The sequence below is a fragment of the Pseudarthrobacter sp. NPDC080039 genome (assembly GCF_040702335.1).
Classification (GTDB): domain Bacteria; phylum Actinomycetota; class Actinomycetes; order Actinomycetales; family Micrococcaceae; genus Arthrobacter; species Arthrobacter enclensis_A.
This window is the reverse complement of the sequence record NZ_JBFBKY010000002.1, coordinates 275,964-391,306: the sequence shown is the minus strand read 5'-3', so window position 1 is coordinate 391,306 and position 115,343 is coordinate 275,964. Positions and strand designations below refer to the sequence as shown.

100 protein-coding genes and 2 pseudogenes (2 of these 102 cut by a window edge) are annotated in these 115,343 nt (G+C 64.6%); 65 read left to right on the top strand and 37 right to left on the bottom strand.

The window, feature by feature from the left end; genetic code table 11:
- Both hisC and AB0313_RS03710 read left to right on the top strand, forming a co-directional pair.
- Positions 1-499, top strand: partial view of a histidinol-phosphate transaminase gene (gene hisC, locus AB0313_RS03715; protein ID WP_366303698.1) — the 3' end only. The gene continues 626 nt to the left of window position 1, outside the view; only the last 499 of its 1,125 coding nucleotides appear in the window; its start codon lies beyond the left edge, outside the window; its stop codon occupies positions 497-499.
- A gap of 47 nt (positions 500-546) precedes the next feature.
- Positions 547-1,959: an amino acid permease gene (locus AB0313_RS03710; RefSeq protein ID WP_366303696.1), complete on the top strand. Its 1,413-nt coding sequence runs from the start codon at positions 547-549 to the stop codon at positions 1,957-1,959.
- 96 nt (positions 1,960-2,055) lie between these two features.
- Here the strand turns inward: AB0313_RS03710 and AB0313_RS03705 are convergent, their stop codons facing one another.
- A complete protein-coding gene (locus AB0313_RS03705; RefSeq protein ID WP_141943106.1) occupies positions 2,056-3,441 on the bottom strand; it encodes an MBL fold metallo-hydrolase in 1,386 nt (461 codons plus the stop codon).
- Positions 3,442-3,485: 44 nt separating this feature from the next.
- Positions 3,486-3,950, bottom strand: coding sequence for an Hsp20/alpha crystallin family protein (locus AB0313_RS03700; protein ID WP_141943102.1), 465 nt, complete (start codon positions 3,948-3,950; stop codon positions 3,486-3,488).
- 275 nt (positions 3,951-4,225) lie between these two features.
- Here AB0313_RS03700 and AB0313_RS03695 point away from each other — a divergent pair, with 275 nt between their 5' ends.
- The 4 genes from AB0313_RS03695 to AB0313_RS03680 are packed head-to-tail and all read left to right on the top strand — an operon-like array spanning position 4,226 to position 8,399.
- Entirely contained in the window at positions 4,226-4,972 is a 747-nt protein-coding gene (locus AB0313_RS03695) for a glucose 1-dehydrogenase (RefSeq protein ID WP_366303693.1), read from the top strand.
- 44 nt (positions 4,973-5,016) lie between these two features.
- Complete coding sequence (locus AB0313_RS03690) at positions 5,017-5,478, top strand: universal stress protein (protein ID WP_366303691.1); 462 nt, start codon at positions 5,017-5,019, stop codon at positions 5,476-5,478.
- Between the two features lie 56 nt (positions 5,479-5,534).
- Positions 5,535-6,944: a hypothetical protein gene (locus AB0313_RS03685; RefSeq protein ID WP_366303689.1), complete on the top strand. Its 1,410-nt coding sequence runs from the start codon at positions 5,535-5,537 to the stop codon at positions 6,942-6,944.
- Positions 6,945-6,974: 30 nt separating this feature from the next.
- The gene (locus AB0313_RS03680; protein WP_366303687.1) at positions 6,975-8,399 is read left to right on the top strand and encodes a hypothetical protein; all 1,425 of its coding nucleotides are present in this window, start codon (positions 6,975-6,977) and stop codon (positions 8,397-8,399) included.
- Positions 8,400-8,673: 274 nt separating this feature from the next.
- On the opposite strand, the gene mcrC is transcribed toward AB0313_RS03680, so the two are convergent.
- A complete protein-coding gene (gene mcrC, locus AB0313_RS03675) occupies positions 8,674-9,723 on the bottom strand; it encodes a 5-methylcytosine-specific restriction endonuclease system specificity protein McrC (protein WP_366303685.1) in 1,050 nt (349 codons plus the stop codon).
- Positions 9,720-11,963, bottom strand: a complete 2,244-nt coding sequence (locus AB0313_RS03670) for an AAA family ATPase (protein ID WP_366303683.1) — start codon at positions 11,961-11,963, stop codon at positions 9,720-9,722. The genes mcrC and AB0313_RS03670 overlap by 4 nt, the downstream gene beginning before the upstream one ends.
- 540 nt (positions 11,964-12,503) lie before the next feature.
- Here AB0313_RS03670 and AB0313_RS03665 point away from each other — a divergent pair.
- The 3 genes from AB0313_RS03665 to AB0313_RS03655 all read left to right on the top strand — a co-directional run bounded on the left by AB0313_RS03665 (position 12,504) and on the right by AB0313_RS03655 (position 13,543).
- Positions 12,504-12,767, top strand: a complete 264-nt coding sequence (locus tag AB0313_RS03665; protein WP_366303681.1) for a hypothetical protein — start codon at positions 12,504-12,506, stop codon at positions 12,765-12,767.
- Between the two features lie 190 nt (positions 12,768-12,957).
- Positions 12,958-13,302, top strand: a complete 345-nt coding sequence (locus AB0313_RS03660; RefSeq protein WP_366303679.1) for a nitrilase-related carbon-nitrogen hydrolase — start codon at positions 12,958-12,960, stop codon at positions 13,300-13,302.
- Positions 13,190-13,543 carry a nitrilase-related carbon-nitrogen hydrolase gene (locus AB0313_RS03655; protein WP_366303677.1) on the top strand — a complete coding sequence of 118 codons (354 nt, stop codon included), beginning with the start codon at positions 13,190-13,192 and terminating at the stop codon, positions 13,541-13,543. The genes AB0313_RS03660 and AB0313_RS03655 overlap by 113 nt, the downstream gene beginning before the upstream one ends.
- A 45-nt stretch (positions 13,544-13,588) precedes the next feature.
- Here the strand turns inward: AB0313_RS03655 and AB0313_RS03650 are convergent, their stop codons facing one another.
- The 3 genes from AB0313_RS03650 to AB0313_RS03640 form a co-directional block, all read right to left on the bottom strand.
- Positions 13,589-14,503 (bottom strand): GIY-YIG nuclease family protein, encoded by a 915-nt coding sequence (locus tag AB0313_RS03650; RefSeq protein ID WP_366303675.1) that lies wholly within the window; start codon positions 14,501-14,503, stop codon positions 13,589-13,591.
- 150 nt (positions 14,504-14,653) lie between these two features.
- The gene (locus tag AB0313_RS03645; protein ID WP_366303673.1) at positions 14,654-15,343 is read right to left on the bottom strand and encodes a response regulator; all 690 of its coding nucleotides are present in this window, start codon (positions 15,341-15,343) and stop codon (positions 14,654-14,656) included.
- Positions 15,344-15,603: 260 nt separating this feature from the next.
- On the bottom strand, positions 15,604-16,413 hold the full coding sequence (locus tag AB0313_RS03640; protein ID WP_366303671.1) for a hypothetical protein: 810 nt from the start codon (positions 16,411-16,413) through the stop codon (positions 15,604-15,606).
- A 306-nt stretch (positions 16,414-16,719) separates the two neighbouring features.
- Here AB0313_RS03640 and AB0313_RS03635 point away from each other — a divergent pair, with 306 nt between their 5' ends.
- Together AB0313_RS03635 and AB0313_RS03630 are read left to right on the top strand one after the other, a co-directional pair.
- Positions 16,720-19,875 (top strand): DUF3427 domain-containing protein, encoded by a 3,156-nt coding sequence (locus AB0313_RS03635; protein ID WP_366303669.1) that lies wholly within the window; start codon positions 16,720-16,722, stop codon positions 19,873-19,875.
- Between the two features lie 140 nt (positions 19,876-20,015).
- The gene (locus tag AB0313_RS03630; RefSeq protein WP_366303667.1) at positions 20,016-21,920 is read left to right on the top strand and encodes an RNA-directed DNA polymerase; all 1,905 of its coding nucleotides are present in this window, start codon (positions 20,016-20,018) and stop codon (positions 21,918-21,920) included.
- An 83-nt stretch (positions 21,921-22,003) separates the two neighbouring features.
- Here AB0313_RS03630 and AB0313_RS03625 read toward each other — a convergent pair whose 3' ends face one another.
- Entirely contained in the window at positions 22,004-23,191 is a 1,188-nt protein-coding gene (locus AB0313_RS03625; RefSeq protein WP_366303665.1) for a hypothetical protein, read from the bottom strand.
- Between the two features lie 297 nt (positions 23,192-23,488).
- Here AB0313_RS03625 and AB0313_RS03620 point away from each other — a divergent pair, with 297 nt between their 5' ends.
- The 8 genes from AB0313_RS03620 (at position 23,489) to AB0313_RS03585 (ending at position 38,134) form a co-directional block, all read left to right on the top strand.
- Complete coding sequence (locus tag AB0313_RS03620) at positions 23,489-23,689, top strand: helix-turn-helix domain-containing protein (protein ID WP_366303663.1); 201 nt, start codon at positions 23,489-23,491, stop codon at positions 23,687-23,689.
- A 69-nt stretch (positions 23,690-23,758) separates the two neighbouring features.
- Positions 23,759-24,388, top strand: a complete 630-nt coding sequence (locus AB0313_RS03615) for a DUF1819 family protein (protein ID WP_366303661.1) — start codon at positions 23,759-23,761, stop codon at positions 24,386-24,388.
- Entirely contained in the window at positions 24,385-24,984 is a 600-nt protein-coding gene (locus tag AB0313_RS03610) for a DUF1788 domain-containing protein (RefSeq protein WP_366303659.1), read from the top strand. The genes AB0313_RS03615 and AB0313_RS03610 overlap by 4 nt, the downstream gene beginning before the upstream one ends.
- 4 nt (positions 24,985-24,988) lie before the next feature.
- The gene (gene brxC, locus AB0313_RS03605; protein ID WP_366303657.1) at positions 24,989-28,474 is read left to right on the top strand and encodes a BREX system P-loop protein BrxC; all 3,486 of its coding nucleotides are present in this window, start codon (positions 24,989-24,991) and stop codon (positions 28,472-28,474) included.
- A complete protein-coding gene (gene pglX / locus AB0313_RS03600; RefSeq protein WP_366303655.1) occupies positions 28,474-31,947 on the top strand; it encodes a BREX-1 system adenine-specific DNA-methyltransferase PglX in 3,474 nt (1,157 codons plus the stop codon). Before brxC ends, pglX begins: the two co-directional genes overlap by 1 nt.
- Positions 31,940-34,435 (top strand): BREX-1 system phosphatase PglZ type A, encoded by a 2,496-nt coding sequence (gene pglZ, locus AB0313_RS03595; protein WP_366303653.1) that lies wholly within the window; start codon positions 31,940-31,942, stop codon positions 34,433-34,435. The genes pglX and pglZ overlap by 8 nt, the downstream gene beginning before the upstream one ends.
- A 13-nt stretch (positions 34,436-34,448) precedes the next feature.
- Complete coding sequence (gene brxL, locus AB0313_RS03590; protein ID WP_366303651.1) at positions 34,449-36,566, top strand: BREX system Lon protease-like protein BrxL; 2,118 nt, start codon at positions 34,449-34,451, stop codon at positions 36,564-36,566.
- Between the two features lie 449 nt (positions 36,567-37,015).
- The gene (locus tag AB0313_RS03585) at positions 37,016-38,134 is read left to right on the top strand and encodes a hypothetical protein (RefSeq protein ID WP_366303649.1); all 1,119 of its coding nucleotides are present in this window, start codon (positions 37,016-37,018) and stop codon (positions 38,132-38,134) included.
- A gap of 43 nt (positions 38,135-38,177) precedes the next feature.
- On the opposite strand, the gene AB0313_RS03580 is transcribed toward AB0313_RS03585, so the two are convergent.
- Together AB0313_RS03580 and AB0313_RS03575 are read right to left on the bottom strand one after the other, a co-directional pair.
- Positions 38,178-38,693, bottom strand: a complete 516-nt coding sequence (locus AB0313_RS03580; protein WP_366303647.1) for a GNAT family N-acetyltransferase — start codon at positions 38,691-38,693, stop codon at positions 38,178-38,180.
- Positions 38,690-39,556 (bottom strand): ribokinase, encoded by an 867-nt coding sequence (locus tag AB0313_RS03575; protein ID WP_366303645.1) that lies wholly within the window; start codon positions 39,554-39,556, stop codon positions 38,690-38,692. Before AB0313_RS03575 ends, AB0313_RS03580 begins: the two co-directional genes overlap by 4 nt.
- 159 nt (positions 39,557-39,715) lie before the next feature.
- Between AB0313_RS03575 and AB0313_RS03570 the strand changes: the two genes are divergently transcribed.
- The 4 genes from AB0313_RS03570 (at position 39,716) to AB0313_RS03555 (ending at position 44,080) form a co-directional block, all read left to right on the top strand.
- Entirely contained in the window at positions 39,716-41,158 is a 1,443-nt protein-coding gene (locus AB0313_RS03570; protein WP_366303643.1) for an MFS transporter, read from the top strand.
- 26 nt (positions 41,159-41,184) lie between these two features.
- Positions 41,185-42,186: a nucleoside hydrolase gene (locus AB0313_RS03565; RefSeq protein WP_366303641.1), complete on the top strand. Its 1,002-nt coding sequence runs from the start codon at positions 41,185-41,187 to the stop codon at positions 42,184-42,186.
- 161 nt (positions 42,187-42,347) lie between these two features.
- A complete protein-coding gene (locus tag AB0313_RS03560) occupies positions 42,348-42,644 on the top strand; it encodes a hypothetical protein (RefSeq protein WP_366303639.1) in 297 nt (98 codons plus the stop codon).
- 140 nt (positions 42,645-42,784) lie between these two features.
- The gene (locus AB0313_RS03555) at positions 42,785-44,080 is read left to right on the top strand and encodes a S8 family serine peptidase (RefSeq protein WP_366303637.1); all 1,296 of its coding nucleotides are present in this window, start codon (positions 42,785-42,787) and stop codon (positions 44,078-44,080) included.
- Positions 44,081-44,093: 13 nt separating this feature from the next.
- Here AB0313_RS03555 and AB0313_RS03550 read toward each other — a convergent pair whose 3' ends face one another.
- From AB0313_RS03550 to AB0313_RS03535, 4 genes are all read right to left on the bottom strand, one after another.
- On the bottom strand, positions 44,094-44,876 hold the full coding sequence (locus AB0313_RS03550; RefSeq protein WP_366303635.1) for a GntR family transcriptional regulator: 783 nt from the start codon (positions 44,874-44,876) through the stop codon (positions 44,094-44,096).
- Positions 44,877-44,985: 109 nt separating this feature from the next.
- Positions 44,986-45,384: a type II toxin-antitoxin system VapC family toxin gene (locus tag AB0313_RS03545; RefSeq protein ID WP_366303633.1), complete on the bottom strand. Its 399-nt coding sequence runs from the start codon at positions 45,382-45,384 to the stop codon at positions 44,986-44,988.
- Positions 45,381-45,647, bottom strand: coding sequence for a type II toxin-antitoxin system prevent-host-death family antitoxin (locus tag AB0313_RS03540; protein WP_366303631.1), 267 nt, complete (start codon positions 45,645-45,647; stop codon positions 45,381-45,383). The genes AB0313_RS03545 and AB0313_RS03540 overlap by 4 nt, the downstream gene beginning before the upstream one ends.
- 91 nt (positions 45,648-45,738) lie before the next feature.
- The gene (locus AB0313_RS03535) at positions 45,739-46,797 is read right to left on the bottom strand and encodes a LacI family DNA-binding transcriptional regulator (protein WP_366303766.1); all 1,059 of its coding nucleotides are present in this window, start codon (positions 46,795-46,797) and stop codon (positions 45,739-45,741) included.
- A 229-nt stretch (positions 46,798-47,026) separates the two neighbouring features.
- Between AB0313_RS03535 and AB0313_RS03530 the strand changes: the two genes are divergently transcribed.
- The 9 genes from AB0313_RS03530 to AB0313_RS03490 all read left to right on the top strand — a co-directional run bounded on the left by AB0313_RS03530 (position 47,027) and on the right by AB0313_RS03490 (position 55,184).
- Complete coding sequence (locus AB0313_RS03530; protein WP_366303629.1) at positions 47,027-47,503, top strand: hypothetical protein; 477 nt, start codon at positions 47,027-47,029, stop codon at positions 47,501-47,503.
- Between the two features lie 72 nt (positions 47,504-47,575).
- Positions 47,576-48,712, top strand: coding sequence for a substrate-binding domain-containing protein (locus tag AB0313_RS03525; protein WP_366303627.1), 1,137 nt, complete (start codon positions 47,576-47,578; stop codon positions 48,710-48,712).
- A 56-nt stretch (positions 48,713-48,768) separates the two neighbouring features.
- Entirely contained in the window at positions 48,769-50,277 is a 1,509-nt protein-coding gene (locus tag AB0313_RS03520; protein WP_366303625.1) for a sugar ABC transporter ATP-binding protein, read from the top strand.
- Positions 50,278-50,279: 2 nt separating this feature from the next.
- Entirely contained in the window at positions 50,280-51,266 is a 987-nt protein-coding gene (locus AB0313_RS03515) for an ABC transporter permease (RefSeq protein ID WP_366303623.1), read from the top strand.
- Positions 51,267-51,271: 5 nt separating this feature from the next.
- The gene (locus AB0313_RS03510; protein ID WP_366303621.1) at positions 51,272-52,426 is read left to right on the top strand and encodes a Gfo/Idh/MocA family oxidoreductase; all 1,155 of its coding nucleotides are present in this window, start codon (positions 51,272-51,274) and stop codon (positions 52,424-52,426) included.
- Positions 52,423-53,238: a sugar phosphate isomerase/epimerase gene (locus AB0313_RS03505; protein ID WP_366303619.1), complete on the top strand. Its 816-nt coding sequence runs from the start codon at positions 52,423-52,425 to the stop codon at positions 53,236-53,238. Before AB0313_RS03510 ends, AB0313_RS03505 begins: the two co-directional genes overlap by 4 nt.
- A gap of 70 nt (positions 53,239-53,308) precedes the next feature.
- Positions 53,309-54,481, top strand: a complete 1,173-nt coding sequence (locus tag AB0313_RS03500; RefSeq protein WP_366303617.1) for a Gfo/Idh/MocA family oxidoreductase — start codon at positions 53,309-53,311, stop codon at positions 54,479-54,481.
- Positions 54,482-54,591: 110 nt separating this feature from the next.
- Complete coding sequence (locus AB0313_RS03495; RefSeq protein WP_366303615.1) at positions 54,592-54,867, top strand: putative quinol monooxygenase; 276 nt, start codon at positions 54,592-54,594, stop codon at positions 54,865-54,867.
- A gap of 146 nt (positions 54,868-55,013) precedes the next feature.
- The gene (locus tag AB0313_RS03490) at positions 55,014-55,184 is read left to right on the top strand and encodes a hypothetical protein (protein WP_366303613.1); all 171 of its coding nucleotides are present in this window, start codon (positions 55,014-55,016) and stop codon (positions 55,182-55,184) included.
- Here AB0313_RS03490 and AB0313_RS03485 read toward each other — a convergent pair.
- Positions 55,153-55,800 carry an HNH endonuclease signature motif containing protein gene (locus tag AB0313_RS03485; protein ID WP_366303611.1) on the bottom strand — a complete coding sequence of 216 codons (648 nt, stop codon included), beginning with the start codon at positions 55,798-55,800 and terminating at the stop codon, positions 55,153-55,155. The genes AB0313_RS03490 and AB0313_RS03485 overlap by 32 nt on opposite strands.
- A 113-nt stretch (positions 55,801-55,913) precedes the next feature.
- Here AB0313_RS03485 and AB0313_RS03480 point away from each other — a divergent pair, with 113 nt between their 5' ends.
- From AB0313_RS03480 to AB0313_RS03470, 3 genes are all read left to right on the top strand, one after another.
- Positions 55,914-56,651: a DsbA family protein gene (locus AB0313_RS03480; protein ID WP_366303609.1), complete on the top strand. Its 738-nt coding sequence runs from the start codon at positions 55,914-55,916 to the stop codon at positions 56,649-56,651.
- Between the two features lie 20 nt (positions 56,652-56,671).
- Positions 56,672-57,154 (top strand): SRPBCC family protein, encoded by a 483-nt coding sequence (locus AB0313_RS03475; protein ID WP_366303607.1) that lies wholly within the window; start codon positions 56,672-56,674, stop codon positions 57,152-57,154.
- Between the two features lie 94 nt (positions 57,155-57,248).
- A complete protein-coding gene (locus AB0313_RS03470; RefSeq protein WP_366303605.1) occupies positions 57,249-57,539 on the top strand; it encodes a hypothetical protein in 291 nt (96 codons plus the stop codon).
- A gap of 34 nt (positions 57,540-57,573) precedes the next feature.
- On the opposite strand, the gene AB0313_RS03465 is transcribed toward AB0313_RS03470, so the two are convergent.
- From AB0313_RS03465 to AB0313_RS03445, 5 genes are all read right to left on the bottom strand, one after another.
- Positions 57,574-58,338, bottom strand: a complete 765-nt coding sequence (locus AB0313_RS03465) for an SDR family NAD(P)-dependent oxidoreductase (RefSeq protein WP_366303603.1) — start codon at positions 58,336-58,338, stop codon at positions 57,574-57,576.
- Positions 58,322-60,034, bottom strand: coding sequence for an FAD-dependent oxidoreductase (locus AB0313_RS03460; protein WP_366303601.1), 1,713 nt, complete (start codon positions 60,032-60,034; stop codon positions 58,322-58,324). Before AB0313_RS03460 ends, AB0313_RS03465 begins: the two co-directional genes overlap by 17 nt.
- Positions 60,031-61,113, bottom strand: coding sequence for an alcohol dehydrogenase catalytic domain-containing protein (locus AB0313_RS03455; protein ID WP_366303599.1), 1,083 nt, complete (start codon positions 61,111-61,113; stop codon positions 60,031-60,033). Before AB0313_RS03455 ends, AB0313_RS03460 begins: the two co-directional genes overlap by 4 nt.
- Before the next feature lie 6 nt (positions 61,114-61,119).
- Positions 61,120-61,410, bottom strand: coding sequence for a YciI family protein (locus AB0313_RS03450; RefSeq protein WP_366303597.1), 291 nt, complete (start codon positions 61,408-61,410; stop codon positions 61,120-61,122).
- 176 nt (positions 61,411-61,586) lie between these two features.
- Positions 61,587-62,483 carry a LysR family transcriptional regulator gene (locus tag AB0313_RS03445; RefSeq protein WP_307307074.1) on the bottom strand — a complete coding sequence of 299 codons (897 nt, stop codon included), beginning with the start codon at positions 62,481-62,483 and terminating at the stop codon, positions 61,587-61,589.
- 144 nt (positions 62,484-62,627) lie between these two features.
- Here AB0313_RS03445 and AB0313_RS03440 point away from each other — a divergent pair, with 144 nt between their 5' ends.
- The 10 genes and pseudogenes from AB0313_RS03440 to AB0313_RS03395 all read left to right on the top strand — a co-directional run bounded on the left by AB0313_RS03440 (position 62,628) and on the right by AB0313_RS03395 (position 73,165).
- On the top strand, positions 62,628-63,530 hold the full coding sequence (locus AB0313_RS03440) for a LysR substrate-binding domain-containing protein (RefSeq protein ID WP_366303594.1): 903 nt from the start codon (positions 62,628-62,630) through the stop codon (positions 63,528-63,530).
- 158 nt (positions 63,531-63,688) lie between these two features.
- Positions 63,689-65,038, top strand: coding sequence for an MFS transporter (locus AB0313_RS03435; protein WP_366303592.1), 1,350 nt, complete (start codon positions 63,689-63,691; stop codon positions 65,036-65,038).
- Complete coding sequence (locus AB0313_RS03430) at positions 65,038-65,979, top strand: shikimate dehydrogenase (protein ID WP_366303764.1); 942 nt, start codon at positions 65,038-65,040, stop codon at positions 65,977-65,979. Before AB0313_RS03435 ends, AB0313_RS03430 begins: the two co-directional genes overlap by 1 nt.
- Entirely contained in the window at positions 65,976-67,100 is a 1,125-nt protein-coding gene (locus AB0313_RS03425; protein ID WP_366303590.1) for a Gfo/Idh/MocA family oxidoreductase, read from the top strand. The genes AB0313_RS03430 and AB0313_RS03425 overlap by 4 nt, the downstream gene beginning before the upstream one ends.
- A gap of 9 nt (positions 67,101-67,109) precedes the next feature.
- A pseudogene (locus tag AB0313_RS03420) lies at positions 67,110-67,406 on the top strand (NADH:flavin oxidoreductase); the annotation flags it as partial.
- A 107-nt stretch (positions 67,407-67,513) separates the two neighbouring features.
- On the top strand, positions 67,514-69,193 hold the full coding sequence (locus AB0313_RS03415; RefSeq protein WP_366303588.1) for an FAD-dependent oxidoreductase: 1,680 nt from the start codon (positions 67,514-67,516) through the stop codon (positions 69,191-69,193).
- On the top strand, positions 69,190-70,053 hold the full coding sequence (locus AB0313_RS03410) for a TIM barrel protein (protein ID WP_366303586.1): 864 nt from the start codon (positions 69,190-69,192) through the stop codon (positions 70,051-70,053). Before AB0313_RS03415 ends, AB0313_RS03410 begins: the two co-directional genes overlap by 4 nt.
- Positions 70,050-70,889, top strand: a complete 840-nt coding sequence (locus AB0313_RS03405; RefSeq protein WP_366303584.1) for an aldo/keto reductase — start codon at positions 70,050-70,052, stop codon at positions 70,887-70,889. The genes AB0313_RS03410 and AB0313_RS03405 overlap by 4 nt, the downstream gene beginning before the upstream one ends.
- A gap of 12 nt (positions 70,890-70,901) precedes the next feature.
- Positions 70,902-72,689, top strand: a complete 1,788-nt coding sequence (locus AB0313_RS03400) for an FAD-dependent oxidoreductase (RefSeq protein WP_366303582.1) — start codon at positions 70,902-70,904, stop codon at positions 72,687-72,689.
- Complete coding sequence (locus AB0313_RS03395) at positions 72,686-73,165, top strand: nucleoside deaminase (protein ID WP_366303580.1); 480 nt, start codon at positions 72,686-72,688, stop codon at positions 73,163-73,165. The genes AB0313_RS03400 and AB0313_RS03395 overlap by 4 nt, the downstream gene beginning before the upstream one ends.
- Before the next feature lie 21 nt (positions 73,166-73,186).
- On the opposite strand, the gene AB0313_RS03390 is transcribed toward AB0313_RS03395, so the two are convergent.
- The 7 genes from AB0313_RS03390 to AB0313_RS03360 all read right to left on the bottom strand — a co-directional run bounded on the left by AB0313_RS03390 (position 73,187) and on the right by AB0313_RS03360 (position 80,549).
- Positions 73,187-74,140, bottom strand: a complete 954-nt coding sequence (locus AB0313_RS03390; RefSeq protein ID WP_366303578.1) for a hypothetical protein — start codon at positions 74,138-74,140, stop codon at positions 73,187-73,189.
- Entirely contained in the window at positions 74,137-74,898 is a 762-nt protein-coding gene (locus AB0313_RS03385) for a cytochrome b N-terminal domain-containing protein (protein WP_366303576.1), read from the bottom strand. The genes AB0313_RS03390 and AB0313_RS03385 overlap by 4 nt, the downstream gene beginning before the upstream one ends.
- Positions 74,895-75,062 (bottom strand): hypothetical protein, encoded by a 168-nt coding sequence (locus AB0313_RS03380; protein ID WP_160147570.1) that lies wholly within the window; start codon positions 75,060-75,062, stop codon positions 74,895-74,897. Before AB0313_RS03380 ends, AB0313_RS03385 begins: the two co-directional genes overlap by 4 nt.
- A 141-nt stretch (positions 75,063-75,203) precedes the next feature.
- The gene (locus AB0313_RS03375) at positions 75,204-76,112 is read right to left on the bottom strand and encodes an NAD(P)-dependent oxidoreductase (protein ID WP_366303574.1); all 909 of its coding nucleotides are present in this window, start codon (positions 76,110-76,112) and stop codon (positions 75,204-75,206) included.
- Between the two features lie 5 nt (positions 76,113-76,117).
- Positions 76,118-78,037: a TRAP transporter large permease subunit gene (locus AB0313_RS03370; RefSeq protein ID WP_366303572.1), complete on the bottom strand. Its 1,920-nt coding sequence runs from the start codon at positions 78,035-78,037 to the stop codon at positions 76,118-76,120.
- A 78-nt stretch (positions 78,038-78,115) separates the two neighbouring features.
- A complete protein-coding gene (locus AB0313_RS03365; protein WP_141942997.1) occupies positions 78,116-79,150 on the bottom strand; it encodes a DctP family TRAP transporter solute-binding subunit in 1,035 nt (344 codons plus the stop codon).
- A 46-nt stretch (positions 79,151-79,196) separates the two neighbouring features.
- The gene (locus AB0313_RS03360; protein WP_366303570.1) at positions 79,197-80,549 is read right to left on the bottom strand and encodes a Gfo/Idh/MocA family oxidoreductase; all 1,353 of its coding nucleotides are present in this window, start codon (positions 80,547-80,549) and stop codon (positions 79,197-79,199) included.
- Positions 80,550-80,786: 237 nt separating this feature from the next.
- Between AB0313_RS03360 and AB0313_RS03355 the strand changes: the two genes are divergently transcribed.
- From AB0313_RS03355 to AB0313_RS03345, 3 genes are read left to right on the top strand one after another with little or no spacing between them, the layout of a single operon-like run.
- Entirely contained in the window at positions 80,787-81,821 is a 1,035-nt protein-coding gene (locus AB0313_RS03355; protein WP_366303568.1) for a LacI family DNA-binding transcriptional regulator, read from the top strand.
- A gap of 12 nt (positions 81,822-81,833) precedes the next feature.
- Complete coding sequence (locus AB0313_RS03350) at positions 81,834-82,145, top strand: putative quinol monooxygenase (protein WP_141942991.1); 312 nt, start codon at positions 81,834-81,836, stop codon at positions 82,143-82,145.
- The gene (locus tag AB0313_RS03345; protein ID WP_366303566.1) at positions 82,145-82,651 is read left to right on the top strand and encodes a gluconokinase; all 507 of its coding nucleotides are present in this window, start codon (positions 82,145-82,147) and stop codon (positions 82,649-82,651) included. Before AB0313_RS03350 ends, AB0313_RS03345 begins: the two co-directional genes overlap by 1 nt.
- A 345-nt stretch (positions 82,652-82,996) precedes the next feature.
- Here the strand turns inward: AB0313_RS03345 and AB0313_RS03340 are convergent, their stop codons facing one another.
- Both AB0313_RS03340 and AB0313_RS03335 read right to left on the bottom strand, forming a co-directional pair.
- Positions 82,997-83,299: a YciI-like protein gene (locus AB0313_RS03340; protein WP_141942987.1), complete on the bottom strand. Its 303-nt coding sequence runs from the start codon at positions 83,297-83,299 to the stop codon at positions 82,997-82,999.
- A 114-nt stretch (positions 83,300-83,413) separates the two neighbouring features.
- Positions 83,414-83,524, bottom strand: a pseudogene (locus tag AB0313_RS03335) (DeoR family transcriptional regulator); the annotation flags it as partial.
- Positions 83,525-83,644: 120 nt separating this feature from the next.
- On the opposite strand from AB0313_RS03335, the gene AB0313_RS03330 reads away from it, so the two are divergent.
- Positions 83,645-84,097, top strand: coding sequence for a hypothetical protein (locus AB0313_RS03330; protein WP_141942985.1), 453 nt, complete (start codon positions 83,645-83,647; stop codon positions 84,095-84,097).
- A 309-nt stretch (positions 84,098-84,406) separates the two neighbouring features.
- On the opposite strand, the gene AB0313_RS03325 is transcribed toward AB0313_RS03330, so the two are convergent.
- From AB0313_RS03325 to pdxA, 3 genes are all read right to left on the bottom strand, one after another.
- Entirely contained in the window at positions 84,407-85,741 is a 1,335-nt protein-coding gene (locus AB0313_RS03325) for an MFS transporter (RefSeq protein WP_366303565.1), read from the bottom strand.
- A 354-nt stretch (positions 85,742-86,095) separates the two neighbouring features.
- Positions 86,096-86,872 carry a DeoR/GlpR family DNA-binding transcription regulator gene (locus tag AB0313_RS03320; protein ID WP_141942981.1) on the bottom strand — a complete coding sequence of 259 codons (777 nt, stop codon included), beginning with the start codon at positions 86,870-86,872 and terminating at the stop codon, positions 86,096-86,098.
- Positions 86,873-86,948: 76 nt separating this feature from the next.
- The gene (gene pdxA, locus AB0313_RS03315; RefSeq protein WP_366303563.1) at positions 86,949-89,324 is read right to left on the bottom strand and encodes a 4-hydroxythreonine-4-phosphate dehydrogenase PdxA; all 2,376 of its coding nucleotides are present in this window, start codon (positions 89,322-89,324) and stop codon (positions 86,949-86,951) included.
- Positions 89,325-89,569: 245 nt separating this feature from the next.
- Between pdxA and AB0313_RS03310 the strand changes: the two genes are divergently transcribed.
- The 6 genes from AB0313_RS03310 (at position 89,570) to AB0313_RS03285 (ending at position 95,607) form a co-directional block, all read left to right on the top strand.
- The gene (locus AB0313_RS03310) at positions 89,570-90,559 is read left to right on the top strand and encodes an aldo/keto reductase (RefSeq protein ID WP_366303561.1); all 990 of its coding nucleotides are present in this window, start codon (positions 89,570-89,572) and stop codon (positions 90,557-90,559) included.
- Between the two features lie 42 nt (positions 90,560-90,601).
- The gene (locus AB0313_RS03305; protein ID WP_366303559.1) at positions 90,602-91,381 is read left to right on the top strand and encodes an aldolase/citrate lyase family protein; all 780 of its coding nucleotides are present in this window, start codon (positions 90,602-90,604) and stop codon (positions 91,379-91,381) included.
- A 2-nt stretch (positions 91,382-91,383) separates the two neighbouring features.
- A complete protein-coding gene (locus AB0313_RS03300; protein WP_366303557.1) occupies positions 91,384-92,625 on the top strand; it encodes an exo-alpha-sialidase in 1,242 nt (413 codons plus the stop codon).
- A complete protein-coding gene (locus tag AB0313_RS03295; RefSeq protein WP_141940455.1) occupies positions 92,622-93,296 on the top strand; it encodes an SDR family oxidoreductase in 675 nt (224 codons plus the stop codon). Before AB0313_RS03300 ends, AB0313_RS03295 begins: the two co-directional genes overlap by 4 nt.
- 150 nt (positions 93,297-93,446) lie before the next feature.
- Positions 93,447-94,484 carry an AAA family ATPase gene (locus tag AB0313_RS03290; protein ID WP_141940456.1) on the top strand — a complete coding sequence of 346 codons (1,038 nt, stop codon included), beginning with the start codon at positions 93,447-93,449 and terminating at the stop codon, positions 94,482-94,484.
- 280 nt (positions 94,485-94,764) lie between these two features.
- Positions 94,765-95,607, top strand: a complete 843-nt coding sequence (locus AB0313_RS03285; RefSeq protein WP_141940457.1) for an alpha/beta fold hydrolase — start codon at positions 94,765-94,767, stop codon at positions 95,605-95,607.
- Positions 95,608-95,668: 61 nt separating this feature from the next.
- On the opposite strand, the gene AB0313_RS03280 is transcribed toward AB0313_RS03285, so the two are convergent.
- From AB0313_RS03280 to AB0313_RS03270, 3 genes are all read right to left on the bottom strand, one after another.
- Entirely contained in the window at positions 95,669-96,964 is a 1,296-nt protein-coding gene (locus AB0313_RS03280; RefSeq protein WP_307307136.1) for an ArgE/DapE family deacylase, read from the bottom strand.
- Between the two features lie 94 nt (positions 96,965-97,058).
- Positions 97,059-98,390, bottom strand: coding sequence for an MFS transporter (locus tag AB0313_RS03275; RefSeq protein ID WP_307307138.1), 1,332 nt, complete (start codon positions 98,388-98,390; stop codon positions 97,059-97,061).
- A gap of 167 nt (positions 98,391-98,557) precedes the next feature.
- A complete protein-coding gene (locus AB0313_RS03270; protein WP_366303554.1) occupies positions 98,558-99,751 on the bottom strand; it encodes a helix-turn-helix domain-containing protein in 1,194 nt (397 codons plus the stop codon).
- Positions 99,752-99,910: 159 nt separating this feature from the next.
- Here AB0313_RS03270 and AB0313_RS03265 point away from each other — a divergent pair, with 159 nt between their 5' ends.
- The 4 genes from AB0313_RS03265 to AB0313_RS03250 all read left to right on the top strand — a co-directional run bounded on the left by AB0313_RS03265 (position 99,911) and on the right by AB0313_RS03250 (position 104,687).
- Positions 99,911-101,605 (top strand): amidohydrolase, encoded by a 1,695-nt coding sequence (locus AB0313_RS03265; RefSeq protein ID WP_366303552.1) that lies wholly within the window; start codon positions 99,911-99,913, stop codon positions 101,603-101,605.
- A complete protein-coding gene (locus AB0313_RS03260; protein WP_366303550.1) occupies positions 101,602-102,855 on the top strand; it encodes a M20 family metallo-hydrolase in 1,254 nt (417 codons plus the stop codon). Before AB0313_RS03265 ends, AB0313_RS03260 begins: the two co-directional genes overlap by 4 nt.
- 138 nt (positions 102,856-102,993) lie before the next feature.
- Positions 102,994-103,359: a hypothetical protein gene (locus AB0313_RS03255; protein ID WP_307307151.1), complete on the top strand. Its 366-nt coding sequence runs from the start codon at positions 102,994-102,996 to the stop codon at positions 103,357-103,359.
- Positions 103,360-103,427: 68 nt separating this feature from the next.
- Positions 103,428-104,687 carry a S8 family serine peptidase gene (locus tag AB0313_RS03250; RefSeq protein WP_366303548.1) on the top strand — a complete coding sequence of 420 codons (1,260 nt, stop codon included), beginning with the start codon at positions 103,428-103,430 and terminating at the stop codon, positions 104,685-104,687.
- Between the two features lie 60 nt (positions 104,688-104,747).
- On the opposite strand, the gene AB0313_RS03245 is transcribed toward AB0313_RS03250, so the two are convergent.
- Entirely contained in the window at positions 104,748-107,228 is a 2,481-nt protein-coding gene (locus AB0313_RS03245; RefSeq protein ID WP_366303546.1) for a PKD domain-containing protein, read from the bottom strand.
- A gap of 342 nt (positions 107,229-107,570) precedes the next feature.
- On the opposite strand from AB0313_RS03245, the gene AB0313_RS03240 reads away from it, so the two are divergent.
- Positions 107,571-108,350 carry an SDR family oxidoreductase gene (locus AB0313_RS03240; RefSeq protein ID WP_366303544.1) on the top strand — a complete coding sequence of 260 codons (780 nt, stop codon included), beginning with the start codon at positions 107,571-107,573 and terminating at the stop codon, positions 108,348-108,350.
- Positions 108,351-108,359: 9 nt separating this feature from the next.
- On the opposite strand, the gene AB0313_RS03235 is transcribed toward AB0313_RS03240, so the two are convergent.
- A complete protein-coding gene (locus AB0313_RS03235) occupies positions 108,360-109,649 on the bottom strand; it encodes a GAF domain-containing protein (protein WP_366303542.1) in 1,290 nt (429 codons plus the stop codon).
- A 142-nt stretch (positions 109,650-109,791) separates the two neighbouring features.
- On the opposite strand from AB0313_RS03235, the gene AB0313_RS03230 reads away from it, so the two are divergent.
- The 5 genes from AB0313_RS03230 to mgtA form a co-directional block, all read left to right on the top strand.
- Positions 109,792-111,582 (top strand): NAD(P)/FAD-dependent oxidoreductase, encoded by a 1,791-nt coding sequence (locus tag AB0313_RS03230; RefSeq protein ID WP_366303540.1) that lies wholly within the window; start codon positions 109,792-109,794, stop codon positions 111,580-111,582.
- A 14-nt stretch (positions 111,583-111,596) separates the two neighbouring features.
- Positions 111,597-112,652: a 2,3-butanediol dehydrogenase gene (locus AB0313_RS03225; RefSeq protein WP_366303539.1), complete on the top strand. Its 1,056-nt coding sequence runs from the start codon at positions 111,597-111,599 to the stop codon at positions 112,650-112,652.
- A gap of 90 nt (positions 112,653-112,742) precedes the next feature.
- Positions 112,743-113,465, top strand: coding sequence for a hypothetical protein (locus tag AB0313_RS03220; protein WP_366303537.1), 723 nt, complete (start codon positions 112,743-112,745; stop codon positions 113,463-113,465).
- 40 nt (positions 113,466-113,505) lie between these two features.
- The gene (locus tag AB0313_RS03215) at positions 113,506-114,183 is read left to right on the top strand and encodes a class I SAM-dependent methyltransferase (protein WP_366303535.1); all 678 of its coding nucleotides are present in this window, start codon (positions 113,506-113,508) and stop codon (positions 114,181-114,183) included.
- Positions 114,180-115,343: the 5' portion of a magnesium-translocating P-type ATPase gene (mgtA, locus tag AB0313_RS03210; RefSeq protein ID WP_366303533.1), read on the top strand. Its footprint extends 1,554 nt past the window's final position; the window shows 1,164 of its 2,718 coding nt (coding positions 1-1,164); it begins with the start codon at positions 114,180-114,182; the stop codon falls past the right edge of the window. Before AB0313_RS03215 ends, mgtA begins: the two co-directional genes overlap by 4 nt.

The following is a 115,343-nucleotide window of genomic DNA, read 5'->3' as shown; positions in this document are numbered from 1 at the left end:
CGACGCCGGCAGCGGCCCCGATTCCCTGGCGCTCTACCGCCGATACCCGAACGTCTGCATCCTGCGCACCTTCTCCAAGGCCTACGGGCTCGCCGGCCTGCGCGTCGGCTATGCCATTACGACGGCGGCAATCGCCGAAGGCTTGCGGCGCACCGCCCTGCCCTTCAGCGTGAGCGCGCTGGCGCAGAAGGCGGCCATCGCGTCGCTGGACGCGGGGGAGGAGATGGCCGCGCGGGTCTCCCTGGTGAAGCAGGAGCGCGCCCGGATGGCAGCCGAGCTGGCGGCGCAGGGCTGGACGCTGCAGCCGAGCCAGGGCAACTTCCTGTGGATCCGCGCCGACGCCCCGCTTCTGGCCTTGCTCGTGGATGCGTTCGATGCCGTCGGGATTCTGGTCCGGGCGTACACGGGCGACGGCATGCGGATCACCGTTGCCGATCCTGCCTCCAACAACCGCGTACTCCGGCTCCTCGCAGCCCACGCGGCCCTGGCAATTCTCTGATCCTTTTCCCATTCCGTTCCACCTACCAAGTAAGAGGAATCCCCTTTATGGAACACCAGACAACGACGTCTGCCCGCGCCCTCGGCGCGGCCCTGAAACCCCGGCAGCTGACGATGATGGGCCTGGGCAGCGCCATCGGCGCCGGGCTGTTCATCGGCTCCGGCGCCGGCATCCAGGCCGCCGGCCCGGCGGTGCTGATCTCCTACCTCGTGGCCGGCACGCTCATCATCCTGGTGATGTGGGCCCTCGGCGAGATGGCGGCAGCCAATCCGGACAGCGGCGCCTTCTCCGTCTACACCGCCAAGGCCTACGGCCCGGTGGCTGGCGCCACCGTGGGCTGGCTGTGGTGGCTGCAGCTGGTGGTGGTCATCGCGGCTGAGGCTCTCGGCGCGGCCGGCCTGCTGGCCACCATCCTCCCGGCCCTGCCGGTGTGGCTGATGGCCTTCGTGTTCATCGTCGTGCTCACCGCCGTGAACCTGACCAGCGTGAAGAACTTCGGCGAGTTCGAGTTCTGGTTCGCCCTGCTCAAGGTGGCGGCGATCGTCGGGTTCCTCCTGGTGGGCTTTGCGCTGCTGTTCGGCTTGGTGCCGGGCGTTCAGTCGCCGGGCCTGTCCAACTTCAGGGGCGCCGGTTTCGCGCCGAGTGGTTTTGCCGGGATTGCCACGGCGCTGTTCGTGGTGGCGTTCGCGTTCGGCGGCACCGAGATCGTGTCCGTGGCGGCGGCCGAGACGGCTGAGCCTGCACATAGTGTGAAGAAGGCGGTCCGGACGGTACTGTGGCGGATTCTGGTGTTCTACATCGGCGCCATCTTCGTGATCGCCGCCGTGGTTCCCGTGGGTTCGGCGGGGCTGAAGAGCCCGTTCGCCGCGGTGCTGGACGCTGCCGGCATGCCGGGTGCAGCGACCGCCATCACTTTGGTTGCTGTCGCGGCGCTGCTGTCTGCGCTCAACGCCAACCTCTACGGTGCGTCCCGGATGGCGTTCTCCCTGGCCGAGCGCGGCGAAGCACCACGTTGGCTCGCTTCCGTGTCGAAGGCCCGGGTTCCGGTGGCCGCGGTCCTGGCCAGCGTTGCCTTCGGCGTGGTCACGGTGGTGCTGGAGCTGATGTTCCCGGAGAAGGTGCTTCCGGTCCTGCTCAACATCGTGGGCTCGACGTGCCTGCTGGTGTGGACGTCCGCGCTGCTGGCCCAGCTTGCGCTGCGCCTCCGTGCCGACCGCGAGGGGACGGCGCTTCCGCTGCGGATGCCCGGCTTCCCGTGGCTCACTTCGCTTGGCCTGGTCATCCTGGCGGCGATCTTCACGGTGGGCTTCATCGGCGAGGATTCGCGGCCGCAGCTGCTGAGTACGTTCGGGCTCGTGGCGGTGCTGGCTGTCGGGTGCTGGATGAACCACCGGTCGGGGAAGCCGACGGGCGGGGTTACGTCTTCTGACGGTGAAAAGCAGCCGGTCCTCGTCGACTGAATCAGGACCTGAACCGGGTTGCCGGTTCCCTGCGCGGGAGAGGCGCGTCCGGCTGTTTCCGGGCGCGCCCTTCGCAAACGGCTCGCTGCGGTCGGATTATCGGGGGGATTCGAGGGAGATTGTTTCCAGGTGCTCGGGAACGCGGGCTCTCCATCCAAGTTGGCGTTTGATGCGGGCCCGGAGGGCGTCTGAGGCGTCTGGCTCTCCATGCGTGACGTAGGTCATGGCTGGCGCCCGCGCGGCGGTCTTCATCCATTGGATCAGTTCGTTGGAGTCGGCGTGGGCGGAGAGTCCTTCCATTTGGATGACTTCTGCCTCGATGTCGATGTCTTGTCCGTAGATGCGGAGGTGCTTTTCACCTGCGGCAAGCGATGCTCCCCGTGTTCCGCCGGCTTGATATCCACTGAGGATGATGGCGTTGCGCCGGTCCGGTCCGTAGGCCGCGAGGTGGTGCAGGATCCGGCCGCCGGTGAGCATTCCGCTGGCGGAGATGATGATCATGGGTCCGCCGCGGAGGTTGAGCAATTTGGATTCGTCTGCGCTTCGGATGGGAACCGCCACTTTGTACATGGCTTCGAATTCGTATTGTTTGAGCTTGTGTTCTTCGCGGTGGCGCTGGTACATGTCGGACGCGTCGATGGCCATCGGGCTGTTGAGGTAGATCGGGATGGCAGGGATCGCGTGCCTTGCCAGGAGGCGCGAGAGGTGCAGCAGGACTGTTTCGGCCCGGCCGACGGCGAACGCGGCGATCATGATGACTCCGTGTCGTTTGGCCACGCGGCTGATGATTTCGCCGAGTTCGGCTTCGGGGTTTCCCTCCGGATGTGCCCTGTTGCCGTAGGTGGATTCCGTGACCAGCACGTCGACGGGCTCGAGCTCGCGGGGCGGGTGCATCAGGGGGTCGTGGGTGCGGCCCAGATCGCCGGTGAAGTGGATCGTCCTGCCGGCGAGTTTGAGGTGCACCTGTGCGGCGCCGAGGATGTGGCCGGCGGGAAGGAACGTTGCTTCGATGCCCCCGGGCAGGGGGAACGGCGTGTCGAAGCCCCGGGTTTTGAAGCTGTCGAGTGATCGGACGGCGTCTTCCGCGGTGTACAGGGGCAATGGCGGATGGTGGGTTGACGATGCCCTGTGATCTGCAAAGCGGGCTTCCTCTTCCTGGAGGTAGCCGCTGTCGGGAAGCAGGAGGGTGCACAGTTCGGTTGTGCCAGAGGTCGCGTAGACAGGGCCGTGGAAACCGTCACGCACCAGCGCCGGGATATAGCCGCTGTGATCCAGATGGGCATGGGTGAGGACAACGGCGTCGATGTTCGCGGGACTGATCGGGAATGGCACGTGGTTACGGTCGCGCAGGTGTTTGTAGCCCTGGAACAGCCCGCACTCGATGAGGACCCGGCGCTCTTGCGAACCGATCAGGTATCTGGAACCGGTCACGGTGTCGATCGCGCCGAGAAACCGCAGCGTCGGGGAATGCTGTTCCCTCATGTCCGCTCCTTCCGGGCGCCGCGTCTGGGACGGGGCTTTCCTCGTTACCCGCGGGTAATGGGGAGCTTCTTCGGTTCCGCCGCCTGGGCCTGTTCGGGCAGCGGGGCGCGGACTTCCAGGACTCCATTGGTGTAGCTGGCTTTGATGTCTTCTTCCTTTACCCCGTCGGGGAGCGGGATGTTCCGGCTGAAGGACCCGTAGCGGAACTCTGACCGGTAGCTGCCTTTGTCCCTGTGTTCTTCCTTTTCCTGGCGTTCGGCGCGGATCCTCAGGAACCCGTCATCCATGGTGACCTCAACGTCCTTGTCAGGATCTACGCCGGGCATCTCGGCACGAACTACAAGGGTTTTACCGTCGACGAACTCTTCGACCCGGATGGGGGCGGGGCTGACCGGCGTTTGGAACATGCGCTCCATGGAGTCCAGCAGGTCCGCCGGCGAACGCAAAACGGTGTTGAAGGGGGAGGTCCACCGGGATGCAAAAGGGGACCATTTGAGCAGATCAGACATGACAGTCCTCCAGTTTCGATACAGGAAAGGTCCCGCGTAAGGGCCAGTGTCCCACCAGTAGATACCTGCGCGTGAAGGGGGGACAGGGACAAAAGACCCTCGCTGCAGATCGTGTACAACGCTGCTGCGCTGCGGGAGGGCCCCGGGGACCTTGGACTCTACTACCCGGACCGGAATGGACGTCCGATAGAACCATCGCAGACGGGAGCGGACTCTATATGCACGCTGGCCCTTGCGCGGCCAGGTGACGGTCAGCATCACCGAAGGAGCACCACATGGAACGGGTCCTTGACAAAGTAGCACTGGTCAGCGGGGGTGCACGCGGTATTGGAGCTGCGGTGGCATCCCGGCTGCATGGCGAAGGCGCGAAGGTGGTCATCGGTGACATCCTGGACGAGACAGGAAAGGAAACGGCGGAACGTATCGGCTCCGGAGCTCTCTTTGCCCACCTCGATGTAACCAGCCCGCAGGACTGGGAGGCAGCGGTGGCCGCCGCCGTCGAAACGTTCGGTGGCCTCAACATCCTGGTAAACAATGCCGGCATCGTGAACTTCGCCTCCATTGAGGATTACACGTTGGAACAGTGGAACACTGTCATCGCCGTGAACCTGACCGGCACGTTCAACGGGATCAAGGCCGCCATCCCGGCGCTGAAGCAGACCAAAGGCGGATCGATCATTAACATTTCCTCGATCGCCGGCATCCGCGGCTATGAGCAGATCCCCGGATACACGGCCTCGAAGTTTGGCGTGCGCGGACTCACCAAGAGCGCTGCGCTGGATTTGGGACCCCACGGCATCAGGGTCAACTCCGTCCATCCCGGGGTCATCTCCACGCCCATGACGGCTGACATCCAATCGGACATGAGTCACGTGGCACTGGGCCGCATAGGCCATCCGGGGGAAGTTGCGGACCTGGTGTTGTACCTGGCTTCCAACGAATCCTCGTTTGTTACCGGGGCCGAATTCGTCATCGATGGCGGTGACACCGCGGGGACGGTCACCCGGCACGAGGAAGCCTAACCGCTGGGCGGTAGGGCACAGCGGGGCAGTGGAAGGAAAGACAAGTGACCAGTACGGGTTCGTTCTTGATTGTTGTCGGTTTTGACGGTTCTGAAAATTCCCAGGCAGCGCTGGACTGGGCCATGGATGAGGCGCGGCAGCGAAACGGCCGGCTCCGCTTAGTCACGGCCTGGAATAGGCCGCCGATGGCGTGGTATCCGGCTGTCCTGGAAACGGCGGCGGGCGAGATTGCCGCCGAAGAGTCTCTGGAGCGCATCGCACATACGCTCCAGGGTGAGGCAGTGAAGTCCGCCGAAGATAATGGTGTGACCGCAACAGGGCAGCTTGTAGGCACCCATTCACCTGCTACGGCAATTCTCGACGCTGCCAAGGATGCGGATCTTATTGTTGTCGGCTCCCGGGGTCATGGGGGATTTCCCGGGTTGCACCTGGGCTCGGTCTCCACCCAGGTTGTCAACCACGCACAGTGTCCCGTCCTGGTGGTCCCCTCCAACGGAGCGCGATGATGCGTGATCTTCATGCCGGGTGCCTAAGGAGTCGGCGTCTGCGGACGCTGTCCCGTGTGGCGGTGGCTGCGGCCGTCGCCACGCTGGCCCTCTCGGGCTGCTCCTCCAGCCCGCCGACGCCGGCACAGACGTCGGCGACTCCGGGGACGAGTGCCACGTCGAGCGCCTCGGCCGCGCCTGCGAGCACCTCGGCCGTTCCTGCGGCGCTGCCTTCGAAAGTCTTCACCGACCAGGAGCTCACCGCGATCGGTGCTGCGATGCTGCAGCAGCGCGGCCAGCGCCCGGAATTCATGTACGACAGCCAGCAGCTGCGAACCGCCTTCAAATCCCGCCCCTACCCGCTGACCCGGGCCACGGCCCAGCCCGCGGAATGCGGCGCGTTCCACCTGCCTGCCATGGACGAGGCGCTCAATGACCTGGGCATGAACTTCGCCAGCGGTCCCGTACCGATAGCCGGTGAATCCGGCCCGACCACCACGATCCTGTTCACGATCCGCAGCGCCCCCCGGGATGTGCTCGCCAAAGCCGACTTCGACTACACCGACGATCTTGTCTCCCGCTGCGGCCAGTTCGATCTGTCCTACGAGTCGCAAGGCAGCAGCAGTTCCTACAAGGTCATGCTCCTCAAGCCTCCCGTGGTGGGGGAGAAGGCGTACGCGGTGATGAGCCCCTCGGCGACGTTCGGGAGTGTGGGCCTGCGGGTCCTGGCCGGGACGCTCTCCATCAGCATGGGGCTGAGCGTCTCGCCCCTGAACTCCGAGGCCGACGCCCAGCCCGCCCTGAACTCGATGACCAGCATCGCCCAGCAGTTGATCGACGAGGCCGCCCTGAACCCACCCAGCGTGAGCCCCCCGCCCGCGAACGCCAAGACCCCTGAGCAGCTGACCGATCTGCTCCAAAGCATCACGGGTCCGAACGGGGCCACGGCGGACATGGCGTCGGGCACCGTCATCCGCGCCATTCCTGGTGCTTCCCCCGCCTCCCCCAAGGCGCCGCCGTCTCTGCCGGCCTGCACCTACAGCGACGGGGCCTACTTCTCCTCGCTCCTGGGCTCCACCACCGCCCAAGCGGAGATTCCGGGGTCCACGAAGATGGACTATCTCATGGTCCGGCTGGTCAGCATGCCCACAACGGCGTCCACGCCGTACCCCTTCGATGCGCGCGCCGCAACCCTGCGGGACTGCCCAACCATCCAGGAAGAGGTCTTCACGGGCGTGGGGACCAGCGGCAGCCTGAGCCAGTGGACGTCCCTCCACCGCCTCAGCCTGAACGTGGCCGCGGACTCGGCGTACGCCGTCGCCCATGAGCACCCGGACGGGCGAGTCTGGCACCTGCTTGTGGGGGCCAGGAAGGGCAGCCTGACCGTGGAGCTGGAAGCCATCAAGAACACCGAGGCCGACCTGCAGCCCGGAGCCGATGACATGGCCGCGGTCATCAGCCAGGTCTTCGCCAAGGCCGGCCAGTAGGCCGGGACAGGTGCAGTCGGGGAGCAGGAGATGAGTGCCGTCCAATCCGAGGTGCGCCGCCGTTGGGCGGCCGGGTGCGCCGTGGCCCTGCTGGCCCTCGCCGGGTGCAGCACAGCACCGACGGGCAGCCCGACGACGCCGCCCCCTTCAGTCAGTGCATCCCCGGCCACCACCATGCCGTCCGTGGTCTACACGGACCAGCAGCTCGCGGACATCGCGACGACGGTGGTCCAGTCCCGCAGCATCCAGGGGCAGGTACGCGACCCTGCCAGCGTCCGCGGCAACATGGCCCTGCAGGGGACCACTGTCACCAGCACGACGATCCCAGCCGAATGCTCCCCGTTCCGGCTGCACGAGGACACCGACACCCAGCTGCGCTATCTGGACACGAGCGCAAGCATCACGGCGGGCCAGATGCCCGTGGCCGCCGCCCCGGGCTCGCAGACACTAGTCATCGCGTTCACGATCAGGAGTGCCGCCGGGGAGAGGCTCGCCAAGGCGGACTTCGACTACACCGACCCCCTGCTCTCCAAATGCGCACAGTTCGAACGCACCTATACCGACAACCGCGCAGGGCAGAGCATCTCTGGCCCGCCCTACACCGCCCTGCTGGTCACCGCACCCCCGGTGGGCGAGAAGTCCTACGCGACAACCCAGAAGGCCAAGTGCCTCGGGGCGCAGGACATGGGCACCGGCGGGATGCAGGTGCTCGCCGGCACGATCGCCATCGACCTGAACACCACCCTCTGGCCCGTCAACTCCGACACCACGGCACGCGCCATGGACGTCATGGCGGGCTTTGCCCGCGACCTCATCGCCGAGTCGCTCAAAAACGAAGGCCCGCAGCCCATACCGCCGGGCGCCCGCACCCCGCAAGAACTCGAAGGCATGCTCAGGAACCTCACCGGACCAGCAGGGGAAACGTTCTACCTGAGCCCGACCGATTCCCGCGCCGTGACAAGGATGGCCGGAGTCTCGTCCGCCCCCATGCCCGGCAGCTGTACCTTCGATGACGCTTCCTATTACGGCGCCCTGGCGGGCAACGCGACCACGGCGCACGGGATCGGCTCCGGCAGTGACAAGGCGATCATGTTCGACGTGGCTGTCATCAGCACAGGCACCTCGACCGAGCAGCCCAGCCCCTTCGACGCCAGGGCCGCGGCGCTGGCGGACTGCAGCACCATCCGGGCGAACGTCCAAGGCCAAGGCGAGACCGCGTGGTCGTCGGTCACGCCCATCACAGCAGGGATCGACGCGGACTCCGGCTACGCCTTCAAATACTCCGTGGGGGACGGCCAGTTCCACTGGTACATCCGCCTCGGAGCGAGAAGAGGCAATCTCAGCATCGAGGTGAACACCTTCGCCGGGCGGGGCCTGGCAGACGGGAGCGTCCAGTCGGCTATCGACACCGCCGCCGCAATCATTACCCAGACGTTCGCCAGGGCGGGCGCGTAGTTGTAGTTCCCCATGTGCCAGGTTTGAGACCCATTAGTCACGCTTCCCCACACCGACGTCTTGGCTCACGAACCCCTCGAGGCTGTCCAGGAAGACGAGGGGGCGCAGTATAAGAACCTGCCTCGGCCGGTTGGTCTACCGGGCGAAAAGAACTTCCCCGTATAGTTGCTCCTCGCCCCACAGCCCTGGATCGACCGATTTAACTCCCGACTGACTCGTCGATGAAGTCAGGGGCCGTGCCATCGCGACAGAGCCAGCGAGCAAGAAAAGCGACTCAGTCTTCAATCCATCCGACTATGTCTTCAAGCTGGGCGCTGACGTACTCCCAGGGTCGGTTGAGATCGAGGGTTCGCGCGCCTATCCGATTGCCTTGGATTACGACGTCCAGATCGGGCTGCTCAACGGCATCAGTCCGCGCGTAGAGAAGCAGTCCGCTAACGGAGCCGTCGCGCCGGGTGTCCTCGTTCTTCACATATGAAAACACTTGGTAGAGATTCGTAGAATGGACGGTCGCCTTGCCCCATGCCCCGGTCTGCATTGAATGGCTGTAGTACTTCGCGTCGATGATGAGAGTACGGCCGCGGTTGCGGAGAGTGACGTCGGTACGCATCAAGGGCAATTGCAAGCTCTGGCCGCGTGGCTCATCGAGGTCCCAATCAACGGTGGGCGCGCCGGAGAAGAGCTGGGGATGGTGGACCGAGTAGTACTCGCGAAGGAACCGTTCGTACAGGGCGCTCATCGCATCATCGGAAACCCACGACGTGAGCTTCGAAGTTCCTAAGTCCTGAGTGGGGAGGAGCCCACGGACGATCAGCTCGCAGACGCCGAGCAGCAGTCGGTAAGTGGCGTTGGCGCGGTGGTAGGTGAGCATGTCCCACCGGATCGACATCGGTGGGACAAGCGTCACGGCGTCCAAGTAAGGCAGAAGCCGCCGCAGCGCATCTTTGCGCGCCACGGCGACTTCGCTTTGGCGGATGAGGAGCACAATGACCGACTTCAATGCCTGATTATGGGGTGTGTCTGGTTCGTACTCGTCGAACTCACACACCAGCCGACCCCGGGAGGTCGACCGAGAGGCAAGGGTGCGGGTGACATCGATTCGGCCGCGTACGGTGGCGATCTCGTCGCTGTTCTGAAGGTAGTCTCTGTGAAGGCCACGCTTTACCTGTGCGCCGATCCCACGCACCAGGATCTCCGCTAAAAGGTCGTGAAGGTGGTCGAATCGCTCGGCCGCAATTCGGTCGTGACCATCGCTGCGGATGGCCCGGAATGCGTACGCCATCATCACGTACACGTTGCGGATGAGGATCGAGTGGTCGGTCATTCGACGGCGCTCCGAAGCTTGCCTGCCCATTCTGCGGCTTTGGAGGGCTCGTCGAACCAGTATTCGTCGATCAGTGGAATGAGTTCGTCCTCAACGACGGAGTACAGCCATGCGTCGTCGGCGTGGCTGCCTGCAGGAGGAGTGAGATAACTGTGCCCTATCGTGAATCCCTGGCCGAGTGCTGGGTCATCGGAGATGATCCTGTTGAGCTCAACGACGGCGGCGACGAGGCGGTCGAGGGTGGGGCTGCCGGCCTCCTGCCGCCACCTGGCGAAGCCGGTCGAATCGAAACCGGGGGTCATTTCGAAGAAACCGAATCGACGGCGCAGTGCGTAGTCGAGTACAGCTAGGCTGCGATCTGCTGTATTCATCATGCCGATGATGTGAACGTTCGCAGGGACAGAGAAGGTCTCGTTCTTGTAGACCAGGCGTAGGTCTTGTCCGCGCTTGTCGGCTTCGATGAGCATGAGTAGCTCCCCGAAGATCTTGGAAATGTTGCCACGGTTGATCTCGTCGATGATGAAGAAGTAGGGCCGGTCATCGTCGTCGGCGCGGGCGTCCTCGCAGAACCTGTAGAACGCTCCCTCAGAGAGCGTGAATCCACCTGTCTCGGTGGGCCGGTAGCCCATCATGAAATCTTCGTAGGAATAGCTCTGATGGAACTGAACCGTCTGGACCCTGTTCGGATCCTTCAGGCCCAGGATCGAGTATGCGAGGCGTTTGGCCGCGAAAGTCTTTCCGACGCCGGGTGGACCGGCGAGGATGACGTTCTTCTTTCGCAGCAGCAAGGAACGCAGCCGGTCGTAGCGGGCCTCGGATAGATAGACCTCGCTGAGAAACGCGGCCCTGTCGTAGGACGGGAGTGGCGTCACCGGGAGGGGCGGCCCCGGCTCAACCTCGCCGGTGACAAGAGCCTCAAGTCTTTCGACGTAGTCGCGGTACGTCGTGATGTCGGTAAGCGTTTTCGTTGCAGCGTCCCCGGGGTGCTCCCAGGACCCCGTGTGAGTCCACTTCACCGAACGGACATGGCGGAACGATGCACGGTCCGGTTCGAACCGTCCGCCGGAGGTGACCTCGCCGCGACCGACGATTTCACGGCGCCCGCGTTTGGCGTAGACGATGTCGCCCACGGCGATCTCGTTCTGGAACTGCCATAACGCCAGGACGGCGTTCCTCATTGAACCGCCTCTCTCCTCGACGTCGAGGGCCTGGCGGATTGCCTCCCGGTTCGGGTACGAAGCCAGGTTGTCCAGCTCATCCCATCCGATAGCCATGATGTCGCTGGCCGAGAACTCCGGCCACTCTGAGGCTTGCGCTCCAGGAGAGTAGAGCCAGTAGTGCCGGGGACGAGGTTCGGCCAACGCGGCGACTTCGGCGGCAGGAGGAGTGGTTTCGCCGGCTGAAGAGTCCCAAAGCTCTACGACTCCCGGGGTCCAGAAGTGGAATGGTCCCTCGACCGAGCGGGCCAGAGAGCTGCGAATAGCCAGCAGGTCACGGTCGATCGAAACCGGGTCGCTGCCGGTCGCTCCTCCGATTCGGTCGGCAAGTCCGTCGCGAATCTTCTGCTTCATTGCCGCCGATGCAATTGGTTCGAAGACGTCCGGACGGGCTAGGAACTGCAGCGCGTTACGGATGTCGGACCGGTCGTTACCAGAAGAGAGCATGGCTTGCTGTAGCTTCCACGGATCGGTCCGTGCGGCCTCGCGCTCGCCCTCGGGTAGACCGTGCCAGTAGCGTACGAAGGAAGCGGTCCAGGTGACGTGCCGCCACATCGCGCCGTTGTACCAGGAGCCTGGTTCGAACCCAGCGGTCCCGGTCGGGCGAGCGAGCCATGTTGACATCCGCGCCGGAATCGTCACGGGCGGGTCGATGCGCGAGAGAACCCCATTGACGTGAGCTCTTCGAGTCTCGGGCAGGACCGAGGTCAGCGGATGTTCGCGCAGGAAGACGATCTCGGCTGCAAGAAGCACAACCTCACGTGGCGCGCCTTGGAGCTGCTGGTCGAGCTTGTCCCATTGTCCCTGACCCGAGCCAAGGATGGGGTTGTCACCGATCCTGGACCGAAGGTCCTCAGCTGCTTCGGCTGTCCAGATCGTAGCAGTCGGGTCGATGACCGACCGACCGTCTCCGAGCATGTGGCTAATGACCTCACCAACCTCGCGCGCTATCTCCATGTCGGGGGCCGGCCGCGATGAGGCGGACGCCTCGTCTTGATCGTTGTCGAACTGTTCGTTAGCCATCTGCATTCTTTCTGTTCACCGCTTCCTCGGCGGGTGCTCTCTCAGGCCGAGCGTACACGCCCTCGTAATGGCTTTCGACAGCTTCGCATGCGCTGGCAGCCCGCTACAGCACGCTAATTAGCTGCTGAACCTGGCGGACGGGAGAACTCCGTTATTGCTCGTGCTCCACGTGCTGGATGGCCATAGACAGGTGGCCCACACACCCCTCTATCGCTATCGCAGTGCCGATGCTCGGAACGGCGATGGCATGGCCGCGAGGAAGCGCGCTAATCGCCATCTTCGTGGCCGTGTCCTACGTGACCCAGCTGGTGCACCCCGGCGGCGTCTTCGAGGACCCGGCATCCGCGGCCAGCTCCATCGCCCTGCAGATCGGCGGCCAGCTGTTCGGCGCCGTGTTCCTGGCCGGCCTGGTGGTGGCGCAATTCGCCTCTGGCCTGCCCGCGCAGGCCAGCGCCTCCCGCCTGCTGTACGCGATGGGCCGCGACTCCGTACCTGCCCAAGGCCGTCTTTGGCAGGCTCGGCGAAAAGTTCCACACCCCGGTGGTGAACCTGGTGATCACCGGCATCATCGGCCTGATCGCGATCTTCCTGGACGTGGCCACGTCGACGTCGTTCATCAACGTCGGTGCCTTCACCGCCTTCACGCTGGTGAACGCCTCTGTGGTGTTCCACTATGTGCGCCTGCGCCAGCGCCGGGCCGGGCAGCAGCTGACCCCGGTGTCCAACGTGGTGGTCCCCGTGATCGGCGCAATTCTGGTTAGTTTGTTCTGTGGTCCGTTGGGGCCTGAGGAAGGATCCTTGTGAGGATAGCGCTGGGGCAGCTGGAGTCGGGCGCCGACGTCCGCGCGAACCTCGCCGCGATCGACCGGTTCACCGCCGAGGCCGCGCGCGACGGCGCCGGACTGGTCGCCTTCCCGGAGTACGCCACCTACGAAAAGAAGAAGGTGGACGCCACGTTTCCGCGGTGGCCGAGTCGCTGGACGGGCCTGTCTGCATGGAGCTTGCGGCCATCGCCCGCCGCCACCGTATCGCGGTGGTGGCGGGCGTGGTCGAATCCTCGGAGGATCCCGGCAGGGCGTATAACACTTTGGTGGCTTTCGGGCCCGACGGCGGCCGACTGGCTTTCTACCGGAAGATCCACCTTTTCGACGCCCAGGGCTTTGGGGAGTCGGAGTTCATCAAGCCCGGACCGTCCACTCACCCGGTGGTGTTCGAGCACGGGGGGAATGCGCTTCGGGCTGATGACCTGCTACGACCTGCGGTTCCCGGAGCTGGCCAGATCACTGGCCGACGCCGGGGCGCAGGTCCTGCTGGTCTGCTCGTCCTGGGTGCCGGGTGAGCATAAGACGGAGCAGTGGCTGGCGCTGAACGCGGCGCGGGCGATTGAAAACAGCGTGTACGTGGCGGGGGTGTGCCAGGCGCCGCCGGTGTCGGTGGGGCGGAGTGTGCTGGTGGATCCGATGGGGGTTGTTGAGGCTGATCTTGGGCTCGAAGCCGGCGTGCGGACGGTGGGGGTTTCTGTCGAGACGGCGGACAGAGTGCGGGAGTCGTTCCCGATGTTTCAGCAGCGGCGGCTTTAGGGTAGCCAGGACCGCGCGGCCCTCCGCTCCACCAGGTGCTTGAGGCTACTGCAGGTTTTCTGAATCGGTGTCTTCGACCGAATCGAGGCGCATCCGCTCCAACTCATCAAGTGTCTTTCCGAAAGCATTCTTCCAGGATGTCCTTCCGTTTATTGATCGGCCAACGAGTGTTGCGGCCGCGGCGCTTGGACTATTGAATAGGTGATCCTTCACTAGGACCAGCCGGTCGTTCGTAAGCCGGGCGACACCACTTTCTACGAGTTTGCGCCGGAGGTTCACGATCCACGCCGGGCAGCTTTCGGACTCGGTGGCGCGGCCATACGAACCTGCTGCGACTATTAGACCTTCCGCAGTCAGAGTCCCCTTCCCCTCGCATCCTGGACGGGAAAATGAAAGGGTAGGCGTTGAAGTGCCGGTCGACACCTCGGAAGTAGAGTCAAGTTCTTTCTTCTGGATCGGTTCCATTACCGGAAAACCGAGTGTGGTGAGGAGGACGGAAATTGTGTCCAAATACTCGTTGCAGTCGGCTTCCAATGGAGCCGGCGTGTGACGATTCGATGCGCCATTACCATTCATGAGTCTGAATCGATCCGCCCGGATGGCCTTGTCTATCGCCTGCCATTCCATGTAGCCGACATGAGTGTCGGTCCAAGTATTGGTCAACGACACCGCGACCAACGCTCGCTCCCAATAGTCTTTGGTCGCAGTGTGCTGCTTTAATCGGCTGCCGACGTTGCCGGTCTGGCCAATGTAACAAACGTTAGACGACTCTTCGGAAGATCCGAAAAGAAAATAGAGCCCAACTTGGCCGGCCTCAGGCACCCTTAAAAAGTCGGTAAGCAGTGTGCGGGGTACATCGAACACACGCACCGTCCGAGTCGTTATCTCGGCCATCCGAATGCCAGCAGGATCACCTTGAGGCAGGAAAATTTGTATAGTCTGCGGGCGGTTAGGCAACATTCATCTCTTTCATTTCAATTTACGCGAAGTCGTCTTGGTTTCGCGCCTGGTGGTCGCTCGAGGGGCTTCAACTGCCGGACCATGACAGCGGAATTTATGCCCTGCCCAACTCCATGCCTTGCCGACCCGACACAGGCATGTTGCACGAAGTTAGCGCCCTACGGGAGGCCTCCTGAGCGCGTGGAAGACCATTCGGATCAGCTCCTGCGGGGAGTTTGTACTGCCCAAAGCGCCACGCTCGATGGCCTCTCTGGCATGCTCATCGGTACGGGACCCTGTGTAGATCAGATAAGGGGTGTCACTATCAGAGCGGCGTAGTTCCGTTAGCAGTGTGTAACCAGCCAGGGGGTCCCCCGGCCGGCCCATGTCCGAGATTATGAGGTCATAGGCGCGGTGCTTCGCTTGTTGAAGTGCCTCCGAGGTCGACCGAGCGAGCTCAACTCGTACACCCATAGCCTCCAAGGCCTTCCGCTCATACAAGTTACCTTCTGGCCGGTCATCAACCCACAAGACAGCGGACCTCGTGATCCGAGCAAATGCTTCCGCGTCTGGCAACGCTTCTTCGATGTCAGCTGCAATTGCCTTTGCATCCACGGAATCTTCTCCTGCTCTTTTTGCGTTGGCTGCGGCCCCAAGAGCGGCGGCCATCTCGACCTGCCCTTTTTGGAAGGAGGCCTCAATGCCAGCCGCCTTGATAGTCACCGAATCAGAATCGACGAACTTTCGCACTAGAACAGGGCCGAACTTTATAGCGGTGCCGACTACAATCGCCGGCCAAAGAACCGCGCTGAGAAGGCCTGAGAGGGCCGAAATTAGTCCATTTACTTGGTCCGGGTTCAAACGCTGCCGCCTTCTTACGCGCTCGTGTAGGTTCACTCAGCTAAATCCCAGCATCTTAGTCTACTTACAGTAAGCGTTTGCCGATCCGTCATCGCTAGGGGTCCAGTGTTCCGCTTGCTACTAGACCAGTCCATCTGCCGGCGCCAAAAGAGCTTTGCGGCCGGAGATGCGGTGCCGCTTCTCCATCCACCATTGGAACTTCGAGCTTCGCAGGGTCCATTTTTTGAAGCTACAGGACGGGGAGTCTGGCTGAGTCACAGTCAGGGTACATTATCTCCCGGGACGGACTGTGGCCTGGCAATTGGAGTCGAGGTTCGACCGTACCGTGACGTTTCAGGAACCAGTGGAATATCCAATTTGGAAGCTCGGATATGTGCATTCACGTAGTCGATGTTGCGGGCCCAAGCTCCCCCTTTCCTGCCGGCCCCGCTCAATCCTTTGAAGATTGCCTCGCCGGGGAACAGCCACTCGCGCTTTCCGTCAAGTATTTCCACGAGCACCTGCATTAGCGGCATGGGACGTGCTTGAAGACAGCCTGTTAGCGGGTTCAGTCCGACAGTTGTCCCAGACACTTCCATAACAGGCTTCGCTCGGCGCTCCTTCGGCTCAAGCTCCCATGGATGGAGGGCCAGGTAAGGTTTGTCAAATGTTCGAACGCGAATGAATGCGCCACGGGTCGTGAAAACCTGGCGTTGCATGTCGGGCGACAACTGTGCAGAGTCGGTGATCAGCCAGATAACTTCATGCCCAAGGGACAGCCGGTGCTTTGTGCGTTCAGCGATGTCGGTATCCCATCGTTGGATCTCGACGGCAATTGACCGGCTTGTCTCCGTATTGAAAATAACAAGGTCGGCATTGGATGCGTAGTCCTCGATTGTCACTCGAAGATGTGGGCGTCTGCCCACTTGTTTAGCAATTTCCTGTTGGTACCAGAGGTGTTCTGCCGACATCGGTCCACCTCCTCTGGTGGAGTGGTCCGGCTGGCGCGCGGTGAAGTGCTTGCAGTCGATGGAACCAGCAGCATTTCGCAAATGCCGGGTGCCTTGTCTATCGACTGCTATGAGGGTCACGCTGCAGCCCTCCACAGGACATTTCAATTTTGGCTTCGGATTCGCCCGCATAACATGCCAGTCGCTCTCGTGGTGCACGTTAAGGAGAGGCCCCTTAGGTTCCAACCATAGGACGGCCTCCTGCTTTGACCCTGGCCCCACTTCTTCCAAATGCGTTTGTTTCAACATCCCGGAACCCCCAACAGCCACTGAATTATGGAATTGTAAAAGCACCATCAGGATAAGAGTCGGGTCTGACAATTGTCAGAGGAGCGTAACTTGTTCGAGATTTTTGGGAAAGCTGCTGTAAGGCAATACCCTGGCGCAGTGACTAAGTTTTTTGGGGGAGAGGCGGCCAAGCAGCTGCCCCAGGGCTTGTATGAATTGCTCAACACCGATTCGCTCCGTCGGCTGCTGGATACCCAGCAAGGGCTCCAACCGGTTTTCGCTGATGTGGAGGACGAAGACTCCCCGGACGTTCTAGCCCGGCATGTAGCCGGTGCGATCCATCAAGCTCTCCTCGCTGCCAAGACAGCAGAACGAGTTGATATTGCCAACCGTCTTCTACGAGCACTTGAGATACCTGACCAGATAGCCCCCGGTCCGTCGCAGCTCCAGTCCCTCCACCGTTCGGACGCGCTCAAGCGCCGACAACTACGCCGCCCCGCCACCAAGCTCAGTGACTCAGCGCTGCTGACCAACAGCAAGGACGAGCCCAATCTTGCCGCGGAGCTCCGGTCCGAGATCGAGTCCGCCGACACCGTAGACCTGCTATGCGCATTCGTCCGCTGGACAGGCCTTCGCCTCCTCCAGCCCGCCCTCGAGCAACTCAAGGAACGCGGTGCCAAGCTCCGGGTCATCACTACCACCTATATGGGCGCCACCGAACGCCGCGCCATTGACGAGCTTGTCAACCGGTACGGGGCCGAGGTAAAGATCAGCTACGAAACGCAGGCAACTCGATTGCATGCCAAGGCCTGGCTGTTCCGCCGTAACACCGGATTCGACACCGCCTACGTAGGCAGCTCCAACCTGAGCCAGGCTGCCCTCCTGGACGGGCTGGAATGGAACGTCCGGCTCAGTTCCGTCGCAACACCCGCTCTCCTGCAGAAGTTTGAGGTTACCTTCGACAGCTACTGGGAGCAGCGGGCCTTCCAGAGCTATGACCCCGAGCGCGACGGCGAAAAGCTGGACGCTGCACTGGAGCGCAACGGTGGACGTCGCACTGCGGCTCCGGATGCCGCCACCGGCCTTGAGGTTCAGCCGTTCTTGCATCAGGAGGAAATGCTGGAGGACCTGGAAGCCGAGCGGCTCAAGGGCTTCAACCACAACCTCCTGGTCGCGGCCACTGGCACCGGAAAAACTGTTATCGCCGCTCTGGACTACAAAAGGCTAAGCGAAGCTGCCGGAAGAAGTCTGAAGCTGCTCTTCGTCGCCCACCGGCAGGAGATTCTCAAGCAGGCGATGCGCACCTACCGCGACGTCATGCAGGACGGCGCCTTCGGTGAACTCTACGTGGGGGAGCACAAGCCGAACGAGTGGAAGCACATCTTCGCTTCCGTCCAGTCGCTCTCCTCCCTTGGCATCGAGCAGCTGGAACCAGACTTCTTCGACGTCGTCGTTATCGATGAGTTCCACCACGCCATGGCACCCACTTACCGCCGCCTGCTGGACCACCTGAACCCGCAGCAGCTCCTCGGGCTCACTGCCACACCGGAACGCGGGGACGGCGTCGACGTCGCTCAGCAGTTCTTCGACGGACGCACCGCCAGCGAACTGCGCCTCTGGGACGCTCTCGATGCTGACCTGCTGGTGCCGTTCCACTACTTCGGCGTCTCCGATGACGTCGACCTCAGCCAGTTGGAATGGAAGCGCGGCAACTACGACACCCAGCAGCTCAGCGCCCTCTACACCGGAAACGATGCTCGCGCCGCCAAGGTGATCCGCGAGCTTAGGGACAAGGTCACCAGCACCGACCAGATGCGGGCCATCGGCTTCTGCGTCTCCGTCCAGCACGCCCGCTACATGGCCGAGGTATTCAACCGGGCCGGTATTGCCTCTGTCGCAGTCGACGGCACTACTGACAACGCTGACCGGGAGGTAGCCCTGAGGCGCCTGCGGCAGCGGGAGATCAACTGCATCTTCGCCGTCGACCTTTTCAATGAAGGCCTTGACCTGCCGCAGGTGGACACCATCCTGCTGCTCCGGCCTACGCAGAGTGCCACGGTCTTCCTCCAGCAGCTGGGACGCGGGCTTCGCCGTGCGGAGAGCAAGGCGGTGCTCACGGTCCTGGACTTTATCGGCCAGCAGCGCCGTGAGTTCCGCTTTGATCTGCGCTACGGGGCGTTGACCGGCTACGGGCGCAAGGAGCTGGAGAAGGCTGTCGAGAACGAGTTCCCATACCTGCCGTCCGGCTCGCAGATTGTGCTGGACCGGGTGGCACAGAAGGTGGTCCTGGACAACATCAAGGCACAGCTGCGGTTCAACCGGTCGCAGCTGGTCCGGGATATTTCGTCGTACGCCGAGACCGAGCTGGAGGCCTACCTGGAGCGGTCGGGGAACGATGTGAAGACCATTTACCGTTCCACCAGGGACTCGTGGACTGGTTACCTCCGGCAGGCAGGGCTGATCGAAGGGTTATCAACCCTGGAGACCGTGCTCAGCGGGAAAATCGAGGAGCTGTCGGACGGGGAAGAAAAGAAGCTTCTGGGCCGCATGGCTGCGCTGATTCATGTGGACGATGCGGAACGTGCCGCGGCCTACTCGATGCTGGTTGCGCCCGACGCGCCCCGCTACGCGGAGCTTGGCATGCGCGAGCAGGCTTTCGCACGCATGCTCTTTTACACCATTTGGGACGACGGGGGTGGATTCAAGACGTACGACGGCGGTCTGGACCACCTGCGCGGCTACCAGTTTGTGTGCCGCGAGATCCGCCAGGTGGTGAGGATGGGAGTGGCTGCATCGAAGCGTGCAGCGAAAAGCCTTGGCGCAGGACTGCAGCACATCCCGCTGCTCTCGCACGCCACCTATCGGCGTGAAGAGGTTCTGGCGGCACTGCAGTACGGGTCGCTGGAACAGGGAAAGAACGTCCAGCACCGGGAAGGTGTTGCGTGGTGTCTGGCGACGGCTACCGACGCTTTCTTTGTCACCCTCAACAAGGACGACAAGAAGCACTCGGCGACCACGATGTACAAGGATTACGCTATCAGTCCTGAACTGTTCCACTGGGAGTCGCAGAACGCTACCTCGCCGGGCAGCCCGACGGGACAGCGCTATCTTGACCGAGCCTCCCACGGCTCAAGGATTCTGATCTTCACAAGGGACACCGCGGACGACGAGACCGGGCTGACAGTTCCGTACACGTGCCTAGGCCAGGTGGACTACGTGCAGCATTCTGGGGAGAGACCCATCGCAATTACGTGGAAGCTGCACCGGCCGATGCCGGCTGATGTGTTTGCATCTGCCGCAGCAGTCGCGCAATGATCCCGGACTCTGGCTTAGCTTCTGAGGTTCGGCCAGCGGGCAATCTATTGAACGTCGCCAGAAGCTGCGGTCACTATCGGACGTACCGCAGTTCAGTCCTCGCACTCTGATGGAAGAATATTCTTCTACGAAAGGCAAATATGATTAGCCATACCGCTGCGGACTCTGGGTCTGCTGCAGCTATAGATCCATTCTCGCTGGAGCAGCTGGCCAACGCGGAGTACCTGAAATCCGTATGGAAATCTGACGTTCGCCCCTTACTCCGGCAGGCCAAGTTTAGTAGTTCGCGATACGCCATCGACCCTTTGCTCTATGCGGCTTATGAGTGGAATCTCGACGCATTCATCGATGGCATCGTGCGGGACTTGCGACTTCATCAGTTCACTCCGGAGCGAGGGGAGGTTATTCGTGCGGCCAAAGGCACAGGACTGACTCGCCCAGTATGTGAGCTATCACCGCGAGACGCCCTCGTATACACCGCAATAGTGAAACGCGTAGAAGATCAGCTTTTGGTATCCTCCAGAAAATGGGTGGGCCACACGCGGTCTGACAAGGGCAGCTCGACTGAGGCGAGCGATGGTCCCGTGGACAGCTTCGATTGGTTTCAGTTCTGGCTGAGGCGTCAAGGACTTATTGCCGACATAATTGGGGTCAAGGGTGTCGAATTTATTGTTGAATCAGATATATCAAATTTCTTCCCTTCAATACGCCTTGAGCATGTTCGCGAACATCTACTCGCGCATACGCGTCTATCAAAAGAGTTAGTTCGTCTATGTATGCAGATCATCGACGGTGTCTTGCCGCGAAGTAATTACTTAGATTATTCACACCTTGGGCTTCCTCAAGGCAACAATGACTCTTCTCGGGCGATCGCTCATAGTTTCCTTGGGTCCGTTGACTACGAGTTTGACCCCGAAGGGCTGACGGGCCGGTACACGCGGTACATGGATGACGTCCTGTTTGGCGTACGCGATGAGGGTGAGGGAGAGAAGGTCATCTCTAGACTCCAACAGTCTTTGGAAGGCTTAGCCCTGACTCCGAACTCTGCAAAGACAAAAATTGTACCTGTAAACGAATTTCTCGCTGACTCAATGGTGGAGACTAATGCGGAAATCGAGCGACTCGAAAGCCTTCTCAAATCCTCCGGCGCCTTTGCGGGATCGACTGAACCTGAAGCTGTGCATGCGACCGATCTGTTGGAACATTTGTCCGCTACTCACCGTGCACTCGACCCTAAACCCCGCAGATGGAACCGCATCACCAGGCGCCTCAATACGCTTCACCGTCGTGTCGGTCTGGAGTCCTGGCGTCAACATTGGAGCACGGACCTTGCCAACGATCCGTCCGGGGCGAGTGTCTACTTCGAGTATTTGAGGTCGTGGCCGCTAAGTTCAGACACTGTGGACGAAATATTCGAGATCGCACGGCTCTATTCGGAAATATACACAAATATCGGGATTTTGGCGGCCGAGACGCTGTCCTCTGCTCCTACACAGGAGTCCGCAGTCCTTCGTGCGCAGGTATTCTCCGGGGCAATGAAAGAAATAGATCGGGTTGCCAAAGTGCTTTCCGACTCCACTACACGGGACCGAATCTGTTCGAGTTGGTTTGTTGTCGCTTGGAAATTTTCCAACAAGGCCGGTCTTCTGGACTTAATCAGTCTAGCCCAGCGGCCTGAATTCGCTTCTGCGAAACTTGTCCGTCTCCAAGCGGCCATGCTGCAATCAGCAGAAAGCACCGGCACTTTCAACTTCGAGCCTCGACTATCAATAGAGAGCAGCCTGTCCTTAGAGTATCTGCGCCGCCTTCGAAGCGGGGATGCGGCTGCGGTTGGGGTGGCACTCAATCTGATGGCGCCAAAACAAATGCTTGCTCCGCAACGACACATGATTCATTCCCGTGCACTTATGCTTATCGACCTAACTGCCGTTGGCTCGCGGCAGAAAGTTCAGAGCTATGCGAACAAGGCTCTCGCGGCCTTAGAGAAGAACGAAAGCCGGCTGAGAGACCACCAAACGGAGCGCATTTTGAAAGACTGGCACTAGCTAGCCCGGTTCGCAACCTCGACAGCTTGGCGTCGATGGCTAACTCCAGAAACTGTCGATAGACAAACGGGGAAACATCTCCGTTAGCTCATCGGAGCCGCGGCACTCGAGTGTTCAACCGGTGCCCCCTCGTCATACTGGTCCTCAATCGGCACGAGTTGATGGATCTCGCCCGAAGGAAGAGCGACGTACTGCACTGCATCGGGCGGATCGATGTGGGAAGGCATAACCCGTTCACGAAAAGCGCTCTGCCGACCGGTGATTGACTTCTTGGTTTTGTGCCAGCTGCCGGTGAACTCCAACGTGGTGAGCGCCTCCGTGACTTGAGCTTCAATACTCTCAGCCTGTTTCACATCGGCTGCGCTTCGCTCAAGTGACTTTCGGAAGGCGACGTATTGGTTGTCAGGATCGGCAAGCGCTGCCTTCGCGGCGTCGGCGAGAATAGCTTTTCGACCAAGAACGACCGCGGCACGAGCGAAGTAAAGGTGGCGAAAGAAGTGGTCGAGATCTCTATTTTTGCCACCGAGGGCTTCTTCGAGTTTGCGATAGTCGACGGCACCGCTGACGTTGGCAGACTCCAGGAGTGACTGGATGGCGGCCCAAGTTTCCCCCAAGAATATATCCGCTGTTTCGAATTCATCTCCCGCTCGGTGCTTTGCAACCTCCAAGTCGGGGAGCTGCCCGTCGAGCATGAGACTGATCGCTGCGGACAATTGCTTGTCGGTCGTCCTTTGCGTCACAATCCGTGAATCCACGTATCGCTTTTCCTGTCGCCCCAGGATTGTCTCGACCCGCCGCTGATGGGCTCGCTGCTCCCGCTGAGCGAGCATATCCATCGCCATCACCGACGCACCCACGGCCAAGATTGGCCAACCGGCAACCGCGGCTCCTCCGATCCCCACCGGATACAGGACGGCTTGAGCTGAGATGCTCGTGGATCCACGCGCGTATCCGCGGAACCCGCTGGTCCCGACCGCGCGAACAAGCTCGGCACCTTTCGGCAGCACCACCCTGAAGAGTGTGGCACTCTTCGGCTCCACTGTACGGACGATATTTGTGAGTGCCTGCTGAATGGCCGCATTCACCGGAACGGACTTGTACTTTGTAAGCTCATTGTCGTTGATCGGGTAGTACTCGAACGCCATTGGAACCGATGCGACCTCAAGTGCCTCCTCGATAGAGACAGTTGCACCAGTTGTAGACAGGACGGTCTCTGGAACCAGAATCCCCGAAGCGGGGAGAGCCGGGACTGGTGCCGTAATCTCAGCCACCAAGGTCTCAGTCGCCTGTGAAGTTCTTTCGACGTCGTCTCGGCGAGCAGTCCTGTGCCTGCGATGAGTAAGAGTAAGGAGCCCGCCAGCGCATACGGCAATTGCGACTGCCAACGCTATCCAGAGTTCGGTCATTGCGACAGCCTAACTGCATCTTCCGACGATGCTCTACGGTTCTAGCCTCACAGCTCATACAGGCTAAACCCGCTCAAACCCAGTCAAACCCTAAGAAGACGAGCAGTTGAAGCTAGGATGGCTTTTGTTTTGTCGTTGCCAACCCGGACTGGAGGATCCACCATGGCCGAACCATGGCTGTCCGCCGACGGCATTGCCGCGCACCTGGGGATCACAAAAGACACGGTCTATACGTGGATCACCGATAAACGCATGCCGGCCCACAAGGTCGGCAGGCTCTGGAAGTTCCAGGCAAGCGAGGTAGATGAGTGGGTCCGAAGCGGAGGTTCGGCAGCGCCGAGCGACGAGGAGACACCGAGCTGACGGCCGCACCTGTAGGAACATCTCTCGGACAACGCCGGATCTACTTCCCTGAGCTGAAAGGGGGCCCACGTGATCGAGCAGCATGCCGCGGCGCAGCGTTATGCACTCTCCTTTACCAGTGGTGCCCTCCTCATGCGTGAAGCGACGATCGTCGCGCCCATTTACTTGCAAGAACGCGACTGGGCGAGAGTTCGGGCGGTGGTCGCGGGGGAGAACTTGCTTCAGGCTCGTACGGTTGCCTCTGGACTTAGGCTTGCGCGTGAGGTCATTCAACGGCTCGCCGTGCTGACCGACGACGAAATCACTTTACTCACCGAGGCGACCTCAACAGAGCGCGGACAGTTGTTATGGGCAGCAGCCTGCCGTCGATATGACCTGATTGGCGAGTTCGCTGAGGAGATCGTACGAGAACGGTTTCTGTTGCTTACGCCGTCGCTCGATCTCAACGATTTCGACAGCTTTGTGCGCGCCAAGTCTCTGTGGCACACCGAGCTGTCTGAACTCAGGGACTCCACGCGGCGCAAGCTGCGTTCAAACTTGTTCCGGATGCTGATTGAGGCAGGGGTGCTTTCCGACAGTGGGCAAATACAGCAGTCCATGATGTCTCAACGGGTCGCAAGCGCCTTCGCAGCGCGGACTCCAAGTGACCTCAGGTTCTTCCCAACTACCCATAATGCTGCGGGGAGGGCCCAGCGGTGACACAAAGAGACTTGTCCAAAGACGAAGAACATTTGTTCGGCGTTCTCAGCGGCAAACGGTTTCTCCGGATGGAGGGCCTGAGTAACGAGGTGCCGTTCTTCATTTACCCCTACGACCCTGAGAATGCACTCGCAGTTTCAGGGGCGAAGAAGCGCATCAAGAACCGCCTGTCGAACAAGGGCATCGTGGTCCGTGAGGTCAACCTCTACGACCTCTCAGTGGAGATTCTCAAGGAACGCGGAGTCTGGGATCGTCTGATCGCGCTCGAGCCCGACCAGGAAAAGGCTGACTTCCGTGAGCTGCTCCAGGGGATGCTCGACCCGCAGCTGCACATTGCGTCTGCGATCAGGACCAAGCTTGCCGATGGTGACTTTGACATCTTTTTCCTCACCGGTATCGGCGAGGTCTTCCCGTACATCCGTTCGCACAACGTGTTGAACAACCTGCAGAGCGTCGTCACAGGTAAGCCGATGCTCATGTTTTTCCCGGGCCGCTATGAGCAGTCGGCGACTCTTGGGTCGTCGCTCGTGTTGTTCGGACGACTCCAAGACGACCAGTACTACCGAGCCAAGAACATCTTGGAACAGGAGGTTTAACTCGATGAATCTGCATGCGATCTTCGCCAAGGACGTTCAGCGCCCGATAGAAGGTGTCATCAAGGCTGACGACACCGCACATCTTGGCACTGAGGTTGACGAGTACGTCCTGACCAACGAGGCGGCCAAGGGTCTGGAGCTGCTGCTCGAGGCCTACACGAACTACACCAACGCCAACGGCGTGTGGATATCGGGCTTCTTTGGTTCCGGTAAGTCGCACCTGCTGAAGTTGCTGGCACACCTCCTCGGTGACGTGGATGGTCAGGACTTCCCGCGTGCCCGCGTGTCCGAGAGCTTCCGTTCCAAGGCGCAGGACGCATTCCTCCCGGCACTGCTGACCAAGGCGGAGAGGATCCCGGCGAAGAGCCTGCTGTTCAACATCGACCAGAAGGCCACCCTCATCACAAAGGATCAGACCGATGCCTTGTTGAAGGTGTTCGTTAAGGTCTTCGACGAGAGCCGCGGCTACTACGGTAGCCAGGGGCACGTAGCCCGTTTCGAGCGCGACTTGGACAACCGAGGCCAGTATGAGGCGTTCAAGGACGCATATACCCGCATCTCGGGACGCAGTTGGTCGCAGGGACGTGAAGAGGGCGTACTTGAGGAAGTCAACGTGGCCAAGGCGTATGCCGAGGTCAGCGGCAACACCGATAGTACGCCCACTAACATCCTTACCAAGTACCGCAATGAATATTCAGTTTCCATCGAGGACTTCGCTGACGAGGTGATGGCGTGGTTGGACAAGCAGGAAGACGGCTTCCGGCTGAACTTCTACGTCGATGAAGTCGGTCAGTTCATCGGGTCGAACACTCATCTGATGCTTAACCTCCAGACGATCGCCGAGTCTCTGAACACCAAATGCCAGGGCCGTGCGTGGGTGATCGTGACCTCCCAGGAGGACATGGACAAGGTCGTCGGTGACCGCACGAAACAGCAAGGCAATGACTTCTCCAAGATCCAGGCCCGGTTCGCCACCCGTGTGAAGCTCACCAGCGCCGACGTGGAAGAAGTCATCCGCAAGCGACTGCTGGAGAAGAATGAGACCGGCGAGGCGGCGCTGAACTCGATTTATGCCGAGCAGCACGCCAATTTCAAGACCCTCTTCGACTTCGTGGACGGCGCGAAGACGTACCGCAACTACACCGACGAGGCGCACTTTGTCGGCACGTACCCGTTCGTCAGCTACCAGTTCCCACTGTTCCAGGCAGCGATCGAAGGCATCTCCGACCACAACGTATTCGAGGGCCGCAACAGCTCAGTCGGTGAACGCTCGATGCTCGGGGTCGTACAGCAGGTCGCCAAGGACATCGGCGATGTGAAAGTAGGTAGGCTGGCTACCTTTGACCACATGTTCGCCGGCATCCGTGCTTCGCTGAAGTCGGCGGCGCAACGTTCGATCGACGTTGCCGAGCGCAACTTGGACAACGAACTGGCTGTGCGGCTGCTCAAGGCCCTATTTCTGGTGAAGTACGTCGAGGGCTTCCATGCCACACCGCGCAACCTGACCGTGCTGGTTTATGACCGTTTCGGACTTGATCTGCCTGCCCTGTCCAAGCAGGTGCAGGAGGCACTGACTCTGCTGGAGACGCAAACATACGTCCAGCGCAACGGCAACGTCTACGAATACCTGACCAACGAAGAACAGGTCATCGAGGAGGAGATCAAGAACGTCGACATCGATGCCTCGGATGTCAGCGGCCGGCTCTTCAAGATCATCTCCGGTGACGTGGTCCGCACGAGCAAGCTGCGGTACGCCAAGAACGGACAGGATTTCGCCTTCGGGTACAAGCTCGACGACCAGGTCTATGGGCAGCAACGCGAACTGACCATGCACTTCATCACGCCCGAGTACCCCTTCGGCCCGGAAGAGACCCGGATGCACAGCGCGGGCAAGGACGAGCTACGTGTCATCCTGGAACCTGATGAACGCGCTCTTTCGGACCTGCGTCTGCTGATCAAGACGGAGAAGTACACCAAGCGCAAGCAAACGACTTCTCTGTCCGCAATCGAGGACCAGATCCTGCGCTCGAAGGCGACGCAGAACGTCGAGCGCGAGAAGGAACTGATCGAGCGCATCCGCCGGGCAGTTGGCAAGGCGGACCTCGTGATCAATGCCGCCGGTGTAGCCTCCTCCTCGCAGGACGCCATCACGCGCGTCACCGATGGCTTCCAGGACCTCATCAGCCGCACTTACACCCAGCTCGGCCTGCTTGGCGGTGTTGCGTACAGTGAGCAGCAGGTGGCTGCGTTCGCCAACCCCAACCAGTCAGGCATGATCGACGATTCGTCGCTGTCGATGCTTGCTGTTCCAGGTGACGAGGTGCTTTCGTTTTTGCTGCAACGCGACCGGCTCGGCGAGCAGGTTACTGTCAAGACGATTGTGGATGCCTTCCAGGCCAAGCCCTACGGATGGGATCTGGCCTCAATCGAGGTCGTCATCGCCTGGCTCGTTGGCAACTCGAAGATCACGATCACCGTCGATGGAAACGTGCTGAAGCGGACTGAGGTAGCTGGCGTTCTGCGCAATACGCAGAAGCACTCGCATTCCGTGGTCGCACCGCAGAAACTCTTTGACGAGCGCAAGGTGGCGATGTTCCGCAGATTCTGCACCGACTTCTTCGACGAGGCCACCCCGCCGAAAGACCCTCTGGAGTTGGCCCGGCACGGCGGCGAAAAGCTCGAGGCAAAGCGTGATGAGCTAAGGGCGCTGGTGAGCGGATCGAAATACCCGTTCGCGGAGCAGTTGGCTGCCCCCATCGCCCTGCTCGAACAGGCTGTGGGGAAGTCTGACGAGTGGTACTTCACTGATTTCAGTCTTGGCGACGAATTGCTCGACGCCAAAGAGAACGTCATCGACCCGATTCAGTCGTTTCTGGGTGGCGGTCAGAAGGTCATCTACGACGAGGCCGTCGTCCTCCTCACCACGAATACGAACAACCTCGGGTACCTGCCCCCAGGAAGTGACGCCGACGTCCAGCGGCTCCTGGACGACCCGAACGCCTTCCGGGGCAATCGCATGACCCAGCTCAAGCAGGCCGCCGACGCCCTTGGCGCGAAAGTCGAGGATACGCTCGCCACCCATCGCAGGACAGTCATCCAGGACATCGAGGCACGCAAGTCCGAGATACTCGGCAGCGCCTCCTACGGCAGTGCCACAGAGGAAGCGCAGCAGCGGGTCACCCGTACAATCGACCAGATCATCGCCCGCTTAGACAGTGAGCGGCAGATCGCGTTGATCCGCGAGCAGGGTAATGGCTTTGAGGAGCGGACCTATCCCGAGCTGCTCGACCAACTAGCGTCCTCTGCCCGGACGACGGGCGGTACAGACAGCCCGGAGCCCACACCAAGGCAGACCGTCTCGGTCAAGACGATCACAGTGCCCGGAGCCCACGGTGTGCTCGAGAACGTGGATGGTGTCGACCGATATCTAGATGCGCTCCGCGGTGCGCTGTTGAACACGCTCAACGATGGAAAGAGAATCGCAGTCTAATGGAAACAGCACCGCTGAAATCATTCGCCACATGGGCTCGCACTGCCCTCCTCCGCGAGGTGTCAGCCCGCATCTCCGTCGTTCTGGCATCGGAAGAGCTGCGCCAAGAACAGCCCAACGCCGTCGCCGCACTGGAGAAGGCCGTCAATGCTGCTGGCAGCGGCGACAAGGGCCGCGACGCCGTAGCCGACAAAGTTGCCTACACGTGGTTCAACCGCATCATTGCGCTGCGGTTCATGGACGCCAACGGCTACACAGGCATCGGTATCGTCTCGCCCGAACGGGGCCGCGAAGGAGGGCAGCCCGAGGTTCTTGCCGAGGCCAAGCGCGGGAACATAGACAGCACGGTGGTTACGAACAAGCGCACCACGGAGACCATCACAGGTCTGCTCAACGGCATGCGCCGCAGTGACGATCCACAGGGCGAGGCGTACGCGCTACTGCTTGCGGAGTACTGCCGCTATTGGAACCGCTCTATGCCCTTCATGTTCGAAAGAGAGGGCGACTACACCGAACTGCTTATACCCGCAAACCTGCTCGCCGATGACTCAGTGCTGGCCCGCGCTGTCGACGTGCTCACCGAGGAGGTCTGCCAGGACGTCGAAGTCATCGGTTGGCTGTACCAGTTCTACATTTCCGAGCGGAAGGATGAAGTCTTCGCCGGGTTCAAGAAAAACAAGAAGGCCGGCGCTGACGAGATCCCGGCCGCTACCCAGCTCTTCACCCCGCACTGGATCGTCCGATATCTCGTTGAGAATTCCCTCGGACGCCTCTGGCTGCTCAACCGCCCGACCTCACGCCTTGCCCAGCAAATGGACTATTACGTCGCGCCAGTCAATGCCGAAACGGAGCACTTGAAGGTTGACAGCCCTGAAGAGCTGAAAATCATTGACCCAGCATGCGGTTCCGGGCACATGCTCACCTACGCATTCGACTTGCTCTACTCGATCTACGAGGAAGAGGGCTACGCTCCGTCCGACATCCCAACTCTCATCCTCACCAATAACCTCTACGGCACCGAGATCGACCCCCGGGCAGGTGCGTTGGCCGCCTTTGCCCTCACAATGAAGGCCCGCGCTCGTCAGCGAACATTCTTCAACAAACAGGTTGAGCCGAACATCTGCGTGCTCGAATCTATCTCCTTCACTCCAGCCGAGCTGAACAACCTCGTCACTAATGGGGGCGACCGCCGAGCGGAGGAGACATTTTTCAACCAGTTCGAACATGCTGACACTTTCGGGTCACTGATCCGCCCGCGCCAAGAACTCATTGAACCGCTTCGTCGCCGTATGGCCGCGACATCCCCGGGGAACGGGGACCTCTTTCACAATGAAGTCCGCGAGCGTGCGCAGAGAGTTCTGACTCAAGCGGAATACTTGTCAACGCGCTACCACGTCACTGTGGCTAACCCACCGTATATGGGTAGCAAGAACATGAGTGCCCAATCTACTGCTTGGTTAGCAATCAACTACCCGGCCAGTCGGTTTGACCTGATGACGGCGTACATGGAGCGAGCTGAAAGCCTGAGTGTGACCTCCGGTTTGTGGGGCATGATCAATCTTCCGTCTTGGCTGTTCCTCACGTCTTTTGAGCAGCTCCGACAGTCTTTACTGCAATCGTCGACCATTGAATCTCTCCTCCATCTCGGGCGAGGAGTCTTCGGCTCAGACTTTGGATCAGTAGCTTTCATAGTTTCTCGTCGCGCGCCGCATGCGAGTCACAAGGGCATTTACAGGAGGCTCTTCCAAGATCATGTGGATGTGCGGCCGCTTGACACAATCAAGAAGCTGTTCCTTGATCCAACGTACGGTCTCTACCTTTTGAATCAGTCAGTATTCTCCGAGATACCCAGAGTCCCGATAGTTTACTGGCTCGAGCCACAGATGCTTGCCGCCCTTGGCTCCACCCCCCGATTGGCTAGTCTTGCGGACGCGCGGCAGGGGCTATCACCGGCAGATAAGCCAAGATTCATGCGTTACTGGTGGGAAGTCTCTGTCAGGAAGACGTCATTGCGCGGAACCGGGGCAAAGTGGGTGCTGTACAACAAGGGAGGGGCGTACCGAAAATGGTTCGGAAACGTCCTACACGTGATCGATTGGGCAAATGACGGCGCTGCCATTAAGGCATTTGATCGGGCCGTCATTAGGAACCCTTCATACTATTTTCGGCCATCGTTGTCATGGACGAAGATCTCATCAGGCAAGCCTTCCTTCAGATTTGTCCCGGACGGCACGATCTTTGACGGCGCTGCCGGATCGCTATTTCCGCATGAACCTAGCCAAAGCGAGCAACTCCTCGGATTCCTTAATTCGAATCCAATTCGGGTAGTGCTGGAAGCGTATTCGCCTACGGTGAACTACACAGAAGGTGACATCTCCCAACTACCCGTTCCTCGACTCCTAGGAGATAACGAGTGGAAGGCGCTCGTCTGCAACTTGATCCAGTTGAGTTCCGACGATTGGAACGGCGATGAGGAGTCTTCGGGGTTCACAATCTTCCCGGGAATTCCAGAGCGTGACGCACAGACCAAGCTCGCTGCTGTATGTGCTCAGGAGCTTCACGTAGCGGAAAACCGCGCGGTGGAAATGAGCCATTATGAAACAGTCAATAACCGTACGTCGGCCGAAGTCCTTGGCAACGGTCTGGATCACTATGCCCTCGCTGTTGAACCAGAGGAGGTTGGGCTTCGATTCAATCCGTACCAGCTGGCCAGCGACAAAAGAGCGTCCGTCCACGCCAGGGAATTCTGCGAACGTTTGGCTTCGTTTGCGGTGGGGTGCATGTTCGGTCGATACAGCCTGGACGAGCCAGGTTTGATACTCGCCAATCAGGGTGACACGCTTCAAGATTATCTCGCTCAGGTACCGAGCCCGACGTTCGGCCCGGACAACGACAACGTGATCCCCATCGTTGACGGGGATTGGTTTGAGGATGATATCTTGGCCCGCTTTCGCCAGTTCTTGCGGGCTGCCTTTGGGGACGAGCACTTTGAGGACAACCTGCGGTTTGTCACCGAGGCACTTGGCGTTAAGGACTTGCGCGACTACTTCGTGAAATCGTTCTACAAAGACCATCTGCAGCGGTACAAGAAGCGCCCCATCTATTGGCTGTTCTCCAGCCCAAAGGGGTCGTTCAACGCTTTGATCTACATGCACCGTTACACTCCGTCGACCGCCTCAACCGTGCTCAACGAGTACCTTCGCGAGTTCAAAGCAAAGCTGGATGCCAGTCGCCAGCACCACGAGCGCCTCGCTGTAGGCACAGGTGCACCACGGCAGCAGGCTGCTGCCCAGAAAGAGGTCGATCGTCTGCGCAAAATACTGCTTGAACTCGACGAGTACGAGCACGACGTGCTGTACCCTCTCGCAACCCAGCAGGTCCAGATCGACCTCGACGAGGGCGTGAAGGCGAATTACCCGAAACTCGGTGCCGCCCTGAAGAAAATCCCCGGACTAGAGGCAAGCGATGAGTGATACGTCCACCGTTCGGCCCCATCTGGAGCGTCGTTTCGAGAGTCAGCGGGTAGTGTTTTGGCACGACCCTGAAGGTGAGTACGCCGCCGACCTCGACACGCTCGGCCTGGAAGGCGTGCAGACTGTGCACGTCACTAACGACGAGTATGCGGTCAAGAACCGGCTGCTGCACCAAGAGCCCAGATCGAAGTTCCTTGTCTACCGCTCGGGGGCCGTACCGACGGATATCGGCAACTGGCTGCTTGACCTGGAATTGGCCTACGGCGTGTTCACCGCAGACCGGACCTCGCTGGTGCAGCAGGAACTCGGGCTCACCGCCGAGGGCATCGCCGGGGTCCTGCAGGCGCGCGCGAGTTTCTTCCGCGTGGCCAAGCGCATCCAAGGCCTCAAGAAGCTGCTGGACGCCGACGATGACGGCCGACTGCTGCAAGCCAAAATGTCGGCCGTCCTGCTCAGCCAAAGTGAGCACAGCCTACTGGAGATCACGCGCACTCTGCTGATCGAGAACGCCGGCGGTGCGGACGCCAGGTACGGTGCCCTTGCCGAGCACGGCCTCGACGAGTTCTACTGGCAAGGCGTGGCGTCGATCTATGGCTACAAGTCGCCGAGCCCGAGCATCGCCGATTTCGTTCTGTGGGTGTTCCGGCAGGCCAACGCCGGGTTCAAGTCCGAACGACCCGGCGGGCTGCGCAACATCCAGCTCGACTTCGGGAGCCTTCGCTACGACCGGCGCAGCCAGGAGGCCCTGACGACGCTCGCAAAGCGCGCAGCGCGAGACCTGGAGTATGCCAGCACCATCGAGGACGCGAGCTTCCGCGACCTGTTGGACAATGACCTTTTCGAGGAGGCTGACCGTAAGATCATTAGCGATCTGGCACATGCTGTCGCTGAGCGAACGATCACAGCCCGCGAGGTTGCAGAGGTAATCCGCAGCCGTCAGAGCAGCATCTGGGTCGAGGGGTACCAGAAGCTGTACACAGCGATCGGCTGCGCCTCGGAACTCCTGACCGCGCTTGGCGCGCTCAACCTGTCGATGCAGTCCTTTGACGAGGGACTCGAACGGTACCGGGATGACTGGTTCCGCATCGATCAGCTCTACCGGCAGTTCACGTACGCTGCACGCACAGCAGAGTTCGCGGGGCCGCTGGAGGCTCTGCGGTTTCAGGTGGAGAAGTTTTACGCCAACAAGTTTCTCTACGATCTTGGTAACGCCTGGCAGCAACAGGTGGACGGCATCGACCAATGGCGTTCGGCGTTGCTTCGGCCCCAAACCTCATTCTTCAACGACAACGTTGTGCCCATCACTAAAGACGGCCGTCGTAAAGCCGTAGTCATCATCTCGGATGCCTTGCGCTATGAAATCGCTGACGAACTTGGTTCACGCATCCGCCAGGAGGACCGTTTCGATGCGGACCTGAAAGCCATGCTTGGCGTTCTGCCCAGCTACACCCAGCTCGGCATGGCAGCGCTGCTGCCGCACAGCACGATCGGACACTCTAGGGACGGGGATCCCGTCTTGGCCGACGGTCAGCGCACCGACGGCACCGCGAACCGCAGCAAGCTCCTCGAAGCCGTTGACGGGAACGCGATTCAGGCCGAGAACGTCTTCTCCCTGACCCGGGACGAGCTGCGGGAGCTGTACCAGCAGCATCAGGTGCTGTACGTCTATCACAACCGCATTGACGCGACGGGTGACAAGGCAGGCACCGAGCGTCAGGTCTTCGAGGCCGCCGAGGACACGCTTCGCGAACTAGTCGACCTGGTCAAGCGGCTGACTAACGCGAATGCGACGAACATTCTCATCACGGCGGACCACGGTTTCTTGTTCCAAGACACGGCGCTGGCGGACGCCTTCTACCTGTCGACCTTGCCGCAAGGCGACGATATCAAGGTAACCAACCGCCGTTACGTCCTCGGTCATGGCTTGAAGGAAGAAGCCGCGTTCAAGACTTTCACGTCAGCTCAGCTCGGCCTCGACGGAGATCTGGATGTGCAGATACCGAAGTCGATTCATCGGTTGCGTCTTCCAGGCGCAGGCTCGCGATTCGTCCACGGCGGTGCAGCCTTGCAGGAGATCGTGGTCCCGGTGCTGGCCATCAACAAGAAGCGCAAGAGCGACGTGCGAACGGTCAACGTCAAGATCATGCCCGAGTCGGACAAAATCACGACAGGCCAGCTGGTCATCAAGTTGTTCCAGACCGAGCCCGTGAGCGAGAAAGTTCGCCCCTTGGTACTCCGCGCGGGGCTGTATGTCGGCGAGATCCTCATATCGAATCAGCTCTCGCTCACGTTCGACCGGGACTCGACAGACCAGCGTGACCGCTACCAGAGCGCCCACATGCTGCTCAGCCAGGACGCAAACGACTACAACAACCGCCTGGTCGAGTTCCGGCTTGAAGAACTCATCCCGGGCACCAACCAGTGGCGTGTCTACGCCAAGGCGATCTACACGCTCAAGCGATCGTTCGCCTCGGACTTCGACTTCTAAGGAGAGTGTGGCTGTGAGCGAAGTCAGCCCGGAGACAACCGATGGGTTCAGCGCAACAGCAGGCGCAACCCCGCTGCAGAGCGACCTGGACCGAAAGATCAACGAGCTGTTCCCTGGCGTCGTAGTCCGAAAAGACCTCGTGAAAGCGGTCAAGGGCAACGCCATTGTGCCCTCCTACGTGCTGGAGTATCTGCTCGGCCAATACGCCGCATCAGATGACGCCGCCACCATCCAGGCAGGCATCGACACCGTGCGAAAAATCCTGGCTGACCACTACGTGAACCGAAACCAGTCAGAACTGGTGAAGTCCACGATCAAGGAGCGCGGACGCCATCGCATCATTGACAAGGTGACCGTCACGCTCAACGAGAAGGACGATGTTTACCAGGCAGAATTCGCCAACCTTGGCATCAAGGGAGTTCGCGTCGAATCCTCGACGATCAAGGCTCACCCGAAGCTGCTGGTCGGTGGTGTCTGGTGCATCTGCGACATCGAGTACTTGCACAGTGATGACGCCCGGATGGTGCCGTGGATACTGGGGTCGATCAAGCCCATTCAGTTGTCGAAGTTCGACTTCGAAGGTTATCTCGCTGCACGAAGTAAGTTCAGAACCGACGAGTGGATTGACCTCCTCGTGCAGTCGATCGGATTCAATCCTGAACTGTTCGGTCGCCGCGCAAAGCTCATCCAGCTCGTGCGGCTGATCCCGTTCGTTGAGCGAAATTACAACCTCGTCGAACTCGGACCCAAGGGCACCGGTAAGTCGCACATCTTTTCGGAGTTCTCACCGCACGGCATGCTCATCTCCGGTGGCGAGGTCACCGTCCCCAAGCTGTTCGTCAACAACTCCAATGGCCGCATCGGCCTGGTCGGCTACTGGGATGTTGTAGCGTTCGACGAGTTCGCGGGTAAGAAGAAGCGCACCGACAAGGCGCTCGTGGACATCATGAAGAATTACATGGCGAACAAGTCGTTTTCCCGCGGCGTCGAGACGCTCGGCGCGGAGGCGTCCATGGTGTTCGTCGGCAATACTTCGCACACCGTGCCTTACATGCTCAAGCACTCCGACCTGTTCGATGAGCTTCCCGAGAGCTACCATGACTCGGCCTACCTTGACCGCCTGCACCACTACATCCCGGGGTGGGAGGTCGATACCATCCGCGGGGAGATGTTCTCCAACGGCTACGGGTTCGTCGTCGACTACATCGCCGAGGTGCTCAAATCCATGCGCTCGGCGGACTACTCTGACCGTTACCAACTGCACTTCACACTGTCGTCGGACATTTCGACACGAGATCGCGACGCCATCCACAAGACCTTCTCCGGGCTGATGAAAATCGTTTACCCTCACGGCGAAGCCACGTCCGAAGAGATCGAAGAGATCCTGCAGTTCGCCATCGAGGGCCGAAAGCGAGTCAAGGACCAGATACTCCGCATCGATTCAACAATGGCAGAGGTAAAGTTCGGCTACCTCGACAACGCCGGTACATGGCACCCTGTCACTACCCTCGAAGAGGACGAGTACCCAGAGTATTACTACCGTGAACGGCCTCAAAACGGTGAGACAGATCGCTTTAACGAGCAGAGTATCTCCCATGGCTCGATCAGCGCCCCGGGTTTGCCTGCCCTCGAAGCCTCAGTATTGGAGGGATTCCTAGAGTTTCAGGAGAACCAACGCGGTGTGTCCTTCGACGCGCTGCTCGTCCCTTACCTTCGTGGTGCAGCGCAGATAACAATTACAGACCCCTATGTACGTCAGTTCCACCAGGCTCGAAATCTGATGGAACTCATTGAGGCAATCGCCGCTTCCAAGGATCCCGCGGACGAGGTCAACGTCAAGCTCATCACGTCTGAGAGTACGGAGGGCGAGGAGAAGCTTCGCAAGCAGTTGGAGCTCCTGCTGAAGGTGAAGCAGGGCGCAGCAATCGCTGGCATTAATCTGGAGGTCTCATTCGACGCCACCATTCATGACCGATCGATCGTCACGGACAATGGTTGGAGGATCGTTCTCGGGCGGGGTCTCGATATTTTCCAGTACGTTACCGGCGACACCTTCGACCTTGCAACTAGGCTCCAAAGCTACCGCCAGGTCAAAGCATTTGGCGTGACCTACATCCGTGATGGTAAGTGAGCCTAGCCTTCACACGCGTCGTGCCCGAGGACTACCTTTCGGTTGGGCTTTGGGGAAGAGGGGATGCTGAATGCGCGGACACGTGCATGCTAATTCTGAAGTGCATAACCCACCATGCGAGAAGCGCACCACTGACGTGGTGCGTTTCATAGCCGTGACCGTAGGCCGCAATCCTTCGCAATCTGTGGCAACGGGGCTCCCCGCTTTGTCTGCCGCTGGGCGGCGGGAGATTCGGGGTTGTAACTAACAGGCTCGGATACCCGAAGTTGGGGGCACCAGGCACCCAGACGAAGCCGGCATCAAACAGAGTCTTTGTTCTTGGCGCGCTCAGGCCGGCCGTTGAGCGGGCGAGGCGTCCATCTGATTTACTGACTCTTTGGCAAGATCAATCATCTTTTGAATAAAATCTGGAGGTGGCCTCATATAAAATTATCCAGACGATCTACTCGATGGACTCATTTGCAACCCTACGAGACAAGGTCAGCGCCTATTTTTCTAACCTTGGATTCTACGTGGGCGAAGATCACGAGGACGAGTTGAGAGAAAATCCACTTATCAAACGTTGGCGCCGCGACAATGGCTGTGATTGGAGGTTGCAATGCGCAGCGATTGTCTATCCGACTCGTTCCAGCGCTGACATGCTTGGAAGTGGCACGCTTTTCACTCTACACAATAATAGATCAACACGGAGTGCCGTACTTGTACCGGGTGCCGTTACGAGGTTCTTCTCAGGTACACCCAACTCGATTAGCGTGGATACGCATCATTTCTGGTTGGGGAGCGCGAACTGGCTGGCCGGTGATTTGGCAAAGTATCTGTCTAAAGAGGGCAAGCATGCAATCTTGCTATCCCTAGACGACACGGTAACAGGCGTAAAAAGCAATCCCTACCTCTCCGATGAGGAACGGCTTCTTGCCCTTGACGCCGCTGCGAACGCCTATCTGCCGTCACCCGCATCATTCCCAGCGCTTAGTAGCTCTTTGAAATCCCAGCTGGGGATGGAGGTGTGGACCGCGCTTTCGAGAAGTACCCAAGAGTTCTTGATAAGCGGGATCGTTGCTTTCGACCGGCTCGACGGCGCCTCGACAGTGCAGCTAGAAGCTTCTGGGCCCGCCATTTTGTTGAGCAAAGCACTCGAAGATACGGTAGTTCGCCGGCTCATGCTGCCGTTCCGCCGATTTATTGCCTCCTCGGGGACTGGGATTTCCAGTAGCGGGGATGGACGTCTCAACAAGCTGCGGGAATATGCGTTGGGCGGACAGAACAAAAAACTCGAGCTGGGAACCTTCGCTTCTCAGCTGGCCCACCTTGCGACTGGGGATACATCAAACCTTCCGCCTGCGGGAGTTGCATATCTCGCGTTCATTCAAACGCTTTCGGACCCCGATTTTGTGCAACACGAACTGGCTGATCAGTTACTCCATGTAACCCGATCCTTCCGGAACCCCGCCGCTCATCCCGAGGTACTTGACTTTCCGCAGTTGCATTCCTACATCCGGCTGCTCCTTGGCCATTCCGGCGCTGAAGGCCTTCTTCCTCGCATTGTCACAGCTAGCAAGTCAAAGTAATTCTTTAGACAGCACTCTAAAGTTCGAATTGAACGAGGGAGGTTCATCCCCGGACTCCGCTGCCGTTCTGTTGAAGAGGGCTGGCGGTCCCTGGCGCTGGCGGCCGTAACTCGAGTCGTCGGAAGCTGAGCGACCGGTAGAGGCCATGGGCCCGCTCCATGAACGTGGCGCTGGTGATGCTGATCGCCTCGATGCCGGGCAGATTCCGGGCGTGATCGATAATCGCACGCACCACGGAACGGCCCACCCCGCCGCCCTGGCACAACGGGTCCACCGCCAGCATCCGGAACTCCAGCTCCCCGTCCCGAGCGATCTCGCTGTACGGCTGGCCGGCGAACGTCAGCGTCACCGCCGCCACCACCTTCCCGGCAACGTCCGCCACCCACACCTCGGCGTGCTCGGCGCGGTGCTCCACGTTCTCCAGCACGCTCAGGTACGGATGGCCGGCAGCGAAGTGCCCCGCCTGAAGGTACGCGTCGCGGGTGATGCGCCGGACGGCGGGGTAGTCGGCCGGCACTGCCCGCCGGAGTATGACCGTCGCCGGCAGCGAGACGCTCACAGCGCGCCCGCTGCGGGAGCGGTCCGCTCCGCGTAGTGGCCCAGCCGTGCCAAATCCGGCTGCGACGACGGGTCGCCGACGGCGTCCGCACCCACAGCGTTGGCCACGGCCAGGGCCCGCGCGTAGTCCCACCCACTACGTAGCGCCAGGACAAGGGCAGCGCAGAACGCGTCACCGGCGCCCACGGTGTTGGCCACCGCCACCGCAACGGAGGGAGCCTCGGCCACCTTCCGGCCGTGCTCGAACATCGCCGAGCCCTCGCCGCCGTACGTCACCGCCACCAGCTTCGCCTCTGCAAGGGCGGGGATCAGGGCGTACTCGCCCTCATTGACGATCACCAGATCGCACCGGTCCAGGAGTTCCGCCGGCAGGTCCATGGCCGGCGCGGCGTTCAGCACGAAGAACCCCTGCGCCTTCCGCGCGGCCTCCAGCACCACGGGCAGGCCCACTTCCAGCTGGCACAGCACCGTCTCGTCCAGGCCGAACTCCACCCCGTCCACCGACAGGTGCGAGTTGGCGCCCGGGCACACCACGATCTGGTTCTCGCCGTCGCGGTCCACCACGATAAGCGCCGTCCCGGTCGGCTCGGGCAGGACGGCAACATCAGATGTGTCCACACCGGCAGCAGCCAACGCGTCCAGCATCCGATGCCCGGACGCGTCGTCGCCCACGGCGCCCACCATCCGGGCAGAGGCCCCGAGGCGGGCGGCCGCAGCGGCCTGGTTGGCGCCCTTGCCGCCGGGCTGCTCGGACAGCACCGCGCCGCCGATGGTTTCGCCTGCCGTCGGAAGCCGCTCGGCGGTGGCGATCAGGTCCAGGTTGACGCTGCCGACCACGGTGACGGCAGGAAGTGCATTGCTCATGGGAAGTCTCTCTCGGGGTGCCGGCGAAGCGGCCGGATGGAGAAAAAGTGTAGCGCATGGTTGTACTCGCGAATCATACGTGGTTGTATAACAACTCAGATCGCCATCCCGGGAAGCGGTCCTCCCTCCCAAAAACCTGCTCGAACAAAGGAGTTTGATGTGAACACCCCAACCCCCGCGGCAGCCGCGCCGCCCGCGGACGCCGCTGCCGCCGTCGTACGTCCCGACGAGGCAGCAAGGCTCTCCGGCCGCCGCGCCGCCCTGCTCATCTCCTCGCTGCTGCTGGGCGTGCTGTCCTTCCAGCTCAACGCCAGCATGGTCACCCCGGCGCTGCCGCAGATCGCCGCCAGCTTCGGCAGGGGCGCCGACGCCGCCGCCCCCGTCCAGTCCATGTTTTTCCTGGCCGGCGCCATCGCCGGGCCTGTGATCGGCCGGTGGAGCGACTTCATCGGCCGCCGCGCCGCGCTGCTGCTGGTCCTGGGCATCATGGCCGCCGGCACCATCCTCTGCATCACCGCGCCCACGCTGGAACTGCTCGTCACCGGCCGGTTCCTGCAGGGCGTCTCCAGCGCCGTCTTCGCGCTCGCCTACATCGTCCTCAGCGAGAACCTGCAGGCCAAGGTCTTCGGCACGTCCGTGGGCATCATCGCCGCCATCAACGGCGGCATCGGGGGAGTGGACGGCTGGGTGGGCGGGCTGATGGCCGAGACCCTGGGCTTCCGCTCCATCTTCGTGGTGGTGCTGGTCCTGACCGCGATCGCCGCCCTGTGCATCCTCCGCCTGGTCCCCGCCGGCCGGCCTTCCGGCATCCGCGGCGCGATGGACTGGTGGGGCGCCGGCTCGCTCTCGCTGTTCCTGGTGTTCCTGACCTACTTCGTCTCCGACGGGTCGGCCGCCGGCTGGACCTCGCCCACCGCACTGGCCCTGCTGGCAGGCGCCCTCGCCTCCTTCGCCGCGTTCTGGCTGATCGAGAAGCGCCGCAGCCACCCGCTCATCGCCGTGCACCACCTGCGCTCCCGCCAGGTGTGGCCGGTCATCGCCACCACCGTCCTCACCCTGGCCGGCATCTTCGCGATCATCAACTTCACCGTGGTGCTGCTGAGCCAGGATCACGACGGCGGCTTCGGGCTGAGTGCCTCCGTTTCGGCGCTGCTGTTCCTCACCCCGGCCGCGCTGATTGGCGTCTTCGCCGCACCGTTGGCGGGGTGGCTGGCCGGCCGGCGCGGCTGGATCCGGATCCTCCGGGTTGGCACCGGAATGAGCCTGGCGTGCGCCGTGGTTGCCGCCCTGTTCTCCACGTCGCCGGTGGCCGTGCTGATTGCCGTGGCCTGCCTGGGCATCTTCTACAACGGCCTCTTCCTCACCGCCATCAACGGGCTCTCGGTGCTGCTCTCGCCCAAGGAGGCCCCGGCGGCTCTGCCCGGCATCAACGGCGCATCGTTCGGGACCGGGGCGAGCCTCGGCGTCGTCCTCGTGGCGCCCTTTGCCGCCCAGGCCACGGCCGCCGGGTACGCCACGGCCCTCTGGATCTCGGTGTGCATCACCGCCGCCGCGTTCATCGTCAGCCTCTTCGTCGCCGCCCCCAAGGGCGAGACCCTCTAACCGCTCACCCCCTTCAAGGAGACACCATGACCCCCCGCCACCCGATCTACCTGGACTGCGATACCGGGATCGACGACGCCCTCGCCCTGGCCTACCTGCTCTCCTCACCCCTTGCGTCCGTGGCCGGGATCGGGACGGTGAGCGGGAACGTCAGCGCCGCCGTCGGCGCCCGCAACACTTTGGACCTGCTGGCCCTCGCCGGCGCCGCCGATGTTCCGGTGGCGCTGGGGGCGCACGATCCGCTGGCTGCTTCCTTTCACGGCGGGGCGCCGTGGGTTCACGGGTCGAACGGGGTGGGGGAGGTTGAGCTGCCGGCGTCCGGTGCTTCGGTGGCTGCCGAGTCCGCGGCGGAGATGCTGGTGCGGCTGGCGCGGCTGTACCCGGGGGAGTTGCGGGTGGTGGCGATCGGGCCGCTGACCAACCTGTCCCAAGCTTTGGAGCTGGACCCCTCGTTGCCATCCCTGGTGGAGTCCGTGACCGTGATGGGCGGGGCCGCGCTCGCGCCGGGGAACATCACGCCTGTGGCCGAGGCGAACATCTGGCACGACCCCGAGGCCGCCGCCCTGGTGCTGGCCGCCGACTGGGACGTGACCCTGGTGCCGCTGGACGTGACCATGGCGTCGGTGCTGGAGGAGCCGCACCGGCAGTCGCTGTTGGCCTCTGCTGCGCCGGTGCCGCGGGCGCTGGGGGAGATGCTGGGCTACTATTTCCGGTTCTACAAGGGCATCTACGGCCGGCTCTGCTCAGCGATGCACGATCCGCTGGCCGCGGCGCTCGCCGTGGGTGCGGTGAAGCCTGCCTCGGCACCCATGGTGCGTGCCGCCGTCGACACCTCCAACGGACCCGGGCGCGGGCAGACCGTGTGCGACATGCGCGGCCTGTACGCCGGGTACCCGCCCGTGAAGGGCGCGCGGTGCCGCGTGGTGCTCTCGCTCGAGGAGGACTTCGCCCCGCACCTGGTGGACACGCTGCTCGGCCACTTTGAAGGCACGACGGCGGCCCTCGCCTCAGCGGGTTCAGTCGCCTGAGGCTCGACACGCTCATTGCGTCGTCGGGATAGCGGGACCATGGCCTCTACACTTCCGGACCAGGCTTCGCGAGAGTGGCGGTAGGACCGGGGGAAGCAGGGAGGTGGCGGGCCGTGGATCGCTGGGACTTGGGAATTGCTGGGCTGGGACTGCTAGCGGCCATGTCATTGGCTTTCGGCTTGCTGGCTCACTGGATCGTGGGCAGGAAAGTGTCGCGCTGGCTGTGGCTCTACGCGGCGGCAGGGTACTTCGTTGCCGGCATTCTGGTCAGTGAAGTCTGGTTCGGCTGGGCGACGGGGGAGGAGCTCCAGCCGAACATCGACGGCCTGTCCTTCGACGAAGTGCAGCTGGTAACCCTCGCCGGGCTCATCGGAGCCGTGGCCGCCAGGATCGTGCTGCGGAAGAGGGCACACACCAAAGGCGTTCGGCAGGCCCCGCCACCGGGGGCCGCACACTGAACCAGCAGCGGCAAATACGGCGAAGCTTGCGGCATGCGGCGAGCACGGCCGCAGCAGGCTCCGCCGCCTGAGGCCGGCAAAGCAGACAACCTGCTGTTGGCCCCTATCCAGGTGTTACTGATGGGGCGCAAGATGACCGAATGAAAAGAACAGTACTGGCAGGTCTCGCCTCGATGGTGATGGTGCTTGGCGCCATCACCATCGCCGTGCCAGGCAACGCTGCCGCATCCTCCTCGCCCGCACCGTCATCCCCCGTACCGTCCTCACCCGTTCCCGGCCAGATCATGGTCAAGTTCCGCGACAATGCCGCAGCTGCGGGTGTCCTCGGCCAGCATGGCCTCAGTGACGGGCCGCCGATTGGCAGCACCGGCGCCCACCTGATCAAAGTGCCGGCAGGCCGCGAACTCCAACTTGTCGCTGCACTCAGCCGGAACCCCGCCGTTGAGTACGCCGAACCGGACGAATTGGTTACGGCCGATTCCGCCGACCAGTACTTCGACCGCCAGTACGCGCTCCAGAACGTGGGGCAGTCGTTCACGAACACCGCGGGTACGGTCACGGTGGCCGCCGGTAAAGCCGACGCCGACGTGGACGCCGTCGAAGCCTGGAACGTCACCACCGGTGGTGGAACCAGGGTGGCCATCATCGATTCGGGCGTGGCCGCGGACAACAATGACATCTCGCCGCAGGTGGCCGAGCGCGTCAACTTCAGCGACAAGGTAATCGCCGGTCCCGACGGTTACGACAGGTACGGCCACGGCACCCACGTGGCAGGGATCGTAGCGGCCGTCGCCAATAACTCGATCGGCGTGGCGGGCGTCTGTCCCAGCTGCAGCATTTTCGACGTCAAGGTGCTCAACGACAGCGGATCCGGTTCCAGCTCGGCCATCGCCAAGGGCATCGACTGGGCGGCAACCCATGGTGCGAAGGTGATCAACATGAGTCTGGGGCAGCGGGTGTCGTCACGGACCCTCGAAGTTGCGGTCAATAACGCGTGGAACCAGGGCGTGGTGATCGTCGCCGCTGCCGGCAACGAGGGCACGCAGGCACAGGTCTACCCGGGGGCCTACCCGAACGTCATCGCAGTCGCTGCGACCGACAACAAAGACGCCAAGGCTTCCTTTTCCACCTACGGGAAGTGGGTGGATGTCGCGGCACCCGGGGTGAGCGTGTACTCGACCTTCCCGAACCACCCGTTCGCGCTGGAGTCGCAGTACGGCAGCTCCGAGGGGTACGACATCCTCAGTGGCACATCAATGGCGTCGCCCGTGGTTGCTGCGACGGCCGCGCTGGTGTGGAGCACGGCTGCCGGGACGTCCAACACATCCGTCCGTGCCAAAGTGGAATCTACCGCTGATCCCATCTCCGGGACGGGGACGTACTGGGCGCACGGCCGCGTGAACGCATGTAAAGCAGTGGGGTGCGTGGCGCCCTAGGTTCGGGCTGCTGTCAGGACTGGAACTGCTGCATCACCGAGAGGTGCCCGGCTCTTGCTGAAACCAGGCACTTGGCCAGGTAGAAGGGCCGGTTGGCGTGCCGGACGTACTGCGTGAGGACCAAGACCGGGTCCGACGGGCGCAGGTCCAGCAGCTTTGCGCGGCTGGGGCCCACCTGGCTCAGGCTGATCTGGCACTCGCCCGGGCCGGCCAACCGGCCCAGCTGGGTGTTGAGCGAGGCAAGCAAGGTGCTGCCGGCGTCGTCCTTTATCTCAAGGGGAGCGGCGGCACCCTTTCCGAAGCTGACCGGCTGGGCGGTGACGTTTTCCTGCAGGTGGGCGATGGCCTCGCCGTCGCGGATGAGGACGGATTCCCAGAGCCAGCATTCGCTGCCGGGCTCGACGCCGATGCCGGGGGCGACGAACTCGGAGGCGGCCTGGCTGATCGCCTGGGTGCGTTTGACCTCGAGCGTCTGGCCGGGGCCGGCGAGGACTTCCTCGAACGGGCGGATGCGTTCGATGCCGATGCGGGGGAGGGTGTCCGAGACGAAGCGCCCGACGCCGCGCCGCGCCCTGATGAGGCCGTCCTCCTCCAGGAGCATGAGGGCTTCGCGGACCACGGTGCGGCTGACTTTCATGTCGGCGCCGAGTTCGGTCTCCGTGGGGATCATGGAGCCGGGGGTGAGGAGGCCGTTGCGGATGGCCTCGGCGATGCGCGAGTACACCGCCACACGCAGCGGCGAGCCGGGTTGGGCGGCCACCGGCTGGGACAGGAACCGGGCGGCGTCCTGGTGCACGTTTAGCCTCGCTCTTTTCGTGGGTGGTCCGGGGATTCCAGCCTAGTGCAGCGTCTGATGCGTTTGTTGGACAAGCGGCACTGGTAGTGGGGACCGCCGTCGGAGTCCTTTAGGAAGTGCTCCCTGGGGAGAGGGTCTGCAGGCCTGCCTGGGTCGCCGCCTCGAGGAGTTCGTGATCAAACGCGACCAGCAGGCTGGCTTCGACGCGGATCGCGGCTGCCAAGTGAATGGCATCCGCGCTCCGCAGTCCACCGGGCAGCGCCGCAGCGTAAGTAAGGTCGGAACGGACGACGTCCACGAGGTTGATTCCCGCCAGTACGGCGTTGACCAGGTCTGCGGGGAGCCCGCGGCGGTTGGCTGCACAATGCAGTTCCGTATGCAGGAGCATGGAGGCCACCAGCCGGTCACCCCGTTGCCCGGCGGCAGACAGAAACTCGGCCGTCGACCGCGATTCACGTTCCTCGACCACCAGTTTCAGGGCAGCCGAGGTATCGACATAAACGATCACCGGTCGCCGCGGAGATCGGCAAGGATTTCCGCCGTACCGGCATTGGAGGGCACCCGCGGCAGAAGTTGGAAATCAACAGGATTCGGCGTTGCTTGCCGCACGCTCCCGGACCTGAGCAGGCGCTCGAAAGGTGAGGCTGCAGGCGGGATCAGCGTCGCTGCCACCTCACCGTTATTGGTCACGTCGATGATCTCGCCGTTCTTTACCCGCTCGAGGATTTTGCTGCTTTGGTTTCGCAGCTCGCGGTGGGGGATCGTAGTCATGGGGCACCTCCGTAGCAATCGTAGCACCGGCCCCGATTCAGGGTCTTATTTACCTCGGGTGCCGGAAAGCCTGGTGCTTTCCGGCCGGCTTCTATTTGCGCGGGGACACCTGGCGGGCGCTGTCGCGGACAACAAGGGTGGGCGCGATGGGGGTGCGGTCCACGTCCCGGCCCTCCATGGCACCAAGGAGCACCTCCATGCTCATGAGCGCCAACGCCGTGAAGTCCTGGCGCACAGTGGTCAGCGGAGGCAGGAAGTAGTCTGAGCCTTCAATGTCGTCGAAACCGACCACGCTCACATCCTCCGGCACCCGGATCCCGTTTTCAGCGAAGGCGCGTATCAGGCCGAGGGCCGTGTGGTCGCTGGCGGCGAAGATAGCCTGGGGTACCTTTTGTTCCCGCACGAGCTGGAGGGCGGTCTCGTAGGCCCACCGGGGGCTCCAATCACCTTCGAGGCACAGCCCCGGCGTCAGCCCGGCGTCGCGCAGCGCGGCCTCCCACCCGCGTTTGCGTACCCGGCCGTCGAACCACTCCATGGAGCCGGCGAAGTGGGCGATGTCGGTGTGGCCCAGGTCTATCAGGTGCTGGGTGGCCAGCCGTGCGCCCAGTTCCTGGTTTTCCGAATAGGTGAAGACGTTTGGCGTCGATGATGCTCCCGCCGCAATCATCTCCACGGGGATGCGGCAGGAGGCATTCCATACGGCTGCTGCCATATCCACCACGGGGGCAATGACGATGATTCCCCCCACGCCGGTATCGTCCAGGGTGTCGAGGGCGGCCTGGACCGACTCCCCGTAGGGCTGTTCGACGCTAATGACGGTGGTGGCGTACCCCTTCTTGCGTGCAATGTTTTCGAGGGCCATGAGTGTCCCCACCGGGCCGAACCGCGGGGAGCCGTCGGAAAGTATGCCGATGGAAGTGGACCGGCTGGTGACCAGCGCCGTGGCTGCCCGGTTCCTGCGGTACCCGATGTCCTTGATCACCTGCAGAACCCGCTGCCGCGTTGCCGCGCTCACGTCCGGTGCGTCATTGAGTACCCGCGAGACCGTGCCGAAGGAGACGCCGGCCATGCTGGCCACATCGTTGATGGTGGGTTTCCGGCGCCGCGAGGCACCGGGCAGTTCCTCGGTCGCCTTATGCGGAACAGTCATTCCTGCCACACTCTCTCCTGTCTTGCACACCGCGAACGGAACCCCCTTGATCCCGTTTGGTTCCGTGCGTCTTGATCTTACGTCTGCCGGGATTTCCCCGTCCCCGAAACAGCTCCCGATGTGATGCTTGACACGTATCTCCGTAAACGTTTACGATGATGTCCGTAAACGTTTACGGTTACCTCGTAATCGTTTACGGAGAAGATATTTCAATGAGGAAAGGCGCGGGATGACCGACCGTATCGTGCACGAACTCGCGCTCGAGCCGAACTCCGGGCTTCGGGACATCGACCAGAACCAGTGGGCAAATCTCGAAGCACTCCTGAGGGACACGGCGCCCGGCGATCTGGCACTCGCTGTCCGCACCTTTGTCCCTGCCGGCTCCTCGGCGGTCATCGGAATCTTTGATGAAAATCGTCTCTGGGCAAGCCTGGCGGTCTCCGTCGACAACTCGGGCAAACCCGCATCAGTGTCCACCCTTCGAGGCCCGGAAGCGGGCGGCGACATGGCGAAGGCGGCCAACGAGGCAGTGAAGTGGGTTCAATCCCACCACGGTCCGTGTTCCTTGGGCTTCTTCGTCGACAAAGTACATGCAGAGGCGCTGCTGAGAGCTTCAGACAAAGCCACTGCCATCCGCACAGCCTCGGCCTCCGGCGGGCTCGTCCTGTCCCCGGTCCCGCCGGCCCTGGCGATTGCCCTCGCCTGAATCCCAGGCATCCACCCCCACCCCCACCCACCCAAGCACTGGAGAACAATGATGATCCGCAGGCTTCCCCTTGTGGCCCTTACCGCAGTCCTGTCCCTTTCCGTCGCGTCCTGCAGCAGTTCGACCACGGGCACGTCCAACGCTCCCGACGCCGGTGTGTCCAGCAAGGCCCAGCAGGCCCTTGACCAGATCAAGGGACAGGTCCTGAGCAAGGGCCCCAACGGCGAAATGCCCTCCCCGGCGTCGACAGCAGACCTGACTCCCGACGAGATTCAAAAGGTCAAGGCGCTCAACGCCAAAGCAGCCATCGTGATGCACTACGGCGGCAACGACTGGGCCACCGCCCAGATCAACGGACTAAAGAGCGAGTTTGAAAAGCTCGGGGTCAAGGTCATTGCCACCACTGACGCGAACTTCAAGCCGGACAAGCAGGTCTCGGACATCGAGACGGTCATGTCGCAGAACCCGAACATCATGGTCTCCATCCCCACGGATCCCGTGGCTACGGCCGCCGCCTACAAGAAGGTCGCGGATGCCGGAACCAAGCTCGTCTTCATGGACAACATCCCCCAGGGCCTGACGGCCGGCAAAGACTATGTCTCTGTTGTTTCCGCCGACAACTACGGCAACGGCGTGGTCTCCGCCCACCAAATGGCCAAAGCCCTCGGCGGCAAGGGGAAAATCGGCGTCGTCTTCCACCAGGCCGATTTCTTCGTGACCAAGCAGCGCTACCAGGGCTTCAAGGACACGATTACGAAGGAATACCCGGATATCAAGATCGTCGAAGAAAAGGGAATTGCCGGGCCGGACTTCGCCGGTGATGCCCAGGCTGCTGCGAACGCAATGCTCAGCAAGTACGCCGACCTGTCCGGAATCTGGGCGGTCTGGGATGTTCCTGCAGAAGGTGTCATGGCCGCAGCCAGGGCCGCGGGCCGGCCGGACCTGAAGATCGCCACGGAGGACCTCGGCAAGAACGTCGCGATTGCCCTGGCCAAGGACGAACTCGTCGTCGGCCTGGGAGCGCAGGTTCCGTTCGACCAGGGTGTCACGGAAGCCCGGCTGGCCGCAGGGGCGCTCATCGGCAAGAAAGCACCCGCGTACGTGGCGCTGAGTGCCCTTCCGGTTGACCACTCCAACGTCCTGGATGCCTGGAAGCAGGTCTACCACGAGGACGCCCCGAAGGACATCCAGGACTCCTACAAGAAGTAGCCAAAAACCGGCGGTGCGGGGGTTTCCCGCCCCCGCACCGCGCCGAAAGGGCAACGATGAATACCGCAGACAATGTCGTCGAGATGCGCTCGATTTCCAAGAGCTTCAACGGCGTTCCCGTATTGAAGGATGTCAGTTTCGACGTCCGCAAGGGTGAAGTCCATGCGCTCGCAGGAGGAAACGGCGCAGGGAAGTCCACGCTCATGAAGATCCTCCAAGGCGTCTACCAGGCGGATGCCGGCGAGATCCTTATCGGAGGAAAGCCCACCGCCATCAACTCGATCCAGGACGCGAAGGCCGCCGGGATCGGCATGGTCTTCCAAGAGTTCAGCCTGGTACCGAGCCTGACCGTTGCGCAGAACATTTTCCTCGCCGCCGAACCGCTCGGCACCGGCGGGCTCATCGACGACCGTGCCTCGGTGCGCCGGGCCAGGGAAGTCTTCAGCGAGATGGAGGTCGACGTCGACCCGCGCGCCGGAGTCGCACGGCTCGGCACTGCGTACTGGCAGCTGACCGAGATCGCCAAGGCACTGGCGCAGAATGCCCAGGTGCTCATCATGGATGAGCCTACAGCCAGCCTTGCCCGGCATGAATCCGAAGCGCTCTTCGAACTCATTGACCGCCTCAAACAGCGTGGCATCTCCATCATCTACATTTCCCACCGCATGGATGAGGTGTACCGGCTCGCGGACCGGATCACCATCCTCCGCGACGGCCACCATCTCCTCACCGCGCCACTGACGGATGTCACTCCCGAACAGATCGTGGAAGGCATTGTTGGCAAGAAGATCGAGGGCCAGCTTTCCTACCGTGCGCGTGATCACGTGGCCCACGAGGGGGCGCCGCTGCTGGAAGTCCGTGGACTTAACTCGGGACAGCGGGTGCGGGACGTTTCGTTCGTGCTCCGGCCTGGTGAAATCCTCGGCCTGGCAGGGCTGATGGGCAGCGGACGAACTGAGCTCGCCCGTGCTCTCTTTGGCATTGACAAGGTGGACAGCGGTGAAGTGCTCCTACGGGGCCAGAAGGTCAACCTCGGCTCGCCGCAGCAGGCCATCAACGCGGGAGTGGCCCTCATCCCGGAGGACCGCAGGGCCCAAGGCCTGGTCTTGGAGCACTCCGTCCAGGACAACCTGCTGCTTCCCCTCCTCGGCCAGATTCAGCGGGGACCCCTCCTGGACGGCGCGAAGGGGAAGGAATTGTCCGCGTCACTGATCAAAAGGTTCGCAGTGAAGGTGGCGCACCCCCACCGGCCGGTGCGGCTTCTCTCGGGCGGAAACCAGCAGAAGGTGGTCATCGCCAAGTGGCTTGGCACCGATCCGGACATCCTGATCCTTGACGAGCCAACGGCCGGCGTCGACATCGGCACCAAGAGCGAAATTCTCGACATGATCCGTGAGCTGGCAAGTGCCGGCAAGGGCGTCATCGTCATCTCCTCCGAGTACCCCGAACTCCTCGCGGTCAGCGACCGCGTCCTCGTCCTCAAGGGCGGCTCCATCATCCGTGACATCCCCCGCAGCGAGATCGCTGACGAGGAATATCTCCAACTTGCAGTACAGGGAGTCTGAAAGTGAGCAACGCAAAAACCATCGCGCCCCGGGAGACCGCGGCCCCCCGAAATTTCGGCACCATCCTCAAGGAACTCGACTGGCGGCGCTACGTCATCTACATCGGCTTCGTCGTGGTGTTCCTCTTCTTCGCGGTTCTGCTCCGCGACCAGGGCTTCCTGTCGCCGAACAACCTGCTGAACATCTTCCGGCAGACAGCCACGATCACCGTCATCGCCGTCGGCATGACCTACGTGATCGCGTGCGCAGAAATCGACCTGAGCGTCGGATCCGTCGCTGGCCTCTCCAGTGTGTGCACTGCGATGGCTCTCTCCCAGTGGGGCCTGGTCCCCGGCATCCTCGCCGGCCTCGCCGTCGGACTCGTCGTCGGATCGATCAACGGTGCCCTGGTCAGCCTCCTTGGCATCCCATCCTTCCTGGTGACACTCGGCATGCTGGGAATAGCAGTGGGCGTTGCCCAGTGGATCACGGCGTCCGCGCCCCAGCCCATCCTGAACGACACGTTCAACACGTTGTTCGGATCCGGCAACTTTGGTCCTGTTCCGGGCCTGGTGGTCTGGAGCGCCATCTTCGTGGCCATCGGCGCCGTCGTGCTGAACCGCACCAGGTTTGGCCGCCAGGTCCTGGCCACAGGTGGCAACCGCAACGCCGCCGAGTTCACCGGCATCAATACCAAGCGCATTAAGTTCCAGGTGCTCCTCATCTCGGGCATGGTGGCAAGCGTCGCCGGCATGCTCTACGCCGGCCGGCTGCAGTCCGGACGGTTCCAGTGGGGATCGGGGGACGAACTCTCCGCCATCGCCGCCGTCATCCTGGGTGGAACCAGCCTCTTCGGCGGGTTCGGCTCCATCATCGGCACCCTCTTCGGCGCCCTGTTGATCGGCCTGATCAACAACGGGCTGATCCTCGCAGGGCTCGACAGCAGCCAGCAGCAGGTGGTCCGCGGCGCGATCATCATCCTGGCCGTCGCCCTCGCCCGAAAGAAGTAGCGACTGTGACCCTCCAACTTCGCGCAGGAATTATCGGAACAGGATTCATGGGTTCTGTGCACGCCCACGCGGTGCGCGCGGCAGGCGCTGAAGTCATCGCAGTCGCCGGCAGCAGCAAGGCGTCCGCCGAAGCCGCAGCCCCAGCGCTCGGCGCCCGCACCGCCGTCGAATCCCCTGAAGCACTGATCTCACGGGCCGACGTGGATGTCATCCACATCTGCACCCCGAATGCCACCCACGCCGACCTCGCCCGCAAAGCGATTGCGGCAGGAAAAGCAGTCATCTGCGAAAAGCCACTGGCGACGAGCGTTGAGGACGCCCGGGAATTGACAGCCCTCGCGGACCAGGCGGGAGTCGTTACCGGGGTGCCCTTTGTCTACCGGTTCTATCCGGCCGTCCGCGAAGCCCGCGACCGTATCCTCCGCGGCGACGCCGGCCGGCTCTGGCTGCTGCACGGTTCCTACCTGCAGGATTGGCTCGCAGGCGCGGAAGCCACGAACTGGCGCGTCGACTCAACGATCGGAGGAGCCTCCAGGGCTTTCGGTGACATCGGCGTCCACTGGTGCGACCTGATGGAGTTCACCACCGGACACAGAATCACCAGGCTTGTGGCGAAGACCAGCAGGGCCTACGACGAACGCGAAACCGGCGGCCGGGTGTCCTCCGTTGCCACCGAGGACGGGGCCACGCTCCTGTTCGAGACGGACAAGGGTGCCACCGGATCCCTGGTGGTCAGCCAGGTCAGCCCGGGCCGCAAAAACCGCCTGTGGTTCTCTTTTGACGGAACCGAAGCGTCATTCAGCTTCAACCAGGAACGGCCGGACACCCTGCACGTGGGCGGAACCGGGTCCAGCTCCGACATCGCCGTTGGCCCGCAAACGCTGACAACCCCGGGCGGCCGGCGGTACGCCAAACTCCCACCGGGCCACCCCCAGGGATACCAGGACAGCTTCAACTCGTTCGTGGCCGACGTATACGCAGCTATCCAGGGGCAGACACCTGAAGGCCTGCCCACGTTCCGGGACGGACTACGAGCAGCCCTCATTACCGAGGCGGTCGTCACCTCCGCTGCACAACGGTCATGGGTTGATGTTCCCGGCACTGAGGCCCCACTCGAATTACTCAAGTCTTCCTCCACAGTTGAAAGGCAGAAGCAATGAAACTCGGTTACTGTTCCATCACCTGGGGCGGCGTCGTCGGCCACCCTCAAGGCGTGACCAGTGTGAAGGACCTCTTCTACCTGACCCACGGATCCATGCGGGACGCAGTCCAGGACATCGCATCCGTCGGCTACCAGGGTGTTGAAATGTTTGACGGCAACCTCGTGGAATACGCGGACAAGCCCGAAGAACTCAAGGAAATCCTGGCTACCGCCGGAGTCGAACTGACAAGCGTCTACACCGGCGCGAACTTCATCTACGCCGACATACTCCCGGACGAAATGCACCGCATTCACCGCGCCGCCGAACTGGCCGCAAGCTTCGGTGCTGAACGGCTCGTAGTGGGTGGCGGAGCACGGCGCGCCGCCGGAACCACTGACCAGGACTACCAACGCCTCGGTGAGGCCCTGGACAGCGTCACGGACATCGCGGAGAGCTTCGGCCTGTCGGCAAGCTACCACCCGCACCTGAGCACCATCGTTGAAAGCCCGGAGGAACTGGACAGGCTCATGCCGCTCACCCGGATCGGCTTCTGCCCGGACACCGCCCACCTAGCGGCCGGCGGAGCAGACCCGGCCGCAGTCATCAGGAAGTACGCCGACAGGATCCAGCACGTCCACCTCAAGGACTTCCAGAGGGCCCCCTTCAATTTCCTGCCACTGGGACAGGGCGAACTCGACTTCCCGGACATCATCGCCGCAATCAAGGAAAGCGGATATGACAGCTGGCTCATGGTGGAACTCGACAACTACGACGGTGACCCCCGGGAAGCCGCAGCCCTCAGCAAGAAGTACCTGGAAAAGCTCCTCTAACCAATTATTCAACCGCCGGGACTGCCCCCACACGGCAGCTGACCCGGCTTCCGGAAGGAACAAGATTCACATGCAGAACCTCAACGTCGGCCTCATCGGAGGCGGCTTCATGGGCAAGGCCCACTCGCTGGCCTATGCCGCCATGCCCATGTTCTTCTGGCCTGCCCCGGCCCTGCCGGTCCGCAAAGTCATCGCTGAAGCCAACCCGGATCTCGCCGCCGAAGCTGCCCGCCGCTTCGGGTTCGAAAACTCCACCGCGGACTGGCGCAGCATCATCGACGATCCGGATATCCACGTCGTAGACATCGCCACGCCCAACCATCTCCACGCCGAGATTGCCATCGCCGCCGCCGAAGCAGGCAAGCACATCATCTGCGAAAAGCCGCTGGCCCGCACCGGCGAAGAATCCAAGGCCATGTACGACGCTGTCAAAGACAAGAACCTCGTCCACATGGTCGCCTTCAACTACCGGCGCACCCCCGCAGTTGCCCTGGCAAAGAAATACATCGAGGAAGGGGCAATCGGACAAATCCTCAACTTCCGTGGCACCTACCTGCAGGACTGGAGCGCCGACCCCAACTCGCCGCTGTCCTGGCGCTTCCAGAAATCCATCGCAGGTTCCGGCGCCCTCGGCGACATCGCAACGCACGTCATTGACATGGCCCGCTATCTCGTCGGCGAGTTCAGCGCCGTCAATGCCCTCATGTCCACGTGGATCCCGGAGCGGCCCCTCCAAGCCGGAGGTGCTGACGCGCTCGGCACGGTACGGGGCGGGGAAGGCCCCCGGGGCCAGGTCGACGTGGACGACGAAGTCATGACCATGATCCGCTTTGCCAACGGTGCCGTGGGTTCCGTCGAAGCAACACGCAATGCCCACGGAAGGAACAACTTCATCACCTTCGAAATCCACGGAACCGAAGGAAGCATCGTGTTCAACTACGAGCGGCGCGACGAACTGCAGGTCTGCTTCGCTTCCGACCCCGGTGACCGCCGGGGATTCCGAACCGTTTACACCGGGCCCGCACACCCCTACGGAGAAGCACTGTGGCCCATCCCTGCCCTCGGCATCGGATACGGCGAAACAAAGATCATCGAGGCCTACGACTTCTTCAAGGCCATCGCAGAAGGCGGCAGCGTAAGCCCGAATTTTGCCGACGGCTACCAGGTGGCTCTCATCGACGACGCAATCGTCGAGTCGGCTGCAAAGGAATCCTGGGTCGAGGTTCCGCAAATCAACGCATGACCAAACGGGAGGGGCGGCGACCAGTCCGCCCCTCCCGCAGGTACCGAGAACCCGAGGATGAAGAATTGCCACACACAACAGCCGGCCAAGAAGGAACTCAAGTCTGGCTAATGCCCGTGTTCACCGCAAAAGCAGGACACGAAGCAACGCTTCATGAAGCACTCCTTGGACTGCAGTCCCTAAGCCGAAAAGACACCGGATGCCTGGAATACACCGTCTTCTCTGACGATCACAGGCCAGGTACGTTCGTCCTCATCGAGGGATGGGCCCGCCACGACGACCTCAAGGCCCACAACGAAGAAGCCCATGTAAAGGAATTCGTGAACGGGGTGCAGTCCCTGCTGGCCGTACCCTTCTCCGTAACTCCCCTTACTCCTCTCGTCTGATACCTGCCGGGGTGGGGAAGGACGACGGCGGGAGGCAAGTGCCGCCGTCGTCCTTCCCTTCCTTCGCACGGGAGCGCGGCTGTAGGGTCATGGCGTGATCGTCCCCGATATTTCCCTGAAGGCCATGGCGGTGGCGGATCACTACGGTGACGTGCGGGGCTCGCGTCACCGGCGTCACGCTGTCCGCCGAGCAGGCGCGCTACGCCGCCGAACATCCCGTGCCGGGCGTGGACGTCCAGGTCCGCGACTGGCTCGACAACCCCGCTGCCAGCCAGCCCGCCGGCCTTAGCGGAGCGGCTGCCGTTCGCCCACGCTGACTGAGGACGACGGCGGCAGGTACTCACGCCGTCGTCGTTCCATCCGTTGCTGCTGGCCCGGTGACGGGATCCTGGCACGCTTGGCGCGGTTGCACCTGGCACAGGCCGCGACGAAGTTCTGCAGGCTGGTGGAGCCGCCCTTGGACCACGGGTAGAAGTGGTCGCCATGCTCGGCCGGGCGGCCACAGCGGCGCCCGAAACCGGCTTCCAACTCGCACGTGCCGCCAGCGCGGGCCATCCCTTCGCTGCGCTGCTGGCGGGTGAAGCGGCGCACCGGGTCGCGGCGTCGCACATCCTGCCTGGTGATCACGGCTGCGGCGATGCCGAGCACGACTACGGCCACAAGGGGGAGCGCAGTTGCAGAGACGACGCGGTCGATGATGCCACGCAACACCTCACCCGCGACGGATGGCCCCGCTCCGGAAACCGGTGCTGCCTTTGCCGTGAGAGCCGACATCACCGCGACAGCCAGCCAAATCAGCACCGCCGAGTACGTCAAACGAAGCCCTAGGCGGGTCCAGTAGATGCGGCCGAGTTCCGGCATTGCTTCCCCCATTTTTGTTCGCGCGGCGTTCGTGGTCCCGGACGCCCAGGAAATCGTATAGTTCTGACGCACGCCGGTGTCCCAGGCTTGGCCCAGTTTTTGCTGAGCTTTCGCGTTCGGCCGCGTGAAAGAGGTCTGAGTGCGTCGAATAGACGCAGGTCACTATCAGGTGCAAGGGTGGTCGGATGGATGCCGACATCAACTTCTACTTTGACCCGGTCTGCCCCTTCGCCTGGATGACCAGCAAATGGGTGCGGCAGGTGCAGGCGCAGCGCGACTACACGGTGGATTGGCGCTTCATCTCGTTGCGCCTGGTCAACTCCAATGTGGACTACGACGCGCACTTCCCGCCGGAGTACGAGGCCGGGCACACCGCAGGGCTCCGGCTTCTGCGGGTGGCGGCCCGGGCGCGTGCGGAGCATGGCCGCGAGTCGATCGCCCGGCTGTACCAGGCGTTCGGCTCGCACATCTTCGAAACCGCACCGGACCCGGCCGAACAGCGCACCGAGGGCGAAATCCGTGAGCGGCGGGGGACACGTGAGTTCGTGGAGCCCATCCTCGCCCAGGCAGGCTTGCCCCTGGCCCTGGCGGACGCCCTCGACGACGACTCCTGGGACACCGAGATCCGCCAGGAGACGGATGAGGCGCTGTCGCTGACGGGCAAGGACGTGGGCACGCCCATCATCCACTTTGAACCGCCCGCCGGGGTGGCCTTCTTCGGTCCGGTGATCAGCCGGCAGCCGGACGACGAGTCGGCCGCCGAGCTGTGGGACCACGTGGTGGGGCTGGCACGCTTCCCCGGTTTTGCCGAACTCAAGCGAAGCCTGCGCGAGCAGCCGCAGCTTGCTGCCTTCGGCGTCGATGCCGGTACTGTCGGTCAGCAGGAGGACTGGCACGGCGGCAGCCGGCGGCAGAAGAAATGACGTTCGTAGAGGATGGACCAATGAAGACAAACACCCGCCAACACCAGGAATCCGTCACCGTCCAGGCCTCAGCCGAAACGCTTTACGACCTGGTCTCCGACATCACCCGTACCGGTGAGTGGAGCCCGGTCTGTACGTCGTGCTGGTGGGACGACCAGGCAAGCGCGGGTCAGGCCGGCGCCTGGTTCACCGGCCGCAACGAGATCCCGGGGCGGACGTGGGAGACCCGGTCGCAGGTGGTGGCTGCCGAGCGCGGCCGCGAGTTCGCCTGGGTGGTGGGTGGCCGCTTTGTCCGCTGGGCCTTCACCCTGACCCCGGCAGACAACGGGACCTCGTTGACCGAGTCGTGGGAATTCCTGCCTGAAGGGATCGCGATGTTCAGGGAGAAATACGGCGATGAGGCTGACGTCCAAATCGCCGAGCGCACCCAGCAGGCTTTGGACGGCATCCCGAAGACGCTCGCCGCGATCAAACGGATCGCCGAGTCCTCAAATAAGGCCTGACTTTCGACCCTTGTGGGCCATAGCGTGCTAGGCCCTGACTAGTGGGAGGAGCCGGACTTCTTCCGCTCCGTCCACACCGTCAGGGAGGAAGACCATGTTCGCCAGGATCAGCACCTACAAGACCGGCCCCGATACCCGCAGGGATAACCCCACTGACGACGTCGTCAACAGCGTTCTCCAGCTTCCGGGATGCAAAGGCGTCTACTACCTGAACGGAACGGAGACGGACAACGCCCTCTCCATCACACTCTGGGATACGGAGGACGCGATGCTGGCAAGCCGGCAGGCGGCCACCAGGATCCGGGAGGAGAGCAGCCAGGCGGACAGGACCCAGATCGTCGCTGTGGAGGAATTCGAAGTGATGGCCAGCAGCCTTAAGGATTGAGCCGCCGTCGTTCGCTTTCGTTGTCCACCGACCGCTACGCCGTGTTCCGGCCGCCGCTGAGGTCCAGCACCTGCCCGGTGGTGTAACTCGCCTCCGGAGACAGCAGCCAGGCGGCAAGCGACGCGAACTCCGCCGGTTCACCCACCCTGCCCATCGGCACCCTGGCGAGTAGCTCCGCGTTGCGCTCCGCCGAAAGGTCCTCCAAGAGGCGTGTCCGGAACATCGACGGCGCCACCGAATTCACTGTCACCCCGTCCGGTGCGGCCTCCTTGGCGGCCGTCTTCACCAGCGCCACCACGGCCGCCTTGGACGCCGAATACGCAGCCATGTTGGCGTTGCCCTCACGCGCGGCGATGGAAGCCAGCACGGCGATGCGGCCGTACCCCGCGGCCCGCATGACGGGCAGCAGCGCGGCAAGGCCGTGGAAGCACCCGTCCAGGTTGATGGCGAACGTCCGCGACCAACCCGCGTACGGCATGTCCTGCACCGCGGTTTCAGGGCCCTGCACTCCGTGGGCGAAAAGCGCCCCGTCGATGCGGCCGTACTGCGTCAGCACCCCGGCCAGTACTGCATCCCACTCCGGGCGTTGCGTGACATCGAGGCGGAGGTACGATCCAGGTGCCTCGCCGCTGCCCGTGCCGATTGCGTCGGTGTTGACCACCGTTGCCCCCTCGGCCCGGAGGCGGTCGCTTGCTGCGGACCCCAGGCCTCCGGCCGCCCCGGTCACCAGGACCACCTGGCCCTGGAAGCGGCAGGGCCAAACGGGCGAGGGCTGGGCCGTTTCATTTCCGACGGTCATCGGAGCTCCTGCTTCTGGCGGGGCCGGACGCGGCAGACGCCGCCAGCGGTGCAAGGGTCTGCGCCAGGTGCTCGCCGACAGCGAAGGCCCGGGTGATCGCCGAGCCGAGGGTCGCGCCGCCGCCCGGGTAGTTGTTGCGGAAGACGCTGGCGGAGACGTTGCCGGCGGCGTAGAGCCGGGGGACCGGCTGGCGGTGGCGGTCCAGAACCCGCCCGTCGAGGTCGGTGTCCAGGCCGCCGGAGGTGCCCAGGGTCCCGGCCGACACCGGCACCGCAAAGAACGGTCCCGTGGCGAGTGGTGACAGGCAGGGGTTGGGGGCCACTCCGGCGTCGCCCAGGAAGCGGTCCTGCGGGGTGGAGCCGCGGTGGAACTCGGTATCAACGCCCGCCGCTGCGTCCGTATTGAACCTGGCGACAGTCTGTTCCAGCCCGGCCGGATCGATGCCGGTCTTTCCCGCCAGTTCCCGGAGCGTGTCAGCCTGCACCATCCAGTCCGCAGGTTTCCCGGGGGTGGAGCCGGCCACCGGGTACTTCGCCATGTAGGTGGAGTCGAAGACGAGCCAGGCCGGGTTGTTCTGCTGGCCCAGGGTCTGCGGGTCGATGGACGCGAACAACCGGGAGGCGTCATGGTAGTTCAGGGCCTCGTTGACGAAACGCTTCCCTGCGGCGTTGACCGTGATGGACCCGGGCAGCGTCATTTCCACGTTGCCCATCCGTCCGGACTGGACGCCGTCGTACCGGTGCGCCGGGGTGCTGATGACCGGCACGCCCCAGACCGCGGTCATGTCCGCCACGGCGGCACCAGCCTTGAGGCCCAGTTCCAGCCCGTCGCCCTCGTTGGAGGGTGCGCTGATGGGGGTGACGGGGAAAGGCAGGAATGCCTTCCGCAGGCGTGGGTTCCATTCGAAGCCGCCGGAGGCAAGGACGACGGCGGCCGCTTCCATCGTCCTGCTGCCTCCGGCCGCGCCGATGGTCACCTTCCAGCCGTTGCGGGACCCGCCGTCGGGCCCGTTGCCGAGCGGGAGCAGGTCCTGGACCGGCGCCGAAGCGGCGATGTGCACGCCGCGGTCCAGTGCGCTCGCGAGCAGCCTGCCCACCAACGCCCCGCCCATGGTCCGCACGCCGGCGGCGGCCCGGCGCGCCAGGAGCGCGGGGTCGGCCGCCCGGCCGTTCAGTTCATCGCGTTCGGTCATGGTCAGCAGCGGGAAGTACGAGGATGGCCGGATCAGCTCCGCCAGGCCGGGATAGCCCGCGGGATCGAACGCATCATTGTCCAGGCCCCTGCCACCATCAGTGGCCCCCGCCCACTCCATGTGGTAATCCGGCCGGGCGATGGGGGTCATGGACACCCTGGTGTTGTTGACCAGATATTCGACGGCGCGCGGGGCCGTGCTGACATACCATTCGATTTCAGCATCCGTCAGCACGTGCCGGGCCGCCTCGGTGAGGTAGGCGACGGCGCCGGAATGGCTGTCAGCGAACCCCGCCTTCCGGGCCAGATGGTTGTTCGGTGCCCACATCACGCCGCCGCCGGCTGCCGTGGTGCCGCCCAGTTGCGGGGCCTTTTCGACCACCAGGACGCTGAGGCCGGCGTCCGCGGCGCGTACCGCTGCGACCAGGCCCGCGGCACCGCTGCCCGCCACCACCACGTCGTAGGAGTCGGCCAGATTCTCCGCTGGAGTGGTCACGGAGTTCATGCCGTGACCGCTTCCCGGGCAGGGGCGGCCGCTCCGGCAGCCTCCGCAGCGGGCATGTCGATGACGATCTTGCCCACCTTTTCGGTCCGGTTGCCCATCAGCGCATAGGCCTGCGGCAGCTCCCTGAAGCCAAAGCGGTGCGTCATCAGCGCCCGTGCCTGGCCGGGGTGCCGGGCCAGCAGTGCCAAACCGTCGGGAATCAGGTCCAGGCTGTTGCGGCTGCCCATGATGTCGAGCTCCTTGAAGGGGATGTCTTTCATGGAAAGCGTGACAGCGCGCGGCGAGATGCCCACCTGGACAATACGGCCGGCGCTGGCCACGAGCCGGATGGCGTTTTCGAGCGAGGACGGCACGCCCGTGGCCTCAATGACCAGGATGGGGCCGTTGCCGTCCGTCAGGGCATCCAGCCGCGCACTTTGCCCGGCGTCGGGAAAGGGTCCGGAAGGATCCACCAGGAGTGTGTCGGCCGCGCCGAAGGCGGTGGCGAGCTCCAAACGGTCCGGTTCCGTGTCGGCGGCAAGGACCTGCACTCCCAAATCGGCCAAGTACAGGGTGGCAAGCAGTCCGATGGGTCCGCTGCCCAGCACAAGCGCAGTTTCCCCGGCCGTTGCCCGGCCGCGGTTCACGGCCTGCATGGCGATCGACGCCGGTTCCCCCATCGCGGCGATCTCCAGCGGCAGCCCGTCGGGAACAGGGCACAGCTTTTCCACGGGGACGCTGAGCAGTTCCACCAGGGCGCCGTCGGAATAGCAGCCGATGCAGCCGATGCTGCGGCAAACGTTGGGCCGGCCCAGCCTGCACGGCTGGCATTGTCCGCAGTACGTCACGGGGCTGACGGCCACCCGGTCGCCGACGCTGATGTTGGCGCTGTTGTCCCCGATGGCCTCAACGACGCCGGAGAATTCGTGGCCCTGCACGATGGGCAGCTCGGTGGGGTAGTCGTCCTCCCAGATGTGCAGGTCCGTCCCGCAGAGGGCGACATGGTGGACCCGGACCAGGGCATGGCCTACTTCCAGGGAGGGCTCAGCCACTTCCTCGTAGCGGATGGTTTCCTTGGCGATGGTGCGTGCGGTCAGCATCTTTCCCTACTTCCCGTCCGCGCCGAAGAAGATGTTCCACTGCCGGATGCTGCGTTCTTCGACCAGGTTGTTCCGGAAGAACGGGTCCTGGTCCATCAGGGCCTCAACATCGGCCATGGACTCACCTTCAATCACCAACAACGCGCCAGGTGCCTCGTCCGGGCCGAAGGGGCCGCTCTTGAGGAGCCGGCCGCCGTCGAACTGCGACTGGAGGAACTCCACGTGGCTGGGACGGTGCGTGTCGCGGGCAGCGACGGTCCCGTTCGCGTAGGAGTAGGTGACGGCAAAAGTGGCCATGGAAGTTCCTCTTCATTGAGTTGGGAGGTGTGCCGGCTTATCGGGCCGGTCCGGGTGATTCCATGGTGCGGACCCGATTGAGACAAGTCCAATACTTATTCGATCAAGGACTATGTGCCGGAATTGCATAGTCGAGGGCCCTCCGTGAGAAGAGTCCCTGGGGTCCGGCCCGAGCTCTAGGCCGGGGGCGTGGGGAGGACTTCCTCGGCCACCTGCAGCGCCAGCCTAAGGGCAGGGGAGACGAGGGCAGGATTCCAGGCAATGCCGGATTCCAGCCGCGGCGCATTGTCCGAGAGCGGAATGAACACCGTGCCGCCGGGCATGATCCCGGCGACCGACTCTGGCATGAGGCTTACCCCCACCCCGCCGGCCACCAGGGACAGCGCCGTGTAGGGATCCGAGACTTCCTGCGCCACGCGCGTGCGGAACCCTGCAGCGGTGCACGCGGAAAGGATGGCCTCACGCAGCGTCGAACCCTGGGCCTCGGGCATGGTGACGAAGCCGTCCGCGGCCAGTTCACGCAACGCGATTGTGGACCGCCCGGCCAGCGGGTGGTCCACCGGGACCGTGGCTCCCAGCGGTTCCACCGCGATGCGCCGGGTGGCAAGGGACGGCGCGTCCACCGGCAGGCCGATGAAGGCCAGGTCCATCGAGCCATTGTGCAGATGGCCGAGGGCGTCCTGCGTCAGCAGCCCGCCGCTGAGGGTCAGGTCCAGGCCGGGATAGCGCTGCCGCAGGGCGCGGGTCAGCGGCGGCAACGTGGTGTGGTTGAGCGCGCCGGAGAACCCGATGGCCAGGCGGCCGTAAACCGTCCCCGTGTCAGCGGTGGCGGCCCGCCGGGCGAGGTCCAGCTCCTCGAGGATCTTCCGGGCGTGGGGCAGGAACGACAGTCCTGCCGTGGTCAGCGAAACGGCCCGGGTATTGCGCTCGAACAGCTCCGCACCCAGGCTTTTTTCCAGCTTCTTGATGGTCTGGCTCAGCGGTGACTGTGCCATGCGCAGGCGGCTGGCCGCCCGGCCGAAGTGAAGCTCTTCGGCGACCGCCAGGAATGCCTCAATCTGCCGCAGTTCCATGTGCCTCCCGGTGGGCCGAGGTCCTGGCCCGATTGAGCGCTGATTCAACCTAGTTGCCCCGTTACTATAATCCCAGTGCACTTGATGCATTCCCATGGATCCGGGCGGCCAGCTGCACGCGGGCTGCCAGCAAGGGGCGCGTGAATGACCGAAATCCGGTGGCTTGAAGCCTTCGTCGCGGTTGCCGAAGAACTCCACTTCGGCCGCGCAGCTCTCCGCCTCCATACCTCGCAGTCGCCGTTGAGCCAGACGATTCGGAAGCTCGAGAACGACCTGGGCACGCGCCTTTTCGAGCGGAACACCAGGAGCGTCGCGCTCACACCGGCCGGCCACGCCCTCCTTCCGCGGGCCTACCGCGTGCTCCAGGACATGCGCCTGGCGCGCGAGGCTGCCCTGGCTGAAGTGGAGGGTGTCCGCGGAAAGATCCTGATTGGATTTTCCGGGGCCGTGAACCATTTGACGCTGCCGCCGCTCACGCGGGCAGTGCGGCGGCGCCACCCTGACATTGAATTGGACCTCACCAGCAGGGTGCGCACCAGGGACGGGTTGGCAAGCGTTGCCAACGGAACCCTTGACTTGGCCTTCGTCGGCGTTGCCGAATCCCCGGATCCCTCAGTAGTGGCCCGGCTTGTTGCCCGGGAAGAAATCGGGGCCGTGCTTCCGCTGGACCATCCGTTGGCCCGGGAGAAGTCAATACCGTTGCAGAGCCTGGCGGGCGACGACTTCATTTCGCCGCCCACGGACGGCTCGTCCTCCATGACGGAAGTGCTGCTGGCGTCCTGCATGGCGGCGGGGTTCCGGCCGCGCATCGTCCAGGAGTTGTCGGACCCCTACATGGTGCTGACGTTCGTGGCCGCAGGGGTCGGAGTCACGCTGATGAGCAGCGGAATCTCGAGCATCATCCCTTCCGGCGCAACCTACGTGCCGCTGGACGCTCCGCACCACTACATGAACCACGCGATTGCCTGGTCCGCCGACAACGATTCGGCCGTGTTGAAGGCCGTGCTCGACGTCGTTGAGGAGGTCTTCCCGCCTGTCGCCAGCTGACCGAATATAGTTCGATCGCAGCATAGTGCTAGATCAATTTAGTCGTGGACTAACTAAGTGATGGCACCCACACTGGATGGAGAAGCCGCCCCATGCGGCCACCCGGTTGCAGCGCAAGCACTGCCTGCATAACGGTTCCAGTCCATGAAGGGAAGACCATGTCAGTGTCGACATCGGTGCCAGCACACCCAAAGAACAACGCCAAGATCGCAGCCGTCTCCGGATTCGTGGGCAGCGCGCTCGAATACTACGACTTTTTCATTTTCGGCTCGGCCGCAGCCCTGATCTTCGGAAAGCTCTTCTTCGCGCCCGGCCCGTCCGCCATGCTGATGTCCTTCGCCACGGTCGGTGTAGCGTACGTCGCCCGCCCGCTGGGCGCCGTCATCTGCGGGCACCTGGGCGACAAGTTCGGCCGCAAGAAGGTCCTCCTGCTCACGCTCCTGCTGATGGGAACCTCCACCTTCCTGATCGGCTGCCTGCCCACCTACAACCAGATCGGCATGACGGCGCCAGTCCTCATCGTGGCGCTGCGGCTCCTCCAGGGGCTCTCCGCCGGCGGCGAATCGCCGGGCTCAAGCTCCCTGACCCTCGAGCACGCCCCCGACAGGAAACGCGCCTTCTACACCAGCTGGACCATGAGCGGGATCATGTTCGGCATCGTGCTCTCCACCCTTGTCTTCATCCCCGTGGCCTCCATGCCCGAGGACCTACTCCTGGCCTGGGGCTGGCGCATCCCGTTCCTGGCCAGCGCCGTGGTCACCGTGATCGCGTTCGTGCTCCGCAGGCTCCTCGAAGAGCCCGCGGTGTTCAAGGAAGTCAAGGCCCACGATGAAGTGGTCAAGGTACCGCTGGTCACGCTCTTCCGGCACCACTGGGTAACTGTCCTCCGCGTCACCGCAATGTCGCTGTTCACCATCATCAACGTCTTCGCCCTCAGCTACGCCACCTCCGTCGTCGGCGTGGAAAAGGGGCTGATGCTGACCGTGATCGCCGTGGCCAACCTCGCCGCCGTGGGCATGGGCCCGCTGGCGGGCATCCTTTCCGACCGGGTCGGCCGCAAGCCTGTCTTCGTGTCCGGACTGGTGCTGCAGATGGCCATGATCTTCGTCTTCTTCGCGGCGCTGACCGCCGCGAACGTACCCCTGATCTTCCTCACCGGAATCGTCCTGATCGGCCTTGCCTACACCGCAACCAACGCCATCTACCCCGCCTACTTCCCGGAGCAGTTCCCGGTGAAGGTCCGCTACTCCGGAATGGCCGTGAGCCTGATGTTCGGCCTCCTCCTGGCGGGCTTCGCCCCCGTGATCTCCGAACTGCTGATCGGCGGCGACAAGGCCAACTGGGTTCCGGTCGCCATCTTCGCCGCGGCAGCCTGCGCCGTCTCCGCGATCGCGGCGCTCACCGCGCCCGAGACGGCCAGGACTCCCACGCCGCTGCTGGGACTGAAAGCGGCCGGCTCCCGGCACCACGCGCCGTCGGCCCTGGCAGCAGACAAGGTCCAGGCGTGATGCTGCAAGCCCTGGCGGGTCCGCAGCCGCTCCAGCCGCGCACACCCGACGTCCACCACCGGTTCGTCGTGGGGCTGCTGGGTTCCGGCATCGCCGGCTCACTCACCCCCGGCCTGCATGAAGCGGAAGCGGACAGGCTGGGCGTGGCCTACACCTACCGCATCATCGACCTGGACGCCCTGGGCGGCCAGCCCGGACGGTCCGCGGAGCTGGTCAGGAGCGCAGCGGAGCTCGGATACGACGGGCTCAACGTCACCCACCCGAGCAAGCAGCTGGTGCAGGACGGCCTGGACGAGCTCTCGCCCGATGCCCGCATCCTCGGCGCCGTGAACACCATCACCTTTCACGGCGGCAGGGCAGTGGGCCACAATACGGACCACACCGGCTTCATCGGCGGCTTTCGCGCCGGCCTCCACTCGGCGCCCATCAACTCCGTCGTGCAGGTCGGCGCCGGGGGTGCCGGGGCGGCCGTGGCCTACGCCCTCCTCAACGCCGGTGCCGGCCACCTGGTGATCGCGGACATCGAAGCTGACCGGGCCGAAAGCCTCGCCGCCCGGCTGGCGCCCCACTTTCCCAACAGCGAGGTGGTGGCTGCCCGCGCCGATGCCATCGCCGGAACCATCCGTACCGCGGACGGCCTGGTCAACACCACGCCCATCGGCATGACCGGCCATCCCGGAATCCCGGTGGATCCCCACCTGCTGCACGCGGGGCTCTGGGTGGCGGACGTCATCTACCGTCCGCTCGAGACCGCGCTGGTCACGGCCGCCCGGGAGAAGGGCTGCGCGGTCCTGGGCGGCGGAGGGATGGTGGTGGGGCAGGCCGCCGCCGCATTCGAACTCTTCACGGGCGTCCCCGCGGACCCGGACCACATGCTGGCCGCGTTCCACCGGGCAGCCTCCGCCTCCCACTCCGACCAGAAAGATGGCATTCGCCGATGACCACCCCCTCACCCGCCACCTCCCGCCCGCTGCGCGTTGGAATCGCAGGATGCGGAGCGATCTCCCACAACCACCTGACCGCATTCCGGTCCCTCGACGGCGTGGAGATCGTTGGCGTCTGCGACATCGACCCCCACCGTGCGGAGGCCACGGCACGGGAGTGGGGGATTCCCCACGCCGCCGGCACCGTGGATGCGCTCCTGGCACTGGGTCTGGATATCGTCTCCGTCTGCACGCCGCACCCCACCCATGAAGAGGTGGTGCTGCAGGCGGCCGCAGCGGGAGTGCACGTGCTCTGCGAGAAGCCGATCGCCGTCGAACTGGCGTCGGCGGAGCGCATGGTGCAGGCCTGCGATGAAGCGGGAGTAAAGCTGGGTGTCCTCTTCCAGCGGCGGTTCTGGCCGGCAGCCCAGCGCATCCGCGCCGCAATCGACGACGGGACCCTGGGCCGGCCCATCCTGGGCCAGTGCTCGGTGATGCTGCACCGCGACCCGGAGTACTACTCCCGGGACGCCTGGCGCGGGACCTGGGCGAACGACGGCGGCGGGGTCCTGATGACCCAGGCCATCCACTACATCGACCTGCTGCAGTGGTTCATGGGCGATGTTGCCGAGGTGTACGGCAGGATCAACACCTACAAACACGGTGAGCACATCGAGGTGGAGGATTCGGCGACGGCCGTCATCACCTTCACCTCCGGCGCCATGGCCACGCTTGAAGCGTCGACGGCGGTGTCCCCAAGCCTGGGCGTGCAGGTCCGCATCACGGGGGAGACGGGTGCCTCCGCGTCGCTGACCGAGTTCCCGGAAGGCAGCGACGGCCGCGTGGACCTGTGGGCGGTATCCGGGAAGGTCAGCACCGAGCCGGCCCACCCCGGGGACGCTGAACCCAACGTCCCCCTGGCGACCATCAACGGCCAGCTCATCCCGCACCACACCACCCAGGTCCGCGACTTTGTCCGGGCCCTGCGCGACGGAGGCGAACCGGCCATCACTGGCCGCGATGCCACCAAGGCGCTGCGGATCCTGCTGGCGGTCTACGAATCGTCCCGGACAGGCAGCCCGGTCCGCTTCACCCCGCTGTCTGAAAGCGCACAACCCCTGGCACAGGTTGGGGGCTAAGGAAGAGCAATGGAACAGAACACGCGCTACGCCGCCCGCCCCCTGACTCTGGGCCGCAACGGCCGCACCCCCAAGACCCTCCGCAACCGGCTTGCCTCCGCTCCGATGGAACGCAACTACGGCACCACGGACGGGCGCATCACCGAGCAGTACATCGACTACCTCGTGACCCGGGCCAAAGCCGGCCTGGGCATGGTCACCACGGAAGCCACCTACGTCCGTGCCGACGGCAAGGGCCGCACCCACCAGCTGGGCCTGCACACTGACGCCATGATCCCGGGCCTGCGGAAACTCACGGACGCGCTGCACGCGGAAGGCGCGCTGGCCGCCGTCGAACTCAACCATGGCGGCCGCACCGCGCAGGCCGCCGTGTCGGGTTCAAGAACGTGGCGCCGTCGCCAGTACCGTGCGAGGTGGCAGGCGGCGAAGTTCCGCGCGAGCTCACCAGCGACGAGTGCGAAGGGCTCGTCGAAGCCTACGCCCAGGCTGCCCGTCGCGCGGTACAGGCCGGCTTCGACGTCATCAACCTCCACGGCGCCCACGGCTACCTGATCCACCAGTTCATGTCACCCATCTCCAACCACCGCACGGACCGGTTCGGCGCGCCCGAGTACTTCATGAACAGGGTCATCGACGCGGTCCGGGCCGCAGTCCCGGACACCATCGTGGGCATGCGTGTCTCCGTGCTGGAGGGACCCGCCAACGGTATTTCCGCCGAAGGACAGGTGGCCATCATCGCCAAGGCCCACCTGGACAAGCTGGACTTCCTGGACATCTCGGCCGGCAGCTACGAAGCGGGTGAGTGGATCGTCCAGTCGGGGGAGTGGAAGCCCGGCATCCTCGCCGGCTACGCCCAGGCCTACCGCCGGTTCGGCATCCCCCTGGGGATGGCCGGCCGGCTCAACTCGCCGGCCATCATCGAAGAAGTCCTCGCCGCGGGGACCTGCGATTTCGTCAGCCTCGCCCGTGCCATCCACGCCGACCCGGCCTTTGTGGGCGGTGTCCTCCGCGGCGACCGCTACCGCCCCTGCATCGCCTGCAACGTCTGCATCGACAACCTCGGCCTCGGCCAGGTGACCTGCACCGTCAACCCTGCCGTGGGCCGCTCCCGCGTCCCGATCCCGACGCCGGCCGTCCGCGAGGGCGCCCGCGTGGCGGTTGTGGGCGCCGGGCCCGCCGGCCTCACCGCCGCCCGGGAACTCGCCGAAGCAGGGGCGAAAGTGACAGTGTTCGACGACGGCGGGCGGCCGGGCGGCCAGTTCGCCTTCGCGGAGCGGATGAAGTCGACCCCCGACTTCCACCGCTTCACCGACTGGTCGGCCGCAGAAAACGCCCGGCTGGGCATCGACCTTAAGCTGGGATCGCACGTGGATACCACCCGCCTGGACGACCTGGTCCGCGAGACCGCGGCAGACGCCGTCGTGCTTGCCACCGGTGGTCTCCGGCCCGGCGCCGGCTTCCCTGGCGCAGGCTCAGGGGACGTCCTGGACATCCGGGACTGGCTGGCCGGCCATCCGGAAGTGCTCGCCGAACCGGTGGACCGCGCCGCCGTGCCCGAGGCCGTGACAATCTGGGGCGCCGATTCCGTTGCCATGAGCGTTGCCGACACCCTGGCCGCCAGGGGAACGGCGGTCCTGCTGCTCGGGCCGCAGGACGCGATCGCCCCGGAATCCGGCCGCAGGGCCAAGATCCTGGCCGTTCCCCGGCTCCAGGCCAACCCCCGGGTCCGGATCCGGCTGGACACCGTCATCGAGGAATACGACGGAACCCGGGTCCGGGTGTCCGGCCCGGGTTGCCCGCCCGAGGGGGAATGGCTGGACGCGCCCGGACCGCTGCTGGTCTCGCGCTCCGTGGTTCCGCTTGACGGCTCCGTCGCAGCTGAGGCCCGCGATGCGGAACTGAGCCGTATGGCCGGAGTGCCCGTGACCCTGGCCGGAACCGTGGTGGACCAGACGCCGGCGATCGCCTCCAATGCGGTCAAGAGCGGCTACGACGCAGCGCAAAGGATCGCCGCCCGCCTGGCCATCGGCTCAATGGACACCACGGACTCGATGAACAGCACGGACTACAGCTTGAATGGAGCACCCCGATGACGCACACCCCGCCCCGGCCCGTCGGGCTGGCCCAACTCTCCCTGCTCAACACCGCACCGCCGGACCTCGTTGGCATCGCCGCCCAGGCGGGATTCGACTTCGTTGGCGTGCGGGTCCGCCCGGTAACGCCCACGGAACGGCCCTATGACCTGCAGCCGGGCTCGCCGATGCTGAAAGAGACCCTGGCGCGCATGCAGGACACCGGAGTCATCGTACGGGACATCGAATTCCTGCTGCTGGACGGCAGCGACCAGCGCGAGGCCTGGCTGCGGATGATGGAGGCCGGCCAGGCACTGGGCGCCAGCTCCATCACTGTGGCAGGAGGGGATTCCGACGCCGGGCGGCTGCTCACCACGTTGTCGTCCATGACCGAGGACGGCCGCGATTTTGGCATCACCCCCACGCTGGAGGCCATCTCGTACCAGCCGGTTGCGTCCATTGCCCAGGCAGCCGATCTCGCCGGCCGGGCAGGCTGCAACATCGTGGTGGACACGCTGCACTTCAACCGCTTCGTGGGGGCCGGCGGCCAGTGGGATGCGCTGCGCGCCCACGCAGCCCTTGTGCCGTTGCTTCAACTGTGTGACGGCCCGGTGGCCCGGCCGGCCAGCCGGGACGCGCTCATCACCGAATCCCGGTCGGAACGGGAAGTCCCCGGCGAGGGCGGGTTTGATCTTGCCGGGGTGGTGGGGGCACTTTCGGCTGGCCTTCCAGTCAGTGCGGAGGCGCCGTCGGACCGGCGCGCCGCTGAACTGGGTGAGCTGGGGTGGGCGCGGCGGCTCAAGGCCGGCGTGGATGCGGTGCTGGCGAAAGCCGACGCGCTGCGCGAATCAGGGACGCCCACGAAGGCGGGTGTGCAATGAGCACCACCACCGCAGCCGGAACCTCCACCGAGCTGGTACAGGGCGTGCAGATCCCGATCATCGGCCTGGGGACCTGGCCGCTGATGGGTGAGGATGCGTCCGCAGCCGTTTCGCAGGCCATCGCCAACGGCTACCGGCACATCGACACCGCCGAGAACTACGGCAACGAGGAAGCCGTGGGTGAAGGAATCCGCCGCAGCGGAATTGACCGGGGCCAGCTGTTCCTCACCACCAAATTCAACACCCGGTGGCACAGCCGGACCGGCGTCCGGGAAGCCTTCGCGGAAGCAACCCGGCGCCTCGGCACGGACTACCTCGACCTGTTCCTGATCCACTGGCCCAACCCCGCCGAGGAACGGTTCGTGGAAGCCTGCGAGGGACTCCAGCAGCTGATGGATGACGGGTGCATCCGCGCATGGGGTGTCTCCAACTTCAAGCCCGCCCACCTGCAGCGCGTGCAGGCCGCGGGGCTGCGGGTACCCCTGAACCAGATACAGGTGGACCCCGAACACGGCCAACCCACACAGCTTGGCTGGCACAGCGGGCAGGGGATCCTGACCGCTGCCTATAGCCCGCTGGGCCGCAACGGCAGCTTCCTCAGCCACCCGGCCATCAGTGGCCCGGCCACGGAGCTTGGGAAGACACCGGCCCAGATCGTCCTGCGGTGGCATGTCCAGCACGGCCGGGTCGCCATCCCCAAGTCGGCACACCGGGAACGCCAGCGCGAAAACCTGGACGTCTTCAATTTCACCCTGACGCAACCGCAGCTCGCCGCCATCGACGCCCTCGAAACCGGTGCGCCGCCGCGCCTCGACTCCGACACCTACTTCCACTGAGAAAGCTTTGGCATGATGTCCCCTTCACAAACTCCTTCCCGGCTCCCGGACCTGGACTGCGACGTCCTGGTGATTGGTTCCGGAGCGGGCGGCCTGTCCGCCGCCGTGACCGCCGCCTACCACGGACTGAAAGTCGTCGTCGTCGAGAAAGCCGCCGTCTGCGGCGGTGCCACCTCCTGGTCCGGCGGCTGGGCCTGGACGCCCGGAAACCCGCTGGCCAAAGCCGCCGGCGTCAACGAAGACCGTGAACTGTTCCGGACCTATCTCCGCCACCGCCTCGGCCGGAACTACCAGGAAGACCGGGTGGACGCGTTCCTTGAAGCCGTTCCCCACATGGTGGGTTTCTTCCACAACAAGACCAGCCTGCAGTTCGTGCCGGGATCCAAGATCAAGGACATTTACGGTGACACCCCGGGGGCCGGAACCGGGCACCGCTCCGTGGGTCCAAAACCGATCAACGCACGCCGGATCAAGCCCGCGCTCCGGGCCAGGATGCGCCACCAGCTCTACGAAACCTCGTTCCTGGGCATGGGCATCATGGCGGGCCCTGACCTGGCCAAATTCCTCTCCGCCTCGCAGGGGGACATCGGGGGGATCTTCCACGCCGCATGGCGCGTGGGATTCCATCTCCTGGACCTCCTTGCCCACCGGCGCAACATGCAGCTGGTCAACGGCACCGCGCTCACCGGTCGGCTGCTCAAATCGGCGGACGACCTGGGCGTGGACATCCGCGTCTCCACCCCGGCCCGGCACCTGCTGTCCGATGAGTCCGGGAAGGTGACGGGCGCCGTCGTAAGTTCCCCGCAAGGCGGACTCCGGATCACTGCCTCCCGCGGCGTCGTCCTGGCCGCCGGGGGCTTTCCCAATGACGTTTCCCGCCGCAAAGCCCTTTTCCCCAAAACCCCGACCGGCCGGGAGCACTGGACCCTGGCGCCCAAGGAAACCACGGGGGACGGCATCACCATGGCCCAGGAGGTGGGTGCCCGCTTCGAGAGCGGGCTGGCGTCCCCGGCCGCGTGGTGCCCGGTTTCGCTGGTCCCGTACCGGAACGGACGCATCGGCACCTTCCCGCATATCATGGACCGGGCCAAGCCCGGCAGCATCGGGGTGCGGCGGGACGGCAAGCGGTTCGTCAACGAAGCCAACGGTTACTACGACTACGTGGAAGGCCTGCTGGCTGCCACCCCCGAGGGCGAACCCGCGGAAGCCTGGCAGATCGCCGACGCCGCGTTCGTGCGCAAGTACCCGCTGGGCATGGCCAAGCCGCTGCCGGTGCCGCTGTTCCCGTACCTGCGCAGCGGATACCTGAAGAAGGGCAAGACCATCGAAGAACTCGCCGTGACCTGCGGCATCGACCCGCACGCCCTGGCCAGGACCGTTGCGGACTTCAACGACAACGCACGCAGGGGGATCGACCCCGACTTCAAACGCGGCGCCACCGAGTTCAACAAATACGGCGGTGACCCCGGGAACACCCCCAATCCCTCGCTGCGCCCCCTGGAAAAAGGGCCCTTCTACGCGGTGAAAATCGTCCCGGGATCCTTCGGAACCTTTGCGGGGCTGGCGGCCGATGCCCGGGCGCGCGTCCTGGATACCGACGGGCACCCCATTCAGGGCCTCTACGTGGCCGGCAATGACCAGGCCTCGGTCATGGGCGGACACTACCCGGCCGGCGGGATCAACCTTGGCCCTGCCCTGACGTTCGGCTACATCGCCGGTCGCGACCTTGCCCGTGCCACCCACTACGAGGACGACGGCGCGCCCGCGCAGAATCAGCCGCGTGCAACAATGGCGCCATGACCCACGAGCAGCCTGAATCCGCCGCGCCGGAACTGGACCGCACCGACCTCCCCGCTTTCGAAGCCGCCTATCAGGCTGCCCAAAAGAGCCTGGCCGAAGGCGGCATCCCCATCGGGGCTGCGATCGCCCGGGGCGGCGTGGTCTTCGCCAGCGGGCACAACGAACGGGTCCAGAAGGCCGATCCGATCGCGCACGGGGAGATGTCCGCGCTGCGCGCTGCCGGCCGCCAGCGGAGTTACCGGGACACCACGCTCTACACCACGCTGGCCCCGTGTGCCATGTGCGCCGGAACCATCATCCAGTTCAAGATCCCCCGCGTGGTGGTGGGGGAGGCACGGACGTTCGACGGCGAGCTGGACCTGCTGCGGTCACGCGGAGTTGAGGTGGTGGTCCTGGACGATCAGCGCTGCGTGGACATGATGCGCACCTTCCAGGCAGACAGGCCGGAGCTGTGGGCGGAGGACATCGCCGAGTAGCGTTGGCCACTGTCGGCGAGGTCAGCGGTTCCGGTAGTAGTCCTTCCAGATGAGGCGATGGACTGGCAGCTTCCTCGGAATCGACCTCAGGCCGGGGATGAACGGCAGCAGCGTCAGCAGCGCGGTCAGCACGAGCATCGTCACCACGGCCAGGGCGTCGACGCTCGGCGAGGACTTGAACGGTTCCACCTGGTAGAGGAGCGAGAAGAGCCAAAGCCAGGACTGCCCAGGGGTGTCGCCGGTCTCGTTCATGACTCCCCACTGGTCCCCGGAGAGGTGCTGGCTTGCCGCAAGATCCGGGAAGTAACCGCCATCTCCGAGGAACAGAAGACTGCGGGTGTAGTCCATGTTGTAGAAGTTCCCGCCGCCCTGGAGCACGCCGTCCAAGGTTCCTTGCCGCGCCATGTCCGTTAATGCGCCGGTGAGCGCGGGGACCGGGCCGTAGGAGCCGTCCGCTACCTTGGCGGGATCGTTATCGGGGGCCGCGGCGAGGGCAGCGGAATACGCGGATGCCCAGTCCGAGCGTTGCTGGTCCGTGGCGGTTGTCCAGTCAGCCAGGGCGGCCGGGGGCGATGGGAGCGACTCCAGCGGGCCAATGACGAAGTCCTGGGCAGTATCAACAGGAAGCCGGACGCCCGAGAGGCTTTGGAGGTCCACCGGGCCAATCTTTTGCGACGCGTCCGGAGTGGAGTTGTACGGCGGCCCGTAAACGGCGGTGTCGGACGTTCGGGCCAGTTCCTTTGCCGCCGTCGCGACGAAGTCCGCCGGGGCGGCGGCGGCCCACGATTTGAGGCTGACGCTGGACTCATCAGGCGCACCGAAGAATGACGATACACCGAGCACCAGCAGGCCAACCACCACAACGCCGATGGTGAGTTCCTTGAGGAGGTCGTATTCGCGGACACGGCCGGTCCACGGCCTGCCGGCAACGTCGTCCCTCTTCCGCCATGAGGTGCTGCTGACCTGGCCCGTCACAGCGCTGCGTCCTTGGGGTCAGCTGACGTCCTGGAGGCGGCGGACGCCACCGGCTGGCCGGGCTCGCGAGGATTGCTGGACTCCGTGCCGTTGTCGCGCAGCTGGGCGTCGCCCTCCGCAGCCTCCAGCGGTGGCACGACGCCGTGGACCCGGACCAGCAGGACGTGCAGGACCACCACGGCACCCACTGCCAGGGGCAGCAAGGTGACATGCCACACGAAGATCTGTCCGACGTTGGCCACGTTGAACCAGGCGCCTACGCCCACGGAGTTCAGCGCGTCCTTGGCTTCGAAGGCAATCCACTGGGAATCGAAGTTCGTTTGGAGAAGATATCCGGTGAAGGCCGCCACGATGGAAACGACGAACGAGAGCATGCCGGTGATCCAGGTCAGCACGCGGCCACCGCGCCAGGCCGCCATCCAGAACTTCAGCCAGAGGTGCACCACCAAGAAGATGAAGAACAGTTCCACGCTCCATAAGTGGCTGCTGTTGACGAAGCGGCCAAGGGAGGAAACGTGATACCACTGGGGCCCGTTCAGTCCCAGCACGACCCCCGACATGATGATCCAGACCAGCGAAGCTACAGCCCCCATGCCGAAGACATAGGCCCAGGACATGACATAGCTTGGCTGGTCCCCGGGAAGGAGCTTGTCGGGAGGAAGCTTCCGCAGCAACCATTTGCGGGCCTTGCCGGTCCACGTGTGCGCGTCGCTGTCCGGCTCCGGAACCCCGTCCGCCGGCTCGGCCTGGGCTCTCATTTCCGCCCCTTCCCGCCGGGGAACGGGAGGACAAGGGCCAGGAAGAACAGGATGATCATCACTATGATCACAATGAGGTTTCCCGACTGGATGGTGAAGCCGTCCCAGCCAAAGTACGTTCCGGCGCCCACTGATACGGCGCCTGTGACTAGCCACCTGGCCATGGAATCCTCGATCCTGTGTAGGTTCCCCGGGTGGAGTCCAACACGGCCAGAAGTCCGTAGCTAGAGTCATTCGTCCCTCATACTGCGACTGCTCCGCCAGACGCGGCGCCGGGTGCCCCGGCGGCTCCGCTCAAGCCGGGACTAACCCCCGATGGTCCGGTAGATCCCGGTGTGGTCCAGGCCGCCGTCGCCGGCCGCGATCATCGTCTCAAAGGCGCTCTGCAGGCAGCCGGCCAAGGGGAGCTTCAATCCCGAACTCGCAGCAGTCTCGGCGATGAAATTGAGGTCCTTCAGCTGGTTCTTCGCCGAGCCGCCGCCGTCGAAATCCTGGTCGATGAAGCGCTGCCCCTTCTGGGCCAGCACCTCCGAGCTGGCCAGGCCGCCGGCAAGGACGGACTGCACCTCCGCGAGGTCCAGCCCGGACGCCGCCGCCAGGGCCATGGCCTCTGCCAGCGCGGTCACCGTGGCAGCGACCACGATCTGGTTGCAGGCCTTGACGGTTGATCCGGCTCCGGTTTCCCCGAACCACGCCACTTTGGCGCCGTACAGCCCGAACAGCGGTGCGCAGCGTTCGAACGCGTCCCGCGGACCGCCAGCCATGATGCTGAGCCGGCCCTCTTCTGCGCCGATGGTTCCGCCGCTCAGCGGCGCGTCGACCACCGTCACCCCCCAGTTCCGCCGGCACTCCTCACCGAAGGCCGCAACGGCCACGGGCGAGACCGTCCCGTGGATCACGAGGATGGGCTGCTCGGTGCCGGCGCGCTGCCACCCAGCAAGCAGCCCGTCGTCGCCCTCCAGCAGGGCCTCGACCTGCGGCAGGTCCGGCAGGACCGTCAGGACAATGTCCCGGGCGGCACCGGCGGGGGAGGCCGCAACGCTGTCTCCCGCAATGGCCCGGGCCTTGTCCGCTGTCCGGTTCCACAGGGCCAGCGGGACGCCGCCGGCCAGGATGTTCCGTGCGATGGGTGCCCCCATCGGTCCGGTGCCCAGGAGGGCCACGGACCCGTGGATAGCGGGCGGCTGCTGTTGCTCAACTGTCACTGTGGTCATGTTCTCTAGAAGGGGATGAGGCCGGCGAGGGCGGGGAGGAACGTGCTGAACCAGGGCACGGCCGCGAGGACGAGCAGTCCGATGAACACGGCGATGAGGTAGGGCCAGAAGTGCTTGAGGCTCTTCTCGACGGTTTCGTGTCCGGTGGCGCAGGCCACGTAGAAGCCGACGCCGGCCGGTGGCGCGAAGGAGCCGATGCCCATCGAGATGATCAGCACCATGGCGTATTGCACCGGGTTGACGCCGAAGCTGGTGGCGATCGGGAGCAGCAGGGGCGCGAAGATCAGGACGGCGGGGAGGCCCTCGAGCAGCTGGCCCATGATGACGAGCAGCACCACCGTGAAGAGCATGAAGAGGACGGGAGAATCACCGAGGCTGGACATCAGGTCATGGATCTGCTGGGAGACGCCGGCAAGGGCGAGGGTCTGCGCCAGGGGAGAGGCGGCGGCGATGATGAACAGCACCATGCCCGCCGTCGTGGTGGTTTCCCGGAGCGTGTCACCCAGCAGCCGCTTGCTGCCGCGGCGGTAGGCGGCGGCGAGGATGAAGGCGTACGCGACGGCGACGGAGGACACCTCGGTGGGGGTCGCGAAGCCGCTGAGGATTCCGGCGACCATTCCCACCGGAAGCAGCAGCGTGGGAATCGCGAAGAAGGTGGCTGATCCGCGGGCCCGCCACGTTGTCTTGGAGCCGGCGACGCCGCCCTGTTTGCGGGCGCGGACGAACACCAGCGCCATCACCACCAGGGCAAGGAAGGCCGCCGGCAGGAATCCCGCAAGGAACAGGGTGGTGGTGGAGATGGTGGTGATGGATCCCAGGACCAGCAGGACGATGCTCGGCGGAATGGTTTCGCCCATGATGGCCGAGGCCGACAGGACCGCGACCACCTCGCCGCGGGGGTATTTGCGTTCTTCGAGCATGTTCCGCATGGTGGTGCCGACCGCGGCAACGTCGGCCACCTTGGAGCCGGAGATGCCGGAGAAGATGTACATCGTGACCACCACAACCTGGAGCAGGCCGCCGCGCAGGTGCCCGATGAGTGCGTCAACGAGTTTGGCCAGGGGGAGCGTGAGGCCGGCGGAGTTCATGACCGTCCCGGCGAGGATGAAGAACGGGATGGCGAGGAGCACGAAGCCCTTGGCGCCGGAGGCCATGCCGATGGGGATGGCACTGACGTCGGAGATGCCGCCGAGGTAGAGGTAGATCCCGGAGGCCAGGGCCAGGACGAAGGCGATGGGAAGGCCCAGGAACAGCAGGATGAACAGCACGGCAAGGACGACGCCGAGGAGGAGGTTGGGGGACGCGTAGTAGAAGAGCGGCGGGCTGAGGACCACCAGGCCAACCAGTACCGCGGTGATGCCGGCCGCCACGAACACGGGGCGCCGCTCCTGCCGCTTCAGCTTGACCAGGGCGAACCAGGCGATCAGGGTCATCCCGGCCGAGAAGGGAAGGGACACCCAGAACACGGGCAGCTGGAGGATCGGGGTCTTCTCTTCGATCTGCTGCACCAGGGTGGGGACGTAGAGGGCAAACGATCCTGCGCTCATGACGAAGACCAGGCAGTCGACAAGCGCAGCAAGGTAGGGCTTCCAGGAGGCCGGCAGCCGCATGATGAGGGCCTGGACGGACATGTGCGCACCCTTGGGGTAGGCGATCGCGCCGCCGATGAACGCGATGGTCAGGAGCGCGATCTCCGACACTTCCTGGGTCCACAGCACGGAATCGCCCGTGACCAGCCGGACCATGATGTTCAACAGGATGACCAGGAGCTCGGCGATGATCGCCGCGCCAACGGTGCCTTCGAGGACCTTGTCGAACCACACGGCACCGCTCCAGCGCGGCGGGACGTGACCGTGGTGCAGGATCTCCTCCGCATCAGAGGGGAGGACCTCTTCAAGTTCCTCGGGAGGGAGGGTGCGTTTCATGTTCTTCCAGACTGTCGACGTTGAGAGCGGATGTGGTGTGCGGGTGCCGGGGCTGTACGCCCCGGCACCCGCTTGCGGTTAGTTGGAGGCGGTGAAGGCGATCGCCTGGTCGAAGAAGTCCTTGCCGATCAGCTCGGAGAACTTCGGGTACAGGGTCTTCGACGCGGCCTTGAATTCATCGATGGCGGAGGCGCTGAGCTCGTTGGCCTGCATTCCCTTGGCCTTCAGGTCGTCCAGCTGCTTCTTGGACTGTTCCTCGTCGTAGCCGGTCTTGAACGTTGCCGTCTCGGCGGAAGCATCGGTGAGGGCCTTCTTTTGGTCGTCCGAGAGCGTGCCCCACTTCTTCGATGACAGGGCCAGGACCCATGCGTCATTGATGTGGTTGGTCAGGGACACGTATTTCTGTACTTCGGAGAACTTGTTGGTCCACGGCACCTCGATCGGGTTTTCCTGCCCATTGATGGTCCCGGTCTGCAGCCCGGTGAAGACCTCGGAGAAAGCCATGGTGGTGGGGCTCGCCCCCAGCGATCCGAAGTAGTCGGTCCACAGCGGGTTGCCCGGAACGCGGATCTTCATGCCCTTCAGGTCAGACGGCTGCTGGATGGGGCGCACCGAGTTGGTGATCACCCGGCCGGTCCTGGTCATGAAACTGAGCGCCACGGTGTCCTTCTGGGCCAGCTTGTCCTTCAGGACCTGGCCCGGCTTGCCGTTGAGGAACGCCGCCTCCTGGGTAGTGTCCTTGAACAGGTACGGGATGCTGATGCCGTTCATCTCCGGTACCACGGAGGCGTAGACCGAGGTTGACAGGATCAGGGCGTCCAGGGAACCTCCCTGCAGGCGGGTCACGGCCGCGTTCTGGTCGCCGCTGAAGCTTGTTCCGTTGGGAACCACGGTGACCTGGACGGACCCGTTGGAGGTCTTCTTGACCTGGTCGGCAAAGTGCTGCGCCGAAACGCCGACGGAGGAGTCGATCGGGTCCGGAATGGACAGCTGGATCTTTGCCGGGGCTGCGGCGCCGGTCCCGCCGGCAGCCCCGGAGGCGCAGCCGGCCAGGAGTGACGCGGCGAGGGTGCAGGCCAGCGCTCCGGTGAGGGCGCGGAGTTTCGATTTCATGTGAAGCCTTTCTTCGTTGGAAGGAGTCAAGTTCGAGGGGTGCCGGTCAGGCGGTGAGGGCGGATTCCGTGACGAGCGCTTCGGTTTCCCGGCGCAGTTCCAGGGCCTGGGCCAGGGAGTCGTCCATGATGACGTCGTCCCAGCCCACGGTTGCGCCCTTTGCGATGTCATTGCGCAGCTCCACGTGGTGGGCCAGCGCCACCGGCAGTGCCCCGGTTTCCACCGAGTGCCGGGCGGACACGAGCTTGCCCCAGACGGTGTAGCCGCCTTCGCCGTCGAGGAACTCGCCGGCTTTGAGGTCCTTCTTGGCCGTGGCCACCACGTCGCCGAAGAATCCCACGGGCGAGCCGGTGGCAATGCCGCGGAGGGCGGCGTTGGCGATGGAGACGTTGAGTTCGAGGCCGACGTAGTGGTACGGGCGGTACAGTGCGGCGTACTGGCCGGTGGGATCCGGGTGCCAGGGGTATTCGGTGAAGCAGCCGGAGACATATCCGTTCGTCGCCTTCACCACCACGAAGACGCCTTCCTGGGTGTTGTGGCTGATCCAGCTGCCGTCGCGGTTGACGCTGGACATGACGTCGACGCTGCCTTCGTGGGCGAGGGCGCCGCCCACATCGCTGGGCCGGCAGACCGTGGCGATCTGCTCGACGTCGCCGGGCGTGAAGCTCAGCCCGTTATCGGACGGGACCAGCCCGGCACCGTTGGCGACGGCGGCCATCTCGATGGATGCCTTGGTGCCGTCCCGGAACGAGGTGTGCATGTACGGGTTCAGCTGGCCGGAGTCGGTAAGTTCCTTCGAGAATTCCCAGTTTTCCCAGACGTTGTCAGGGTTCATCTCGTGGTAGTGCTCAAGGTACTTGGCGCCCTTGCCGGCGCAGACGACGTCGAATCCGCTGGTCCGTGCCCAGTCCACGAGCTCCATGATCAGGGCCGGCTGGTCACCGTAGGCCATGGAGTAGACCACGCCGGCGGCCTCCGCGCGGCGGGCCAGTGCGGGCCCCGCCAGGGCGTCGGCTTCAACGGTCACCATGATGATGTGTTTCCTGGTGTCGATGGCCCGAAGCGCGTGCTTCACCCCCACGATCGGGTTGCCGGTCGCTTCGACGATGACGTCGATGTCGACGTCGAACAGCTCGTCGGCGTTCGCAATGATCGCTGTGCTGCGGTCGCGGAGGGCGGTGGCGATGTCCGGCGCGATCTGGTTCTTGGGCCAGCCGACAAGTTCGAAGGCTCCTTCGGCGCGCTTGACGTTGATGTCGGCGATGGCCACCACGTGGATCCCGGGGATGTTGTTGGCCTGGGCGAGGTACATGGTGCCGTACCTGCCGGCTCCAATGAGTCCCACTCGGATGGGACGTCCCTGCTGCTCGCGGTCGCTGAGGAGCTTGTGAAGGTTCATGGGGATCTCTCTGATTGGCGTTTCCGCGTCCGGGAAGCACCTCCACCGCACGGGTGGGGCAACTTCTTTGTCGCGGGATGTGAATTCGAGGGCCGGAGTGGAACCGGTTCCACTTTTGTACCAGCGGGTGCTAGGCTGTGTCAACGGTCACAACGGAAACGCGCTTTTGGGCGCCTTTCATGACGGCGAAACTGTTGATGCCGGCGATCGGGTAGAAACCTTCAATGAGGAGGAGAAGTGAAGAAGGCTCCAACAATCCGCGATGTCGCGTCCGCGGCAGGCGTGTCGGTTTCCGTGGTGTCCCGGGTGCTTAATCCTGAGTCGGGCCCGGTTGCACCGGCCAAGCGGGACATGGTGCTCCGCGTCATCGAGGATCTCGGTTATCGCCCTCGTGCCGCCGCCCGGGAATTGAGCGTGGGCCACGCCCCGACCGTCGGGCTGGTGGTTGCCGACCTGGCCAACCCATTCTTCGCCCAGCTGGCTGACCGGATTGTCTGGGAGGCGCGCAGCCACGGAGTGCAGGTGGTAGTCATGACCACCCAGGAAGACCCGCACCTGGAGGCGGACTCCCTGGATACGCTCCTTGACCGGTCCGTCGGCGGCGTCATCGCCACGCCCACCGGGGCGAACGTTGAAAAGTGGGCGCGCCTGCAGTCCCTTGGCGTCAACGTCGTCTTCGTTGACCGCACCATCCCGGAGTTGGCGAATGTTGACGTTGTGAGCATCGAAAACGTGGATTCGGCCCGCCGCGCCACTGAATACATGCTCGGCCTGGGGCATACCAGGATCGGGTTGATTACCGGGCCTGTCAGTACTTCCACGGGCAGGTCCAGGATCCAGGGGTACCAGGCCGCCCATGACAGCTGCTCCGTCACGGTGGACCCGCAGCTGATCCGGGATGTGCCGTTCCGGGGTGACGGCGGCGGCGATGCCGTCGGATCCCTGCTGGCGCTGCCGGATCGCCCTACCGGGATCATCGTGGCCAACACGGCCCAGGTCCAGAGCGCCGTCCGCCGCCTGGTCCAGACGGGTACCCGCATCCCCAACGACCTGTCGGTCATCGTCTTTGACGACAGTCCTTGGACCGAACTGACAAGCCCTCCGCTCAGCATCATCCGCCAGCCCATCGCCATGCTTGCGCTGCACTCGCTGGAGCTGGTGCTGGGGCGGATGCAGGGCAAGTTGCCCGACGGTCAGCGGACCATCGAGGTCAAAGCGGACTTTGTTCCGCGCAACAGCTGCTCACCAGTCGTGCTCACCCCAACCAGATAAGGAATACCCACTATGACCGTCATCGTCACCGCCGTCTTCACACCCAAGGACGGAGCCTTCGACGCCGTTGCCTCAGCCCTTGCCCCTGCCATCGCCGAGGTGCACAAGGAGCCGGGCTGCCAGCTCTACGCCATCCATGAGGCCCCCAACGGCCAGATCGTCATGATCGAAAAATGGGACTCTGCCGAACTGCTCGACGCTCATGGTGCGGGTGAGGCCGTCGCACGCCTCAACGCCTCGCTTGAGGGTCTCCTGCAGAAGCCGGTGGAGGTCACCAGGCTGACGCCGATGCCCGCCGGAACCGAGCAGCAGGGCGCGCTTTGATGAAACCCGTCATAGTCGTCATGGGCGTCTGCGGGGCGGGAAAGTCAACCGTGGGTGCGGCGCTGGCGCGGCGCCTGGGGGCCGATTTCATTGATTCGGACTCGCTGCATCCCAGAGCCAACATCGACAAGATGGCTGCCGGCATCCCGTTGACGGACGAGGACCGCTGGCCTTGGCTGGCACTCGTCGGCGACGAGCTCGAGGCAGCCCATCCGAAGGGAATCATCGTGGCCTGCTCGGCGCTGAAGCGCGCCTACCGGGATGCGATCAGGGCAAAGGCCCCGGATACGGCCTTCGTGCAACTCGACGTGGAGCTGCCACTCCTGCAACAGCGACTGCATCACCGCCCCGGGCACTTCATGCCGCCGTTGCTCCTCGGTTCCCAGTTGAGTGCGCTGGAACCCCTTGGACCAGACGAAGCCGGCCTCACGGTACCGGCGTCGGGCGACCTCGAGTCGATACTCGACCGCATCACCGCCGTCGCGCGCACTGGAGCTCCAGCGTAAACACCCACAGCAGGACGTCCTCGCCGGGAACGAGCTATGTACGGATGGTCCGCAGCGAAGTTGCCCGGCCTTGAGGCAGGCGTCGCGGGTGATGCGCGGGACGTCCGGAAAGTCCGACGGCGTTGCGCGCCTGAACGGGATACCCACCCCGTGCCTGCGGTTGGGGCAGTCCGCGCCAGGTAGTGGCCCAGCTGTGCCAAATCCGGGTGGGAGGACGGATCGCCGACGGCGTCGGCACCCACGCGTTGGCCGCAGCCAAGGCCGCTCTGCCCGGGCCGACCGGCAGGCGCGGCCTTCGGGGAAGACTGCAGGCAACAAGGGCGCGGCCACTGCCGTTCGGTGGCGTTAGGGGCGGACCGGTGTGGCCGCCCCGTTGCCGAGCACCGTGGTCCACGGGCTGGCGGTCCAGGACGTGACGACACCGTTGAGGACGTAGGGGTCTGCGGCTGCAAAGGCTTTGGCGGCCTCCAGTGGGTTCTCGCCGGCGAAGATCAGCAAGCCTTTGAAGGGTCCTTCGCCAATAGCCCCGCCGAGCAGAAGCTCGCCGCGTTCCACTGCCTCCCACCCCGCCTTGAGGTGGTCTGCGCGGTATTGTCCGCGGGACTCGAGGTAGTTGTCGGCGTAGGTGTATTCGAGCACGGCGTGCATGGGTTTCTCCGCTCAGGCTAAGGGCTTCAATCGTTGTAGCAGCAGCGTACCCAACCGGGCCTACTCAGAAACCGCAGCCACCTCCACCTGTACCCCCGCATCCCGAAACTTCTGCACCGCCATCGCCCCGCCGTAGGTGCGGGCCAGCAGGCCATGCGAGTTCAGCAACGCGAGGTCGCGGCGGATGGTGGAGGCTGTCACCTCGAACTTGGCGGAGAGCTCCTCCGTACCCGCATGGACGTTGAAGGCTTTCGGCTCTGGCAACAGCCTTACTGCGCAAAAGAAGATCACTGGAGATGGCCGGGAACTCCTCCATCTCGAAATCTGAATTGAAAGCAGGAACTGATGATGATTTCCGTTAAGATTCTTACCCGTTCGGCTGCTGCCCTTGGTGTCACCGGAGCCCTGGCCCTGCTGGCCTCACCAGCAATGGCAGACAGCGGCGGCGCGGTAGTCAATCGGCAGTCGGAGTGTCGCACCGATGCTTACGGGACAATATGTTCAACCCTCGACCTTGTGACCAACAAGGTGACCCCTCGCAACGGAGACACCATTTACGTCTACAACCTGAAGGCGACAGATTCGTACTACCGCCTCGACGGCACCTCCACGGGCACCATTGACTTCGCCGTCCACTATCACACCCTGCTCGCACCGGACGGCAGTGTTATGGAGAACGGCTACCACGGCACCACTACTTCGACCAATGAAGCTGGTACGTGCATCGGTTCAGCTGATATTCACTACGCACACGGGACCTACCAGTACTACGACACCAGCCACACCTGCACACCCTGACATAAGATCCCTGCACCACCAGCGCAGAATTTAAGGGACCGCACCCAAGTGCCGGCCCTTCCCTGTTCGAGACTGTAAGAAAAACGGCGTGTGCTCGATTCCCAGGTCCGCGCGCTGGAACTCCTTCAGCCAAACGAAGCAGGCTTCTCTGTGTCTGCGTTTGGGGCGCCCTGGCGATCCAATTTCACGACGCCTTTGATGCGCCCTCCTGACCAAGGACCCCAGACCAGCTGCGGCTGGCGTGGGGTCCTTGGTCAGGAGGGCGCTTGTCCTGTTGTGGCTGGCAGCCGTGGCAGTGGCCGCGGGTTCCTACGCGATGGCGTGGCGGGACTGCTCGTCTTCCTGGATCTGCGTCTTGGATTGCTTGCTCGGTCCGATCCAGACGGCCACGATGGTGATGATCGCCTGGCTGATCATGTAGAGGGCCACAGGCCAATACGAGTTGGTCGCGGCCAGCAGGAGGGTGGCGAGGACGGGGCCAATGCCTCCGGAGATCGCGCTGCCCACTTCGCGGGAAGAGGCAAGGCCGGTGAAGCGGATATGGGCCGGGAACAGGTTGGCCAGGTAGGCGCCCTGGGTCGCGGACATGCCGCGCACGGCGATCGCGTAGATGATGACGATGGCGATGATGACGACCGGGACCGACTTGGTGTCGATCATCCAGAACATCGGGAAGATGAACAGCGCGACTGCAATCGCTGAGCCGATGTAGACGCGGCCGATGCCGAGGCGGTCACCCAGCCATCCGAAGAGCGGGTAGGTGAAAAGACTTACGAAGGAGGCGACGAAGAGGCCGTTGAGCCCGACGCTCTTGTCGAGGTGGAGAAAGGTTGCCGCGTAGGCCAGGACGAAGGTCTTGACGAGGTTGGTGGTCGCATTCTCGGCGAAGCAGGCGAACATGGCCACAAACCAGTTGCGCGTGTGGGAGGCGAAGACTTCCTTGACGGGGCTCTTGGGCTTCTCTTGGGTCCGCGTGACGGCCATGAACTCCGGGGACTCGACGACCCGCATCCGGATGAAGAGGCCCACGGCGATGCCGATGACGCTGGCGAGGAAGGGAAGCCGCCACCCGTACGCCATGAATTGGTCCTTGGGCATGGAATCCAGAAGGGAGTAGAAAGAGGTTCCGAGCATGATGCCCAGCGCCAGGCCCGCGCCGGGGAGGCTGGTGAAGAGGCCCTGCCGCTTCTTGCTGGCGTGCTCGGACACCATGACCTGGGCACCTCCGAACTCCGCACCCGCGCCGATCCCTTGCAGGATGCGGAGGAGGAGCATCAGGATCGGGGCCCAGATGCCTACCTGGGCGTAGGTGGGAAGCAAGCCGATGAGCGCCGTGGACGTGCCCATGAGGACGAGGGTCGCGGCGAGGACGTTCTTCCGTCCCAGTCGGTCGCCGAGCGCGCCGAAGACGAAGCCTCCAAGCGGGCGGAAGAAGTAGCCGATGGCCGTTGTGGTGAGGGCGGCAGCGGTGCCAATCAACGGGTCCATCTTCGGGAAGAAGAGGGTGTTGAAAACGAGTGCGGACGCCGTGCCGAACAGGACGAAGTCGTACCACTCGATGGTGGTGCCGACGACTCCGGCGATGATGGCGCGGCGGACCCACTTGGCTCGCTGCTCTGGCGTGGGGGTTATGACGTTGGACATTGCTGTTCCTTCTACTGCGGTGTAGGGGAGGCGCCTGTTGCTGGAGGAGCTCCGAGCCTCGGCGGGAGAGGTGCGTCACAAGTAAGCATGACACATGTGCGTGAAACGCGCTAGTACTTTCGCTAAGTTCGCGCATGATTTGGGCCAAGTGCCGTGATTTGGCTCGACAAGGAGGGGGAAATGGTCCACTCATGCGCATTACGCGCAGAATGACGAGGAGGCGAAGGCGGCATGGTGCGCACAAACCGCCATGGCGGCGGGCTGGATTCGTTATCAGCGCGGGGACCGGGGAGGGCCGGGGAGCTTGCCCGTGGGGACCAGCGGTTGTTCCCGCCGGGGCCTAGCTGGATTCGATCAGCGTGCTGAAGCAGCGACGATTTCCACCGTTACCCCGCGGCTTTGGAACGCCTGCACCTGCCTGGGGTCCGCGCCGTCGTCTGTCACCAGGGTCCACGGTAAAGGCAACTGGACCCAGGCGTGGAAGGGCCGGAGCCCGAGCTTGGAGGAGTCCGCCAAAACGTAAACGGAACGGCCCCGGCGGGCCATGAGCTCCTTGAGGCGCGTCTGCGCGTGGTCTGCTTCGCAGATGCCGTCCTCGGCGGAGACGGCATCGGCGCCCAGGAACACCCTGTCGAAGCTCATCCGCTCCAGCGCGGCCTCGGCCAGCGGCCCGACGAAACTCTGGGACACGCCACGCAGCCGGCCTCCCAGGCAGTCCACCTCGATGCCCTCGCAGTCGGCCAGCTCCTGCAGGGTGTTGATGCCCGGCGTCGTAATGGACAACCGGCCAAACCCGCGCAGTTCGTGGGCAAGGGCACCTGCCGTGGAGCCGGCGTCGAGCAGGATGCTTTCCCCTGGCTGGATGACCGACGCCGCCCAGCGGGCGATCGCCTGCTTCTGCTCGAACGCCTCGCCGGTGCGCTGCCGCAGCGAGGCCTCCGGGTGCGCGCCCAGGGCCATGGCCCCGCCGTAGGTGCGGGCCAGCCGGCCCTGGTTGTTCAGCAGCGCCAGGTCGCGGCGGATGGTGGACGCGGTCACCTCGAATTTGGCGGAGAGTTCCTCCACGGAGGCAAGGCCGGTGGTCACGGCAAGGTGGTAGATCTCCTCGCGCCGCGCGTTTGCGCTGAGCATTCCCGGTCTCCTTCCCGTGGGCATGGCGGTGGCAGTGCTACCCATGCTAGTTCCGGCGACCACAGAATCCCGGCAGCTACACAGCCATGGCCGGGCGGGTGGCCATTTCCGCGGCCTGGTGCAGCGCTTCCACCATGGAACGGGAATCGGCGATTGCCTTGCCGGCGATATCGAACGCGGTGCCGTGGTCCACGGACGTGCGGATCACCGGCAGGCCCACCGTGATGTTCACGCCGGCCTCGATGCCCAGGACCTTGACCGGCCCGTGGCCCTGGTCGTGGTACATGGCCACCACCAGGTCGTAGTCGCCGCGGCCGGCCAGGAAGAAGAGGGTGTCCGCGGGGAGCGGGCCCACCGCGTTGATCCCGTCCGCCTGCGCAGCCTTCACGCCCGGCTCGATCTTCTCTGCTTCCTCGCCCTGCCCGAACAGGCCGTTCTCGCCGGCGTGCGGGTTGATGGCGCACACGCCGATCTTCGGGTTGGGGATGCCGGCGCGCACCAGCGCCTCGTGGCCGCGGCGGATGGTCCGCTCCACCAGGTCAGGGTTGATCTTGCGGATGGCGTCCATGAGCCCGATGTGCGTGGTCACGTGGATCACCCGGATCTTTGGCGTGGAGAGCATCATGGACACTTCCTCCGTGCCCGTCAGCGAGGCCAGCAGCTCTGTGTGCCCGGGGAAGATGTGCCCGGCGGCATGCAGCGCTTCCTTGTTCAGCGGCGCCGTGCAGATGGCCTGCACCTTTCCGGCCATGGCCAGCTCGCTGGCCACCCGGATGTATTCGTAAGCGGCGTGCCCGGCCACGGGGGAGAGCTGCCCCCATGCCAGGTCCGCCGGCAGCAGCGCCAGGTCAATTACGTTGACGCGGCCCGGCGTGAACTCCGCGTCCGCCACGTCCTCGATGGCCCGGATGTCCACCTGGATGCCCAGTACATCCGCGGCCTGGCGCAGCCGCAGCGCGTCGCCGATCACCACGGGCCGGCACTCGGCCAGGATGCCAGCATCCAGCACCGCCGGCACGATCACCTCGGGGCCGATGCCGGCTCCGTCGCCCATGGTGACGGCGACGTAAGGCAGGGGCTGGTTGTTCATTGTTTCGTCAGTCATTGCTGCTCCAGGTTCTTCGGAAGTCTTGCGGGGAAAGGTGTTGGGGGAAGCTCCCGCGGACTGGCCGCGGTGCTTCCGGATTTCGTCATACAGCTGCAGGAGGGCCAGGTCGTCGCCGAAGCTGCCGGGCTTGGTGCCCACCAGCGTCCCGTCGTCGGCACGGCTCAGCACGGCCCCGTGCTGCACCGCCGCGAGCGGCGCCAGGCTGGAGCGGCCGACGGCGTCCAGGACTTCCCGGGCCGTCTCGCCGCCGGTAAGGATCAGGTCAGCAGGGGCCGCTTTCGCTGCCTCGGCCGCGAACGCGGAGAGCGCCTGCACGATGCGGGCGGAGGCGGACGGGACCACGTTCTGCACCGCCAACCCGAGAGCTACGCGGGCTCCCGCCCTCAAATCACCCGTGACCCGGGCCAGTTGGGAAGCGTAGGCACCCTTGGATTCGGCCGGGAGCGGGTCCAGCCGGACCACCCTGAAGCCGTTGGCTTCGAGCTGGGACAGCTGCGCCTGCGCGGTTCTGGACGCGGAGCCGACGACGGCGAGGACGGGCCGTCCCGCTTCCTGTGGTTCTGTGCCGATAAGCTCAGCCGCTGCCGCGTTTTGCGTATTTCGCGCAAATTGGGTCGATAGCCGCCGGGCGAGGACATCAGCCGCTCCACCGGCTCCCACCAGGACGATGCGGCGGCCGCCTGCATGGAAATCCATTTCCAGCAGTGCGGCCACCACGTGCTCCAGGTCCTGCACCGTTTCACCGTCGGTGACCACCAGTTGCGGCTGGTCGGAGTCCAGGAGCCCGGCGAGCTTTGCGCTGAACGAACTGGACCGGACTCCCGCCAGGGTTACTGTCCTAACCGATGCCGGGTCCTCCGGTCGGAGCAGGGATGGAACATCGGCTGGCGGGGCCTTAATCTCTGCCTGCCACAGCCCCGTCTCCGCCAGGGGAGTGCCGTGCACCAGCGGCCGGCCACCCGCCACGGAACGCTGCAGCTGCGGGAGGGCGCCGGCAACCACAGCGTGCAAACCCAGGCTGGTCAGCGCGGAAATCTCGGCACTGAGGTTGCCCCTCCACAGGGAGTCCATCTTCTTGAACATCGCCCGCGCAACGGAGGCTTCAGGACCGGAGAAAGCGTCCTTCACCAGCGCCTCGGCCGCGGCTTCGGAAAGGCCGCGGGAGTGCGTATCGGTGACCACCACGTCGCTGGCGAACCCACTCGAGGAGGTGCCGCCGTCGTGCGTTCCCGCATCCTTACCTGCTCCCAGCAGGACCTGCGTGGACAGGCCATGTTCCACAAAGCAGTAGCCAACCTCGGCGGCGCCGGAGAAATCGTCGGCCTGCACAAATATGGAAGCCACGTTGCTCCTCCCGCTTGTAGGTGGCTGCACCCGGACAAGTGGTGCAAACTCCAATCATCATGACACAACTGCGCGATTCGCGCTAGAGGGTTGCGCGGTTTGCGCAAAGGTGGCAAAGTGATGGGCACAACAAAGCATGATGAGGGGCCCGCGGGCTCCACGTCAGCCGGACCGATCTTTCCCAGGCCGGCTCGACCCCTACTGTTTCTACGAGAAGCAATGACGCAACCACGAGGAATCAACGCATGAGCACCCAGCCCGAAGGCACCCAGGTGGACGGCCTGAAACTTCCCATCTCCCGGCTTGTGCTGGGAACCATGACGTTCGGCGACACCGCGGATGAGGCCACCGCCGCCCGGATGGTGGAGGAAGCGCTCGACGCCGGCATCACCACCATCGACACCGCCAACGCCTACGTGGGCGGGGTCACCGAGGAGATGCTCTCCCGGCTTTTAAAGGCGAAGCGCGACGGCGTTATCCTGGCGTCCAAGGCCGGCATGCCGCACGCGGACTACGGCTCCAATGCGCCGCTGTCATCGGCCGGACTGCGGGCCAGCGTGGAGGGCAGCCTGCGCCGGCTGGGCGTGGACAGCATCGACCTGTTCTACCTGCACCAGCCGGACCGGGCCACCCCGCTTGCCGAGACGCTGTCAACCGTGGCCTCGCTCGTTGAAGAAGGGAAGATCGGTGCGCTGGGCGTCTCAAACTTCGCCGCCTGGCAGATCGCCGACGTCATCCACACGGCGCGTGAAGTGGGGGCGCCGCGGCCCGTCGTCGCACAGCAGCTCTACAACCTGGTGGCCCGGCGGCTGGAGGAGGAATATCTCGAGTTCGCGGCCACCCACAACGTGCACACCATGGTCTACAACCCGCTGGGCGGCGGCCTGCTCACCGGCAAACACAGCTTCGACGCCAAGCCCACCGAGGGCCGCTACGGCGATTCCAAGCTCGCCGCCATGTACACGCAGCGGTACTGGGACAAGCAGCTGTTCGACGCCATCGCCGAACTGTCCAGCATCGCCGCCGGTGCCGGGGTTTCCCTGGCTGAGCTGTCCCTGCGCTGGCTTGCCTACCGGGACGGCGTGGGGTCCCTGCTGCTGGGCGGGTCCAAGGTGGAACAGCTGCGCGCCAACATCGCCGCCGTGGCCAACGGTCCGCTGCCGGCCGATGTCGTGGACGCCTGCGACGCCGTCGGCACGTCGCTGCGCGGGCCAATGCCCGCCTACAACCGCTGATCCCTTACCCGCTTACCTGAACCGATCACCTGAAGGACCCTGATGACTTCCGAACTGGCCCTCGAATTCGCCCGCAAGATCCGCGCCCGTGAGCAGGCGGTGGGCTACTGGGCGGTGCTGGACGCGCCCGTGGCCACCGAACGCATCGGCCGGCTCGGCTACGACTACGTCGCCCTGGACGCGCAGCATGGCCTGCTCGGCTACTCCGGGGTCCTCAACGGGCTGATGGCCATCGATGCCGGGCACACCGCCGTCGGCATGGTCCGCGTGGAGGCCAACGACTTCACCGCCATCGGCAAGGCGCTCGACGCCGGTGCCGTGGGCGTCATTGTCCCGTTGGTCAACAACGCCCAGGACGCCGCCGCGGCCGTGGCCGCCGCCAAGTACCCGCCGCTGGGCGGCCGCTCCTACGGCCCCATGCGCTCGGCCCTGCGGATCGGCCCAGTGCCCGCCGAGGCCAACGCCGCCACCATGGTGTTCGCCATGATCGAAACCCCCGAGGGGCTGGCCAACGTCAAGGAAATCTGCGCTACCCCCGGCCTGGACGGCATCTACGTGGGGCCCTCCGACCTTTGCATTGCGGTGGGCGGGGCGTTCCCCGGGGATCCCGCCGTCGAAACCGAATTCAACGCCGCCCTGGAGACCATCGCCGAGGCTGCCGCGTCAGCCGGCATCGCCGCCGGCATCCACACCGCGGCCGGGACCGTCGCGGCGCAGCGCCTGAAGCAGGGGTACACGTTCACCACCGTCGCCTCGGACCTGACGCACCTGGAACAGATCGCCAAGTCCCATCTCGACGCCGCCACTTCCAAGGACCAATAACCATGACCATCACCACCGACAGCTACAGCACCATCACCCCGGACGGCGCGGTCAAGAGGGCCGACGGCGCCGACTTCGCCTACCTGCCCGCGCCCACCGTGCAGAGCCACGCGGCCAACCTGCTCACCCTCCCGGACGGCCGGCTGGGCTGCGTCTGGTTCGGCGGCACCCAGGAAGGCGTGCCGGATATCTCCATCTGGTTCTCCACCCTCGAGCCGGGCAGCAGCCAGTGGTCCGCCCCGGAGCAACTCTCGAACGACTCCACCCGCTCCGAGCAGAACCCCATCCTCTTCACCAACACTGACGGCGCGCTCTGGCTGCTGTACACCGCGCAGAAGGCGGGCAACCAGGACACGGCCGAGGTCCGCCGTCGTATTTCCCTGGACAGCGGCCGCACCTGGGGTGAGGTGGAGACCCTCTTCCCGGCCAACGAGACCGGCGGCGTGTTCGTCCGCCAACTGCCAGTGGTGCTCCCGTCCGGGCGGCTCATCATCCGGATCTTCCGCTGCATCACCACGCCGGGGGAGAAGTGGGTGGGCAACAGCGATGACAGCGCCGTGATGATCTCCGACGACGCAGGCGCCACCTGGACCGAGCACGTCCTGCCGGGCAGCCTGGGCTGCGTCCACATGAACATCCAGCCCGTGGCCGACGGCTCGCTGCTGGCCCTCTTCCGCAGCCGCTGGGCCGACTCCATCTACGAATCCCGCTCCACCGACGACGGCTCCACCTGGAGCGAGCCCGTCCCCACCGAGCTGCCCAACAACAACTCCTCCATCCAGTTTGTTGCTTTGACGGACGGCCGCCTGGCCCTGGTGTACAACCACAGCCGCGCCGGGGAGGGCACCGCGCGCCGGCTCTCGCTGTACGACGAGATTGACGACGACGGCCTGGCCGACGAACAGGGGCAGGTCGCCGAACCGGACGCTACGGCTTTCCCGGAGGACGACGGCGTCAAGCGCGCCTTCTGGGGCACGCCGCGCTCGCCGATGACCCTGGCCATTTCCGAGGATTCCGGCCGTTCGTGGCCCATCCGCCGGAACCTGGACGTGGGGGACGGCTACTGCCTGTCCAACAACTCCCGCGACGGGCTGAACCGCGAATACTCCTACCCGTCCATCCACCAAGGCCCGGACGGCGCACTGAACATCGCGTACACGTACTTCCGGCAGGCCATCAAATTCGTCCGCGTGGACCCGCAGTGGGCGTACGACGGCAGCACCACGCCGGGCGGGGACGCATGACCAAACATGCGGTTGTCACCGGCACCAGCTCCGGGATCGGCAAAGCCATCGCTGCGCGGCTGTTGGCCGACGGCTGGCGCGTGACAGGGCTGAGCCGCACCGAGTCTGCCCTGGAGGGCAAGTTCGAGTGGCTGCAGGCCGATCTCGCCCAGCCGGAGTCCCTGGCTTCGCTGGTTTCCGGGCTGGCTCCGGCCGATGCCCTGGTGCACGCCGCCGGGTTCCAGCGGACTGCCCACCTTGGTTCCCTTGACCCCGCTGCTTTGTCCGGCATGTTCACCGTCCACGTGGCCGCGGCGTCCGCGCTGGCCAACGCGTTGGTGCCGGCCATGCCCGACGGCGGCCGGATCGTCCTGCTGGGCAGCCGCACCTCCACGGGGATGCCGGGCAAGAGCCACTATGCCGCGACGAAGGCCGCGCTGATGGGGCTGGGCCGGACCTGGGCGCAAGAGCTCGCGCCGCGGGGGATCACGGTCAACGTGCTTTCCCCGGGGCCCACCGACACCCCGATGCTGAACGATCCCGGCCGTGCCGCCACCCCCGTGAAGCTGCCGGCCCTGGGCGCCCTGGTGGACCCGGAGGACGTGGCCGCCCTGGCCGCCTTCCTGCTGGGCACGCACGGCAAGTCGATCACGGGCCAAAACTACGTGATCTGCGGCGGCGCCTCCCTGTGACCCCCGGCCGCCCCGCCCCCGCCCGAATCGCCGGAACGGTGCCAGGACGCCGGAAGGGGACGGCTATCCGGCACTCTTCCGGCGGTATCGGCCCTGATACTTGTGGCGCTGAGTCCGCCGTGCGCGGGAGCCGGGGTCTACAGTGGAGGCATGGCTCTCGGCCGCAACCCGCTCGATGACCTGCGCGAAACGATCGGCCACCTGGCCGATCAGCTCAAGCTGCCCGGTTCGGAACGCGTCGATGAAGTAGTCGGCGATCTCATGGGTGCCCGGCCCGGGCCGGCTCGGCCTCTGTCTGAGCTGCAGGCCGAGCTCGACGCACTGGTGGGACTGGACACCGTGAAGGAGCAGGTACGGGCCCTCGTGGCACTGCTCCAGGTCCAGGCGCGCCGCAAGGCCCACGGACTGCCGGAAGTGGCCACCTCACAGCACCTGGTGTTCCTCGGAAACCCCGGCACGGGCAAAACCACCGTGGCGCGGCTCCTGGCCGAGATGTACCGCGCCGTGGGTCTGTTGCAGAAAGGCCACCTGGTGGAGGTGGACCGTTCGGGCCTGGTGGGGCAGTACGTTGGCCAGACCGCCATCAAGACGGACCGGGTGATCCGGCGCGCGCTGGACGGTGTCCTGTTCATCGATGAGGCGTACGCGCTGGCCCCGGAGGATGGCCGGATGGATTTCGGCCCCGAGGCGATCGAGGTCCTGCTGAAGCGGATGGAGGACCACCGCCACCGCCTGGTGGTGATCGTGGCGGGGTACCCGCGGCTGATGGAGGCCTTCCTGCTCTCCAACCCAGGCCTGCGCTCCCGGTTCGCCCGCGAGATCACCTTCCCTGACTACTCCGTCGATGCGCTCCAGACGATCTTCCACCAGATGCTGGCCCAGCACGAGTACAGGCTGGAGCCGGACGCGGACCAGATGCTGCGCCGCATCTTCACCGGGCTCCATGCCGGCGAGGACTCCGGCAATGCGCGGTTCGCCCGCACCCTCTTCGAGCAGGCGCTCAACCGCCAGGCGCTGCGGCTGTCGCTTGACGAGGAACAAAGCCTGGACGCGCTGGACCGTGAGGCCGTCATGACGCTCACCGCTGACGACATTGTCCAGGCCGCGCAGGCGTTGGGCGAGGAGCCGGAGCCCGAACCGACGCCGGAACCCGAGCAGCCACGCTGGAAGCGTTGGCTCCTGGCCTGACAGCCCACAGGTCTGCACGTTCGTGCAGACCGCGGCAGACCGCCCGTGCGCAGGCCGGCGTACGCTCTCTAGCTACTGACCAGTAACAAAGCCCGATTTGACGGGGTGCCGGAGCAACATCCACCTCCTCTTGGACAGCCCTTTTTGGCCGCACATCCGTGCACTTCTGCTGCGCAGGAGCAGCAGCGCTGCCAGCATGGAAAACCCCGGCCAGCCCTGATGGATCCCCCAAAACCATCAGTGCAGGCCACACCATAGACAGACGAACAAAGAGGTTTCCATGTCATTCCTTACCCGGGCCCTGTCCGTTGCGGCAGCCGCCGTCCTTGCCACATCCCTGGTTTCAACCCCCGCCCAGGCCGTCGATGTCTCCCCGCCGGGTGCCAATGACTGGTCCTGCAAACCATCAGCAGAACATCCCTACCCCGTGGTCCTGGTTCCGGGGACCTTCGAGAGCATGGACAAGAACTGGTCCACCCTCTCGCCGTACCTTAAAAGCGAGGGCTATTGCGTCTTCGCCCTCAACTACGGCGAAACGAACGGCGTCTATGCCACGGCTCCGGTCAAGGATTCCGCCGCGCAACTCGCGCCGTTCGTTGATGCCGTCCGCTCCGCCACCGGAGCCAAGCAGGTGGACTTGGTGGGCCACAGCCAGGGCGGCATGATGCCCCGGTACTACATGGGCTTCCTGGGCGGGGCAAAGTACGTCCACCAGCTCGTGGGCATCGCGCCGTCCAACCACGGCACCGAAGGCGTGATCCTCCCGCCGCCGGACCTGGTGCCCACGCCCGACTACACCGCCGCCGGCTGTGCCGCCTGCGCCGACCAGCAGGCCGGGTCGCCCTTCATGCAGGAGCTCAACTCCATCGGCGATACGGTGGCTGGCCCGTCCTACACGGTCATCTCCACCACCCACGACGAGGTGGTCATCCCGTACAACAGCCAGTTCCTGAACGGTTCGGCGCGGCAGGTCACCAACATCACCATCCAGGACAAGTGCCCGGCCGACGTCATCGAGCATGACCAGACGCCCAACGACCCCGTGGTGCACCAGCTCGTAGGCAACGCCCTGGCCCAGCCATCCGGTCCCGCGGACCCGGCCTTCCAGCCCGTCTGCTTCTAGCATCTTGAAGCAGTACGACGGCGGGTGGCCGGTCCACAAGCCGGCCTCCCGCCGTCGTGGTTTACTGCGCTGGCACCGGGGTTCCAGGCTGCTCGTCGACCCCGCACCAGTCGGCGATGAACAGGGCGATGCTCTTGGTGATCCGGCGGATCGATTCGACCGAGACTCGCTCGTCGAACCCGTGGATCGACTCCGAGATGGGGCCGTAGACCAGCGGCGGCGTATCGGCGTAGAGGGCGAAGACGCGGCCGTCCAGGTAGCCCGGCGTTGTGAAGCTCTCCAACTCGCGGCCGAACACCTGTGCGTGCGTCCGCTGCAGCATGGCCTCGGCGTCCGTCCCGGGCTCCAGCACGTAGCCCTCGGAAAAGAAACCGGTCTTCACGCCGACGGCGGTGATCGACTCCGGTCCGCGGCCCAGGGACTCGAGGCACTCCTGGAGTTCGTGCCAGGCCTGCTCGGCGCTGATACCGGGGTAGATTGCCGCCCGCACATCGAACTCGCACCAGGCCGGGACGCTGGAGGGCCAGTCCCCGCCTGCGATCCCGCCGAAGTTGAAGTTGATGGGGTGGTCCAGGTCTTCGAAGTACCGGTGCTGTCCGCGGTCCGCGTTCCACTTCTCCTCCACCTCGCGCAGCGCGGAAATGGCCGTGTATGCGGCATCGATGGCGTTGAAGCCGGCGCCCATCTCCCGGGGATGCGTCGGGTTGCCGGTGACGCGGACCTTGAACCACAGCACGCCCACGTTGGCGCGCACCAGCATGTCCTCCTCGGGCTCGGGGATGATTACCGCGTCGGCACGGTACCCGCGCATCAGGGCTGAAAGGGAGCCGTTGCCCGTGCACTCCTCCTCCACGACGGACTGGAAGTGGATGCGGCCCGCCGGCTCAAACCCGGCGCTACGGACGGCGTCGAACGCGAAGAGGTTTGCCGCCAGGCCTGCTTTCATATCGCCGGCACCGCGGCCGTACAGCCACCCATCGATGATGGGTGCGTCCCAGGGGGAGCGGGACCACGCCTCGGCCGGGCCCTCGGGCACCACGTCGATGTGGCCGTTGAGGATGAGGGACCGGCCCCGCTCTTCGGCCGGACGGTACGTGCCCACGACATTGGTCACCCCTTCATAGGACACCGTTACCGGCCCGAAGCCGTGATGGGCGGACAGCTCTTCGGCGTCCAGTTCCCACCGGTCCATCTCCAGGCCGCGGCCCTCCATGGCCCCGTAGATGAGGTCCTGCGCGGTGCCCTCCCGCGTGCGCAGGGACGGGTGCTTGACCAGGTCCTGGGTGAAGGCAAGTTGGGCGTCGAAGGCGGCGTCCACCGCATCCAGGATGCGCCGGCTTTGATCGTCACTGAGCATGTGTTCTCCTAACGGGAAGGGGAGCCGTCCGCCGGACGGCTCCCCTTGGGTGATTGTCGATAGTGCAGCGGGTTACCGGCGGTCGCCGTCCGTCCTAGCTGCTGGTAACGAGCTGCTTGTCCTGGACGCGCAGGCGCTCGCCGAAGAACCCGCCGACGGCGGTAAGCAGCGAGATGATGGCCAGGATCAGGGCCGCACCCCACGACTGGTTGCCGGAGACGCCCAGCATGGCGGTGGCCAGCAGGGGCATGAAGCCGCTGGTGGCGCCGGCGATGTTGTAGCCCAGGGCCACGCCGGAGTAGCGAAGCTTCGGCGGGAACAGCTCGGTGAGCAGGGCGCCGTTGACGGCGTAGGCCACTGCGATGAGCATGATGCCCACCGTGATGGCCAGGATAATCATCACCGGGGACTTGGTGTCGATCATCGCGAAGAGTGGGAACGCCATGACCGCGCTGACGATGCCGCCCCACATGGTCACCTTGCCCGGACCGATCTTCTCGGCCAGTCGGCCCATGACGAAGGTGACGCCGATCTGGGCCACTGCGGCAACCAGCGTTGCGTTGACCATGACATTCCGGTCCACCTTCAGGGTGTTGGAGCCATAGCTCACCGCGAAAGTGGTGATCATGTAGAAACCGCCGACGCCGAGCAGTGCTGCGAGCACGGCGATGAGCAGGCGGCCGCCGGCGTGGCGGAAGACCTCGAAGGCCGGAACCTTCGACGTTTCGCCCTGGGCCAGCAGATCCTTGAAGATGGGGGATTCCTCCACCTTGAGCCGGATCCACAGCGCGATGCCCAGCATGGGGAACGCCAGCAGGAACGGGATGCGCCAGCCCCAGGCATCGAAGAATTCGGACGGGAATAGCAGGACCAGCGAGAAGGCGCCGGAGGCCAGCAAGGTGGCGACCGGCGAGCCTACCTGGACCAGGGCGGCATACCGGCCACGCTTTTCCACGGGTGCATGCTCGACGGCCATGGTCACGGCGCCGCCCCATTCGCCGCCGACTGCCAGGCCCTGGACCAGGCGCAACACGGCAAGCAAGGTGGGTGCGGCCAGGCCGATTGTGCCGAAGTCGGGAAGCAGGCCGATGAGGGCCGTGGCCGCCCCGATCATGACGATGGTGGTCAGCAGCGCCGGACGGCGTCCATAGCGGTCACCGATGTAGCCGAAGATCATGGCACCGATGGGGCGAGCGGCGAAGCCGACGCCGAAGGTGGCAAAGGAGGCCAGCAGTGCTGCGGTGGGGTCCATGTTGGTGAAGAAGAGCCGGTTGAAAACCAGCGCCGCTGCTGTGCCGAAGAGGTAGTAGTCGTACCACTCCAAGGCGGTCCCGACGAAGGCTGCGCGGGCGATCTTCCCTGCGTCCTTGCCGGAGATCACCGGAGGAGCACCGGCGGTGTGGGAGATTGAATTTGAGGTCGTCACTGCGTGGGCCCTTTCGAGCGGGTTGAGTTTGCATCCCGGTCCCGCGGCGGTCGAATGGCGATGGCCTGCACGCTGCGGTGGTTTATTCGACATTAGGTGAGTGATAAAGCCCTAAACAATGACAATATCCACCCACTTTTCGCCCTTCTGCTGGGCATCTTCACAAATCAGTCCGTGAACTCGCTGTACCGGCTGAGGGCGACGAGGGCCCGGGCGGCCTCCGCCGGGACAGTCAGGTCCAGGCCGATGACCTCGTGCAGGCTGTGCAGGCGGTTGACAACGGTGTTCCGGTGGCAGAAGAGTTCCTCCGCCGTTTCCTTGATGGAGCCGGTCCGCCCGTAACTGCGCGCCACTTGCAGCAGGCGCTGGCGTTCCAGGGGCGTGCACCTGTCCAGGGCCTGTTTGATGGGAGCGGAGAAGCCTGGGAACTTCTGCTCCAGCAGTCCGCCAGCAATGCCCATCCACGTATCCTCCATCGTGGCCAGCCCGGCGCCACGGGGATTCTGCTGCGCCAGTACGAGCGCCGACGCGGCCGCGGCAGGAACAGCAGCCAGCCCGTCGACGTCGGGCAGGTATCCGGCGGGGAAGCCCGGGCCTTCCTGCTGCCACGTGCGGCCCTTGCGCTGCTGGCGGAAGACATACAGGACCCCGGTGTTCTCATACATATATATGCGGTGGTCCGGCTCGAACTGCCGCTGCGCCTGGGCCACGGCGTCGGAGGTCACTGCCAGCACTTCAAAGGTCTCGGCGGCCTCCACCCCGAGCGCCGCGGCAAGGTCCTGCGTATCGCCGGAGCTGCCTGCTTCGGCGTTGAACAGCCGGGACAGCAGGCGCTGGCGGTACAGCTGTTTGTTGCGGGCCAGCCGGGCCTCTTCCTCGGCATAGGCCTGCTGGATGCTGCTGACATAGCCCTCCACGGCGTCCAGGACCCGGTCCATATTGGCCACCAGGACGCTGATCCCTTGGTCGCGGGCCACCCGTTCCAGTCCCTTCCAGAGAACGCGGAAGTCATTGCGGATCGCTTCAAGAAACGCGTCCAGGGGCACGCCCTGACGTGCCCGGCGGCCAGCCACCTCACGGGGCAGGGTCTGCAGGTCCGGAGGGAGCTCCAGCCCGGCCATCTGATACAGGAACATGTCCATGGTGTCCGCGGCGGTCCGGTACACATCATCCTTGGGCACCAGCGCCTCGCCGTAGGAAATCGCGGAGAAGCGTTCCAGGAAGTCATCCACCAGCCGGGAGCGCTCCTTCCACAGGCTCTCCAGCAGTTCGGTCCATTCCGGCTCCATGGGCCGGCCCGGATTGAACTCCCTGATCACCGGGCCGGAGGGGCGGGCGGCAGTGTTGTCGCGGACTGTCATGGGGACCATTTTATGCAAAAGCCTAAGTTAGTGCGCTAATGCCGCGTTCGATGTCCATTGAGAGCAGCAAATTTACAGAGTTGAATGGAGCGAAGCCACACTTCCAGGCCCCTGCCCTGAACCCTCCGTTGCCATCCGGAGGCCTATCAAAGAGGATTAATGCCCGTCGATCTCCTGATCCGCAACGCCCACATACTGACCCAGGATGCCTCCCGGCCCACGGCGACGAGCCTGCTCATCCATGACGGCAAGATTCTCGACGTGGATCCCGACCCTGCCTTGGCCGGCCATGCCCTCCAGACCATCGACGCCGCCGGGACCGTGATCGTCCCCGGATTCAACGATGTCCACGCGCACAGCGTGTGGTTCGGGCTCGGGCTGATGGAGGCCAACGCGGGAGTGGCGGCAAACCTGGACGAGCTGTACGACATCATCGCCAACGCTGCAGCCGGAAAGGCTGCCGACGAATGGGTGGTGGCATCCGGCTTCAGTCCGCTGCTGTTCGGCGGCCGGCAACCGGACCGCCACCGGCTGGATACGGCGGCCGGGGGACGCCCTGTGTGGATCAAGCACTCGTCGGGCCACGCCTGCACGCTCAACGGCGTAGCGCTGGAGCTCGTCGCCGGCCGGGCCGATCTCACTGCCCCGATCGACGGCGGTGCTGTGGTCATTGGCGATGACGGCCTTCCGACCGGGCTGCTGGAAGAAAACGCCATGCGGCTGGTCCAGGACATCCTGCTTCCGTATCCGCTGGAAACCATTGAGCGGGCGCTGGATCTGGCAACGTCGCACTACCTTTCTGAAGGGCTCACCAGCGTTACGGATGCGGGCATCGCCGGCGGCTGGATCGGCTATTCGCCCCGCGAGTTCGCGGCCTACCTGAACGCGCGCGACAAGGGACTGCTCAGCGTCAGGATGCAGCCCATGCTGGTCATGGATGCCCTCCACGAGATGCCCGGGCACGCCGATGACCCCGAGTCCCGGAGCCTTGACGCCGGGATCCGCACCGGACTGGGCGACGACTGGCTGCGCGTGGGCCCGGTGAAGATCTTCAGCGACGGTTCGCTCCTGGGCAGTACGGCCTACATGACCGAGGACTATGTGGGGTGCACCCACAACCACGGCTACCTGCAAATGGACGCCGACCAGCTGCGCGAATCAGCGCTCGCCGCCTACCGTGCCGGCTGGGCAATCGCGATGCACGCCATTGGTGACCGCGCCGTTGACCATGCCATCGACATCATCACCGAGGCCCAGGAAAACTTCGGGCTCAATGCACAGCCCAACCGGATCGAGCACGGCGGGGTGGTCCGCCCCGACCAGCTGGACCGGATCGCCGCCGCCGGCATCGTGCTGGTCCCGCAGCCACACTTCATCACCGAGTTCGGAGACGGCATGGCCCGCCTGTTGGGGCCCAAGCGCACCCCCTGGTCCTATCCCGGCAAGAGCCTGCTGGAGCGCGGCGTCACGCTGCCGGGAAGCTCGGACCGCCCTGTCTCCAACGGTCGGCCCCTTGATGTCATGCAGTCCTTCGTGGAACGGCTGACGCCGTCGGGCGAGGTCTACGGGCCGGACGAAAGGATCACCGCGGTGGAGGCGCTGGCCGCCTACACCACGGGGTCGGCCGCGGCCACCGGAACCGGACACATCAAGGGGCGCCTGGCACCGGGGTACCTGGCCGACCTGGTGTTCCTCGACCAAGATCCAACCGCCGTCGAGCCCTCAAACATTTCAGCCACGCGCGTGCTGGCCACCATGGTGGGCGGCCACATCCGCTTCGGCGCAGAAAATCTACCAGCGCCGGCCCGCCTCGCGGACCTTGAGCCGGCACTGACAGGAAAGGAAACCCCATGAGCACCACCGACCCCCAGTTCCTCGCGGACTTCGCCACGATGTCGGGCTTCGGCGCCACGCCCGGCGGCGGCGTGGACCGCCAGGCCGGAACCCCAAACGACCACGCCACCCGGGCCTGGTTCAGCCAATGGCTGGCCGAGCACGGCTACACCGAAACAGTGGATGAGGCAGGCAACCAGTTCGGCACCGTGGAACTGGTCCCCGGCGCCCCCTACGTGCTGGTGGGTTCGCACCTGGATTCCCAGCCGCTGGCCGGCCGGTATGACGGGGCCTACGGGGTGCTCGCAGCAGCCCACGCGGGCGCCCGCGTTGCGGCGGAAGCCCGGGCCGGCAAGCTCGAGCCCGCCTATAACCTGGCCGTTGTGAACTGGTTCAACGAGGAAGGCAGCCGCTTCGCGCCCAGCATGATGGGCAGCGGCGTCTTCACCGGGAAGTTGCAGTTGGAAGACGCCCTCGCCACCATTGATCCCGCCGGGACGACCGTAGCCCAGGCCCTGGGTGCAGGACATGCTGCCCCGGACGGGGACGCGCCAGTCCTCGCCCAGGTCGCCCGCTACGCCGAGATCCACATCGAGCAGGGCCGGAACCTGGAGGAGAGTGGCACCCAGGTGGGCATCGTGGACAGCACCTGGGCCGCCAGCAAGTATCGGGTGACGGTGGACGGAGCGCAGTCGCACACAGGCGCAACCCGCATGGAGGACCGCCGCGACGCCCTCTTCGGGGCCGCGCTGGTGATCTCCGCGGCGCGTGAACTGGCTGCCGAATTCGAGCCCGGGCTGCTGCATACCTCGGTCTCCGAGCTGTATGTCCTGCCGAACTCGCCGGTCACCATCGCCCGGCAGGTGCTGATGAACCTGGACCTGCGCTCCCCGGACGAATCCGTGCTTGGCTTGGCCATGGAGCGGCTCGCCAAGCGGATCATCGACGCCGAGGCCGACTCCCGCACGGACATCAGCCTGGACCTGACGCACAACTGGGGAGTGGTGTCCTACCAGCCCCAGGGAGCAGCACTAGGCAGGGCCAGCGCGGACAGCCTGGGCTATACCCATGCTGACGTGATGACCGTCGCCGGGCACGATTCGACCAACATGAAGGACGTGGTCCCCACCGTGATGCTCTTCGTCCCCAGCGTGGAAGGCATCTCGCACAATGAGGCTGAGTACACGCACGACGACGACGCGCTGCGGGGCGTCGAACTCCTCACCGAAGTCACGCGGCGCCTTGTCCGGGGCGAACTGGACGAGAACTAGCAACGCGTCCCGGGTGCCTGGCTTACAAAAGCCGGCCTCCCGCCGTCGTACGCAAGCGTTGATTCCTTCCCGCGCCTGGTCCAAAATTCAGCCACCACCCGCCATGGTGGCGGATGGCCTGTTCAAAGGAAGAAAGCCATGGAATCAGAACAAGCGGGCAACGGCGGCGACGCAGCCTCCGGGGCGGGGCACGTCTCGGCGAGGGAATTGGCCGGGGCCGAGGATGCGCGGCGGGTGCTGCTGCCAATGATCAGCGCCATGTCCTCCCTCGCCGCCAACCCATCCGCGGCGGCCAAGTTTGCCGAGGGGATCCACACCCAGAACAACGAACTAGTCAGGGCCGCGCTGCGCGAGGTGCGGACCGACCTGGACATCGAAGTGGGACCCGGGCAGGACGAAGGCCAGGTCACCGGCGGGGCCATTGCCCGCACCACCAGCGTCTCCATCCACATCAGCTGGCACCATGGCCTGGACATCGACATCAAGGTCACTAAGAAGAAGTAGCAGGGCCGCGCGCATTTAGGGCTTTTACCCCTACCCGGATGGTGCCCGGTGTGGCATAGATAGCCCGCATGAAAAGAATCATCCTCGCCTGTCTTACGTCAGCACTCATGGTCCTTGGGCCCGTCCCGTTCGCCCTTCCCGCCAATGCAGCGGGAGGGGCGCCGGCCACCTCGGCACACATCCTGGTCAAATTCCGCGACGCCGGTGCTGCCGCCGGCGGCCTGCATCGGTACAGCCTCAGCCAGGGCTCCGACGTCGGCGGCACCGGGGCCACGCTGGTCAGTGTGCCGGCCGGCAGCGAAAGCCGGATCATCGACGCGCTCAGCCGGGATCCCGCCGTCGAGTACGCGGAGGCGGACCAGCCCGTGGGAGCCGCCACCTCGGACCAGTACTTCCCGCGCCAATACGCGCTGCAGAACGATGGCCAATCCTTCACCAACACCGCAGGCGACATCACCGTTCCCGCAGGGACCCCGGACGCCGACGTGGACGCGGTGGAAGCTTGGAACACCACTACCGGCAGCGGCATCAAAGTCGCCGTGCTGGATTCCGGCGTCGCCAGCGACAACCCGGACATCGCGCCCAAAGTGGTGGCGCGCGCCAACTTCAGCAGCTCGGCCACCAAGGCCGGCGACCCCGTGGCCGAGGACTACTACGGCCACGGCACCCACGTGGCCGGCAACGTTGCAGCTACGGTCAACAACACCATCGGCGTCGCCGGCGTGTGCCCGGGCTGCACCATACTGGCCGGCAAAGTCCTTGACGACAACGGCGTCGGGTCCAGCTCCGCCCTGGCCAACGGCATCAACTGGGCGGTCAGCAACGGGGCCAAGGTTATCAACATGAGCCTTGGCGTGCGGGCGTCCCGGACCTTGGAGACCGCGGTCAACAACGCCTGGAACAAGGGCGTGGTGCTGGTGGCCGCCGCGGGCAACGGCGGCAACCAGACCAAGATCTACCCCGGCGCCTATGCCAACGTCATCGCCGTTGGCGCCACCGACAACAACGACCTGAAGGCCAGCTTCTCCACCTACGGCGCAAGCTGGGTGGACGTCGCGGCCCCCGGAGTGAACGTCTACTCCACCTTCCCCAACCACCCGTTCGTCCTGGCCACCCAGAACAACCGCTCTCAGGGCTACGACGTGGGCAACGGAAGCTCCATGTCCTCAGCGATCGTGGCAGGGGCCGCCGCGCTCGCCTGGAGCTCGCATTCCGGTGCCACGAACGCCTCCGTCCGGGCCGACATCGAGTCCACCGCGGACAAGGTTGCCGGCACCGGCACCTACTGGGCTTACGGCCGCGTCAACGCCGGCAGCGCCGTCAAGTAATCCGTCTGCCGCTGTCAGCCGGCCGGCTAAGGCGGTTGCCCTGGCCGGCCGGCCGGCAAACTAGCCCGCCGGCTTCAGGGCCGCCTGCCACGCGGCCACTGCGCGTTGTGCGCTCAGGGTCCAGGTGGCCGTTCCGGTTGCGCCTGCTGTTGCTTGGACCTTGTCGGCGAGTTCAGCGATCTGGCCCCCTGCCGCCTGCCACTGCTGAGTCCAGCCGCTTGGCGGCGCGGACACCATGGGCGAGGCGCAGTCGCAGCCCACGCCGCCGATCACCATGGCGCCGTTGGTGGCGGTAGTGGTGCTGGGGGCGGTGATGCTGGTGGCGCTGTATGAGGCATCCACGGCCGTCACCACCTGGGCATCCAGCGGCGTGGTGTTGTTCACGCCCCGGTAGCCGGTGATGCCGCCGCCCCACTTAGCGGCCGCGCTCAGGGTCCAGGCATAGCTGGCAGGATCGGACGAGCCCACAACGTGGTAGTACACGTAGACCCTGGCCCCGGAGGTGGAACTGCTGTTGATGGACAGCCCGTTCACCATCGCGGTCCAGCCGGCCGGGACGGACGCCATGCCCGGGTTGGTGTCCACGGTGATGGCGGCAACCAGCACATCACCGGCCGCGGTTCCGGCGGGGGCGCTGATGGAGACCCCTGTCACCGCCGTTCCCGAGTAGGTGGTTGAAGATCCGACGGCGGTGATGCCGCTGGTCGTGGTGGCCGTGCCGACCGTAATGGTGGTGTTCGCGGAGCTGGACCCGGCGCTGTTGGTGGCGGTGAGCTTGGCGGTGTAGGTTCCTGCCGCCGCGTAGCTGTGGGACGGGTTCTGGGCGGTGGACGTCCCGCCGTCGCCGAAGTCCCAGGCCCAGGAGGTGGGTGAGCCGGTGGACGTGTCGGTGAAGCTGACGTTCAGCGGTGCCGTCCCGGAGGTGGGGGAGGCCGTGAAGGACGCCACCGGCGCCGTGGTGGCCGTGCTGACCGTGATGGTCTTGGTGGCGGAGCTGGACCCGGCGCTGTTGGTGGCGGTGAGCTTGGCGGTGTAGGTTCCTGCCGCCGCGTAGCTGTGGGACGGGTTCTGGGCGGTGGACGTCCCGCCGTCGCCGAAGTCCCAGGCCCAGGAGGTGGGTGAGCCGGTGGACGTGTCAGTGAAGCTGACGTTCAGCGGTGCGGTCCCGGAGGTGGGGGAGGCCGTGAAGGACGCTACCGGTGCCGTGGTGGCCGTGCCCAGGGACCGGTCAGAGTACCAGTAGGTTTTCGCGACGTTGTCGCTGGCCATGACCACGATCCCGGTGGAGCTGTTCACACCCTGCTTGGTGGTGGTCACGTCGTTCATGTTGGATGACGAGGCGCTCTGGATGACCGGGGTCCCGCGGCCGCTGCCGAAGGACGGGTTGTCCATTGACGCTGTTTTCTCGTAGATACTGCCTGCAACCCCGGAGTATGCGCAGCTGCTGACGGACGTGGCCGGAGCCGTCTGGAACGCGTGGACAAGGTTGTTCGTGGTGTCCAGCACAATCTGCGGCCTGCTGACGCAGTCACCAACCGTCGAGATCGTCGACTGCGTAAAGGCCCCCGTGCCCGGCTTGAACACGAGGAGCAGGAGCTGCGGCAGCGTGGTGTCAGAGGAAATGTCGTTGAGGCTGGTCTTAACGGCGGCGAACACCCGGCCGGTGGTATCGGACTGCAGCGACTTGAGGTTCATGTGGTCATCGGCCTGCCCTTTGCCCTGGATGGCGGGCTGGAAGTTCCAGGACGATGACGCGGTGGGGGAGGTCCCGTCGGTGCGGGTGGCCCACCAGACCGAGCCCGTGAGCTGGTCGCTCCACATCACGCCGATCTTGTTCTTGGCGAAGGACACGACGGCGGAGATGTCATCGGGGGCGGGATGCGGATTGGAGACCGGGATGACGAACGGTGTGGCCCAGCTGGTGCCGCCGGCCGCGGAGTCGTTGACGTAGACGGTGTTGGTGTAGCCGCTGGTGCTGTTGCCGGACACCTGCGTCCACGTGGACCAGATGGCGCCGGTGCTGTCCTCGTCGATGGTCATGGACTCACTGCTGTTGTTCGTGATGACCGTTGGGAAGCCGGCGTCCAGTGTGTACTTGCCGCCGGAGTAGCTGTACCGGTACAGGTAGGCGGGCTGTCCTGAAACGGAGTCCTTGGGGCTGGCGTCGGTGGACACGGTGACCACGTGCGAGGCGATGTACAGGTGGCTGCCGTCCCACATGGTGTCCGCCAGGGTGCTGCTGCGGCTGTCATTGACCACGCCCGTGTTCACCCAGGTGGCGGTGGGGCGGTCCAGCCGGTAGATGCTCCAGCCACTGCCGCTGGTCCACATGTCCGCCCACCAGGAGCCATCGTTCCACCACAGCTTGCTCTGCGGCTTGTCCGACGTCGGCGGGTTGGCGACGCCGGAATAGGAGATGCTTTGCCTGCCGTAGACAGGATCTGCCGAGGCCGCAGGTGCCCACCCGAGCGGGGCCAGGGCTGCTATCAGGGCCAGGACCAGTGCCTGCCGTAACCGACCAGGGATGGCAGCAATCTTCATGGCGGGCTCCTGGGTGCTGATGTCGCTCAGACAGATTTACTTGTCTTGGGGTCCTTGCCCGCCGCCCCAGACACGACGGAACCCCTGAAGGTCACAGGATAGGTCTGAACCAGGCAACCGGCAAGTGATTGGACTTATTCGCCCGCGGCCCCCCTATTCGCGGCCCCGGTACCCCCTATTCGCGGCCCCGGATAAACCCCTATTCCCGGTTCCCCGGAAACGGGGCCCGCGGCCAGCCGGGGAATCCGGGGGCCGCACGTGGGCCTTTGGACTCTGGCCCCCGCGCCCTCCTGCGGGGCAGAGTAGGCGCCCGACCTTAACCAGCCAGGGAAAGAAGGCACCATGCCCCGCACCTCCGTCATCACCGGCGCCGCCTCCGGCATCGGCAAGGCAACCAAGGAACTGCTCGAGCAGCGGGGTGAACGCGTCATCGGGGCGGACCTTCACGACACCGAGGTGGTGGCCGACCTCTCCACTGCGGAAGGACGTTCCGGCCTGGTGGACGCGGTGCGGGAGGTCAGCGGCGGCAGGATTGATGCCATCTACGCGGTGGCCGGCCTCGATTTCCCAATCGCGGCCACTGCAGCTGTGAACTTCTTCGGCGCCGTGGCAACCCTTGAAGGACTCCGGCCCCTCCTGAAGGACTCGGACGCCCCGCGTGCCGTGGTGGTTTCGTCCATGGCGGCCCTCTTTGCCACCGACGACGAGCTTGTGGCGCAACTGACCACCGGCGACGAGGCCGGGGCCATGGCCCGCGCCGAAGTCCTGGCCAAGGAACCCACCACTGGCGGCCTCATCTACTGTTCCAGCAAGCTGGCACTCTCCCGGTGGGTCCGCCGCCAGGCTGCCACGGAAGCCTGGGCCGGTGCGGGAATCCCGCTGAACGCCGTCGCGCCCGGCGTCATCGCCACCCCCATGACGGCCGAACTGACCGCCACGGAGGAGGCCCGGACGGCCCTGCTGAAACAGGTCCCCATGCCGCTGAACGGCATCGCCGACGCCATCGTCGTTGCCCGCCTGCTGGCCTGGCTCAACAGTGTGGAGAACACGCACCTGTGCGGGCAGATTGTCTATGTCGACGGCGGCAGCGACGCTGTCATGCGCGGCGACTCGGTCTGGTGAAGGGCGGTCTTAACTAAGGCTGCACGCAGCGCGGAACGCCAGGTATCGCGGATCACCGCGTCCCACCAGCCGGCCCAGCGCGTCGACGGCCAGGAAATCCGCGGAGCCCATATCAGTGGCAAGCCAACGCACCAGCAGTGTGGCGTCGCCGCTGGCGCGCACCGCTGATCCCACGGCCATGTCCAGCTGGTCCCGGAGCAACTGGATGGCCAGCGTGCCGGACCGGCTAAGCAGGGGAGCGCGGTACGCCTCCAACGCTTCGGCCACCAGGCCCTCGCGGAGCAGGCGCAGCACGCGGCCCGAGTCGGAGCACCCGGCCAGGCCGGGCGCCAGCCGGTAGGGGCCGGACTCCACCGCGCCGCCCAGCATGGACCGCACCCGGAACATCTCGGTCCGGATGGCCTGCGGTGTCCCCGCGTCACCATGCAGCTCGTAGGCCAGTTCCTCCGCAGACCAGCCCTGGGATCGCGAATCCAGCAACGCCAGGATCTCGGCCCGGCGCAGCGTCAACGGCATACACCGGCCACCGGCGGACACGGCCGCGGGCTTGTCGCCCAGCAGCTCCAATGACTCGACAGCAGCCGCGGGAGCAACCCGGGCCGAAGGTTGCCCGGTGGCACGGGGCGGGGACGGGGCACCCAGGGAGGCGCCGGCGTCGGACGTCCCCAACAGGGCTTCCGCCACCCGCACGGCGCACCGCACCATCCGCAGGGTGTCCGCGCTGATGGTGTCCAGCGGTCCTGACACGTCCAGGACGCCCAGCACGCGCCCGGTGGCGGGATCGGTGATGGGCGCGGCCGTGCAGGCCCACTCGTGGTGCGTCCGGACCAGGTGCTCGGCGGAGAACAGCTGCACGGGGCTGCCGGTGATCAGGGCCTCGCTGATGGCGTTGGTGCCGATGCCGGCCTCGGACCAGTCCGCGCCTTCCAGGAACTCCAGCTGGTCGGCCCGCCGCAGCACGGACGGGCTGCCCACCCGCCAGAGGATTTCGCCGCTGGAATCGGTGAGCACCAGCAGGTGCCGGCCGGAGCGTGAGTCGTCGGCCAGGAGGTCGCGCAGGGCGGGCATCACCTGCTGCAGCCGGTGGTCACGCCGCAGCTCCAGCACCTCGGCAACTTCATGCAGGTGGCGCGGGCTGTGCTGGTCAGGGCTGATGCCCAGGGCCATGGACCGCCGCCACGACTCCACCAGCGGCGTGGGAATCTCGGGCCGCGGGACACCGGAGATGACCAGCTCGTGCGCACGCCGCAGCGTCCGCGCGTACCGTGCCGGGTCCGAGAACTTCAGCCCGTGGTCCACTGTCTCCTCCTCACAGCCGGCACCCTTGCCGGATCCGTGTAACGCCGCTGTTACCCCCGCAGGGTTCCACTGGTGATGCAGCTCACGCCCGCCCCAGCATATCGGGCAGGCGGAGCCCAAGGAACAGCACAAAGGAGTGGAGATGACCCAAACACCCACCGCTGCGGCACAGGCCTGGCTTGCCGGCCTGGACGATGCGCTGCAGCGGCGCGACGTGGACGCCGCGCTGGAGCTCTTCGAGGACGGAACCTACTGGCGGGACTTCGTGGCGTTCACGTGGAACCTGAAAACCCTGGAGGGCAAGGCGGACATCCGCCGCATGCTGGAGGCCACGCTGGACCACGTGCAGCCGGCGAACTGGGCGCTCTCTGAGGACGCCACCGGGGACGCGGAGAATGTGGAAGCGTGGTTCACGTTCGAGACCGGCGCCGCCCGGGGCTATGGCCACCTCCGGCTGCGGAACGGCAAGTGCTGGACGCTGCTCACCACCATGCAGGAACTGAAGGGCTTCGAGGAGAAGAAAGGCCCGCGGCGCGAGCAGGGCGTGGCGCACGAGATTGTCCGCGGCCGCCGGTCCTGGAAGGAGCTCAAGGAGGAGCAGGAAGCCCGCCTTGGCTACGAGGAGCAGCCCTACTGCGTGATCATCGGCGGCGGGCAGGGCGGGATTGGCCTGGCCGCCCGGCTCAAGCGGCTGGGCGTGCCCACCATCATCGTCGAAAAGAACCAGAACCCCGGGGACTCCTGGCGCAACCGCTACAAGTCCCTGCACCTGCACGACCCCGTCTGGTACGACCACCTGCCCTACCTGAAGTTCCCGGACGACTGGCCGGTCTTCGCCGCCAAGGACAAGATCGGCGACTGGCTGGAGCACTACACCCGCATCATGGAGGTGAACTACTGGTCCGGCACCGAGTGCGTCAAGGCAGCGTACGACGACGTCACCCAGGAATGGGAGGTCAGCGTCCTTCGCAACGGCGAACCCGTGACCCTCCGGCCCAAGCAGCTCATCTTCGCCTTGGGCGTTTCCGGATACCCGAACATTCCTGCGTTCGACGGCGCGGAGACCTTCCTGGGCGAGCAGCGGCACTCCTCCCAGCATCCCGGCGGCGGCGACTGGACGGGCAAGAAGGCCGTGGTGATCGGCTCCAACAATTCTGCGCACGACATTTGTGCCGACCTCTGGGAGCACGGTGCCGACGTCACCATGGTCCAGCGCTCCTCCACGCACATTGCCCGCAGCGAATCGCTGATGGACCTGGCGCTGGGGGACCTGTACTCGGAGCGGGCGCTCGCCGCCGGCGTGACCACGGAGAAGGCGGACCTGCTCTTCGCCTCCCTGCCGTACCGCATCCTGCCGGAAGCCCAGGTGCCGGTTCACCAGGAGATGGCCAAGCGTGACGCGGAGTTCTACTCCCAGCTGGAGGCGGCAGGCTTCGACCTGGACTTCGGCGTGGACGGTTCGGGCCTGTTCGTGAAGTACCTGCGGCGCGGCTCCGGCTACTACATCGACGTCGGCGCCTCCCAGCTGATCATCGACGGCCGGGTCAAGCTCAAGTCCGGGCAGGTCGCCAAGATCACCGGCAATGCCGTGGTCATGGCCGACGGCACGGAACTCGAAGCCGACCTGATCGTCTATGCCACCGGCTACGGGTCCATGAACGGCTGGCTGGCGGACCTGGTCTCTCCCGAGATCGCGGACCAGGTGGGCAAGTGCTGGGGGTACGGCTCAGACACGCCAAAAGACCCTGGTCCGTGGGAGGGGGAGCTGCGCAATATGTGGAAACCAACCAACGTCCCCAACCTCTGGATCCACGGCGGCAACCTGCACCAGAGCCGGCACTACTCCGCCTACCTGGCGCTGCAGCTGAAGGCCCGGATGGAAGGACTCGACACCCCCGTCTACGAACTGCAGCCCAGCCACCACACCCGCTGAATGGAAGGACCATCATGAAGGCAGCACGTTTCCACGCCCGCAAGGACATCCGGATCGAGGACATCCCGGAACCGGAGCTCCGGGCAGGCGCCGTGAAGATCGACGTCGCGTGGTGCGGCATCTGCGGCACGGACCTGCACGAGTACCTGGAAGGGCCCATCTTCTGTCCGGCGCCGCGCCACCCGCACCCGCTCTCGCACGAGGAATCCCCGGTGACCTTGGGGCACGAGTTCTCCGGGACTGTGTCTGAAGTCGGCGAAGGTGTGGACGGGCTGGCCGTGGGTGACAACGTGGTCGTCGAACCTTACTTTGTGGACGGGACCTGCGACATGTGCCAGGCGGGCAGCTACCACCTGTGCCGGCAGATGGGGTTCATCGGGCTGTCCGGCGGCGGGGGAGGGCTGAGCGAGAAGATCGTGGTGGACCAGCGGTGGGTGCACGCCATCGGGGACATTCCGCTGGATGAGGCGGCGCTGATTGAGCCGCTGTCCGTGGCGCACCACGCGGTGGCCCGCAGCGGCGTGAAAGCGGGCGACACGGCGCTGGTAGGTGGGTCCGGGCCCATCGGCCTGCTCACCGCGGCGGTCCTCAAGGGCATGGGCGTCACCACGATCATCAGCGAGCTCACGCAGGCCCGCAAGGAGAAGGCCACCTCCAGCGGCGTTGCCGACCATGTGCTGGATCCCAGCAAGGAGGACGTCCCGGCACGGGTCCGCGAATTGACCGGCGGCACCGGGGCGGACGTCGCCTTCGAATGCGCGGGGGTGAACGCCGTGCTGGACACCATGCTCGACGCCGTCCGGCCCGGCGCCGTGGTGGTCAACGTGTCCATCTGGGGCGCGCCGGCCACCGTGGATATGCAGAAGATCGTGCTCAAGGAGATCGACCTGCGCGGCACCATCGCCTACGTCCGCGACCACCCGGCCGTGATCAAGATGGTCCAGGACGGCAAGGTGGACCTCAAGCCGTTCATCACCGGCCGGATCGCCCTGGAGGACCTGGTGGAACAGGGCTTTGACACCCTCATCAACCACAAGGACACGGCGGTAAAGGTGCTGGTGCATCCCTAAAGGGCGGCTTAAGTCCCTGTTCCCGCGCAACCCTCAGGCGTAGCTTGAATGTGGGCCCGCAACGGCTGGCCCACATTCAAGGGGGGCACGATGACCAGGCCCAGGCCTACCGTATTCAGTATTCTCGGGCTCAGCGGCCTGATGATGCTCACCGGCTGCTTCGGTCCGCCCAGTCCGTCCCCCACCAACACGTCCGCCACCTCGTCCGCAAGCGCCACGGCCGGCAGCGCCAGCCCAAGTACCACGGCGACTGCCGGCACGACGGCGACTCCCACCACCACGGCGACCCCAACTTCGCCGCCGGGCACCTCAGCCGCGCCCACCACCACGCCTGCCGCGCCGCCGTCGTCCGCCCCCGCCAGCCCGCCGGCAACACAGCAACCCACTCCCACAGGCCTCCCCGAACAGACTGCCCCGCTGACGGTCTACTACGTGGCCGTCGGGGACAACGGCGTCTCGGGGCCGAAAATCGGCTGCGGTGACAGCCTGGTGGCCACCACCACGGCGCCGGTCACCTTCACCGACCAGGTGGGACCGAGCATCAAGACCCTGCTCGCCAACAAGAGCCGCGACATCGGCATGTCCGGGCTGATCAATGTGCTGTACCAGTCCAGCCTCACGTACCTGGGCGGCGAACTGGACGGCAGCACCATCACCATCTGGCTCTCCGGGCAGTTCATGCTGGGCGGCGTTTGCGACATCCCGCGGGCCAAGGCGCAGCTGGAGTACACGGCCATGAGCGCGTCGGGCGCCACCAGCGCGCAGGTGTTCGTGAACGGCCGCCCGATTGACGAGGTGCTCAGCCTTAAATGATGCGGATCCACAACCCGGGGGACCGGGAAGACGCAGCCGGATGACGGGCAGGGACGGGACGGAGCGCCTGCAACACCCGCTGTTCGCCCGTGCGTTTGCTCGCGCCGTGGGGACTATTGACCGGCGCGGCGCCGCTGAGCACCGCCGGCGCGTCCTGGTGGGCCTGCACGGATCAGTGATCGAAATCGGAGCGGGCGCCGGATCCTCCTTCCCGCTGTACCCGTCGGCGGTCACCCACGTCCTGGCCCTGGAACCGGATGACTACCTGCGGGGCGTGGCCCGGGAACAGGCGGCCGCCGCAAGTGTCCCCGTGACCGTTGTGGCCGCCGCCGGGGAACACATCCCCGCTGAGACCGGCAGCGTGGACGCCGTGGTGGCCAGCCTTGTCCTCTGCGGCGTCGAGGACCAGGCCGCGGTGCTCGCGGAGATCCGGCGGGTCCTGCGCCCCGGCGGAACCCTTGCCTATTACGAGCACGTCCGGTCCGCCCATCCAGTGCTGGCGAAGGTGGAAGACGTGGTGACCCCGGTGTGGGGCCGGTTCATGGGCGGCTGCCACCTGAACCGGGATACGCTTGCCGCCATCACCGCGGCAGGTTTCAAGGTGCAGGACAACGAGCGGTTCGGCTTCGCCGTCCAGCGGCTGAACCCTTCCCTCGCCCACATCCTGGGCACGGCCACCAGTCCAGGACCCCCGGGAACACGAATGGATCCGGCATGACAGACCTGAACGTCCAGGAGCGCAGCAGCCTCCAAGTCCCCATCACTGAGGCCGCCAGCCTGACAGCTGACCAAACCCTCGCGCGGCTGGGTTCCGGGCCTGACGGCCTGGCTCAGGATGAAGCGGCCATCAGGCTGGAGCAGCTGGGCCCCAACGCCGTACGCACACACCGCGCCAACGCCTGGGCCGTGCTGGGACGGCAGTTCGCCAGTCCCATCCTCATCCTCCTGCTCGTCACCGCGGGACTATCGCTGTTCCTTGGCGATGCCACCAACTCGATTGTCATCGGCGTGATCCTGCTGGTCAGTGTGGGGCTGGGTTTCACCAATGAGTTCCGTGCCGAACGGGCCTCTGAAGCGCTGCATGACCGCGTCACCCACCGCGCCGTGGTGCTGCGCGGCGGAGCCACAAGGGAAGTGGATGTCACCGCGCTGGTGCCGGGCGACGTCGTCCATCTCTCCCTGGGCGCCATCATCCCGGCGGATATCCGCCTCCTCACCACCAACAATCTGCTCTGCGACGAAAGCATCCTCACGGGGGAGTCGCAGGCCGCCGCCAAGGACCCCGCACCGGTGCCCGCCGGCGGGGCACTGGCCGACCTCACCTCGTGCGCCTTCATGGGCACCGTGGTCCAGTCCGGCGGCTGCACCGGCGTGGTGGTGGCCACCGGCGCCCGTGCAGAATTCGGCCGGATCGCCCTGGGCCTGGGCGAGCGGCAGCCGCAGACCGAGTTCCAACTGGGCCTCAAACGGTTCTCGTTCCTGCTGCTGCAGGTGGCCGTGGTGCTTACGACGCTGATCTTCGTGGCAAATCTGCTGCTCCAGCGCCCGCTCATCGAGTCACTGCTGTTCTCCCTGGCCATTGCGGTGGGCATCACGCCGCAGCTGCTTCCCGCCGTCGTCAGCACCTCCCTGGCCACCGGCACCCGGCAGCTGGCCAAGCGGAAAGTGCTGGTTAAACGGCTGGTCTGCATCGAGGACCTGGGGGACATGGACATCCTGGTCACGGACAAGACCGGCACCCTCACGGAAGGAAGGATCAGCTTCACCCGCGCACTTCCCGTTGAACCGGGCCTGTCCGACGACGGCCTGCGCACCCTGGGGCTGCTGGCCACGGAGACGGACTACGCGGAGGCAAAGGCCTCCTCCGCAGGGCAGAAC

Coding starts and splice junctions, on each gene's coding strand:
- AB0313_RS03530 (WP_366303629.1), top strand. CDS start 47,027: ATGACCGACCGTATCGTGCACGAACTCGCGCTCGAGCCGAACTCCGGG.
- AB0313_RS03290 (WP_141940456.1), top strand. CDS start 93,447: ATGGCTCTCGGCCGCAACCCGCTCGATGACCTGCGCGAAACGATCGGC.
- AB0313_RS03230 (WP_366303540.1), top strand. CDS start 109,792: ATGACCCAAACACCCACCGCTGCGGCACAGGCCTGGCTTGCCGGCCTG.
- AB0313_RS03710 (WP_366303696.1), top strand. CDS start 547: ATGGAACACCAGACAACGACGTCTGCCCGCGCCCTCGGCGCGGCCCTG.
- AB0313_RS03285 (WP_141940457.1), top strand. CDS start 94,765: ATGTCATTCCTTACCCGGGCCCTGTCCGTTGCGGCAGCCGCCGTCCTT.
- AB0313_RS03620 (WP_366303663.1), top strand. CDS start 23,489: ATGGCCGAACCATGGCTGTCCGCCGACGGCATTGCCGCGCACCTGGGG.
- AB0313_RS03295 (WP_141940455.1), top strand. CDS start 92,622: ATGACCAAACATGCGGTTGTCACCGGCACCAGCTCCGGGATCGGCAAA.
- AB0313_RS03225 (WP_366303539.1), top strand. CDS start 111,597: ATGAAGGCAGCACGTTTCCACGCCCGCAAGGACATCCGGATCGAGGAC.
- AB0313_RS03250 (WP_366303548.1), top strand. CDS start 103,428: ATGAAAAGAATCATCCTCGCCTGTCTTACGTCAGCACTCATGGTCCTT.
- AB0313_RS03655 (WP_366303677.1), top strand. CDS start 13,190: ATGCGCTTCGGGCTGATGACCTGCTACGACCTGCGGTTCCCGGAGCTG.
- pglX (WP_366303655.1), top strand. CDS start 28,474: ATGGAAACAGCACCGCTGAAATCATTCGCCACATGGGCTCGCACTGCC.
- AB0313_RS03370 (WP_366303572.1), bottom strand. CDS start 78,037: ATGAAACGCACCCTCCCTCCCGAGGAACTTGAAGAGGTCCTCCCCTCT.
- AB0313_RS03270 (WP_366303554.1), bottom strand. CDS start 99,751: ATGACAGTCCGCGACAACACTGCCGCCCGCCCCTCCGGCCCGGTGATC.
- AB0313_RS03345 (WP_366303566.1), top strand. CDS start 82,145: ATGAAACCCGTCATAGTCGTCATGGGCGTCTGCGGGGCGGGAAAGTCA.
- AB0313_RS03480 (WP_366303609.1), top strand. CDS start 55,914: ATGGATGCCGACATCAACTTCTACTTTGACCCGGTCTGCCCCTTCGCC.
- AB0313_RS03435 (WP_366303592.1), top strand. CDS start 63,689: ATGTCAGTGTCGACATCGGTGCCAGCACACCCAAAGAACAACGCCAAG.
- AB0313_RS03460 (WP_366303601.1), bottom strand. CDS start 60,034: ATGAACTCCGTGACCACTCCAGCGGAGAATCTGGCCGACTCCTACGAC.
- AB0313_RS03325 (WP_366303565.1), bottom strand. CDS start 85,741: ATGTCCAACGTCATAACCCCCACGCCAGAGCAGCGAGCCAAGTGGGTC.
- AB0313_RS03430 (WP_366303764.1), top strand. CDS start 65,038: ATGCTGCAAGCCCTGGCGGGTCCGCAGCCGCTCCAGCCGCGCACACCC.
- AB0313_RS03400 (WP_366303582.1), top strand. CDS start 70,902: ATGATGTCCCCTTCACAAACTCCTTCCCGGCTCCCGGACCTGGACTGC.
- AB0313_RS03220 (WP_366303537.1), top strand. CDS start 112,743: ATGACCAGGCCCAGGCCTACCGTATTCAGTATTCTCGGGCTCAGCGGC.
- AB0313_RS03310 (WP_366303561.1), top strand. CDS start 89,570: ATGAGCACCCAGCCCGAAGGCACCCAGGTGGACGGCCTGAAACTTCCC.
- AB0313_RS03500 (WP_366303617.1), top strand. CDS start 53,309: ATGCAGAACCTCAACGTCGGCCTCATCGGAGGCGGCTTCATGGGCAAG.
- AB0313_RS03575 (WP_366303645.1), bottom strand. CDS start 39,556: ATGAGCAATGCACTTCCTGCCGTCACCGTGGTCGGCAGCGTCAACCTG.
- AB0313_RS03535 (WP_366303766.1), bottom strand. CDS start 46,797: ATGACTGTTCCGCATAAGGCGACCGAGGAACTGCCCGGTGCCTCGCGG.
- AB0313_RS03695 (WP_366303693.1), top strand. CDS start 4,226: ATGGAACGGGTCCTTGACAAAGTAGCACTGGTCAGCGGGGGTGCACGC.
- AB0313_RS03475 (WP_366303607.1), top strand. CDS start 56,672: ATGAAGACAAACACCCGCCAACACCAGGAATCCGTCACCGTCCAGGCC.
- AB0313_RS03330 (WP_141942985.1), top strand. CDS start 83,645: ATGATGATTTCCGTTAAGATTCTTACCCGTTCGGCTGCTGCCCTTGGT.
- AB0313_RS03505 (WP_366303619.1), top strand. CDS start 52,423: ATGAAACTCGGTTACTGTTCCATCACCTGGGGCGGCGTCGTCGGCCAC.
- AB0313_RS03705 (WP_141943106.1), bottom strand. CDS start 3,441: ATGAGGGAACAGCATTCCCCGACGCTGCGGTTTCTCGGCGCGATCGAC.
- AB0313_RS03495 (WP_366303615.1), top strand. CDS start 54,592: ATGCCCGTGTTCACCGCAAAAGCAGGACACGAAGCAACGCTTCATGAA.
- AB0313_RS03340 (WP_141942987.1), bottom strand. CDS start 83,299: ATGCACGCCGTGCTCGAATACACCTACGCCGACAACTACCTCGAGTCC.
- AB0313_RS03425 (WP_366303590.1), top strand. CDS start 65,976: ATGACCACCCCCTCACCCGCCACCTCCCGCCCGCTGCGCGTTGGAATC.
- AB0313_RS03450 (WP_366303597.1), bottom strand. CDS start 61,410: ATGGCCACTTTTGCCGTCACCTACTCCTACGCGAACGGGACCGTCGCT.
- AB0313_RS03395 (WP_366303580.1), top strand. CDS start 72,686: ATGACCCACGAGCAGCCTGAATCCGCCGCGCCGGAACTGGACCGCACC.
- AB0313_RS03245 (WP_366303546.1), bottom strand. CDS start 107,228: ATGAAGATTGCTGCCATCCCTGGTCGGTTACGGCAGGCACTGGTCCTG.
- AB0313_RS03455 (WP_366303599.1), bottom strand. CDS start 61,113: ATGCTGACCGCACGCACCATCGCCAAGGAAACCATCCGCTACGAGGAA.
- AB0313_RS03440 (WP_366303594.1), top strand. CDS start 62,628: ATGACCGAAATCCGGTGGCTTGAAGCCTTCGTCGCGGTTGCCGAAGAA.
- AB0313_RS03670 (WP_366303683.1), bottom strand. CDS start 11,963: ATGGCTAACGAACAGTTCGACAACGATCAAGACGAGGCGTCCGCCTCA.
- AB0313_RS03280 (WP_307307136.1), bottom strand. CDS start 96,964: ATGCTCAGTGACGATCAAAGCCGGCGCATCCTGGATGCGGTGGACGCC.
- mcrC (WP_366303685.1), bottom strand. CDS start 9,723: ATGACCGACCACTCGATCCTCATCCGCAACGTGTACGTGATGATGGCG.
- brxC (WP_366303657.1), top strand. CDS start 24,989: ATGAATCTGCATGCGATCTTCGCCAAGGACGTTCAGCGCCCGATAGAA.
- AB0313_RS03265 (WP_366303552.1), top strand. CDS start 99,911: ATGCCCGTCGATCTCCTGATCCGCAACGCCCACATACTGACCCAGGAT.
- AB0313_RS03410 (WP_366303586.1), top strand. CDS start 69,190: ATGACGCACACCCCGCCCCGGCCCGTCGGGCTGGCCCAACTCTCCCTG.
- AB0313_RS03255 (WP_307307151.1), top strand. CDS start 102,994: ATGGAATCAGAACAAGCGGGCAACGGCGGCGACGCAGCCTCCGGGGCG.
- AB0313_RS03650 (WP_366303675.1), bottom strand. CDS start 14,503: ATGTTGCCTAACCGCCCGCAGACTATACAAATTTTCCTGCCTCAAGGT.
- AB0313_RS03630 (WP_366303667.1), top strand. CDS start 20,016: ATGATTAGCCATACCGCTGCGGACTCTGGGTCTGCTGCAGCTATAGAT.
- AB0313_RS03585 (WP_366303649.1), top strand. CDS start 37,016: ATGGACTCATTTGCAACCCTACGAGACAAGGTCAGCGCCTATTTTTCT.
- AB0313_RS03375 (WP_366303574.1), bottom strand. CDS start 76,112: ATGACCACAGTGACAGTTGAGCAACAGCAGCCGCCCGCTATCCACGGG.
- AB0313_RS03565 (WP_366303641.1), top strand. CDS start 41,185: ATGACCCCCCGCCACCCGATCTACCTGGACTGCGATACCGGGATCGAC.
- AB0313_RS03385 (WP_366303576.1), bottom strand. CDS start 74,898: ATGAGAGCCCAGGCCGAGCCGGCGGACGGGGTTCCGGAGCCGGACAGC.
- AB0313_RS03465 (WP_366303603.1), bottom strand. CDS start 58,338: ATGACCGTCGGAAATGAAACGGCCCAGCCCTCGCCCGTTTGGCCCTGC.
- AB0313_RS03320 (WP_141942981.1), bottom strand. CDS start 86,872: ATGCTCAGCGCAAACGCGCGGCGCGAGGAGATCTACCACCTTGCCGTG.
- AB0313_RS03360 (WP_366303570.1), bottom strand. CDS start 80,549: ATGAACCTTCACAAGCTCCTCAGCGACCGCGAGCAGCAGGGACGTCCC.
- AB0313_RS03380 (WP_160147570.1), bottom strand. CDS start 75,062: ATGGCCAGGTGGCTAGTCACAGGCGCCGTATCAGTGGGCGCCGGAACG.
- AB0313_RS03365 (WP_141942997.1), bottom strand. CDS start 79,150: ATGAAATCGAAACTCCGCGCCCTCACCGGAGCGCTGGCCTGCACCCTC.
- AB0313_RS03470 (WP_366303605.1), top strand. CDS start 57,249: ATGTTCGCCAGGATCAGCACCTACAAGACCGGCCCCGATACCCGCAGG.
- AB0313_RS03520 (WP_366303625.1), top strand. CDS start 48,769: ATGAATACCGCAGACAATGTCGTCGAGATGCGCTCGATTTCCAAGAGC.
- AB0313_RS03405 (WP_366303584.1), top strand. CDS start 70,050: ATGAGCACCACCACCGCAGCCGGAACCTCCACCGAGCTGGTACAGGGC.
- AB0313_RS03560 (WP_366303639.1), top strand. CDS start 42,348: ATGTCATTGGCTTTCGGCTTGCTGGCTCACTGGATCGTGGGCAGGAAA.
- AB0313_RS03260 (WP_366303550.1), top strand. CDS start 101,602: ATGAGCACCACCGACCCCCAGTTCCTCGCGGACTTCGCCACGATGTCG.
- AB0313_RS03445 (WP_307307074.1), bottom strand. CDS start 62,483: ATGGAACTGCGGCAGATTGAGGCATTCCTGGCGGTCGCCGAAGAGCTT.
- AB0313_RS03215 (WP_366303535.1), top strand. CDS start 113,506: ATGACGGGCAGGGACGGGACGGAGCGCCTGCAACACCCGCTGTTCGCC.
- pglZ (WP_366303653.1), top strand. CDS start 31,940: ATGAGTGATACGTCCACCGTTCGGCCCCATCTGGAGCGTCGTTTCGAG.
- AB0313_RS03240 (WP_366303544.1), top strand. CDS start 107,571: ATGCCCCGCACCTCCGTCATCACCGGCGCCGCCTCCGGCATCGGCAAG.
- AB0313_RS03350 (WP_141942991.1), top strand. CDS start 81,834: ATGACCGTCATCGTCACCGCCGTCTTCACACCCAAGGACGGAGCCTTC.
- AB0313_RS03700 (WP_141943102.1), bottom strand. CDS start 3,950: ATGTCTGATCTGCTCAAATGGTCCCCTTTTGCATCCCGGTGGACCTCC.
- AB0313_RS03680 (WP_366303687.1), top strand. CDS start 6,975: ATGAGTGCCGTCCAATCCGAGGTGCGCCGCCGTTGGGCGGCCGGGTGC.
- AB0313_RS03305 (WP_366303559.1), top strand. CDS start 90,602: ATGACTTCCGAACTGGCCCTCGAATTCGCCCGCAAGATCCGCGCCCGT.
- AB0313_RS03660 (WP_366303679.1), top strand. CDS start 12,958: ATGGAGCTTGCGGCCATCGCCCGCCGCCACCGTATCGCGGTGGTGGCG.
- AB0313_RS03300 (WP_366303557.1), top strand. CDS start 91,384: ATGACCATCACCACCGACAGCTACAGCACCATCACCCCGGACGGCGCG.
- AB0313_RS03540 (WP_366303631.1), bottom strand. CDS start 45,647: ATGACTACGATCCCCCACCGCGAGCTGCGAAACCAAAGCAGCAAAATC.
- AB0313_RS03555 (WP_366303637.1), top strand. CDS start 42,785: ATGAAAAGAACAGTACTGGCAGGTCTCGCCTCGATGGTGATGGTGCTT.